This window comes from Rhodococcus sp. C3V, assembly GCF_029269915.1.
Taxonomy (GTDB): Bacteria; Actinomycetota; Actinomycetes; order Mycobacteriales; family Mycobacteriaceae; genus Rhodococcus_F; species Rhodococcus_F qingshengii.
The window spans coordinates 344,921-460,263 of the sequence record NZ_JARJBE010000003.1; the positions used below are offsets into that span (position 1 = coordinate 344,921).

Sequence of the window (115,343 nt, forward strand, 5' to 3'; positions counted from 1 at the left end):
GGCGTTCCTCGAACTGCACTGCGTTGTTGTCGCTCATAGCGCCCGCCTCTCGGTTGAACCTTCTCTTCGAACAGGTAGTTGACTGATCAACTACATTGAGAATAGATCATTTGATTTCGTTGTCAACTACTTCGGATATGCTGGTGTCATGGAATCGACGCGGTGGTTGAGCGACTCGGAGCAAACGGCCTGGCGGGCTTACCTGGACTCGACCCGACTGCTCCAGCGTGTTCTCGATCAGCAGTTGGTGCGAGACTCCGACATTTCCTTCACCGATTTCGAACTGCTGGTCGCTCTCGCCGAAGCGCCCGGCCGGCAACTGCGCATGAGTGAGCTCGCCGACGCTGTGATGGCGACCCGAAGTGGTGTGACCAGGGCCGTCAATCGGCTGGTCGGTGCCGGGTGGGTGCGCCGGGTCGAGTGTGTCGACGACAAGAGGGGCGCTAATGCGGAGCTGACCGACTCGGGTGCCGAGAAATTGGCGTCGGCAAGCCCGGCGCACGTGGCCGCTGTACGGGAGAGCATGTTCGACCTGCTGAGCCCGCGAGATGTCGAGCGGCTGGGTGTGGTCTTCGGTGAGATGCGTCGGCACCTTCTCGAGGCCCAAGCAAGTAATTGACAGAGCAACGGCCCATGTCACGTAGTTGGTGAGGGCTGCGAACGGACTGCCATCATTGTCTGGTGACCCGTATTCGTATGTTCGCAACCGACCTCGACGGCACCCTGCTGCGCTCCGACCGAACGATTTCGGCGCGCACCGCGCAGGCCATGGAGAACGCGCGGCTCGCGGGGATCGAAGTTGTGTGGGCGACGGCCCGGGCCAGGCATTCGGTACACACGTTGGCGAGCTCGTGCGGATTTCGCGGTAAAGCTGTGTGTGCCAACGGAGCTGTCATTCTCGACCTGGCGGACGGGACTCCGGAGATCGTCGACACCGTTTCGATCGAAACATCTTTGGCTGCAACAGCTATGGAGCAGGTTCGTGCTCTGATTCCTGGCGTCGTGTTCGCGAACGTCGGACCCACGCAGTTCTTTGCCGAGCCGGAGTATGCCGCTCTGTGCGAGTTCGCGGACCATCACCGGCACCTGCACGAGATGGTGCTCGCCGATACGCTGCCGCTGGACGTGGAGCCGATGGTCAAGATCGTGGCCCGGCATGCCGAGGTTCCCAGCGCCGACCTGTACCGAACTGCGGTCGCTGCGGGCATCGAGGGTGTGGAGTTGACCCACTCCGGGGCTCCGTACATGGAAATGGCTGCAGCGGGCGTCTCGAAGGCCAGCGCTCTCGCGCAGTTGTGCGCGATCGACGGCATCGACGCGTCGGAAGTTGCCGCGGCCGGTGACGCCTTCAACGACGTTGCGATGCTGACCTGGGCCGGAACGGCTCTGGCGCCCGCCAACGCCAGAGCCGAGGTCATCGAGCTCGCCGACCGAATTTTGCCCACGAACGACGAGGACGGGGTGGCGAGCTACCTCGAAGAGCTGGTTGCGGGGAGCTAGTTCAGCTGCTGACGGCCTTGGGTCCGGTGCCGATACCGACTCCGCAGTCCGTCATGAATTCGGAGAAGACACGGTCGAAGCGATCCGGATAGTCAAGGTGCGGGAAATGCCCGGCGCGCTTGAATATCTCCACCCGCCCCAGCGGTAGTTCGGCGCGAGCATTCTCGGTGTGGGCGTTGGGGATGATGGTGTCTTCCTCGCCCCACACCAGTAGTGCCTGCAGGTTCTTGAAGTTGGCGAAATGCGGAGTGGCATTGACGGTTTGGCCGTTGTAGTTGATGACCGATCGCGCGGTCGCCAGAAATGCCTGACGTGTCGACGCGTCCGATACCGAAGCAAAGCTCTTACGGGCCTCACTCGCGCTGGCACCGAGCTTGAACAGGCCGATCTTGTTGAAAAGTCCGAGCGCTTTGTCCGTCACGTCGGTCAGCGTCCTGGACGCGAGAACGGGAAGTACCAGTTCGCTGCCGGGCAGAGTCGCCGCGCGCAGGAGTGGGCTCACCTCGGGGCCGAGTCCGCCGCTGGCCACCAGGCACAGCCGCTCCACCCGGTCGGGGAACAGGTACAGCGTCTGCATCGCGATCCCACCACCGAGGGAGTGACCGACGAGGGTGGCCGACGGAATATCGAGGGCTTCGAGGAGGTCGCGAACGGTGGCGGCGTGAGCACTGAGTGAATAGTCGCCGGCAGGCTTGTCCGACGCACCATGTCCGAAGAGATCAGGGGCGATCACGCGGTAATGACGCGAGAGCGTCTCGATCTGCGGCTCCCAATTGGAGTGCGCGCCCAGTAGGCCGTGAATGAGCACCACAACGGGGCCACTGCCTTGGTCGACGTACTTGAGCTGGTCGCCGTGCAATACAACCGTCTGTAATTGGTCGGTTGCCATGATTGAACCTTTCGGAGCCGCCAGTGTCTGTGGCTGCTCGCGTGTTGTCGGACCGCACCCGCCCCGACGCGGATCCACGGGTATTTGTGACCGGGAGTAACCCCAGTTCCCTCAGTATGCCCACCGAGGGGCCCGATGTCGTCGCCATCGGGCGTGTTGTGACGAACCGTGAGCCGTCGGCTGAGGGGAGACGTACAACTCACCGCCGCGTGTCGGCGCCGCTGATCAGGCGAAATCGACCAGTTTGCCGAAAGTGAGGTTGATGTCCCACGGTGTGACGCCCCACGTCTCGATCGCTGATACCGCGAAGATTCCGGCAGCCTCGATGGTGTCCTGTGAGGCTGGTGCCGAAACGGAAACGCCGGTTTGTCCGCTCGGAACCTCCGGCCAGACGCCGGTTCCGACGGGCGCGGGGGTGGCCTCCATGACCGCGTTGGCCAGTCCCGATTCGTCGACGGTAGTGAAGAGGCAGTTCGGCTCGTGGGGGGAATCCCACCCGCCGAGTTCCGCGAGCCAGAATTCGCCGCGTCCAGCAGCGGAGATCGCTATGGACGCGAGTACCGATTCGAGATCTTCCCAAGCGTCGCCGGTCGGGGAGGACGCGTCGGTGAGCTTGAACGGTGCGGCAAGTGCAGTGCTGTCAGGGGAAGCGAAGCGCGGCTGCACAGTGAGGGCCTGGGTCTGGGTATCCAGAAACGCAACCTCTCGGAACTTGTTGTCCGGCAGGGTCGTACGGGCTACGAGACCGCGTCCCAACAGTGCGCCGAGCGCCGCGGGATCGTCGACGCTCCACAAGCGGGTCTCGTCCTCGGACCAGGTGCGGATCTTTCCGCCGACGACGGGACTGATCAGCACGGGCTCGAGGTTCGTAGTGCCTGTTGACTCGCTCACCGCTGGCTCCCCACCGCACGTCGTACCGCCGGACGGGTTCCCGGCGGCCAGTTAAGTATGCCGCCTCGCTGCTGTGCGCCTTTATTAACCGCCGGGGGTTAATAAAGGCGCACAGCAAGTGGTCACATATGCGTGCCGCCGTCGATGCGGATTTCCGTTCCGGTGACAAACGAGCCGTCCTCGGAAGCGAGCATCGCGATCACGCCGGCGACCGCGGACGGGGGAGCGAAACCCTCACCGATTGCCGGGGCCAGCTTGCCGAGCAGCGTGAAGTCGATGTCGGCCGGGAAGCCGGGATCGGACGTCATGCCCGACGCGATACTGCCGGGTGCGACGGCCACGGCGCGAAGACCCTGCTTGCTGTACTCGAGTGCAAGTGCGTGCGTGAAGGATTGGATTCCACCCTTCGACGCCGCATATGCCGTCATGTACGGGTGGGCGAAGGTCGCCGATGTGGAACTGAAGTTGACCACGACGCCTGCTCCGCTTTCGAGCAGTGCCGGCAGGGACTCCCTCGTCATGAGGAATGTTCCGGTGAGGTTGACCCCGATGACGGTGTTCCAGAAATCGAGTGTCATCTCGTGGGTGTGCGCGGAGCGCAGAATGCCCGCCGCATTGACCAGCACGTCGAGCCCGCCCAGAGCCTTGATCGCAGCGCCGACCTGTTCGCGAACAGACTCTTCGCTGGAGATGTCGACCTTCACCGTGGTCAGGCGATCGGAGTGTCCTGCGTCCTTCGCGGTGTTCAGCGTCTGTTCGAGGCCGGTCTCGGAAATGTCGGCGGCGACGACGGTGCCACCTTCTGCCAGGATGCGGGCAACGGTGGCCTGGCCGATTCCGGATCCTGCGCCGCTGATGAGGACGCGCTTGTCGTCGAATCGATTCACGAGAAAACTCCGGTCTGTGGGATGGACAGCTGTCTGGTGACCGATTCTGCGCGATCCAGAGCTATTAATCTGCTGGGCATTCCACTGACTGGGCACCAGTGGTGCTTGTTCGCTCGCAATCCCGAGCGAACAAGCACCGACGTCTCCTAGAGGCCCGCTGCCTGCGCGAGGCTCGGCAGGTAGGTGCTCGGCTGACCGAAGAGCTGAGCGCTGCCGTGTGCACGCTTGAAGTACAGCTGAGCGTCGTGCTCCCAGGTGATCGCGATTCCGCCGTGCAACTGAACCGCTTCGGAGGTGATCTGCTGCAAGGCTTCCGAGCAGTAGACCTTCGCCACTGCCGCGTCGTCCGCCGACTGCGTCGCCACGGCGGCGTACGTCATCGACCGCGCCGTCTCGACCAACGTGTACATGTCGGCCATCCGATGTTTGAGGGCCTGGAAAGAACCGATCGCGCGACCGAACTGCTTGCGCGACTTGGTGTATTCCACGGTCTGTTCGACGATCGCTGCTGCCGCTCCGACCTGTTCCGCGGACAAGGCGATCAGAACGACGGTTCGGATCCGATCGACCAGATCTTCGGACCACTCCAGTGGCCGACCACGAACACCGGAGAACGTGACCTCCGCCAGCGTTCGCGTCGGATCCATGGTGGGGACGCGTCGGCGGGAGACGCCTTCGGCCGCTGGATCCACTTCGTAGAACCCGTCGGCCGTGAGAACGAGCAGGGTGTCTGCGACGTGTCCGTCGAGGACGTACGACGCCGTGCCGGTCAACGCGTCTTCGGTTGCCTCGACGCCGAAGGTGCTCCAACCCGCGGCACCTGCCCAGCACAGAGCGAGCGTGCTCTCGCCGGACGCGACACCGGGCAGCAGTCGCGAGCATGCGTCGTTGTCACCGGAAAGCAGCAGTGCCTGTGCGGCAAGAATCGCCGAACCCAGCATCGGTGACGGGGTCAGCGTGCGGCCCAATTCCTCCTGGACCACGTGTACTTCGCCCAAACCTGCTCCGACGCCGTCGAACTCCTCCGGAATCGCCAACGCGGCGATGCCGATCTGCTCGCACAGCTTGCTCCACAAAGCGGCGTCGTAGCCGATCTCTGTGGTGATGGCGGCGCGGACGGCAGCGGAGTCGGAATGCTTGCTCAGGAGATCGCGTACCGATGCGCGCAATGCTGCCTGGTCTTCGGTGTCGATGCTCATGATGCAACCAGCGCTTCGACGACGCGTGCGCGATGCTCGGACGGTGTGCCCCACGCGGTGAGCAGCGCCCGTACCTTGGTGAGCCACAAGGAGAGATCGTGTTCCATCGTGTAGCCGATGGCGCCGTGAACCTGGAGTCCGACGCGAGCGGCCTTGTACGCAGCATCCCCGCACGCGACCTTGGCCGCAGAGATGTCACGCGAGGCGTCGGCCGACTGATCGCGAACCGACAGTGCGGCGCCGTGCAGCAGGGGGCGAGCCATCTCGAGGGAGACGGCAACCTCGGCCAGGTGGTGCTTCATGGCCTGGAACTGTCCGATGACCTTGCCGAACTGCTTGCGCTGCTTCGCGTATTCGGTGGTGACCTCAAGCAGTGTCTGTCCCAGACCCTGCAACTGCGCGGCAGTGGCAAGAGCGCCCATGTCGAAGGCGGCCGAGAAGTCGGCGGAGCCCAGTGATTCGCCGGCGGAAACCTCGTAGAGCTTGCGGGAGAGATCCACTGATGCCTTGGCTTCGCCAGGGACGCCGAGTGATACGGCACCGTCCTGCGCTAGCAGAACCAGATCCACCGCATCGGCGTCGAGCGCGAACGGTGTGCGCGGGGGAGCTGCGACGGTTGCCAGCGAACCCTCGGCGAGAGCAGAGAGACGTTCCGGTGCAACGGAAGCCAGGAGCGTCGGCGCCACGGCGATCGTTTCGACGACCGGTCCGGGTACTGCGTGCCGACCGAGCTGTTCGAGCGCAACGACCAGGTCGACGGCGTCGGCGCCGAGTCCGTCGTGCTCTTCGGAGATGACGAGACCGTTGACGCCGGTCTCGGCGAGGCGCTGCCAGAGCTTCTTGCCCGGCTCGGTGTCACCGTCGTTCCACGAACGGATGACGGCGGGCATGTCGGACTTGGTCAGCAGCGCATCGATGCTTGCAGCGAAGTCCTGGTGGGAGGAGTCGAGCGCGAATCTCATCGGTCCGCCTTCGGTAGGCCGAGCAGACGCTCAGCGATGACGTTTTTCTGAATCTCGTTGGTGCCTGCGTAGATCGGGCCGGACAGGGAGAACAGGTATCCGTCCATCCAGTTGTCGGCCAACTCGGCTTCAGGGCCCTGAAGTTCGAGAGCAGTCTCGTGGGTGGCGATATCCCACTCGGACCAGAAGACCTTGTTGATCGAGGACTCGGCGCCGAGCTGTCCACCGTCGGCCAGACGGGTGACGGTGCCGAATGTGTTGAGTTGGTAAGCGCGAGCGCCGATCCAGGCGTCGGCGACCTGGTTGCGCAGAGCGCTGTCGTCGGTGCGTCCGCTGGACTTGTACAGCTCGAGCAGGCGGTCGACGGTGGCGAGAAAGCGGCCGGGGCTGCGCAGCGAGAGACCACGCTCGTTGCTCGCGGTGCTCATCGCGACCCGCCAACCTTCGTTGACGTTTCCGATCACACCCGACTCACCTGGGTTGGCCGGGTCGTCCGGAACGAAGACGTCTTCGAGGAAGATCTCGGCGAAGCCGGGCTCACCGTCGAGCTGATCGATCGGGCGAACGGTGACACCCTTCGACCGGAGGTCGAACATGAAATACGTGATGCCCTTGTGGCGCTGCGCATCCGGATCAGAGCGGAACAAGCCGAAGCCCCAGTCGGCGTAACTCGCGCGTGAGCTCCACGTCTTCTGACCGTTGAGCAGCCAGCCGCCGTCGACCTTCTTCGCACTCGAACGCAGGCTAGCGAGGTCGGAACCGGACTCGGGCTCGGACCAGGCCTGGGCCCAGATGTCGTCGGCACGAGCCATGCGCGGCATGATGCGAGCCAACTGCTCGGCATTTGCATGCTCGAACAGTGTGGGAGCCAACAAGAAGATGCCGTTCTGGCTTACGCGGCCGGGCGCGCCCGAGCGGTAGTACTCCTCCTCGAAGATGACCCATTCGAGCAGGGACGCATCGCGTCCGCCGAGTTCCTTGGGCCAGGAGACGACGGCGTAGCCGGCATCGGCGAGCGTGTGCTCCCACTGACGGTGCTCTTCGAAGCCTTCGGCGGTATCCATCGACTTCAGGGGAGTCGCGGGCACATTCGCTTCCAGGAACGAGCGAACCTCGTCACGGAATGCGGTTGTGGCGTCGTCGAATACGAGATCCACTAGTTTGTTCCTTCCTGCGGTGCGCGAGCACTGGCAGCCATAGCTTTGGCGTCGAGACCACCAAGCGAGTCTTTGCCGACTTCGGCGTTGTGAGCGTGAGCGAAGTGATGCAGACCGAAGACGGAGTCGATGCCGTTGCGCATCCCCATCTGATCCTCGCACTGATTGACGGCCTTCTTGGTCAAAGCCAGTCCGAAGCGCGGCATCTCGGCGATACGTCCGGCGAGCTCGAACGTCTCCTTCTCGAGATGCTTGCGGGCGACGACGCGGTTCACCATGCCGATTTCGTATGCACGTTGCGCGGTGAACCGATCGCCGGTGAAGAGCATTTCCTTGGCGAATCGTGAACCGACCATCCACGGGTGCGCGAAGTATTCGACGCCGGGGATGCCCATGCGGACAACGGGATCGGAGAAGAAGGCGTCGTCGGCCGCGACGATCATGTCGCAGACCCAGGCGAGCATGAGCCCGCCGGCAATGCAGGCGCCTTGCACCATCGCGATGGTGGGCTTGGGGATCTCCCGCCAACGGCGGCACATGCCCAGGTAGACCTCCATCTCGCGGGCGAAACGCTGGTCACCGCCTGGCTTGTCGACGTGATCCCACCACATGGTGGCCTTGTTCTCGTACTCGACGTGATGGTCGCGTCCCGGAGTTCCCAGGTCGTGACCGGCACTGAAGTGAGGTCCGTTGCCTGCCAGGACGATCACCTTCACGTCGTCGTCTTCGACGGCGCGCTGGAATGCCGCGTCGAGGGCGTACGTGACCACCGAGTTCTGGGCGTTGCGGTAGTCGGGTCGATTCAAGGTCACGACGGCGACCGAGTCACGAACCTCGTAGGTCACGACGTCGGCTTCGAAGGGAACGGTCATGATTGTTCCTCGCGCAGAACCGTTTTGAGGACCTTGCCCGAAGGGTTACGGGGCAGATGATCTACGAAGCGCACCTCGCGGGGCACCTTGAAGCCTGCGATCTTCTCCTTGAGGAAGGCGATCACCGACTCTTCGGTGAGGCCGGCACCGTCGAGTTGGGCGATGTAGACGCGGCCCACCTCTCCCATCCGGTGATCGGGGATGCCGATGGCAGCAGACTCGTGGACGCCGGGCAGGCGAGCCAACATGCCCTCGATCTCGGCGGGGTAGACGTTGAATCCGCCGCTGACGTACATGTCTTTCAGACGGTCGGTGATGTCGAGATAGCCACGCTCGTCGAGGGTTCCGACGTCTCCGGTGTGCAGCCAGCCGTCGGCGTCGATTGCCTTGGCGGTGGATTCGGGGTCGTCGAGGTATCCGAGCATGACGTTCGGTCCACGAAGCAGGATCTCACCCTGGTCGCCGATCTTGACCTCGAAATCGGCTGTCGCGCGGCCGGAACTGGTGGAGACGGTGACCGGGTCGTCGTCGGTGCGGCACATGGTCGCGACCACTGCCTCGGTCAAACCGTATGCCGTGAGGACGGCGTCGAAAAGCTCTGCTTGCATGCGCTCGACGAGAGCAACCGGCACGGGTGCTGCGCCCGTGATCGCGATGCGGAGCGAGGACAGGTCGTATTCGCTGCGGCGGGGATGATCGAGGATGGTCTGGTAGATCGTCGGGGCGCCAGGCAGGATGCTGATCTTCTCGCTGCTGACCAATGCGAGGGTGTCGTCGATGTTGAAGACGGACACCGGCACGATCGTCGCACGGTTCAACAGGCAGACCAGGATTCCGGCCTTGTACCCGAAGGTGTGGAAGAACGGGCTGATGATGAGGAAGTTGTCGTCGGCGGTGACCTCGGCGCATTCACCCCACGACTTGGCGACAGCGATGGACTGACGATGCGCGGTGATCGCACCCTTGCTGCGCCCCGTGGTGCCGGAGGTGAAGAGGATGTCGCTGACGTCGTCTGGCTGCACCTTCGCAGCACGCGCGTCGGCTTCGGTGCGGGCGGCGTCGGTGGCGAGCGCGAGGAAGTCCTCGAACTCGATGACGCCGTCACGGTCGTCGTCCCCGTCGATCGGTACCTGGATGACGGTGGGGATCCTCAGGTCCGGATTGGCGTCGAGCAACTGCTGGTACCGGTCGGCCTTGAGGAACGTGCCGACGACCACCAGGGCAGCTGCGTCGACGCGCTCGATGATGTCGAGTGCTTCGGTGCCGGTGTAGCGCGTGTTGATCGGGATGATGGCTGCGCCGGCGTACTGAGCGCCGAGCAGGGCGATCACCCAGTGGTACGTGTTGGGCGCCCAGATGACGACGCGGTCGCCTGCCTTCACCCCACGGTTGATCAGTGCGCCGGCGAAATCGCGGACGCGCTGATGTAGCTGTGCGAAGGTCAGTCGGGTGTCGCCATCGGCGATAGCCGCGCGCTCACCGAACTCCTCGGCGGCCCGGATGAGGGCTGATGGGATGGTTCTCGGTTGTTCGGTCACTGGACTCCTACCTGACACGCTACCTAGCAAGTGCTTGGTAGGTTATCTTACATATGTGGACCAGAGCGAGAGCCCGGACGGGCAGATGACGGACGACGAGTTTGCGGCCACGGTCGCGCAGTGGTTGGCCGAGAACTTGACGGGCAAATTCGCTCAGCTCAAGGGTAAGGGCGGCCCCGGCAGTGAGCACGAGTTCTTCGAGCAACGACTCGAGTGGGACAAGCACCTCGCAGCGTCGGGGTGGACGTGCCTCGGGTGGCCGAAGGAGTTCGGCGGGCGGGGAGCAAGCATCTCCCAGCAGGTCATCTTCCATCAGGAGTACGCGAAGGCCGGTGCGCCCGCTCGCGTCAGCCACATCGGTGAAGAGCTGCTCGGCCCGACGCTGATCGCGTATGGCACCGACGAGCAGAAGCGCCGATTCCTTCCTGGCATCAACACGGTCAGTGAACTGTGGTCGCAGGGCTACTCCGAGCCCGGCGCCGGTTCCGATCTCGCGAACGTCTCCACGACCGCACGCCTCGAAGACGGCAAGTGGATCATCAACGGCCAGAAGGTGTGGACCTCACTGGCTCACGTCGCGCAGTGGTGCTTCGTGGTCTGCCGCACCGAGGTGGGCTCCAAGCGTCACCAGGGGTTGAGCTTCCTGCTTGTCCCGTTGGATCAGCCCGGTGTGACAGTTCGGCCCATTCAGCAGCTCACCGGCACATCGGAGTTCAACGAGGTCTTCTTCGACGACGCCGTCACCGATGCCGATCTGGTGGTCGGGGAACCCGGCGAGGGCTGGAAGATCGCGATGGGGCTGCTCACCTTCGAGCGCGGTGTATCGACGCTCGGACAGCAGATCGGATTTGCCCGCGAGCTCCAAGGCGTCGTCGACCTGGCGAAAGCCAATGGCAGTGACCAGGATCCGCACATTCGCGAAAAGATCGCCCGCGCGTGGGTCGGACTGCGCGTGATGCGCGCCCACGCGATGCGCACTCTCGACGCGGTCGACGCCGGAACCGCTGGCGGAGAAGCGTCCGTCGCAAAACTGTTGTGGGCCAACTGGCATCGTGATCTGGGACAGCTGGCGATGGACGTGCAGGGTGCGTCGTCGTTGGTTGCACCGTGGGCGGATTCCGAAGGCAATGCCTCGGACATCACCGATCCCGAGCACCTCGAGCTCGACGAATGGCAACGCCTCTTCCTCTTCACCCGCGCCGACACGATTTACGGCGGCTCCAACGAAATTCAGCGCAACATCATTTCCGAGCGCGTGCTCGGTCTTCCCCGAGAGGCCCGTTAATGTCTGACACCAAAGCCGCGTCCCCGCTTTCCGTTGCGCCGGAGGAAACCCCGGGCCACGGACTGCTCGCGGGCAAGAAGGCGATCATCACCGCCGCAGCCGGAACCGGCATCGGTTTCTCCACTGCGCGCAGGGTGCTTCTCGAGGGCGGCGACGTTCTCGTCTCCGACTTCCACGAGCGTCGACTCGGTGAGACGGTGGAGAAGCTGAAGGCCGAATTCCCCGGTCAGCAGGTCGAATCGATTATCTGCGATGTATCGAGCACCGAGCAGGTCGACGCGTTGTTCGTCGGAGCGGCCGAGAAGTTGGGACGTATCGACATCGTCGTCAACAACGCGGGCCTTGGCGGCGAAACTCCCGTCGTCGACATGACGGACGATCAGTGGGATCGCGTTCTCGACATCACCCTCAACAGCACCTTCCGTTCGACGCGCGCAGCCCTGCGGTACTTCAAGAGCGTTCCCCACGGCGGTGTTCTGGTGAACAATGCGTCCGTTCTCGGTTGGCGCGCGCAGCATTCCCAGGCGCACTACGCCGCAGCCAAGGCCGGCGTCATGGCGCTGACTCGGTGTAGCGCCATCGAAGCAGCGGAGTACGGAGTCCGTATCAACGCGGTCTCGCCTTCCATTGCGCGTCACGCGTTCCTGGCGAAGGTCACCAGTGAGGAACTGCTCGACCAGTTGGCTTCCGGTGAGGCCTACGGCCGCGCCGCGGAGGTCTGGGAGATCGCAACGGTCATCGCGATGCTCGCCAGCGATTACTCCACCTACATGACCGGCGAGATCGTCTCCGTTTCTTCGCAGAGGGCCTAGCGTCCCCGTGCGCGGTTAAGGAGCCCCTGGACTCGCTGACCGCGCACAGGGGAAGGCCCTGGATAGGATTGAATACATGACGCCACCTCGAAATTCCGACGAATCAAACGGTAAGTCCGGGCGCCGCGACGAGCTGCTCGAGATCGCGGCGGGGCTCTTCGCCGATCGCGGAGTGCGCGCGACGACCGTCCGCGACATCGCCGACGCCGCCGGGATCCTGTCCGGCAGCCTGTATCACCATTTCGATTCCAAGGAGTCGATGGTCGACGAGATCCTGCACCAGTTCCTCGACGAACTCTTCGGAAAATACCGCGAGATCGTCGCGGCGGGGTTGGACAGTCGCGCGACGCTCGAAGCACTGGTCGTGACGTCGTACGAGGCCATCGACGCCTCACATTCGGCTGTGGCGATCTACCAGGACGAGGTCAAGCACCTCGTCGGGAACGAGCGCTTCGCTTACCTGGCCGAGCGCAACACCGAATTCCGGGACCTGTGGGTCGGCGTCCTCGAAGCCGGCGTCGCGGACGGGACCTTCCGCTCCGACATCGACGTCGAATTGGTCTTCCGCTTCATGCGCGACACCGTGTGGGTCGCGGTTCGCTGGTACCGCCCTGGTGGATCCCTCTCGGCGCACGCCGTCGCGGCTCAATATCTCGCGATCGTGCTCGACGGGCTCTCCGATCCGGCCACAACTTCAGACGCTATTGCTGAATCAACTTCAAGAACTATTGCTGCACAACGAAACTAGGAGCTAACGCTATGTCCGAGGTTTACATCGTCGACGCCATTCGCACACCGATCGGCAAGAGGGGCGGCGCGCTGTCCGGCGTGCACCCCATCGATCTCGGTGCGCACGTCGTCAAGGCACTGGTCGAGCGCACCGGTATCGACCCCAGTGACGTCGACGACGTGATCTTCGGTTGCGTCGACGCCATCGGCGGCCAGGCCGGCAACATCGCCCGTATGTCCTGGCTCGCAGCGGGATTCCCGGAGCACGTTCCCGGGGTGACCGTCGACCGTCAGTGCGGTTCGAGCCAGCAGGCAGTGCACTTCGGCGCTCAGGCCATCCTGTCGGGCACCGCGGATCTGATCGTTGCCGGCGGCGTTCAGAACATGAGCCAGATTCCGATCTCGGCAGCGATGATCGTCGGTCAGCAGTACGGATTCGACACGCCGACTTCGGGTTCGGTCGGTTGGACCGAGCGCTACGGTGACCAGGAGGTCTCGCAGTTCAAGGGCGCCGAAATGATCGCCGAGAAGTGGGACATCAGCCGCGAAGAGCTCGAGAAGTGGGCCCTGCAGAGCCATGAGCGCGCCAAGGCTGCAATCGCCGCGGGTCGTTTCGACAACGAGATCGTCGCCATGGGTGACGCGACCGTCGACGAAGGACCCCGCGAGACCAGCCTCGAGAAGATGGCGACACTCAAGGTTCTCGTCGAAGACGGACGCATGACCGCGGCAGTGGCCAGCCAGATCTCCGACGGTGCGAGTGCGCTGCTGCTGGCGTCGGCGGAAGCGGTGGAGAAGTACAACCTCAAGCCCCGCGCCCGGATTCATCACCTCAGCGCACGCGGCGACGACCCGATCTTGATGCTCAGTGCGCCGATCCCGGCCACAAAGCATGCTCTCGCGAAGGCCGGCCTGAGCATCGAGGACATCGACATCGTCGAGATCAACGAAGCTTTTGCCCCGGTCGTCCTGGCCTGGATCAAGGAGATCGGTGCAGATCCGGCCAAGGTCAACGTCAACGGCGGCGCGATCGCACTCGGTCACCCGCTCGGCGCGACCGGCACCAAGCTGATGGCAACCCTGCTCAACGAACTCGAGCGCACCGGTGGCCGCTACGGCTTGCTGACCATCTGTGAAGGTGGCGGCACCGCGAACGCGACGATTATCGAGCGTCTCTGACGCCTTGCTGTGCGCCTTTATTAACCGCCGGCGGTTAATAAAGGCGCACAGCAGTTAGTTGTTCGGCACATCCGCAACCTTGATGTCGAAGTTCGCACTTTCACCGTCAACGCTGGTCACGGTAGCTGTGACGTCGTATTCGGTGCCCTGCTCGGTCAGGATGCACGTGATCGATGCGCCGACTTCGGCGTCGAGGTTCTCCGGACACGTCACGTCGTCGGGTGGCTCGCCGATCTTCTCGGCTAGTTGAGTGGAGATCTGACTTGCGACTTCGGACTTGTCCACTTGCGGCGTCCCGACGCTTGCCGAGCAAGCTCCCGTGGCCAATGCCGCCGAGAGTAAGACGATTCCCACTGCAGGCCTCTTTGTCATGTGAACTCCCAGGGTGCGCCGGTGCTCGCTGCTGCCACCTCAGGGATTACCGCATTCGGGACTGTTCAACCGAGTTGCGCGACGCAGTTTTGCGAGGTCAGCGTCGGCGGACCGTCAAGTTGAAGCCTTCGGGCATCAGGGTGAGCCGTTCGGCTACCTTCAACTCGTAGTCCGGATCGGCCTCGATCGTGTATTTCTGCAAGATGGTGCCCAACACGAGGACCGCTTCGTGAATGGCGAATTGTCTTCCGATGCAGGCGCGTTCACCCGTTCCGAATGGCTTGTACACGTGCGCTGGCCTGGCTTTGATGTTGGCAGGCAGGAAGCGATCCGGATCGAACGCCTCGGGATCGTTGCCCCACACCGGATCACGATGAAGTGACGGGATGAGCACGAGCATCCAATCGCCCTTCTTCATCGGATACTTGCCGACGAGCGTCGTGTCTTCGAGCGCCGCGCGCCCGTAGGCGGGAGCGGTCGGCCACAGACGCAATGATTCGTCGAGGACGCGTCGTACGTATCGAAGTTTCGCGATCTTCTCGAAGGCGGGCTCCTCGCCCTCCCATACCTTGTCGACCTCGGCTTGCGCCTTGGCCAGCACGTCAGGGTTTCGTGACAGGTAGTACAGCGCGAACGACAATGCGCCGGAGGTCGTTTCGTGTCCGGCGACGAGGAAGGTCACGACCTGATGGCGGATGTTCAGTTCGTCGATACGGTTGGGATCGTTCTCGCGTGCCGCCCGCAGCATCAGTTCGAGAAGATCTTCGGGCCCCGGTTCGGTACTTGTCCGCCGGGCACGGATCACTTCGTCCACAACCTCGGCCATGTACGCCTTGCGGACCTCGTCACGTTGATCGGCGCGACGTGCGAGCACTCGCCCGAGGGCGGTCGACTTCAGGAACGTCGTGCGCTGCGAATGGGAGAGTGCGCCGACCATTGCCTTGACGAACGGATGCTGTTCTTCACGTTCGAAGGAGTCGAACGAGTAGCTGAATCCAGTGCGTCCGATGGTCTCCAGCGTCAGCTTGGTCATGTCTGCGGAGACGTCGATGGGGGAGTCACTTTCACGACTGTCCCAATGGTCGACCAACTCGCCGGCTACGTCGAGCATGGTGCGGTGGTACGAGCGCATCGCAGTCTGGCTGAACGCCGGTGCCAGGAGATTGTGCGCCTTGCCCCAGTTGGGTTCGTGGTTGTACGCCGTGAACAGGCCGTCGCCGCCGATTCCGCGGAGTGCTTTGACTCCAGGTGCAAGGTGCTTCGCGAACCGGGACTCGTCGGACAGTTCTGCCACCATGTCCGCGCCCGAGGCGAAGACGAAGCGATTTCCCAGGACATTTCTCTCGAAGATCGGGCCGAGTTCGCGGCCGATGCTCACGGAGTTCTGCAGCGGTGTCCGGATATTGATCCCGAGAACGTCCCCGAGGACCGGCAGGCGCCACGCCGGATGCGGGATCCGAGCATCGGTCGTCGCCTCTGGAGTGGTGTCGACGCTCATTGTGTGTCCCCCGGGGTGAGATCGCTTACTGAATTGATGTCTAGTACGCAAAGTACGCCTTACTGAATCGGTGTCAAGTAGTAATCTGACTTGCCTATGGTCGCACCACGAAAACGCCTGGACCGAGAGCAGCGGCGCACGCAGTTGCTCGACATCGGCGCGCAACTTTTTGCCGATCGCTCGTACGAGGATGTGTGGATCGAAGAGGTCGCCGAGATTGCGGGCGTCTCGCGCGGGTTGATGTACCACTATTTTCCGACCAAGCGAGACTTCTTCGCCGCAATCGTCGAGCGCGAATCGCAGCACCTGCTCGAGGTGACCGCACCCGATGCGACGCTACCGGTGCGCGAACAGGTGGCAGCCGGGTTGGACGCCTACTTCGCGTACGTGAAGTCGCACAGCAGGGGAGTGCGCGCCATCAACGTCGGGACGCTGTCGGCCGAGGCCGGTATCCGGGCGATTGTCGAGCGCGAACTCGAACAGCAGCAGATTCGAATCCTCGATGCACTGGGATTCGAGGGCGAAAGAAGACAGCTCGCTGCCGTTGCAGTTCGGGGATGGATCGCGTTCGTCCGAGCTGTCTGCCTCGACTGGCTCGATCAACCTTCCATACCGCAGGAAGAGTTGAGAGTGATCTGTCTGCGGACCCTCTCCGGAGCGTTGGGCATCGACCTCGAAACGTGAAAAGCCGACCGCGCGGGAGCGGCCGGCATTTCCACGGACAAGGCTGATCAGTCGAGCGTCGAATAGAGATCGTCCCAGCCCTTGGCCACGTACATGTTGGTGTAGATGGACCCGTAGTACGTACTTCCTTGCAGAACGGCGACGTTCCCGGCCTGCACAGCCGGAAGTCGTTGCCACAACTTGTTGTCCGAGAGTTGATCGAAGGTGGTGTCACTGCTGTCGGTGACAGAAACCATGAACGCGTCGCAGTCTTGCAGACGATCCATCTCTTCGATGCTCAGTCGTCCCTGATTGTCGAAACCGGTTGTGTTCAATGTTCTTCCGCCGATATCGGCGAGCGTCATGTCGGTGGGTTGACGATTCTTCTTTCCCGTTTCCTCCGACACGGGCAGGCTGTCGATGTAGATCGTGGCCTTGTCCGGACTGTAGGACAAGCTTGCGACGGTTTTGCCCGCGATCGCCGAAGCGTGTCGAGTGCGAATGTCGGTGATCAGAGCGTCGTAATCGGTGATCAGGCGATCCATGGTGGGTGTTCGGCCCAGCCAATCGGAGAGCCGGGTCAGGTTCTCCCGCCACGTCTGCTTCGATTCGGTCGTCAGGACAGGAGCGATGGCTTGGAGCTTTGCAGCGGGCCAGTACTCGTTGTCGGCGTTGACGCAGATGATGAGATCGGGTGCGAGTCCGAGGATCTGCTCCAGATTGGGCTTGTCGCTGAGGTATTCGGCCGAGCCGTCGGCGGGAACCCACTTGGTGACGGGCGAGATGTTGTATCCGAACACCGGTAGTTCCAGGGCAATGGCGAGCTCGAGGTCGGTTCGGGCGTCGACGGCCAAGACCCGCTTCGGGTTGGTAGGTATGTCGTAGGTCCCCAACGGCGTGGTGACGGTGCGCATTTGAGCGTCATCATCGGTGCCTGAACCGTCGCTGGAACTGCAGGACGACAGAATAGTTGCGACTGCTGCCATCCCGGCTCCGATGCCGAATTGGCGACGGGTAAGTGCGTCGACTAGCTCTTGCCAGACGCGTTCGTCCGGCACGGTAGGTGTGTTGGTCAGCATTTTTTCGATACCCTTCGGTCTGAGTCCGTATCGATCGTAGGGTTGGCGATACCAGATCACCTATATCGAAAACCGCCTGATATTAGTCGATTTCGGCCATGGTCCGTGACTTTCGGGTGATGGCGGCGCCGAAGGCTGCAGCGAGCGGGAACATCAGAACGCCGTACACCGCGGCCGGCACTGCCAATTGCACGTTGTCGAGGAGACTGACGGCGATGGTGATCGCCAACGTGCTGTTGTGGATGCCGATTTCCATGGAACTGGCGATGGCCTGACGATCCTCGATGCCGAATATCCGGGGAACGACGTAACCGATCGAGAGGCTCAGTAGGCAGAACAAGGCAGCGACGACGCCGATGTCGACGAGATAGTCCGCGATGTTCTCGCGCTCGGAAACAACCGTTCCGACGATCACCAGTGCCAGAACCACCGCGGATCCGATGCGGACGGGCTTGTCCATGCGCTCGGCAAAGGCGCTCGAGCGCAATCGAACCCACATTCCGAGGGCGACAGGAATCAGTACGACGGCAAAGACCTGAAGTACCTTCGTGAACTGCAGTCCGAGGGTGCCGTCCGCGTCCTCGGGTTCGAAGTAGCCCAACGCGAAGTTGGTGATGAGCGGAAGGGTGACCACCGCTATCACCGAATTGACCGCAGTGAGTGTCACATTGAGAGCGACATCGCCGCGGAACAGATGGCTGAACAGGTTTGCCGTGGTGCCGCCCGGTGATGCGGCGAGGAGCATCATGCCGACAGCGAGCAGTGGGTCGAGGTCGAACAACGTGACCAGACCGAAGGCCGCGGCCGGGAGCAACAACAACTGACAGATCAGGGCAATCGAGACGGCTTTCGGCGCTTTTGCCACGCGGGCAAAATCTCCGACCGTCAAGGAAAGCCCGAGGCCGAACATGATGATGGCGAGTGCGGCGGGTAGGCCGACGGAGGTGAGTGCAGAGTCCATGAGTTAGTGGCTACTTCCAGTCACTGGGGGAATTTCACTGAAACTACCGTGATGCCCGGATCTGCGTGGCAGTTTGGATACATTGATGTATCGAACCGTGACGGCGTCGGTGAGCAGGGTTATCGTCGAATTATGTGCCGAAACATCACTGAACTTCGTGGACTCGAGCCCGCTGCTACGCCGGAGGAGATCGAGGCGGCCTCTCGCCAATACGTACGTAAGGTGAGCGGAATAGCCAAGGTGTCCGACGCGAACCGAGACGCCTTCGAACAGGCGGTGCGTGAGGTGACCGAAACGACGACGCGCCTGCTCAGTGCGTTGCCGCCTCGCAGACAGCCACCTCAGACCGTCCCTCCGTTGCGTCGCCCGGAAGTACAGGCTCGGATCGCTGCTCGTTCGTCCTGACCCGAGTGGATCTCACAGATATCGACGTATGGGACGTCGAAGCCTTGGATCAACTGTCTGCTGGGTTGGAAGGCGTTCTGGTCGCTCACCGCGTTCGCGACATCCGTCGACGCCTGGATACGCTGCGCAAAGAGGCCGTCGCCGACGACTTGCATATTCGTCAGGATGGAACCGTCTCTGCCGTTGCGCCCATCGCCGACGGTCACCCGCTCCACGTGCACGCCCAGTTGCTCGAGGTCGCAGTTCGAGAACTGATCGGTGAGGCACTGTTGGTCAGCGCGGATCTTCATCATGCGTTGTCTCTGCGGTCTCAGGTCGGCACCGACCTCCGTGACAAAGCTGTGCGTGTGGGGGAGGAGTGGCGAGCGTTCAGCCCTGATCGGCAGCGTCAGATGTTGCGTCATGCACCAGGCCTGATCGCCAACCTCGACGGCATTCCTGCTGCGATTCGCAGCCCGGCCAACCTCGATCGAATTCAATCGGAACGAGCACGGCTGCAAGATGATTCAGTCCGAATATCGCAAGAACTTCACCGCGAGTTCTTCGGCGGCAGACTGAGTAACACCGGGGCAGGCCAGTGGTACGCCGAACGCAAACTCGAGGATCTGGACGCGCTCGACGAGTTGTTTCGCGCCGAACCTGATCGACGGTTACTGCTCATGGACATGCGCTCGGGCGAACGAGGCTTCGCTGCAATTGCGATCGGGGATCCGGACACAGCGGATCACATCTCCGTGACGATTCCCGGACTGAACACCAACGTCAAGGACTCGATGCGCGGAATGGTCGGAGAGGCAACGCGATTACGAGCCGAGGCGATGCGGCAACTCGAACTGGCCGGCCGAAAGGAAAGCGTGGCCACCATCGCCTGGATCGGATACGACGCGCCACAGGTGATCGGGCCGGGAAAGTTCGACATCGGTCGGGCCAGCTTCGACGTCAGTCGATCGTCCAAAGCAGGCATAGCCGCCGACGCATTGGGTAGCTTCTTTCACGGTCTTCGTGCCGCGTCGGTCAACGACGGAGTCCATATCACCGCGTTGGGCCACTCCTACGGATCCCTCGCGACTTCTCTTGCGCTGCAACGCGGGGCAAGCGCAGCGGTCGACGACGTGGTGTTCTACGGTTCACCCGGGGTGCGAGCCAAGGTGGAGTCGGACCTCGGTATCGCCGACCGGCACGTCTACGTCATGAAAGCGGAAGGCGACAGTATCGCGGGGTTCGGCCGTTTCGGTGGCGATCCGACGCGCACCGAGTTCCATCGGTTGTCCACGGCCGAGGGGATCACCCCGGATGGAGTGAAACACGTGCGGGCGTTCGGGCATGCGGAGTACGCGAGGACCGGAGACAACGGAGAACTGCGGATGTCGGGATACAACCTCGCGGTTGTGGTTGCCGGACTGCCGGAGTTGGCCGTTATGGCCTGACCTGCTGGCTTACAGTGGCACTCATGCGTCTGAGGCATTCGGCCAGGGGGTTGGTCGTTGACGACCAGTCCCGTCTTCTGCTTTACCGATTCATCGCGCCAGGGGGAGGGCTGACGGTCTGGTGTCCTCCGGGCGGAGGCTTGGAAGGAGACGAAACCCCGTCCGAGGCGCTCGCGCGCGAATTGGACGAGGAGATCGGCTTGCGCGACTACGGCGCAGCCACCCATGTGTGGCATGAGGAGATCCGTGACCCGGCGATATTGCCGGGTTGGGGCGGTGCGATCAACGACTACTTCCTCGTGCCGGTGGCGACCGCATTCGAGCCCTGTGGGTCGTTGGGGCGCGAAGCGCTGGCCGCCGAGCTGGTCGAGCACTTCGAGTGGTGGAGTGTTGACCGCCTCTTGTCACACAGTGGTCGAGAAGTGTTCGGGCCACGCGATTTACCCGACCGGTTTGCACGCCTGGTCAAGGATGGGCCATCGAGTGCGCCGGATCGATTTGTTCGGTCGCCGTGAGGGATGCGAGGTAGCGATTGAAAACGAACATTTCGGCATCGAAACACGGCTACGCTGGGGTTATGGAGCACTACGTGCGTAAGGACCCCATCCCGTACGCTTCTAAGGCTGCGCCGGTCAGTTCTCACAACCGGTTGGCGAGGGCGGCCCAAAAATTGTGGATGGCTCTCCGAGGGCTGATGCGTGATCGGAAGGCGAGTCAGTACACCTCGCTCGCTCCGCGTCATCCCGACGGATCACGTACCGCCGTAATGTCTTTCAACAGCAGCGGCGGAGGGGCCGGATCAGGCGGGGCATGAAGGTCGCTAGTGCGACGCTGCCCGGGGCCCGTCGAATTCTCGACGAACACCGGGCAGTGACGCACTACTCGAACTGGGGTCAGCGGAGGTACTGTCCGCACACCGGCCACGCGCCGGCGCCCTGACCGGCAAGGACGTTTTCAGCAACGCGGACCTGTTCTGCCTGGCTGGCGTTGGCGGCGCTGCCCGCTCCGCCGTAGGCCTCCCACGTGCTCTGGCTGAACTGGAGTCCGCCGTAGTAGCCGTTTCCGGTGTTCGCGGCCCAGTTGCCCGAAGATTCGCATTCTGCGACACCCGACCAGTCGTGGGTGGCTGCGGATGCGGTGCCTGCGCTCAATCCGAGGGCTCCGGCTGCGAGGGCTCCGGCTGCGGCGACAGAGGCAAGTGCACGGGTAACGGTGGTCTTGGTCATTTTTGGTAAATCCTCTCGAGTCCCGCCGACGGAGGACGGTGACCGTCTCAGCTCCGCTCCCACCACTAGGAATGTTGTCGAGTCCGAACCGCGGGGTGGGACGGGCGGTGGCGATTCGGTAATGCCCGGTTGATCGGGCTGTCACCAACCATAAGAGATGATTACGGATTGGTCACGGGTCGGCGTGTCGACACATATTTGTGCAACAGAAATGCATCAAAGAGTGTTTTCCCAGGTCGCATGGCGATACGCCACCTCTCCCGGCGTTACATAAACGAGATAAAATGTGATGTAAGTCACCTGAAACGTGCCTCGACGGCGTCGATATGCGGCGAATGTGACACTCAATCAGCCCGGTTTGTCGGCTTTTCGACCCGGTTTTCAGTCGTGCTGGAACCCATGTCCAGCCGTGATCTGTTGTCGACCGACCGGCCCGATTTACCTGTAGGGCAGCAGAATTGACAACGAATAACGCGCCGCTGGCTCAGACGAGATTCTTGCTCGCCTTGATCCGGCGGCGAATGTCGCGCATCTGAATGGTGTTGCCGGCCTGACGAACGGAGCGTGGGATGAACCTGTTGACGAACGACACGAAAATGAAGAGGTGTTCGAACCGGCGGCGGTCGTCTTCGGTCCACTCGAGATCGAGTTGGTCGCGGTAGATCGGTGGAAGGAATCCGACCGTCAGGAACCGCAACAAGTTTCGGAACACCAGGCGTATCGGCCACGCGATCATCTGTAGGTTGACCAAGTCGATCAGGTACTGCTTGGTGCGTTCGTCGATGACGACGCGTTCGCAACCGAGGTTCCAGTAGCGCTCGAAGTCGGCACGTGTGGCCGGCCACATCTCTTCGGTGACCTGCAGCGTCGTTCCCAAAGTTGACGCGGACTTGTAGAACGACTCCGCCTGTTCTTCGGACATCTTGCCGTGCAGCAACTGATGACTGTCCTCGAAACCGATGAACAGGCATGCAGCAACCCATAATTGGAGTTCGCGATTGAAGGCGTTGTACTTGACCGGGCTGTTTGAATCCGACTTCACATGTCGGTGCACCGAGTTCACGGCCTCGCGGTAAGCCTTTCGCTCTTCCTCGTCACCCAGGATCGCGACCGTCAGGTACTGCGTCGTGGTTCGTGCACGCTTCCACGGATGCGCTGTCAGAGCACCCGATTCGACCTTGCTCTCCATGACGCCGTACGCCACCTCGGGCCAACCGAGTTGCAGGATGACGTTGGCAGCGGCTCCGGCGAACGACCAGAAATCGAGTGCGTCGGTGATGTGTGCGGGCTTACGTGCCCACCGTCTACGCTCGGCCGTGATGGTGATGCGTGTCTGATCGGTGCGAAGCGACGACTCGGACTTTTCCGAATCCAGGTAGTGAGTGGGCATGGATCTTCCTCCGCGTGTGGTGAGTTACTTGGTCTCGACGTTGCTCACGAGCCACCGGTCGTCCGAGCGGACCAGGGACACGACCATGCGGTACTTCTGTGTGTTTCCCTCTGGCGCTGCGACATTCTTGGCTTGTTGGTCGACGAACACGAGCAACTTGGCCGACGAATTGTCCAGCGATTCGATACCGACGTCTGTCGCCGTCGCGCTCGCCTGGCCTTGGCCCCCGGCAACGACTTCGCGAAGTGAATCGACCATTGTTCGGTAGGTGCCGGCAAACTCGTCGGTCGACATCGAGGCAATGCTGTCTTTGTTGGCATCGAGGTTCTGATAGTCGAAGGAGGACATGATGGTCGAGTAATCCCGCGCGGTGTCCAAAGCCTCCTGCCGCAGCGTGTCTTCCTGATTCGCCGAGTACATCTGGAATCCGAGCACCGCCAATGCTGCGACCAGCGCTACCGCCATTAGTGAGATCAGTGCGTTGCGTGGCTCCTTCAGGCGGTGAAGTAGCGACGGAGAAGTCGGATGTTCGGCCACCTCGGCTTCTGTCTCGTCGAGTAGTGCGTTGTCACCGTGTGCCATTTCCCAGTCCTTCCAACATCAATCTCCAGTAGTTCAGGGCGTCGACTCCGGTCGGGACGAGAATCGGATCTGCGACGACGGGCGGTCCGATCGGAGTGCCCGGGACGGTCGAGTTCTGCAAACCGAGGTCGTTCGGACGCGGAGCATTCTGTGCTCCGCGTTGGACGAGGTCGTCGGCGGGGGGACAGTACATCGCCAGACTCGGACTGGTGGGAGACAGATCGCCGACCTCACGCCGAGGGGTGTCGTAGTTGCAGACCGGCCCCTGGGTCGCAACCAAGGCAAAGTCGGCGCGATCGCCTTTGACGATGGATGCCAGTTTGGCGAGACCTTCAGGAATCGTGACAAGTCCGGTTTCCAGGGCGTCTGTGCGGTCGGAGATGATCGGTGCGACAGTGACGAGATTGGCCAGGACCGCTCCGAAAGTGTTGTGGTACTTGTCGAACAACTGTTGAGCGCTGTTCAGGGCGGCGGGCGAATGATCGGTGAGGTAGATCAGCACCGGCGCGTTGGATTCGAGTTGTTCGGTGAAGTTCTTGGCAGCTGCCATTCCCCGGACGAACGAATCCGATTGTGTCGCCATGGAGTCCACCAACGTGGAGGTTCGCGACAGCAGCGCAGCGAGTTCGGCCGACTGGTCGTTCAACTGCGCCGACATGGTCCCACCGTTGTCGATCATCGTCGCCAAGCTCGGGCCGAGCCCGTTGAACGAATTCCCCAGCTCGGTCCCGATGTCGCTGATCGCTTGTGGATCAATCCCTTCCAAGACACCGGACGCCTGAAGCATCAACTGGCTCATCTGGACCGGTTGCTGATCCGCGGGCATGGCGATCTCGTCGCCGTCCCTAAGATACGGGCCGTGGTCTGTGTTGGGGTAGATGTCGACATTCTGAATTCCGGCTGCGGTCCCCATCGTCACCTTGGCGACGCTGTCGGTAGGTATCTCGGTGTTGTCGTTGAGTGAGAGTTCCACCCGAGCCGTGCGGGTGCCTGCGTCGAGTTCGACTTCACTCACTTTCCCCACCTGTACGCCGCGATACGTGACGACCGTGCCCTTGGTCAGTCCGAAGGCGTCGGACATGTTGGCGTGCAGCCGGATTTGACCCCCGAAACCCTGAGGGCCGACCACGTAGACGATCCCGAAAGGGATGACCACAGCAGCGATCAGAGCGAACAGGACAAGTTGAACAAGCGCAAGGCGACTCAACGCGGACCTCCCTGAAGTAGATCGGTGAGAGTTCCCGCTGGTGCGATCGATTGACCGGCCATACCGCCGCTCCAGAGCTTGTCGATCGTTCCCGGAATATCCAGGGCGCCGTCGAAAACGAGGTAGTCACCCTGCACTGCACCGGTGAAGTTTTCGAGCAACCCGTTCATGTTCGTCAGCGTCTGGCCGATCTCCGAGTTGAACGAATCCAGAGTCCCGACAACGGTCGACGCATCGTGCAGCATCGCGTCGAGGCCGTTGGGAGACGAGTCGAGAATGGTGTTTGCGTTGGTGGCGAGCTGAACGGTCGAGTTCAACAGGCTCGCAATCTGATCCTTCTGTCCCACGAGAATCGACACCACCTGTGGAACGGAATCGAGGTAGTTGTCGACAACTACGCGTTGGCCGGCCAGTTGGGAGGAGACCCGGGCAGCGAGGTCGACGGCCTCGTCGAACTCGCTGCGGTGACTGCTTGCCTCTGCCATGAGCGAGGTGAGGGTCTCGGTCAGAGAACGAACTTCACCGGAGCGCCCGGAAAACGCGGTGTTCAGCTCGCGCACCACGGTATCGAGTTGGTCGATGCCGCTTCCGGTCAGAACCGTGCCGAGGGTGGCAAGCGCACTTTCGACCTGCGGACCGATCTCGGTGCGAGACTCCGGAATTGTGTCTCCGTCGCTGAGCGTGGAGCCGGACGGAACTTCCGGCACCAAGAGTCTGATGAACGGATTGCCAAGTGCGGACGGGAGTTCGACGGAAGCTTCGACGTTGTCGGGCAATGGCGTCGCGGCGTCCAGACTCAGAGTCACATCGGCTCCGACGACATCGGCTGACAGCGCGGATACTCGACCGATGACTTTCTGGCCGCTGCGGACGTCTGCTCCCAACACCAGGCCGTCGGCGCCGGCCAGCTGCAGCGCCACGTTGTACGCGTCACCGTCGGCCGAACGACCCAGGGGTAGGTCTTGAATGCCTGCGCTACAGCCGCCGAAGGCGAGCACGGCCGCAGAACCCACACCGATGATCACGATACCGGCGATTATTCGAACCGATTGCCGCGTCAATTGCCACCTCCGGGGACGGCTCCGCCGGAAATCGCGGAGGCGATGCCGAGCGGATCAGAAGTGCTGAGGGGGAAGGAAATCGGATTCGTGAACCCGGCTCCGGTGCAGATCGGCAACTTGTAGGTGTCGCACAGCGGTTTCGCCACCGCGAACTGAGTCAATGCAGTCGAGACGTTGAGCCGAATGCGCCCGCGCTGATCAGGACCGATTGTCTGGGAGAGGTTCTGCATCATCAACGGCACCAGGTCCATGAACTCGGCGAGGCCGGGTTCTTTGGCAGCCAGAGTGTCACCGAGAACTCGCACGTTGTCGGCTATGGCACCGACATCATCGCCGTGAGTTGTCATGAAACTGTTCAACTGGTCGAAGACCACCTGCAGATCCTGCAGAGGCTGTGAGATGTCCATGTTCTGGCTCGCCCATTGATCACCCAGGACGCCGAGGTCGCCGACAAGTTCGTCGAGGCTGACCTGCCGTGCGTCCAGAGCATTCATCAAAGTGTTGAGATTGTCGACAAGGGCACCGATGTCTTCCGACCGAGCGCCAACAACTCCGGTTGCCGTGCTGAGATTGCGAATTGCGGTGTTGAATTGATCGCCCTGGCCCTGCCACCCGGCGGCGCCGCGGCTCACGAGATCGCCGAGATTGCCCCCATCCCCGGCAAATGCGTCGGCCAAAGTGCTGACGCTTCCCATCAAGCCGTCGAAATCTATGGGGGAGTGGGCACGTTCGATCGGAATCTGGTCGCCGTCTTTCAGTGTCTCTCCGCCGGTGTACGCCGGGCCGAGTTCGATGTGTCGATCGCTGATCACCGATGGATTGAGGACATAGGCCGAGGCGTCGGCGGGCAGGTCCACGGAGTCGGGCATCGACATCGCTACTCGAACAGAAGTTCCGCGAGGTTCCACCGACGTGACCGTCCCGACGCCGACTCCGAGGACGGTGACCTTGCTTCCCTCGTAGATTCCGCCGACGTAGCTGAAATCGGCGTAGACGGTCTTGGACTGATCTGTTCGTCCGAATATGTACCAACCGGGCAGGGCGATCGCCAAGGTCACTACCAGCATGGCCGTGACGGCTTTTCGTGTATTCACTTGCAGCCCTCCATGATGCCGAGCGCGCAGAGCAGATTGTCCGGGATCACGGCCGCCGGCGCGTTGACGTCGGTCCAATTGCCGGTGCCGGTTGAATCGGTGACCGAACGCAGCGCGGAAGGAAGACGAGTCAACAGCAGGTCGATCTGATCTGCGTTGTTCTTCAGCGTGGTGGTGACCGCGACGAGGTTGTCGGTCATGGCTCCGAACTCGTCCTGACGATCGACGAAAGTGGTGGAGAGCTTCGAGATGATGATTGTCAGGTTGTCGACCAGCTGAGTCAGTGCGTCCTTGCGCATCGCAAGAGTTCGAACGATCGTCTGAGCATTGGCCGCAGTACCGACGATCGAATCGGTTTGTGCCGCAGCCATGTCCGACAGCTCACGAGACGTGATGAGAATCTGGTCGATCTGTTCACTGTTCTGCGCGAAAGCCGCCGAGGCGCCGCTGATTCCGGCCAGAGCCCGGCCCACCTGATCGGAATCAGTGGGAATCACCTGCGAAAGGGTGTTCATCATGGACTCCATCGCCTGTAGGTCGACGCCTGTTGCCGCAGTGGTGGCATCACTGCTGACGTCGTCGAGGCTGTACGGCACGGTTGTGCGGGAGAGCGGGATGACCCGCGCCTCGGAGTCGTCGACCACTCCGGCCGGCACGATCTCCAGGTAGCGCTTGCCGAGGACCGTCTTGAGCCTGACCGTCGCCGTGCTCTGGTTTCCCAAAGGCTGGTCCTTGTCCAAGCGGAAGTTGACGACGACGTGGTCGCCGGCAAGGTCGATCGAATCCACTCGGCCCGCGGGAACCCCGGCCACGTAAACCGGATCGGTGTCGGAAAGCCCGCTGGCATTGGCCAACTCCGCTGTGTATGCCGACGTGCGTACGTTGTACCAGAGCTTCGGAATGCCCAAGGCGGCGCCGAGCCCCACCACCAGAACGAAGATTCCGAGACTGCCCAGGGCGAGAGCGGTGCCGCTACCGCTGCGACGGCGATCCCCTTTGAACAGGAAGAGCATGATGCCGACGAACACGTCGATCAGCTTGACCAGGAACATCATGAGCACACCGGCGAGTGTGTCGGACCGAAGATGTTGGCTTCCATGTCGCCTGCCTTCAGAGTGAAATTGCACAGATACAGGCTGATGAAACTTCCGTAACTTCCGATCCGGTTGGCGGCGTCGGCGAACTGGGGAAGGTTGACGAGAAGTCTGTTGAACTCGTAGGTGCTCGCAATCCAACTCCCGGTGACACTTTCGAGTTGTTGCACGGTCTGACCGAATGCGCCGTTCGACCCGGCCATGATCTGAGCCAACGACGAGACAGTGCGGTTTCCCTGATCCAAGAGCGAGACCAGTTGATCGTTCTGCCCGACGACGGAAGTACTCAGATCGTTCAAACCGTCCAACAGACCGACTAATTCGGGTTGACGCTCGTCGACGGAGGTGAGAAGAGTGTTCATGTTCGTGAGTAGTTGCGCGAAGACGTCCTGACGGTCGACCAGGCCGGAACTCATGGTCGCGATCTGGTCGAGCAGGGTGGTCATTGCCTGGCCCTGGCCGTTGAAGGTTTCGACAAAACTTCGCGTGAGCGTGTTGACCTGCTCGGGCTGCAGCGCGGCGAACAACGGTTTGAACCCGTTCATCAGGGCCGTCAAGTTGATCGGCGGTGTTGTCTGCGCCAGCGGTATCGTGTCACCTGGTTCGAGCTGTCGTGCGGATACCGTTGTTGCGCTGTCGTCTTGCGTCAGTGCCAGATATCGAGCACCGAGCATGTCGCCGTAGCGCACGGCGGCACGGACATCCGACTCGAGGGAATATCGCGACTCGATTTCGACGTCGACGATCGCCTTGCTCGTCCCGCCTCCGTTGTCGGCGAACGCAACCGAGTCCACGCGGCCGATACGCACACCCGACATGGTGACCGGGTTGCCCGGGTTGAGTCCTTCGACGTCGGTGAACTCGAACGAGTACGAATCGGTGCTTCCGCGAACCGGGACCGACAACGTGTTCGCCACGAACGACGCGCAGGCGACGCCGGTGAGACAGAAGAGTGACAACCGAATTACCTGGCCAGGACGGACCTTCACGGGACGGTCACCTCGTTACCTCTGACCATCGGCCCCAACATCAGTGTTGTTGCCGGGTTGGGGGTATCCGAGGGTTCCGGCGATCCGCCCAGTAGTTGATCTTCGAGGTACCGCAGGGGGGCCGCTTCGGCTACGCCGCCCACGACCGGGGCACTGACGGGTTGTTCAGGCGTCAGGTTGGAGCCCGAACACTGTGCTCCGCGCGAGTCACCGTACTGCGGGCAATCATCACCCGTGTATGGGAGCGGTTCGGCGAACGTGGCAACTGCTGTGATGTCGAACTTTCCGGTGGCGAAGACTCGAGCGCCCGCGGCGCCGAACGTACTGGCATTGGCGAGGGTGGAACGCAGTCCTCCGGGATTGGCCGCGGTGGTTGCGAGTATCTTTCCGGCGGAATCGATCACAGTGATGATGTTTCGGTTGTTCGCCCCGACAAAATCGTCGACGGTAGCGGCGAAGACTGCGGCCGCGCCGATCGAGGACTCGAGATTCGCTCTGTTGGCGACCATGTCGTTCGAGACAGTTGTGGCGGCTGCCAAGGTATCGAGAATGTCGGGGGTCGCACGGTCCAACGCGTCGACGACCGACTTGAATTCGGGTGTCGATTCGAGGAATTGGTGTGCGGCGGGTGTCAGTACGCCGGACGCGGCACTGAGATTGTCTATCGTGGTACCGATCTCGGCTCCGTTTCCGTCGAGTGCCTGGCCCAGCGCAGTCAGGGCTGTCTGCAACTTCTCGGGCTGCATCGCAGTGAGGACGCCCACCAACTTGGTGTACACGTCGTAGAGCGCAACGGCTTCGGGACCGTCGTCCATGTGGATCTCGTCTCCGTCCGCCAGAGTCGTCTGGCCCTGCTCATTCGGACTGTCCACGAGCTGCATGTAGATGTCGCCGAAGAACGTGCGTGGAACAACGCGAGCCACCACGTCAGCGGGAATCTTCGACGCGTCATCGGTCTGAATCTGCAACTGCACAACGGATTCGGCGGTTCCTGATTCGATTTCGCCGATTCGGCCGACGTTGACGCCGTGGTACCGAACCGGAGCTTCACCGCTGATGAGACCGGCTGTGGCTGGAACAGCGACGAAGATGTCGGTGCTCTGCTCGAGATTTCCCGAACCGCGTAGAACCATTGTCACGGCGGCGGCGACGGCTACGACTATGGCGATCGCGCCGCGAAGGGCGTACACGATCTTCGTGCGTGTAGTGAGTCTGTCCACGGCTCAGACCCCCATTCCCGGGATCTGGGGCACGAGGCCCCACAGCGCGAAAGTCATCAGTACGTCGAGGATTCCGATCGCGAGGATCGCAGTCCGGAGCGCGCGCCCGGCCGCTTGCCCGACGCCGGCCGGACCACCGGAGGCATAGTAGCCGTACGCGCAGTGAACCAGCGCGACAACAGCGGCGAACACCACGGCCTTGAGACCCGAGTACAGGAGATCCTGCGGAGAGATCGCCAGATGGAAGAAGTAGTCGTAAGTACCTGCCGATGCGCCGTTGAAGAACACGACGACCAGTCGGGTCGAGAGGTAACTGGCCAGGAGTCCGATCATGTAGATCGGGATGACACAGATCATGGCAGCGATCACCCGGGTACCCGCGAGGAAGGGGATCGATCGGATCGCCATCGAGTCCAGCGCGTCGATTTCGTCGGAGATACGCATGGCCCCGATCTGGGCGGTGAAACCCGTTCCGACCTTGGCGGCCAACGCGATCGCGACGACAACAGGGGCCAGTTCACGGGTGTTGGCAACCGCGGACAGCATGCCGGAGAGCGAGGTCATCCCGACAAGCTCGAGGCCCCGGTGGGTCTCGACGCCCAACATCATCGCCGCGGCCAGCGACATCGCGAAGACGATCCCGATGGTGCCGCCGCCGGACAACAAGGAGTTCGTGCCGAAGCTGACCTCGCTGATCTGACCGAGTACATGCTTGCGGTACTTGGTGAGCGCAAAGGGGATCGATGCGATAGTGCGGACGTAAAAAGTGACGTGTTGACCGAGGGAGACGAGGCCGTCGCCCGCGGTTCGCAGGGGTCTGCTCGCTTGACGTGCTCGAACACGGAGATCGACGAGCGACATCAGAATTCACCGACTGCCGGGACGATTACGGTGTAGAGCGCGGACAACACTGTGTTCACGATGAAGACGAGCGCGAACGCGATGACCACGGCTTCGTTGACTGCGTCGGCAACGCCGCGTGGGCCACCTTTTGCATGTAGACCTTTGAAGGTGGCGACCAAAGTCGAAGCGATGCCGAAGACCGCAGCCTTCACCAAAGCCATGACGAAGTCGGAAGATCGCCCGTACTGACTGAACGTTGCCATGAACGTTCCGGCCGGAAGATGCTGGACGTAGATGTGGTACAGGTAGCACGCGATCACACCGCCGAAGGTGACCATCGAACACAGTGCAAGGGAGACGATCACTGCCGCAACCAATCTCGGTGCGACGAGGCGCTCGATCACGTCGATGCCCATCACTTCCATCGCGTCGATCTCTTCCCGGATCTTTCGTGAACCCAAATCCGTGCAGATCGCCGATCCTGCGACACCGGCCATCATCAACGCGCACACCAGCGCCGCGGCCTGACCGACGATGATGAAAGCTACGACAGCTCCGGAATATCCACCGGCTCCGATCCGGCCGGCCAGTTCACCGACCGAGACGGCGATGAATACACCGATCGGAATCATGAGAAGCAGCGACGGGCCGGTGCTGACGCGACCGATGAACAGGGTCTGAGTAACCGTCTCGTGCAATGAGAGTCGTCTGCGCAGGATTGCCGTGAACAGGCCGAAGAGTGCCTGAACCGAGAATCCGATCAGATAGCCCCCCTGTAACGCTACGTCTCGCACCGGGCCCTTCGCGGCTGGCAGCTCGTACGTCATCTAATTGAATTCCTTTGCAGATCAACAGTGTTCGGCACGGAGTTCGAACTGTTCGAGCGCTGGCGGTCGAGCGAACTGCCTGTGAAGCATCTCACACATATATGTGTCCAAGCAAGCATTATGTGAACCGAAATTCTCGTCGAACTGTCAGCCCTGTTGACCGAGTTTCCTTCATTGACGTGGAGATATCGGAACTGTTCATATCGACATCCTGTGTATGTTTACGAATATTCCGAATCTGTCAGTCGGATTGCTTCGTGGATGCGGGCTGGATGCTTCGAGCGGTGACCCTACCCACTGCTGGTGGCCACAGGCAAGGTTTTGTTAACGAAGATTCTCGGTGGAAGCAACGGGGGAGGTGGCGAAGGGCGAGTGGTGTGTTCTGATCAAAGTCAGCGTTACCTGCATGTATGAAACTCTAGACGCGCGATGTGCTGAAATCGGTGTACGAGTTTTCAGAATCATGCTTATGCTGATTCTCGTCTGATGAGCAGGCGGATCGAAGTGCTTTGTGCGTGAGGGCTGGAGAGTGGGGTACACGGTGAGCCTGAACGATCAGTTCGTCGACGCGCAGACGTCGAATGGGATTGTTCGGCAGCCGAGGTCCGACTCCGTCAAGAGGCGACCGAAGGACCGCAAGGCGCAGATCGCGGCTGCAGCGGCAATCGCGTTCAGTGAGCGCGGATATCCTGCTGTCAGTGTCGACGACATCGCGTCGGCGGTCGGTATTTCGGGTTCGGCGCTCTATCGGCACTTTCCGAACAAATACGCGATGTTCCGCCACGCGGCACTGGAGTTGACCGGAGCGCTCGCCAGTGCCCTCGATGCCGTTTCGGTTGCGCCTGCGGCAACCGATGCGCAGCGGTTGCGCGAAGATCTGATTGCAGTGATACGAACGACGATCCGCAATCGGCGTACGGCCGGAATCTATCGTTGGGAGAGCCGGTTTCTCGACACCGATGATCGGAAATCCGTTCGAGCGCAAGCCAGTACGGTCAATCGCCGAGTAGCCCGGTATCTTTCGCGCTCCGAACCCGCGATGACGGCGAGGGACGAGACCCTTGTCGTGGCAGCGATGTTCAGCGTCATCGGCAGTATCACCGTCCATAACCTGTTGCTGCCCCAGCGAGCGATGGAGAAGGTTCTGCTCGACGCGTGTCTGGCGATAGATCAAGGTGAGGGTGCAATCACCGCTAGCCGCTTGGAGCAGTCCTCGTTACCTCGAACCGTGACCACGAACAAACGTGAACGTCTCTTGCAGGAAGCCGTGCGCCTCTTCGACTCTCGCGGGTATCACGACGTCAGCATCGAAGAGATCGCCGCGGCCGCCGGCTTGAACGCGTCCGGTATGTACCGCTACTTTCCCAGCAAGGCAGAGCTTCTCGGCGCCGTGTTCTATCGAGCTGCAGATCGCTTGGACTTGGCGACGGCAGCGGTCTTCGACTCCGCGACTTCGCACGAACAAGTGCTCCGGTCACTGTCGGCGATGTACGTGGAGTTGTCGTTTGCACAGCACGAATTGATGTCGGTCTACTTCTCCGAGATGAACAACCTTCTGCCGAGTCATCGAAGCGATCTGAAGAATCGCCAGAAGCTTTACGTGGTCGAATGGGCGCGAGTGCTCGGCGAGATTCGTCCTGAGCTGTCGGCAGTAGAGGCGAAGTTCGTAGTTCACGCTGCGCTCAACCTGGTCCCGGATGTCGGCCGCATGATGAAGTTCGACGCTGCCGCAGAGAACGCGGCCATGTTGCAGGTGTTCATGTCGGCAGTACTGTTCGGCCGTCGGGCTTCGGCCGCCTGAAGCGTGTCGGTGAGTGTGCGTAGTCTGGCCCACTATGAGCGAAGTCGTGTCACTGGCAGTTGCCCGTCGCATAGCGCTTGCCGCTCAGGGATTCGGCAAATCGCATCCCACGACGGTGACGCGTCGCAATCTGGTCGGCGTGATGGACCGGCTGCAGGTGCTGCAGATCGACTCGGTCAATGTCTTCGAACGCAGTCACTACCTACCCGTTTATGCGCGATTGGGCGCATACGACAAATCCAGACTCGATCAGCTTGCCTTCGCCCCCGGTTCGGGATACCTCGAATACTGGGGCCACGAAGCAACGTTCTTGCCGGTGGACATGTGGCCGTTGTTCCGTTGGCGGATGGACCAGTTTCGCGCCAAAGCGTTGAGTGACAAGGACGGGTGGGCTTCCGATCGGAGTGTCTTCCTCGATTGGTTGCGGCAGGAGTTGCGCGACAACGGTCCGATGGCGGCGAGCGAGATCGAACACGAGGCGAACACACGGCGCGGTCCGTGGTGGGGGTGGTCCGACGTGAAGGTCGGGCTGGAGACGCTGTTCCGTTGGGGCGAGGTGGTCTCGGCGGGGCGCGCCGGTTTCGAGCGTCGTTACGGCCTGGCCGAGCAGATGCTTGCACCCGAGATACTCGACGCACACGTCGAGCGGTCGGAGGCGATACGCGAACTGGTGCTGCGGGGTGTGAAGGCACACGGTCTCGGCACCCTCGACGACATCGCCGACTACTTTCGTCTGCCCAGCGCAGAAGCACGAACGGCATTGCAGGAACTCGAAGATGCCGGCAGTGTGCGCCGGGTGTCCGTCGACGGCTGGGAGCGTCGAGGCAAGGCAAGGGAGGTGTGGATCGATCCGCGAGCGAAGCGTCCCAGGTCCATCCGTGCGGAAGCGTTGTTGTCACCCTTCGACCCGGTAGTGTGGGCACGCGATCGAGCGTTGCGGCTCTTCGACTTTCACTACCGGATCGAGATCTACACTCCGGCGCACAAGCGAGTTCACGGATACTACGTGCTTCCGGTCTTGATCGACGACAAGATCTGTGCCCGAGTCGATCTGAAGAACGACCGTCAGAACCGTCGACTGCTTGTCCGCGCGGCGTGGGCCGAACCCACCGCGGACGCCGACACTGCGCCGCGGTTGGCGGAACTCCTTCGGAGAACTGCGCATTGGCAGGGCTGCGACACCATCGAGGTGGAGAACAAAGGCACGTTGTCTCAGCAGTTGGCCGCCGCCATGAGGTGAGCCTTCAAGGCCGCGAGGGAGATTGTCATTCGGGAACGGTTATCCGCCCGTCGATTGCGGCCCTGCTGATGGAATCTCTCAATGCGGAACAACTTGCGGATCGAACTCTCGGCGTCCCAGGGTCCGCGCGGTACTCCAAACACGCGGTACGCGAATCTGATCGCCACTGGGTCGACGTGTGATGCCAGCTGTTCTTCTCCACGAGGACGTATGTTCCGCACCGCTCGCAGTCCAGCGGTTCCATGGTCATTGCCCTACTCCTGCGGCGGCCCTGCGTGCGATGTTGTCAGCGACTTCCTGCTTCCACACTTCGATGGGTTTGCTTGTGTCCATCTCGAATTCGAAACGGTCGACCATGTCCGGGGTGATGTCGGCGACGTCCACGTAGAACTGTTCGTACCAACGGCGTAGTTGGTAGACCGGGCCGTCCTCGGTGCAGAGCAGTGGATTGTCGATACGGGTCTTGTTCTTCCAGATCTCGATGTCCTGCTCGAACCCGACACCGATGTATCCGATCATCGCGTCGACAAGTTGATCGGCGAACTCGGCGGGCATCTCTGCGGACTTCTGGACGGTAATGCCGTACATGAGTACGAATTTGTTCGGGCTCACCGGGTAGTGGCAGTTGATCAGCACCGAATCGGTCGTGAAGTTCTCGTAGACGTAGCGCAAGTCGTCGATCATGAACGACGGTCCGTGGTAGGCCGCTGTCGAAAGATTCGACACCAACTTCGGTACGTCGGGGTCGGTCCAGGTCACGATGTCGTCGCGGTTGATGCCGCTCTGCTCCTGGATGGCGACGTGTCCTTCGAAGACGTTCTTGAAATAGGTGGGGAACGAGAAGTGCACGTAGAAGAAGTGCGCCATGTCAACGACGTTGTCGACGATTTCTCGGCAGTTCGTATCGATGACTATCGACTTCCAGACCCAATCGGTCCACTCGTGCTCCGCAGACTTGATGATCGGTATAGCGACTTCGGCAAGAGGCGGATTGCCTTCGGGGTCGTGCCAGACGAAGAGCAGCCCGTCTTGTTCGAGCGCAGTCCAAGCGCGGGTCTTGGCAAGCGGGGGGACACGTCGAGCATAGGGAATCGCGGTGCACTTACCGTTGCCTCCCCACCTCCAGTCGTGGAAGGGGCACGCGATCGAATCGCCCTTGACCGTGCCCTGACTCAGGTCGCCGCCCATGTGACGGCAGTACGCGTCGAGGATCTTCAGTTCGCCATGCGAGTCGGAGAAGACGACCAGTTTGGTACCGAAAGCTTCGACGGAATGCGGGTTCCCGTCGCTGTAGTCCTTGGCGAGGCCGAGGCAGTGCCATCCGCGGGCAAATCGAGTGGGAGGTTCTCCCTGGTCGATGATGCGAACCTCTTCCGATTCATTGACATCCGCAATTGTCATGTTCTTCCTTTCGTGAGTGCACCCGGTGGGCTGGACCGAGCGACGTTGTACGACAGTCGAAGGGGTGTGAATCTCTGGGCAAGTCACATACGTTGCGACGAGATGTTGCCGCCGTCGACAACCAATTCCGTTGCGGTGATGTAACTTGCTTCGTCGGACAGCAGGAAGCGGACAGCGTGTGCGATTTCCTCCGGGCGACCGAGCCTGCCGAGGAGGATGCGTCGTTCGAATGCCCCGTCACCCAATGCGTCTACGGTCGGCTGAAGCAGAGGGGTCAGAATCTGTCCGGGAGAGACGCAGTTGATCCGAATGCCGTCCGGGCCCAGTCGGTCCGCCAGCGATCGGACCATCGACAACATCCCACCCTTTGCAGCGGAGTAGACAGGGTTGATTGCATTGCCCAAAGTTGCGTTGATCGAAGCGATTCCGACTATTGCCGAACCGGGATTGGCCGTGAAATCAGGCATCAACTGTTGAACCAACAGGATGAGCGGACGTAGATGGGTGTTGATACCCGTCTCCCACACGTCGAGCGTCACTCCTTCGAGGGATCCGATATCGACGACCCCGGCGGAGTGAACAAGTCCGCCGATGGAGGGAAGTGAGGAACGGGTTGTGGCCAATGCGGCCGCGTAGTCGTCCGCTCTCGTGAGATCGATTCCCACTCCGATGGCGTCGATGCCGAATTCGGAGGAGATCACTGCTGCCTGATCGACCGCTTTTGCCTCGTCGATATCCCAGAGAGCGACTGGTCGTCGGATCGCCGCGAGCGCGCGGGCGGAGGCCAATCCGATTCCGGATGCGCCGCCGGTGATGATCACGCCTGTCGACGGGGATGAAGCATTCATGTGTCCTCCTGATTTTGAAGCGTTCTGCTCGGCGCCGCATGATCTGATGGGCTCCGGTCATCACTGTGACGAGGGATGGATTCGGGCTCAACGAACATGACCGATCATCGGTATAGGTGCTGGTGAGAGCCCATGCAGATGCATCTCCCGCTGCGTGGGAAACGTACTGGCGTCGTGTGTCCACGGAAGCTCAGATGGGCGGAACGAATGTTGGCTGCCGAAGCGGCGGGCCACCGGAACGGAGACATCGATGTTGGTCGGACCGATCACCGAAGAGTCCATCCCCATGTCAACTCTCGACAGACTGTCGGTGGTGGTGGACTGCTTTCGTGACGCGCCTCGGCTGACATTGGGGGAGGTGGCGCGCCGAACCGGGATTCCGCGATCGTCCGTGCACCGGATGCTACTGAAACTCGTGAGGATGAACTGGCTACGCCGCGAAGGACTCGAGTACGAGATAGGCGACAAGCTAGGAGATCTGGGCGCGCTCTCGCTGTATCGAAACAAAGTGGATCGAGTGGTTACGCCCCTACTTCAGCAATTACATTTCGTGACTGGACACGCCGTGCACCTCGGGGTGTTGGAAGGAAACCATGTGCGCTACATCCAGAAGATCGGGAGCCTGATGGTACCCGACCTTCAGACTCGCGTCGGCTCACGTATCCCAGCGCAAGCGTCGACCATCGGGAAGTCACTGTTGAGCGCCGGCAACAGATCGGTGGCATCGTCGCACAACGCCAATGGCGTTCGCCAACACTCAGTTGCGTTCGGAATCTGCAATTCCGGGATGGGCTGTATCGGTGCGCGAATCGGGGTGCTCGACCACATGCCAGTAGGTCTCTCGATTTGTGGGCCCTTGATTCGCGGCACGATAGACAAGCGGAACGCCGCTCCCGTACAGATGGCGGCAGCAGCGATCTCGCAGTATTTCGGAATGATCGACGGGTTCGAGCAGGAGAAGACGGGATAGTCCGACAAACGCAAAGAGTGCGCCTCCCCCCACTACGCGTAAAGCGCAGTGGGGGAGACGCACTCGGATAGAGCTGTGTCAGCGAAGAGCCGCAAGCGCGTCGATACGCCCCGCGGCACCTTCCATGATGCTTTCGATCAGTTCCTTGCAGCTGGGCAGATCGTTGATCATGCCGACAACCTGACCCGAAGCAAGAACACCGGCTTCCGTATTGCCCTCGACCAGTCCGGCCTTGAGCAACATCGGGGTGTTGGCTGCCATGATGATCTGCATCAGCGTGCGGTCACCCGACCGCTTCATCGCGAGACCGTCCTTGGCGAGGGTCGACCACTTCATGCCCGTCATGGCCTTGAACTTCGTGGCATTCTTGGCCGCGGCGATCAAACCGGTTGCATAGCTGGAACCTTCGAGGCTGTTGACCAGGTCGGTGTTGAGCACACGATGAGGCATGCCATCGACCTTGCGGGAGACAGTCGTATCCGTCAGTCCGCGCTTGAGATACTCCTGTTTGACGGAATCGGGCACCGAAGAGTCGCTGGTGAGAAGGAATCGCGTTCCCATCGCGACACCGGCAGCGCCGTACGCCAGTGCGGCAGCCAGCCCGCGGCCGTCGAAGAATCCGCCACCGGCGATGACCGGAATATCGACCGCGTCGAGAACCGAGGGGAGAAGCAATGTCGTGGCCACACCGCCGGTATGGCCACCACCTTCGCCGCCTTGGACGATGACGGCGTCCGCGCCCCAGGATGCAACCTTGACCGCGTGCTTCGCGGCACCGATCGAGGGCACGACGACGATGCCGTGGTCCTTGAGCTTGGCGATCAGTTCCTTCTTGGGAGCCAACGCAAACGACGCGACCTTGACGCCTTCACGGATCAGCAGATCCGCGCGTTGCGGGGCGTCAGTGGCGTCGGCACGCATGTTGACGCCGAACGGCTTGTCCGTGAGCTGCTTCGTCTTCTTGATCGCGTGCTCGAGCTCGTCGTACGTCATCGTGGCCGAAGCCAGGATGCCGAGACCACCGGCGTTAGCCGTTGCCGACGTGAGAGCGGGACCGGAAACCCAGCCCATACCCGTCTGCACGATCGGGTACTCGACACCGACCAGTTCGGTCAGCGCGGTCTTCAGGGTGGGGGTCATGCCGAGACCTCACGGTCCCGGAGGTTGCGCGGATCGAGGGTTTCGCGGATGAGGTGAAGTTCTTCGGCGGTGGGGTCACGGGTGATACCGGCCTCGGCGAGTCCGGCAACCTCGAACGAGGTGTTCTCGGCTACCTCTTCGGCGGTGACGCCGGGGTGAAGGCTCAACGCGCGGAAGGTGTTTCCTGGTCCGCCGAAGTCGAAGACACCGAGGTTGGTGACGACGCGGGGGATGTTCAGGTACTTGTAAGCCGGATTCTCGGGATCGATCTGGTCGTAGCCGACACCGCACACCACGTCGACCTTGTCGACGAACACTCGCTTGGAGTGCTTGGGGACGAAGTAGCTCGTCGCGTGGTTGATGGTGTTACCCGGGGCGCCGCGCACACCGAACATCTGACGCGTCGGCTGCTGAAGCGGGCCGAAGGCGGAGAGGTTCTGGTTGCCGTGGCGATCGAGCTGATTGGCGCCCATGACTACGTGACGGCGGCCGGAAGCGACGACGTCGAACACCTTGCGGAACGGCATCCATCCTTCGACGGGGCCCTTCGTTCCGACGGCCGGAGTGTCCTCGAGAATGAGGGCTTCACCATCGGTGATCAGCAGGTCGGGCTCGGTGGTGAGTCGAGCCAGGCGAGCGCCGATGGTGGACGACGTCGACATCGGGCTGGCCATGATTTCGCCTGCACCGGAGAAGATTTCAGCGCAAGCGAGAACAACGTACTCTGCGCGGGTGACGGTGGATTCGCTCATTTTGCCTGCTCCCCTGCCTTTGATGAATCGGCAAACTTCTTTACTGCGGCTTGGTAGTCCTCTTCGCTGCCGGAGAGGAAGGTGTCGACGAACGCCTGCCACGACTCGGGGGTCTTGGCGGACTCGGCGTAGTGACGCTGGAACTTCTCGTCGCGGCCGTAGCTTTCGCCGGCCAACGTGAAGTGCGCACCATTGGGTGCCTCGACGACGGCGTCGACCATCATGCGGTTGAGCAGAAGGTTCTGCAGTGGAACGGATTTGACCAGTTCCTCGGTCTCGACGATGCGTTCGACGGAGACGTAACGCTTTTCGGCCGCCATGCAGTACAGGTCGTCGAAGTACGGGTCGACGCCGTTGTACGCGGCGTTGCCGTGCTTGTCACCGAGATTGAGATGAACGAACGACGCATCGAGGTTGAGCGCAGGCATCGCGATCAAGGTCTCGGAGCGGCCGTCGGCCTCGGGGTACGGGGAGGTGACGGTCTTGAGTTCGTCGCCCCAGAAGTTCCGGACATCCGAACCCAGGCCGGCGCGGATCGGGAGGAAGGGAAGGCGAGCGGCAGCTGCTTCGAGGCCACACTTGACCATGCCCTCGTCCATCTCGCGGACTTCGATCTCACCGGCGGTGCGTGCCTTGGCAAACCACGGGTCGTAGAACGGCGCGGAGTCGAGGGACACGAAACCGTAGTACGCCTTCTTGACCTTGCCGGCCGAGCACAGCAGTCCGAGATCCGGTCCGCCGTAGGTGACCACGGTCAGGTCCTTGATGTCCGAACGCAGAATCGCACGCACGAAGGCCATCGGCTTGCGGCGAGATCCCCAGCCGCCCAAGCCGATCGTCATTCCGCTGCGGAGTTCGCCGACTACCTCGTCGAGCGACTTCGTCTTGTCACGCTTGCTAGCCATGTTTGTCTCAGCCTTCCTTCTGGGTTGCGTTCTCGCGCGGCTTGCCGGTGGCGACGAACTCGTCGCGGTGTTCGTCGGACACGCCGAGGAGGTTGAGTTCGAAGGTGTAGCCCTGCTCGAGGCGGTAGCTGCCCTTGACGTCCACCGGGTCGATGCCGTTGATGGCTTCCTTGGCGCACCGGATGATGCGGGTGTCCTTGGCGGCGATCTTCGCGGCGATCTCGCGAGCGCACTCGTCGAGCTTCTCGCGCGGGACCACGTCGTAGACGCTGCCGAACTGCTTGAGTGTGTGCGCGTCGACGCTCTGTGCGGTGTAGTAGAGCGTGCGCATCATGTGCTGTGGCACCAGCCTCGAGAGGTGTGTGGCAGCGCCGAGTGCGCCGCGGTCGACCTCGGGGAGGGAGAAGATCGCGTCGTCGGAAGCGACGATCACGTCCGCGTTGCCGACGAGTCCGATGCCGCCGCCGACACAGAATCCGTTGACGGCCACGACGACGGGTACAGCACAGTCGTAGACGGCCGCGAAGGCCGCGGCGCAACCGCGGTTGGCGGCGACCAGCGCGTCGAATCCCTCGGTGGCCTGCATCTCCTTGATGTCGACGCCGGCGTTGAATCCGCGTCCCTCGGCTCGCAGGATCACTACGTGAGTGTTGAGATCCTTGCCCGCGTCGAGGATGGCGTCGGCAAGCTCGAACCATCCCTTGGACGGGATTGCATTGACCGGCGCGTAGTCGATGGTGACCGTGGTGATGCCGGTTCCGTCGGAGGAGGTGCTGATGCCCATATCGGGATTCCTTACGTCTGTGTACCAAACCAAGCGATTGCTTGGTAAGTTAGCACACAAGCGGAGCCGACAAGCCCGAGCAGAGTGCATTAGGAGACAAATATGAGTGGATTGGTCGACGGACGCGTAGTCATCATCACCGGGGCTGGCCGCGGTATCGGACGTGCGCATGCATTGGCATTTGCTGCCGAGGGCGCCAAGGTCGTCGTCAACGACATCGGTGCGGGTGCCGACGGTTCCGCGACCGGTGAGAGTCCGGCCGAGCAGGTTGTCGCGGAGATCATCGCCGCCGGTGGCCAAGCAGTGGTCAACGGAGACGACGTCGCCGACTGGGCGGGCGCCGAGAATCTGATCAAGACCGCGATCGACACCTTCGGTGGCCTGGACGTACTCGTGAACAACGCAGGCTTCCTGCGGGACCGCATGCTGGTCGGTATGAGCGAGGGCGAGTGGGATGCGGTGATCCGCGTGCACCTCAAGGGGCACTTCGCGCCGCTCCGTCACGCAGCTGCCTACTGGCGCGCCGAGGCCAAGGCAGGCAAGACCGTCGACGCACGCATCATCAACACCAGTTCGGGTGCAGGACTGCAGGGTTCGATCGGCCAGGGCAACTACGCCGCGGCCAAGGCCGGCATCGCCGAGATGACCATCCAGGCCGCCGCCGAGCTCAAGAATTACGGAGTCAGTGTCAACGCGATCGCGCCTGCTGCGCGCACACGCATGACTGTCGGCGCGGGCGGGGCGATGGCAGAAGCGATGGCAGCTCCGGAAGAGGGCTTCGACGCCATGGCTCCCGAGAACATCTCGCCGCTGGTCGTCTGGCTCGGTAGCGCCGAGTCCAAGGACGTCACGGGCCGGGTGTTCGAGGTAGAGGGCGGAAAGATCACCGTCGCGGAGGGCTGGCGTCACGGCCCGAGCGAGGACAAGGGAGATCGCTGGGACCCGAAGGAGATCGGGCCCGTCGTGGCAACGCTGTTGGAGAAGGCGGAGATTCCGACGCCGGTGTACGGGGCGTAGGGCCTCCGGCCCTGTGAGTGGTTAAGGAGTGCAGGAACTCCTCAACCACTCACAGGCGGCGTGCCGCCTACGCGGGCGCCCGAACCACCAACACGGTGCCGGGGAACTCAGCTGCGAGTTCGCGCCGCGAATGTTTCACGCAGGCGGTGCCGTAGCCCTTCTTGCGAGATTCCGGCGCGATCCAGATCGCCACGTTCACCTCTTGGCCGTCGAGTTCGCCGAATACCAGGCCGACGCTCTTCGGGCCGTCACCGGAGACGTCCTCGGCGACGAACCAGGCAGCGCTCTCGTCGTCGATCCGACCGAGACCGCCGACGCGCTCGGCTTCGATCCGATCCTCGCTCCACGGCTTGCCGTCTTCGCCGAGCTGCTCGGCCGAGCGAATCGTGAACAGTGCCTTGTCTTCTGCGCTGTCGCTGAACGGACGTAGGGTGAAGTTCTGCCCGCTGCTCGCGGGACGATCGAGCGTCGTCCATTCGAGAGTGGCGTCGAGATTCTCCAGCTCGCTTTGGATGCGATCGCGCGCTGCCTTGGTCAGTGCGCTGAACTTGAGGCTCAGAACTGCTTCGGCATTTGCTTCCGAAGTGCCGAGGAGTTCCGCGACGGTGGTCAGTGCCTCCTGGTGGTCCTTGCTGTCGACCACTGCGTCCAGCACCTCGTGGCGACGCTCCAGCGCACGCACGAGGGCTGAGGTGATCTCGCGTCGGTCCAGGATTTGATCTTGAATATGCGTCGTCATATATGCGACTCCTTGCTGTGTTCGAGGCTCTGTCGAAACGCCGTGCGGACCGTACGAGTCAATAGTGCTCCAACTCGCCGGTTATGGCACGCGTTCAGCCTCCGGTGCGGCGAACGAGCCGTTCGTAGCGCTGGCGGGCGGCTTGAGTGCTTCCGAGTCCCAGCCCGAAAGCGATGTCCTGCCAGGTCATGCCCCGTTCGCGGGCAATCCCGAGGAACAGTGCTTCCAGCTGTTCCATTTCGGCTCGGGCCTTGGGGATCAGAGTCAACGCGGCCATGACGTCGGCATCGTCGACCTCGGGTTCGTTCGGCTGCGGTGTGTCGGTGCCACCCGCAAGACGAGCCACGACGCGCACCGCGCCGTAGGGCTCGAGCATCTCCGGATGAGATTGCCGCGCGCGCTGGCTTGGGGTCGCGCCGTGGCGCTCGCTGATTCGAAAGAGTCCGGCGTACTCGCGATGTGCGCGTTCGCGGCCGGAATCGATCGGTCTGAACTGGTCATCGGTCATGAACCCAGGGTGGCACGAACCCGGGTCAATGTAAACGTTTTGTTGTAAACAGTTCGTTTAACTCTTCAGTGGCTCGCACACGATGACGGGAATGACCCGGTCGGTCCAGGCCTGATAGTTGTCGAAATCCGGATACATCGCCCTCAACATCGGCCACAGCCGAGCGCGCTCGTCCTCGGCCGCGACGCGGGCTTTCATCGAGCGGATCCGAGACTTGATCTGCACCGTCACCACCGGGTCTGCCTTGATGTTGAGGTACCACATCGGGTTCTTCGGAAGACCGCCTTGCGACGCCACCAGAATCACGTTCTCGCCGTCCTCGAGGAACAGCAGCGGGCTGATCCGCTCCTCGCCGGATTTGCGACCGGTGGTGGTCAGCAGGCAGATCGGCAGCCCGCGAGGGAACGCGCTGCCGACCCGCCACTTGCTACCCAGCCGCCCGTCGGTGGCGCGATACATGGCGACGTTTGCCTTCGACATCCACTTGATGATCTTGACCGTCGCCGGAGCGTCGAGTCCCTTGGGTTTAGCTGGGGGAGTAGTCATCTCAGATACGCTCGATGATGGTTCCGGTGGCCAGTGCGCCGCCGGCGCACATCGTGATCAGAGCAGTCGAGCCGTTGCGACGCTCGAGTTCGTGCAGTGCGGTGGTGATCAGGCGAGATCCCGTGCTGCCGACCGGATGGCCCAGAGCGAGCGCGCCGCCGTTGACATTGACGTTGTCGAAGTCAGGTTCGTGAACCTGAGCCCAGGACAGTGCGACGGATGCGAATGCTTCGTTGATCTCGAACAGATCGAGGTCGCCGATCTTCATTCCGCTCTTCTCCAGGACACGGCTGGTTGCCTGCACCGGTCCGTCGAGGTGGAATTCCGGTTCCGAGCCGACCAGCGCCTGGGCGATGATGCGGGCGCGCGGCTTCAATCCGAGCGCGCGAGCCTTGTCCTCGTCCATGAGCAGGACTGCGGCCGCGCCGTCGGAGATCTGGGAAGACGTTCCGGCCGTGTGAATCCCGCCTTCGAGGACGGGCTTCAGTCGGGCAAGGGACTCCGCCGTCGTATCGCGCAGGCCCTGATCGCGATTGACGACCTTGGTCTCGCCCGTGAGGTTTCCTTCCTTGTCGACCTGGGGTGCCGAGAGTTCGAGAACCTCGCGGTCGAAACGTCCTTCCTCCCAAGCCTGCTTGGCCAGCGCCTGCGAGCGGACGCCGAGGGCTTCGACGTCGTCGCGGGTCAGTCCGCGTCGACGCGCGATGCGTTCTGCAGCTTCGAACTGGTTGGGCATGTCGATGTCCCACGTCGCGGGTCGGCGCGGTCCGGCCTGATCGCCGACGTTGGCGCCGAGGGGAACCTGGCTCATGGCTTCGATGCCGCAGGCGATACCGGCGTCGATGGCGCCGGTGGCGATCAGACCGGCGATCAGATGGTTCGCCTGCTGGGCCGAACCGCACTGGCAGTCCACGGTGGTTGCGCCGGTCTGCCACGGAAGTCCGGCGTGCAGCCAGGCCGTGCGCGTGATGTTGTTGGACTGAGCGCCGGCCTGGGTGACGCAGCCGCCGATCACCTGCTCGATCAGCAACGGGTCGATTCCCGACCGGTCGAGAACTCCCTTTTGTGCAGCTCCGAGGATCTCGGCGGCGTGCAGACCGGCGAGCCAACCTCCGCGCTTGCCGATCGGTGTACGGACAGCCTCGACGATTACTGGTGTGCCCACAGCGGGCTCCTTTCCTTGTAATGAAAAAGTAGAACAGGTTCTCTGCGGGAAGCAAGACCTGCCGACGTTTCCTTTTCTAGTAAGCAGGCTTGTGTTTCAATGAGAGTAGAACGTGTTACACATCACGGATCCCCATCACCCCTGTGATGAAAAGGCTTAGGGCAGGAGACATCAGTGGCACAGCCCGCATTCCCCGAGGGAATCGACTTCACGGACCCCGACATCTACGCGGAACGCATGCCGTTCGAGGAGTTCGCCGAACTCCGGAAGACGGCCCCCGTGTGGTGGAATCCGCAGCCCCCGGAAATCGGTGGATTCCAGGACGAGGGCTTCTGGGTGGTCACCCGTCATGAAGAGGTCAAGGAAGTTTCGCAGCGAAGCGACATCTTCTCGACCCACGAGAACACTGCGATTCCTCGCTTCGCCGACGACATCCCGCGTGAGAACGTCGAGATGCAGCGATTCATTCTCATCAACAAGGACGCTCCGGAGCACACCAAGCTGCGCAAGCTGGTATCTCGTGGATTCACCCCGCGCGCCATCAACAGCCTGCGCGAGGAACTGACCGAGCGTGCCGAAAAGATCGTCACGACCGCGGCTGCCGGCGGTGCCGGTGACTTCGTGGTTCAGGTCGCGTCCGAACTTCCGCTGCAGGCAATCGCCGAGCTTCTCGGTGTGCCGCAGGAAGATCGAATGAAGCTCTTCGACTGGTCCAACCAGATGACGTCGTACGACGATCCCGAGTTCGACATCGACCCGCAGGCAGCCTCGATGGAGATTCTGGGATACGCGTACCAGATGGCGGATCAGCGCAAGAAGTGTCCCGCCGATGACATCGTCACCAAGCTCATCGAAGCTGACATCGACGGAAATGAGCTCTCCCCAGAGGAATTCGGCTTCTTCGTGATCCTGCTTGCGGTCGCGGGTAACGAGACCACTCGCAATGCCATCACACACGGCATGGTTGCCTTCCTCGACAATCCCGACCAGTGGGAGCTGTACAAGAAGGAACGCCCCAAGACGGCGGCCGACGAGATCGTTCGTTGGGCGACCCCGGTGACTTCCTTCCAGCGCACCGCGCTCGAAGACACCGAACTCGGCGGACAGAAGATCAAGAAGGGCGATCGCGTCGTGATGATGTACGCGTCGGCCAACTTCGACGAGGACGTCTTCGAGAACCCGACGAAGTTCGACATCATGCGTGACCCCAATCCGCACCTCGGATTCGGCGGCACCGGTGCGCACTACTGCATCGGCGCCAACTTGGCCCGTCTGGAAATCGATCTGATCTTCAATGCGATCGCCGATCACCTACCCGACATCACCAGGCTCGGGGATCCCCGACGCCTTCGCTCGGGCTGGCTCAACGGCATCAAAGAGTTTCAGGTTGATTACAAGACATCGGGCTGCCCGGTCAAACACTGATCCGGACATATACTGACCTGGTAACCGGCGAGTAGGTTCTGTGTAGGTTTTCGGGAGTTGCCTCTGCACTCTCGAACACGCAGAACTACAGTAGACGTTCCGGGGAGCCACTTGTTGGCAACCTGGAACTGCGGCGGCGTCTGCGGGATCCCTCATCTCCCGTAGGCGCCGCCGTTTGTAGTTCAATCTCCAATTCAGCCGCCGTACGGTTTGGTGATGGCTTCCAGGAAATGTCCCGACGGGTCGAGGAAGTAGACCCCACGCCCACCGTCGTTGGTGTTGAAGCCGGTACTCGACTGGCGCGGATCGGCCCAGTGATCCAGTTTCAGCGCCTGTATCCGCTGGTAGATGCCGTCGAAGTCATCCTCGGAGACGAGGAAGGCATAGTGCTGAGACGCAACCTCGGCGCCTTCTTCCACCTGTGCGAAGTCCAACGTCACGCCGTGCTCGAGTTCAACGCCGAGAAAGTAGCCGGCTTCGACCGGGCCTGGAAGGCCGAACATGTGAGTGAAGAACCACGCAGACTCTTGTCGGTCTTTTGCGGCGATGATGGTGTGATTGAACGAAATGGTCATGAGTGACCCCTTGCGGTACGACGCCTCCATGCCTGACGCAGTCCGTCATCGACACGCGACGTTGGGAACCAGGAAACCATTTCGAGCTTCTCGGTGCAAGTACGACAGGCTGATTCGAATACGACGAGCGCGGCCCCGGTCGATGACCGGGGCCGCGCTCGTACTGTGGGTTCTCAGGCTTTGCGTGCCGTCTTCATCGCACGGTCCACTTCCCAGAATGCTCGAAGCGACGCGATCTTGCCGTCGTCGTTCACCCGGTAGACGAACACGCCCTCGGCGTCGATGATCGAGCCGCCGATGGTGGTTCGGATCTTGCCGATGTTGACGTTCTCGTTGCCGCACACCAGGGAATCGTCGATCAGAAATTCGAGCTTGTCCGCGTTCGCGATCGTCATGTCGTAGAACTTGGAGATCGCTTCGCGCCCGTGATGGCCTTTGCCTTCGGGATCGAAGCCCGAAGGCCCGACCGGATCTTCCACCCAACCGTCCTCGGCGAAGAGGTCCAGCCAGGCTTCCTTGTTCTTGCCACTCGCTGCGGCGCGCGAAGCGTTACCCGCGACGCGGGCGGGGTGTTCGTCGGTCATCGCGGCTCCTCAGTTGATGTACTGCTCGGCGAATTTGCGCATCGAATTCTGCTTTGCCTCCAGTGGGGCATCGAATCCGATTCCGTCGAAAACCCAAGGCACGGTGATGATGTCCGTGACGCCGGCATCTTCGAGCTCTGCGTAACCGTCCTTGCCGAAACGGTCGATGCACACCGTCTGGATTTCGAACGGCTCGTTCTCGCGGCCGTACTCGGCGCGCAGTTCGCGTAGTCGTGCGATCACACCCACCAGGTCGTCGAACTTGATCATCGCCGAGGTCCAACCGTCGCCGACTCGCGCAGCACGCTTGAGTGCGACCTCGGTGTGGCCGCCGACGTAGAACGGAACCGGCTTGGTGGGGGCCGGGCTCATCTGCAGGCGATCGAAATCGAAGAACTCACCGTGATACTCGACCATGCCGCCGCCGAGGATCAGTTTGAGGACGTCGATCATCTCGTCCACACGTGCGCCCCGACGCTTGTACGGAGCGCCGCACCACTCGAACTCTTCCGGAGCCCAGCCGATTCCGACGCCGAAGCCGAAACGGTTGTTCGTCAATGCCGCCACGGAACCGACCTGCCGCGCGAGCAGGACGGGATTGCGGCTACCCAGCTTGAGCACCTGGGTGTAGAACTCGATCTTCTCGGTCACCGCGCCCATTGCAGCCGCGGCGATGAGCGGATCGACCCAGGGGGTCTCGGCATTCCACATCCGAGACCCGTCCGGGGTGTACGGGTAATCCGCCGCCTGCGTTTCCATGAAGAACAGTGAATCGGGGAGAGCGATCGACGAAAAGCCGCATTCCTCGGCAGTTTTGGCGATACCGGCTAACTGGTCCAAGGGGTTCATGGCAACCCCGACGGTGTACTTCATCTTCGGCCTCTTCCTGATCGGCGTGTGTGCTGCTGCTTACGTGGTGGGACGTTCGGAGCCGACGACCCACATCGAGAAGTACTGCGAGCCACCGCCGTAGGCATGGCCGAGCGCCTTGCGAGCATCGGCCACCTGGTGATCGCCGGCGCGGTGCATGACCTGCATCGCCGACTCGGCAAAACGGATCATGCCCGAGGCGCCGATCGGGTTGGAGGAGAGAACACCGCCCGAGGCATTGACCGGGAGCTTGCCGCCGATCGCGGTTTCACCCGCCTCGGTGAGCTTCCAGCCCTGGCCTTCCTCCGCGAAGCCGAGGTTCTCGAGCCACATCGGCTCGAACCACGAGAACGGGACATAGATTTCGGCGCAGTCGATCTCGTTGAGCGGATCGGTGATTCCCGCTGACTTCCACAGTGCTGCTGCAGCGTCGCGGCCGGCCTGCGGATTGACCTGATCGCGTCCGGCATAGAAGGTCGGCTCGGTGCGCATCGCCGTCGCGTGGATCCACGCGACCGAACGACCCTCGGCCTCGACCTGTGCGGCCGCTTCCTCGTTGCCGATCACCAGAGCGCACGCGCCGTCCGAGGACGGGCAGGTCTCGTCGTAGCGGATCGGATCCCAGAGCATCTGAGATGCCTGTACCGATTCGAGAGTGATATCCGGCTGCCGCAAGTGCGCATACGGATTGAGGCTGCCGTTGAGCCGATCCTTCACCGCGACAAGGTAGCCGATGTGCTCCGGTGCGCCCGATCGACGAATGTACGAACGGACGTGCGGGGCGAAGTATCCACCGGCACCGGCGCCGACGGGCATGTTGAACGGAACCGGTACGGACAGCGCCCACATGGCGTTCGACTCGGACTGCTTCTCCCAGGAAACCGTCAGAACCCGCTTGTGGACACCGGATTTGACCAGGCTGGAGGCGACGATAGCTGTCGAACCGCCCACCGATCCGGCAGTGTGAACACGCAGCAACGGCTTTCCGTTTGCGCCCAGAGCATCCGACATGGCGAGTTCGGGCATCATCGAACCCTCGAACAAATCGGGGGCCTTTCCGATGACGACGGCGTCGATGTCGTCCCAGCCGACGTTGGCGTCGAGCATCGCGGCGTCGATGGCTTCACGGACCAAGCCCGCCATCGAGACATCGTGACGCTTTGCGACGTAGTGAGTTTGGCCGGTGCCGAGCACGGCCGCGAGTTGAGGCGTTCCGGCCATCAGTTCCGTCCCTCCAAGACTGCTACCAGGTTCTGCTGCAGCACAGGGCCGCTTGTTGCATGGGCCAGAGCGCGATTCGCCTGGCCGTCGAAGATTGCCTTGGCGGCGTGGCCGATTCGTTCCAGACCACCGGCGAACAGTGGGTTGCCGCTGAGCGGACCGCCGGACGGGTTGATCGTGGTGGCGTCGGTCAGGCCGATCGCTTCCTTCAAGATCAATTCCTGGTGAGTGAACGGTGCGTGCAGTTCGGCGACGTCGATGTTGCCGACCTCGCCGCCCGTTGCCGCCTTGGCTGCGGACGTAGTGGACGGTGAGGTGGTCAGGTCACGTGCACCCAGGTTGGGGGAGTCGATGCGATGCTCGAGTCCGGTGATCCACGCCGGCCGCTCGCAGAGATCGCGGGCGCGGTTACCCGAGGCCAGGACGATTGCTGCCGCGCCGTCGGTGATGGGCGCACAATCGTGTGCGCGCAACGGATCTGCGAGGAAGGGGCTGGCGAGAAGGGCCTCGATGTCGACCTCGCCTGCGAGCTGAGCCTTCGGATTGCTCAGCGCGTGACGACGGCTACGAGCGGCAACCTCCGCCATGTCCTCGTGCGTCCACTTACCCGCGTCGAGTCCGAGTCGGGCTTGAAGTCCGGCGATCGAGACGGAGTCCGGCCACAGCGGAGTGACGAGGTACGGATCGAGCTGCATGGACAGGATCTTGCGCAGGTGCCCGGCGGAGGACTTGCCGAATCCGTACACCAGCGCGGTCTCGACCTCACCGGTCAAGATCTTGATCCACGCTTCGTAGAAGGCCCACGCAGCGTCCATCTCGACGTGAGATTCGTTGATCGGCGGGACCGCTCCGATGGAGTCGATGGCCGAGATGAAGGAGAACGCTCGTCCGGCCAGGTAGTCGGAAGATCCGGAGCACCAGAAGCCGATGTCTGACTTGGTGATTCCCAGATCGCTGTAGAGCTGCTGGAAGCACGGGACGAGCATCTCGACGCCGTTGGTGGTGCCGTTGGTTTCGCGGACGTGGGGTGCCTGAGCAAAGCCCACGACTGCGATGTCTGCAGAAGTCATTTCAGGAGCCTCACAGGTGGTGTTGGAAGGTGGAGTACTCGGCGTCGGGTTCACCTGTCGGCCGGAAGTATTCGATGTTCTCGAGGGTGTAACCCCACTCTTCGCGAGGCTTCCACTTGGCTTCGACGCGCATGCCCATCCGTACGTCCGCGGCATCACATTCGAGAATCAAGTGCAGGAACGGAATGTCAGCCCCGTCGAGAAGCACGTAGGCGGCCACGTAGGGCGGTTTGATTCGCTGCCCGAGGAACGGGACGTTGACGATGCAGAAGGTGGTGACAATTCCCTTGTCCGGCAGTTCGATCTGCTCGCTCGTCGGCTTCCCGTTGGTGGGATTCGCGCCGCGCGGTGGGATGTAGATCTTGTCTTCGGGTCCGCTGCGACCACCGATGAGCTTGCCTTCTGCGAGACCGCGGAGGTAGAAACTCTCCTCGGCCGAAGCGGAATGCATGAAGTGCAGGTCGACAGGCGTCGTGATCATGGTGACAGGATCGGCGGTGGAATCGACTGTCGCGATTCCATTTTCGCTCTCACCTGGTTCGAAGCACTCGATGTCCTTGATCTGCCCGATCCGCTCCGACGCCCAGCGAGCACGGACCCGCAGGCCGGTGCTGATGTCGTCGGGGGAGTCGACGTCGACTGCGTGGAGCATGGACGTGTCCGCGCCGTCGAGCTTGATCAGGGCCCACGCGAAAGGCTTCGTCAGTGGTTGACCCTCGATGGGTTCGGGCATCCACGTCCAACTCACGACCGTTCCGCCGTCGGAGACTCCGACGAAGTCGGTCAGTGGTTCGGCCGTGTCCGGATCGAATTCCGGTGGCGGCACGAAGACACGACCGTTCGACCCGCGTGCGCCGATCACCTTGCGATCACGCAGGGCAGTCACGAACGCGCCGATGGTCGGTCCCGTCGATCTGGTGTAGTCGAAATGGAGATTCAATGGTGCGCTCAGGGGCTTGTCGGCCACCCCGCTCTTTCCGATGGTCACAAGATCGAGTAGAACAGGTTCTAGAGATTGTGGCAAGAGTCACTTCTGATCACCGGCAATGTGGAGGCCTGCGATGAAGCTTGGGTTGCAACTCGGATACTGGGGCGCACAGCCGCCGGCAAACGCCCCGGAACTGATCGAGGCCGCGGAAGGCGCGGGATTCGACACGGTCTTCGCAGCGGAGTCGTGGGGCTCGGACGCTTTCACCCCGCTCGCCTGGTGGGGATCGCGCACCGAGAACGTCCGTCTCGGCACCTCCGTCGTACAGATTTCGGCGCGAACACCGACCAGCTGTGCCATGCACGCGCTCACTCTCGATCACCTCAACGGTGGGCGAACGATCCTCGGGCTCGGCGTATCCGGACCGCAGGTCGTCGAAGGTTGGTACGGCCAGCCGTTCGAGAAGCCGCTCGCGCGCACCCGCGAATACGTCTCGATCGTGCGCCAGGTCCTCGCCCGTGAAGCGCCCGTCACCAGTCCCGGTCCCCACTACCCTCTGCCGTATGCGGGACCGGGTAGTTCGGGACTTGGCAAGCCGCTCAAGCCCATTACGCACCCGCTGCGTGCGGACATCCCGATCTGGCTCGGCGCCGAAGGGCCGAAGAACGTCGCGCTCGCCGGTGAAATCGCCGACGGCTGGCTGGCGATCTACTACACCCCGCGCCTGGCCCCGATGTACAACAAGTGGCTCGACGAAGGGTTCGCGCGCGCCAGGGCCCGTCGTAGTCGCGAAGACTTCGAGGTGGCCGCCACGTGCCAGGTCATCGTGACCGACGATCGCGCCGCTGCCATCGCCGCTCTCAAGCCGATGACCGCCCTCTACGTGGGCGGAATGGGCGCCCCGGAGTTGAACTTTCACGCGCAGGTCTACAAGCGGATGGGCTACGAGAAGGAGGTCGACGAGATCGGTCGCCTCTTCATGTCGGGCCGCAAGGACGAAGCTGCTGCCGTCGTCCCCGACGAGATGGTCACCGAGACCATGATCATCGGCAACGTCGACGAGGTGCGCGCAGACGTGAAGCGTTGGGAGGAAGCCGGAGTCACGATGCTGCTGGTGACCTGCCGCGACGCCGACCATGTGCGAGAGCTCGCGGCCGCGGTGAGTGGTTGAGCGGGGCACCCCCCATTTTCGAGCGGTACCCCCCCTTTTTCGAGCGCCGGTGCCGCCGCCAGCCATCTACCGCATCGCGTGAACGTATCGCTGCCCTTCTCTGACAGGGGGAGCGATACGTTCACAGGGCGGAGGGTTATCCACAGGTCGGTGTAAATGCCTGATTGGCAAGGGCCTGCGCGGCCGGGAAAGCCCATGATGTCTCCATGAGAAGGGGCGAATGGGGAGACGATCCGAGTTTGCTGATCGTTGCGAGCACGGATGGCGTAATTCGCGTGGCAGAGCTGACCAGACTGGGTGTGTCGGACACAGCGATTGCCGGGCGATGCCGCACGGGCGGTACTTGGCAGCGAATGCTTCCCGGCATAGTTCTGCTGGGGAACGGTTATCCGACGCCGCGCCAGCGCACGATCGCTGCATTGATGTTCTGCGGCCGCGGATCGATGGTCACTGGAAAAGCCGCCATGGCGCAGCATGGCTATCGTCCGCACTCCGGCGAGGTTCAAATCTTGATGCCCATGCATCGCAGGGTGCAATCGACCGGATTCGTCGTGGTCGAAAGGACTGTAAGGCTGCCGACGCCACTGACACGCAGCGGAATTGATTGCGCGCCACTGGTTCGGGCGGTACTCGATGCTGCACGGCGATGCAAGACTTTGGATAGTGCTCGCGCGTTGATTGCAGACGTCGTTCAACGAGGTGACGTTGTGGTTCGTGATCTGTCCAAAGAGTTGGAAGCCGGAAGTATTCGCGGTAGCGCATTGCCCCGCAAAGTTTTGCGGGAGGTGGATGCCAACGTGCATTCGGTGCCGGAGGCAGAGGCCCGCGAGCTGTGGAGGAGAACCGGGCTGCCCGAAATGGTATTCAACCGTGAGATCTGCGACGCAAACGGGAAATTCATTGCAATGCCCGACGGGTGGATCGATTCTGTGGCTTTTGCGTGGGACATCGATTCACTGGACTGGCATCTGTCACCTGGGGACTACCGGGCGACGGTCGAGCGTCGGACTCGTATGCAGAACGCGGGCATCATCGTGCTTCCGACTGTGCCGAGCGCGTTGCGCGCAGAGCCCGAGCGCGTGATAAGCGACCTGCGTGCGCATTTTGCGCTGGCCGCGTCACGGCCGCGTCCGAGGGTGTCAATCAGTGCCAGACCCGGAGGGTGAACGTATCGCTCCCCTTGTCAGAGAAGGGGAGCGATACGTTCACGCGATCGGGGGGGTGGTGTGCAGAGCGGTGGTGTGCAGAGCGGTGGTGTGGGGAGCGGTGCTGTGCAGAGTGGGACGGGATAGGGCACGGGTGCACCGAGAGGGGACGGGAAAGGGGGGTGGGTCAGACAGGGGTGGGTCAGACACCCTTGAACTGGGGCGCCCGCTTCTCACCGAAAGCCCGCGGGCCCTCCTTGGCGTCGGCGCTCATGAACACCTTCATGCCCAGCTGTGCGTCGATCTGGAAGGCCTCTTCCTCGTGCATGCCCTCGGTGTCGCGGATGGTCTTGAGAATCGCCTGCACGGCGAGGGGGCCGTTGGCACTGATCAGGTCCGCGAGCTCCAGCGCCTTGTCGAGGGCCTGACCGTCCGGGACCACGTGGCCGATGAGCCCGATCTCCTTGGCCTCCGGAGCCTTGATGTGACGACCTGTGAGCAGGATGTCCGCCGCGATCGTGTACGGAATCTGTCGCACCAGGCGCACTGCGGAGCCGCCGAGCGGGAAGAGCCCCCACTTGGCTTCGGAGACGCCGAACTTGGCGCTCTCACCCGCGACGCGGATGTCGGTGCCCTGCAGGATTTCGGTTCCGCCGGCGATGGCTGCACCCTCGACGGCGGCGATCAGCGGCTTGGTCAACCGGCGACCCTTGAGGAGGCCTTCGATCTTGGACATGTCGACGCCACCGCCCGCGAAGGAATCTCCCGGCGGCTTGGCGGACATGTTCTTGAGGTCGGCGCCGGCGCAGAAGTCGCCGCCCGCACCGGTGAGGATGGCGACACGGATTTCGGGGTCGTTGTCGACCTGATCCCAGGCGTCGACCATGATCGCCATCATCTCGCCGGTGATGGCGTTCTTACGCTCGGGGCGATTCATGGTCACGATGAGAACGTGGCCACGCTTCTCCACGAGGCAATGCGGCGCGGTTTCCGAAATGTCTGATTTTTCGGTCGTCGAAGTGGACACTGATGGCTCCTGGCGGGTCTGTGAGCTGGCTCTCAAATTGGGTCTTGCCAGAAACGGTAACACGTTCTACTTTGAACTCGTGGCCCTTAACATCGCAGACTTCGTAGAGCACGCAATCGACCTCGTTCCGGACCGCGTTGCGCTGGTCTCGGACAACCGCGAGATGACTTATGCACAGTTGGAGGACCGAGCAAACCGCCTCGGTCACTACCTGCGTGAACATGGCGTTCAGCCGGGTGACAAGGTCGGCATCTACTGCCGGAACGTCATCGAGGCGATCGAGGCCATGGTCGCGGTCTTCAAGATCCGGGCCGTGATGGTGAACATCAACTACCGGTACGTCGAGAACGAGTTGCAGTACATCTTCGACAACTCCGACATGGTTGCGCTCATTCACGAGCGCCGCTACTCGGACAAGGTCGCGAACGTCCTGCCGAACACTCCCAAGGTCAAGTCCGTCATCGTGGTCGAGGACGGCACCGATCTGGACTTCAGTGCTTTCGGCATCGGCTACGAGGACGCACTCGCGCAGAGTTCGGGTGAGCGTGATTTCGAAGAGCGCAGCAACGACGACATCTTCATGCTCTACACGGGCGGCACCACCGGAAGTCCCAAGGGCGTCATGTGGCGTCACGAGGACTGGTGGCGTGTTCTCGGCGGAGGCATCAACTTCGTCACCGGAGTTCCGGTCGAGGACGAGTACGAGATGGCGAAGGTCGGCGCAGCCAACCCGAGCATGATCCGCTACCCGATCCCCCCGATGATTCACGGCGGTTCGCAGTCGGCGGTATTCCACAGCCTCTTCGGCGGTGGAACCTGTTTGATGCACCCGGAATTCGACGCCCACGAGGTGTGGCAGAACATCGACAAGCACAAGGTCAACCTGATCTTCATCACGGGTGACGCGATGGGCCGTCCGATGCTCGACGCACTCATCGCCGGAAACCCGGAGACCGGTGAGCCGTACGATCTTTCGACGCTCTACGTGATGGCCAGCAGTGCTGCACTCTTCTCGCCGAGTATCCAGGAGCAGTTCCTCGAACTGTTGCCCAACCGCCTGCTGACGGACTCCATCGGAGCATCCGAGACCGGCTTCGGTGGACTCGCCGTGCTGAGCAAGGGCCAGAAGCACACTGGCGGTCCGACGGTCAAGATCGACGCCTCCACAACGGTTCTCGACGACGACGGCAACGAGGTCGAACCCGGATCGGGCAAGCGCGGCATGCTCGCTCGCAAGGGCAACATCCCGCTCGGCTACTACAAGGACGAGGTCAAGACGGCCGAAACCTTCCGCACCATCAACGGCGTTCGCTACTCGATCCCCGGCGACTATGCGCAGGTCGAAGCCGACGGCACGGTCACGATGCTCGGCCGCGGTTCGGTGTCGATCAACAGCGGCGGCGAGAAGGTGTACCCGGAAGAGGTCGAAGGCGCTTTGAAGGCGCACCCGGACATCTTCGACGTCCTGGTGGTCGGTATCCCCGACGAGCGCTTCGGTCAGCGCGTTGCCGCAGTGGTCCAGGTACGCGAAGGCACGTCGCCGACGCTGCACGACATCGCCACCGCAGCACGCAAAGAGATTGCCGGATACAAGGTTCCGCGCAGCGTGTGGTTCGTGGACCAGATCAAGCGCAACCCGGCAGGCAAGCCCGACTACCGCTGGGCGAAGGCCGAAACGGAATCGCGCGAGGCCGATGATCACAACGGAAACGGCGCTCCTGTGGCGTCCGCAAACGAAAGCGTGGAAGCCTGATGCGTTCGGATCTCGCCGACAAGTTCGGCATCGAATACCCGATTTTCGGATTCACTCCTTCCGAGCACGTCGCGGCCGCGATCAGCCGCGCGGGAGGTCTGGGCGTGCTCGGTTGCGTCCGGTTCAACGACCCGGAAGAGCTCGAAGCCGCACTGACGTGGATGGACGAGAACACCGACGGTAAGCCGTACGGCGTCGACATCGTCATGCCGGCCAAGGTGCCGACCGAGGGCGGCGCCGTCGATCTCGACAAGCTGATTCCGGAGGAGCACCGCGCCTTCGTCAACCGCACGCTCGACGAGCTCGGTGTGCCGCCGCTTTCCGACGACGTCGAGCATGCGACCGGCGTACTGGGATGGCTTCACTCGGTGGCGCGGTCACACGTCGATGTTGCTCTGGGACACCGGATTGCGTTGATTGCGAATGCACTGGGATCACCGCCGAAGGACGTCATCGATCAGGCACACGAGAAGGGCGTACCGGTAGCAGCGCTGGCCGGCGCCGTCGAGCATGCACGTCGTCACGTCGAGAACGGTGTCGACATCGTGATCGCGCAGGGCTACGAGGCCGGCGGTCACACCGGCGAAATCGCATCGATGGTTCTCGTTCCGGAAATCGTTGATGCACTCGGTGATTCAGCTGCCGTACTGGCTGCCGGCGGTATAGGCAGCGGCCGTCAGGTGGCTGCCGCACTTGCACTCGGTGCGTCCGGAGTGTGGATGGGCTCGTACTGGCTCACCACGTCCGAATACAAACTCGGCAGTGCATCGGGCGAGGGCCCGTCCGCTATTCAGCGTGCACTGTTGGGCGCGACGTCGGCCGACACCGTTCGTTCGCGCATCTACTCGGGTAAGCCCGCTCGGTTGCTCAAGACCAAGTGGACGGAAGCCTGGTCGAACCCGGAAGCACCGGCGCCCTTGCCGATGCCGCTGCAGAACCTTCTGGTCAGCGACGCTCATCAGAGAATCGCTGCATCGGAGAACCCGGAAGTTGTGGCAATGCCCGTCGGTCAGATCGTGGGACGGATGAACGAGATCCGCCCGGTCGCCGAGGTCATGGCAGAGCTGGTGTCCGGGTTCGAGGACGCGCGAACCCGACTGGATTCGATGAAGTAGTAGATGACACGTGCGTGTGCCCTCGGCCGAGTTTCGGCCGAGGGCACACGTCGTTCAGCCGGCGAGGTCGTCCGGTCCGACGGTGTCCGACAACCATTCTCCGCGGCTGAGGGCGCCGTCGTCGCGGCGGCGTGCGATCACGAAAATGACCAGGGCGGCAGCGAGGACAACTGCGAGAACGCGCGAAGGCGTCAGGTTCGGGTTCTTCATACCTGTAATTTTGCCGGAAGAACGGGCGCGATGGTGAGCCAGCGGAGCAAAATCACGTGTTTCGAAATTACTGCGCTTCGGACGCATGGAGACTCGCGATCCGCTCGCGCAGGCCACCGAAGTGCACATCGAGAGTGTGCGCCGCCTCGACTGCATCACCCGTACGGATCGCGTCGAGAATCGCACGGTGCTTCGACGCGATGTCGATCAGTGGCGTATCCGAATGCCCGATGGCCTGCTGTATCTCGCTGTACACCTGCCAGAAGACGTCCATCAACTGACCGAGGACCTGGTTGTCGAGAGGGGAGTACAGGCGGGAGTGGAAGGTCGCATCGATGTCGGAGAAGTTCTTCCCGGCAGCGGCACGGACCTCCATGCCGGTGACGAGTTCGTCGAGGTCGGCGTGGTCGGCCGACGTCATCTCGGCCATCGCCGCACCGATCAGTCCGGTCTCGAGTGCCTGACGAATGTCGACCAGTTCCATCGCCTCGTGCCCGGTGCCCTGCAAGGACAACCGGCCACGGAAGGTCAGGCCGTCGGCGAGAGCGTCGAAGTTGCTAGGGGCGACGAACATTCCGAAGCCGTGACGGATCTCGACGACGCCCAAGGCCTGCAGAACCTTGAGCGCCTCCCGGAGCGTGTTTCGGCCGATACCCAATTCCTCGGACAGTTCGGCCTCGGTGGGCATCGGGTCGCCGGGGGAGAGCCTGCGTTCGAGGATCAAGTTCATGATGTCCGTCTGAAGTGCGCGCATGCGGTTTTGCGCGCTGAAACGAGCGCCCTGTGTGCCACTCCGGACAGACATCGATTCCCCTTTTCTGATACGAACGTCCTTCATCCTATGTCCGGTCATCCGCTCCATTGGTCAACCCACGTCAACGGTGCGTTGCAGGAGGCTGGGCGCCGCACCCAGCAGTTTGGCCGTGTACGCATCGGACGGGCTGTCGAATACTTCCTCGGCCGTTCCCTGCTCGACGATCCGCCCGGCGTTCATGACGACGATGGTGTCGGAGACGTACCGCACCGTCTGTATGTCGTGCGAGATGAACACCATGCCGAGCCCCAACCGAGCCTTGATGTCGCTGAGCAGATTCAGGATCTGCGCTCGCACCGAGACGTCGAGCGCCGACGTCGGCTCGTCGGCCACGATGACGTCAGGTTCGAGCGCGAGTGCACGCGCGATCGCGACACGTTGCCGCTGACCGCCGGAGATCTGGCTCGGGATGACTTCGAGCGCAGATTGGGGGAGTCCGACCAAACCGACCAGCTCGCGAACTCGGGCGGTTCGGCTCGCGCGGTTGCCGATGCCGTGGACGTCGAGTGGATCGGTGAGGATGTCGGCCACCGTCATTCGGGGATTGAGCGCGGTAGCCGGATCCTGGAAGACGATCGAGATCGCTCGGCCGAACTCCTTGCGCACGCCGGCCGACCGGGTCAGAGCGCTTCGGCCGCGAAAGACCACGTCGCCCGACGTCGGCTTCTGCAGTCCGACCATGACTTTGGCCAGAGTGGACTTGCCACAACCCGACTCGCCCACGATGCCGATCGTCGTCCCTCGTCGTACGTCGATACTGACATCGTTGACCGCGTGAACCGTGCCCGGTTTGAACAGTGATCCCGAACGGGTCTTGTGGACGACGTGAATGTTCTTCAGTTCCAGGATGGGTGCTTCAGCTGTAGTCATCGCACGCTCTCCAATTCCGATTCTGTACGTACGGGAGTCGCGGACTGGTTGGCGAACCAATGCTCGGTCCCGTCGACCCGGACCATCTCCGGCTTACGGAGGGGGTCGGAGTCCGGGCGAGTGGAACGCTCGGCGAAACGGTCACCCGCCGCGAAGTTTCCGGGCGAGGGAACAGTTCCCTGAATCTGATGCAGTCGCGGCGCTTCGTCCTCGATAGAGAGAACGGCACCGAGAAGGCCCTGGGTGTATTCGTGGCGGGGATCGACGAGCAGATCACTCGTGGGCGCCGACTCGACGACCTGACCGGCGTACATCACCGTGATCTTGTGGGCCAGGGAGGCTACCAGAGCCAGGTCGTGGCTGACGAAGACCATTGCAAATCCCAGCTTTTCCCGAAGATCGTTGAGCAAGTCCACGACCTGGGCCTGGACGGTGACGTCGAGGGCGGTGGTGGGCTCGTCCGCGACGATCAACCGTGGACTGCGGGTGAGCGACATGGCGATCAGAACGCGCTGGCGCTGACCACCGGAAAGCTCGTGTGGGTAGCTGGCGAGAGTGCGCACCGGATCGAGTCCGACGAGTTCGAGCAGTTCCTCGGCTGTGCGGGTACCGCCGCGCTTGGTGAGCTGCTTGAACTGCGCGCGGATCAGCATCGCCGGATTCAGTGAACTCAGCGCGTCCTGGTAGATCATGGCCATGTCGTGCCCGCGCAGCTTGTTTCGCTCCCGGTTGTTCAGCTCGAGGACGTTGACTCCGTCGAACAGGATCTCGCCGGTCACCACTGCCGCCTTGGGTAGCAGACCCATGATCGCCAGCGAGGTGAGCGACTTTCCGCAACCGGACTCGCCGACGAGCGCCATCGTCTCGTTCGGACGGACGGTGAAGCTCACGTTGTCGACGATCGCGGTGTCTCCGTAGCGTTCCGGGAACCGGATCGTGAGATTGCGGACCTCGAGGAGTGGTGCGGCATCGCCCTCGTACACAAGACGATCGGACCGAGATCGCTCGGTTTCCGCCAGGATCTTCAGGTGAGTTTCGAGAGGAGTCGGCTCGGCGGCCGGTTTCAGGACATCTTTCACGACGCTCGGGTCGGCGAAGTCGTCGATCAACTCCGGAGTGTTGGCGACCGATGCGGCTTCGTCCTCCAGAATGAGTTCGTTGGAGGTCTCCTCCGCTGCGGCGGTCTGCGCTGCTTGGAGTGCGGAGGGCGTCTTCTTGGTCTTCTTCAGACTCGGATCGGCCATCGCGTCCGTCAGGCCCTCGGCGAGCACGTTGAGGGATAGCACCGTCAGAAGAATCAGCAGACCGGGGAACACCGTTGCCCACCAACCACCGAGAAGGACCATGTTCTTGCCGTCGGCGATCACCGATCCCCACGACGGATCCGGGGGACGGACACCTGCTCCGATGAACGACAGGCTGGCCTCGAGCACGATGGCGTCGGCGACCATGACAGTGCAGAAGACGAGAACGGGCGCAGCACAGTTGGCTACGACGTGCTTGACGACGATGTGTGAAGTTCTTGCGCCGATGACCTTTTCGGCCGCGACGTAGTCCTCACCGTACTGAGCGAGAACGTTCGCGCGAACGACGCGAGCCACCATCGGTGTGTAGAGGAACGCGATAGTGACGATCAGAACTGGAATCGAACCACCGAAGGCTGCGACGAGTACGGCAGCGAGCGCGATGCCCGGGAACGCCATGACCACGTCGAGCACACGCATGATGGTCTCGTCGACGCCTTTTCGGCTCGTTGCGGCCACCGATCCGATGAGAGCGCCGGCGCACAGTGCGAGGAAGGTGGAACCGAGGCCGATGGTCAGCGACCAGCGTCCGCCGTAGAGCAAGCGGCTGAACAGATCTCGACCGAGACTGTCCTGCCCGAACCAGTGCTCGGCGCTGGGGCCCGCGGTACCCACCGCCTGTTCGAGCGGGGTGTACTGCGTGATCAGCGGCGCGAAGAGGCAGGCGAGCACGATGATCGCGAGAACCGCCATCGACAGCCAGGCCGAGAGGGGGAAGCGAGAAAAGGTGATGCCGGGTCGCGAAAGCTTCTCGGTGAGTTTTCTTCTCATCATGCTGCGCTCCGAAGTCGTGGATTGACGAGCAGGTAGAGGATGTCGACGGCGAGGTTGACGACGACGAAGCCGACCGCGATGACGATGACAACTCCCTGAACGACTGCGGGGTCACCGTTGGTGACGCCGTTGATCATGAGCTGACCCATGCCGGGCAGGCCGAAGATCTGCTCGATGACCACAGCGCCACCGAGGAGGTAACCGACACGGAGGCCCAGGACGGTGAGCGGGTTGATCAGCGCGTTACGCAACACATTCCGTCCGATCACCACGTGATAGGGCAGGCCGCTGCCGATCGCGGTCCGGACGTAGTCTTTGTCCAACTCCTCGACCATCGACGTGCGGATGATGCGCGTGAGTTGTGCTGCGACGGGCAGTGACAGGGACAGTGCCGGGAGCGCCATGTACCAGAGCCAGTCGCTGACGGAGTCGCTCGGATTGACGTAGCCACCGGTGGGGAACCATCCGAGTTGAACAGCCAGATACTGAATCATCAGCAGTGCCAACCAGAATGACGGTGCCGCCACACCACCGAGGGAGATCACTCGGATGACCTGATCCGGCCAACGATCGCGGAACAGTGCGCTGGTGACGCCGAAGATCAGCGAGAGCACGATGGCGATCACCAGTCCGAGAACCGTGAGCTGAATGGTCAGTGGCAGAGCGGTGGAGATCGAATCCAACACCGGGGTACCGGAAATCAGACTGTCACCCATGTTGCCGCTGACCAGATCGGTCACGAAGTGAACGTATTGCAGCGGAAGCGGATCGAGCAGTCCGTTCTCTTCCTTGAACTGCTGCAACTGTTCCGCAGTCGGGTTGCCACCGTTGAACGCCGCGGTTGCGGGATCGGTGGGCGCGAACTGCATCACGATGAAGACGAACGCGATGATGCCGAGGATCAGGGGGATCAGTATCAGTAATCGCCTGATCAGCATGGGGAGGACTCTTGCCATCGGGGGATCTCTCAGTTGTGGGAAACGGCCGAGCGGGCGGGTATCAGGCCGGCTTCGCCTGAAGCAGGTTGACGCCGGGGTACGGCAGCGGAGTGACGTCGGCGATCTTCTTCGGATCCCACGCAGTCAGGAGCTCCTGATGGAGAACCGGGTAGTAGACAGCATTTTCGGCGATCTGGTTCAGGTACGACTGCACGAGGGTGCTGCGCTTTGCCGGGTCGGTCTCGCGGGTGGCTTCGTCCATGGTGGCGTAGATCTTCTGCGCTTCGGGGGTGTCGTCCCACTTGGCGTAGGTCTTCGTCCACAAGCCGCCCTTGCTGTACGTGTAGCGGACGAGAAGGTCGACGTCGCTGCCGAATGCCTGCGGGTTGGACGTACCGGCGGCGATCTGGAACTTCTGGCCGCTGTTGAGCTTGCTCACCATGGCGCTGGTGTCCTGCGGTTCGAGTGTCGTGTTGAATCCGACTGCGTCCCACGACTCTTTGATGGTCGGCAAGCAGTCGGCCAACCAGCTGACGTTGGTGGAGAGCAGCGTCAGGTCGAGGCCACTGACACCGGCGGCAGCGAGGAGCGAGCGGGCCTTGTCCGGATCGTACGAGTAGACGGTGGACGCTCGCGCGTAGTCGGGGTTGCGCTCGTACAGGTAGCTCGTGGCCGGTGCTGCCTTGCCGCCGAGGGCGATCTCGATCATCTTCGGGGTGTTGATCGCATAGAACATCGCCTGGCGAACACGAACGTCGTCGAACGGTGCCTGAGTCGTGTCGAAGAGCAGGTACATGAGGTTCATGCCCGGGTTGCCCTCGACGGTGCGCCCACCGGAGGTCAGAGTGGGGACGTTGGCGACGGGGATGTTGTCGGCGAGTTGTGCACCGGCATTGTTGCCCGAGACGCGCGCGATGCGTGAGGAGGTGTCGACGATGGAGAGCCAGTTCATGGTCGCGAAGTTGGCCGGACGCGGCCCGTTGTACGCCTCGAAGGCCTCGAAAGCTGTGTTGCTCTTGGGGGTGTGGCTCTTGAGCTTGTACGGACCGGAACCGACGACCAGCGTTCCGGACTTGGCCTCGTCCCAGTGGCCGTCGAAGACGTGCTTGGGCATGATCTTGGCGATCGAGAGACGCTGTGCGGCAGCGCTGAACGGGTAGTTGAAGTTCAGGGTCACCGTTTGGTCGTCGACCTTGGTGACGGACTGCAGCCAGGAGGAGAAGAAGGAGCGGATCAGTACGTTCTGCTGTGGATCGAGGATGCGATCGAAGGTGAAGACGACGTCGTCCGAGGTGACCGGAGTGCCGTCGTGCCAGGTTGCTCCCTCGCGGATTTTCATGGTCCAGCTCGAGGCGGTGGCGTCGGTCGGGACGGCCTGTGCGAGCGCCGCATACGTCTCACCGGTGCCTGGATCGTTTTCGAGCAGTCCCTCGTAGACGTGGTTGACCGCTGCCATGAGGAAACCGGATGCAGTCTGCATCGGGTCGAAGCTCTGGTCGTTGCCGTATCCGATGGCGGTGGTCAGATCGCCGGTGCTCGCGGAACCGCCGACAACCGAGGTCGATGACGGCCCGCCGCCACACGCCGCGAGAGTCGCGGTGATACCTGCTGCAGCTCCCAGTAGCCCGGTGTACCGGAACAGGTCTCGGCGGGTGAACGCGGAGCTCAGCGGTCGTTCGTTCTTCAAGGCGGCCTCCAAGGCGGGGAGCGGGACATCAAGGGAGTGGATAGGGGATGTCCTATGTTCGACGTCCGATGTTGCGTAACTTACATTGTGGATCAGAAAGCGTCTAGAGAATCTTCGGAACTGGCGGCGCCGAACTTCGACGTTTTGCCGGTTTCGAGCCAAAAATAGTGCGCTCACCTGCATAGATGAAGACTGTGTTACCGGCGTCGAATTGACGAGCGATGACGCTGGCCGTATAACATAGGACATCCCTCATCCAATCTTTGGAGACTTCATGACCCGATACAAAGTCGGTGTGGTCGGTTGCGGATTCTTCGGTAGTTCCCTCGCTCGCGAGCTGGCTGCCCATCCACGTTTCGAACTGACGATGCTGTGCGACCGTGACTTCGAGCGGGCCAAGGACGTCGCCGCAGAGTTCTCGGCAACCCCGACAGACGATCACGACGCGGTGGCCGCTCACCCGGAGTTGGCCCTCGTTGTCGTCGCGACGCCCAATCACGCGCACGCCGAACCTGCCATCGCGGCGCTCGAACACGGCAAGGCAGTTTTTGTCGAGAAGCCACTCGCCGTCGAACTGGTCGATGCGCAGAACATGATCGCGAGCGCTGACGCGAGCGGTTCGCCGTTGATGGTCGGGCACATCATGCGGATGATGCCGGGTGTACGACGTCTGGCGGACCTGCTGGCGTCGGGGGAGCTCGGCGAGGTCGCTGCGATCGAAACGTCTCGCTCACGCTGGATCGACACCGACGGCGCAGATCCACAGTGGTGGAAGCTCGACAAGAGCCGAACGGGTGGAGAACTGACTCACGAGATTCACGAACTGGACCTGATGTGCTGGCTCGGCGGCGAGGTGACTGCCGTGTCGAGCATCGCCACCGCGGACGACGGCTTCCGCAACACAGTGGTGTCGTTCGCCGGCGGCGCGATCGGCAGACACACCATCTCGACGCGTTCACACACTTCGTCGTGGCAGCTGACCGTCGATGCCACCGAAGGTTCGGTCCACGCGGACTTCCACACCGGCCGGGTCAGCCGACTGCGCGGGGGACAGGTCGTAGAGTCGTGGCCGATCTTCGACGTCGACGCCGAGAACCAATCGTTGATCGACGCTGCGAGCAGGACGCAGAAGTACAACTCGGGAAACGGAGGATCCTCGCTGTGGATGCAGGCTGCGATTCGTCACGAAATCGACGAGATGGCAGCAGTTCTCGACGGCAAGGCTGATCCCGACTCGCCGTTGACGTACGCACGTGAACGCGCACTCGTCGTCGCCGAACAGGTGCGACTCGGTGGCGGCGAACCGGCAGCGCTCTCGGGAAGTGCCAAGTGACGGTGCGTGTAGCCGTCATAGGTAGCGGCGGAATCGCGCGGGACCACGTCAGCGCCTTGGCGCGCATCCCGTCGGTCGAAGTCGCCTACGTATTCGGCAGTGACTTGGACCGGGCCGCATCGGTTGCGGCGTTGGCGCCGGGCGCGAAGGCCAGTACCGATCTGGCGAAGATTCTCGCCGACCCGAGCGTGCAGGCGGTCAACGTCGTCGGGGCCACTCCCGACCACGCACCCGTGACGATAGCCGCGGGCCGCGCGGGAAAGCATGTGCACGTGGAGAAGCCGGCCGCGCTGACAGTCGCGGACTTCGACGCCATGGTCGAGGCCACCGAAGGTGGCGGCACCTCACTGATGGTCGGACAGACCGTACGATTCCAGCCGTCGATCACCTCGATCGGAAACTCGGTTGCACAAGGTGCCATCGGCGACCCCCGGTTGATCCATCTCAGTTGGTACACCGGCCATGTCTGGCCAGGGGGCTGGCGAGGCTGGCAACACGACAAGGAACGTTCGGGTGGTCACCCCGTTCACAACGGAACCCACGCACTCGATCTGGTGACGTGGCTGATCGGTCGTCGTCCGACCCGTGTGTTCGCTCGTAGTTTCCCCACCTTCGCGGCGGGGATGCCCGTGCACGACAGCTTCCATCTGACCGTTCGCTTCGAGGACGGATCGCTGGCTCTCATCGAATTGGCCTACGCGCTACCACAATCGGGAAAGATGGTACGCCGGATCGTGGTGTCGGGGACTTCCGGCACGCTCGCGCACGACACCGGCGACGACCCGGGACTGATGACGGACACGACCAACGCGCCGCCGTCGTCGATCGAGGACGCGATGTCGCATCAGATGCGCCACTGGATCGCCACTCTCGACGGTTCAGCGACCCCGATAGTCGAGAACTGGCAGGTGCGTGCAGCTCTCGCTACGGCCATCGCTGCACAGCAATCACTCGACACCGGCCGCGCGATCTCGATCGGAGAACACCAATGACCGGCACCGCTTCGATCCGCGTCGGATTTGTCAGCGGCGTAAGGCATGCCGGCTCCTATGCAGACCTGTTGCGTTCCGATCCTCGAGTGAGCCTGGTCGGGGCCTCCGACGAATCCTCGGTCCCCAATTGGATTCGTGAGGACGGAATCGCGATGGCAAAGGCCGCAGACATCGAGTGGATCGACGAACTCGGCGAGCTGCTCGACCCCGAACGGATAGACCTGGCGATCATCTGCAGTGAGCCGACCAGGCATGCACGGCTTGCGATTTCCGCACTGAACGCGGGACTCGACGTCCTGGTGGACAAGCCGGTGGGTATCGACGAGTCGGAGGCCGCGGCGGTCGAGGAAGCGGCACGGTCGAACGGGCGAATCTGTACGGTGGTGAACCGCACTCATTCACCTGCGCTCCGGCGACTGCGCCGCTGGATCGACGCCGGAAATCTCGGACTGCCGCGCCACGTGGACATCGAGTTCCTCGCAAGCGGAACACATTTCGCGACGTCCGTCGAGCGTCCCGAACTGGTGGTGGATCCCGCGCTTTCCGGCGGGGGAGAAGTAGTGAACTTCGCCGGTTACGCCGCCGACTACCTCAGATACCTCACCGGCCTGGACGTCACCGAGGTGTACGCCGAGACGAGCACACTGTACGGCGGGGCCCACCAGCAGTTCGGCGTCGAAGACACGGCGTTGATCTCGCTCGCCCTGGAAAACGGAGTCACCGCGACGGTGACCGTCGGAAGAATCCCCGCAGCACCGGGTTTCGGCGCGAATACCGCGACGGTTCGGGTCCTCGGCTCCCACGGATACGCGAGTTCCGACGACGACAAACCTGCCGTGACCCACTTCGTCGCCTCGGGAGACGTGACCGCACTACCCAGCGGCGGCTTCGGTTCCGACAACGCGGTGTCGAGCTTTCTCTCTCACGTGCTCGATCGACTTCCCACACGGACCGAACCCGACTACACCGTGGCAGACGCCCGAGCGTCGATGCGCGTGATCGATGCTGTCTATCTGTCCGCGTCGAGCGGTCAGCCGGTCTCCGTTTCTCCCTGACAGCCGCACCCACAACTCAATCCGACAACCAACATATGGAGACCCCATGAGCACGGAAACCACCACCTTCAGCGGAATCGTCCCGCCGATCGTCACACCACTGACGCTCGAGGGCGAGGTCGACACCACGTCGCTCGAACGCCTGCTCTCACTGCAGATCGAAGCCGGAGTCGACGGCTTGTTCGTCCTCGGTTCCTCGGGTGAGGTCGGTTACCTCACCGACGCTCAGCGCGCCCAGGTGGTGCAGACGGCCATCGGTCACGTCGGCGGCCAGGTACCGGTCCTCGTCGGAGTGAACGACATGACCACCAACCGGGTCATCGCCGTCGCCGAGCAGGCGCGCGAGGCTGGTGCGGATGCCATCGTCGCGACGGCGCCGTTCTATGCGATCACCGACGCAGCCGAGACGGCAACGCATTTCCGCTCCATCCACGCCGCAGTGGATCTTCCGTTGTTCGCCTACGACGTCCCGGTTCGTGTCCACAGCAAGCTCAGCCCGGCAATGCTGGTCGAGCTCGGTCGCGAGGGAGTCATCGCCGGCGTGAAGGATTCGAGCGGCGACGACGTCAGTTTCCGTATGTTGCTCCGTCAGTCGGCCGGGCTCGAAAACTTCGCCGTCTTCACCGGGCACGAGGTAGTCGTCGACGGATGCCTGCTGATGGGTGCTTCGGGCGCAGTGCCCGGCCTGGCCAACGTGGACCCGCACGGCTACGTACGACTGTGGCGCGCTGCGCAGGCAGGAGACTGGGCCGCAGCGAAGGCCGAGCAGGATCGACTCACCGATCTGTTCTCCATCGTCGAGGCGCCGACACCGGGTCGCGTCAGTGCCGGTGCCGCGGGTCTGGGCGCGTTCAAGACGGCTCTGGCCCTGCGCGGCGTCATCACCGGCAACACGATGTGCGCGCCGATGCTCTCGCTCGACGAGTCCGAGACCGCAACGATCAAGGTCGTTCTGGAACAGGCCGGGCTCCTCTGACATGACATCTGGGCAGAAGCGATGGATCGGTATCGACATCGGCGGCACCAAAGTGGCTGCCGCGGTGGTGACGTCCGACGGAGACGTGATCGACACCGTTCGTGCGGCAACACCGACGGCGGGTAGGGAAGCCGTTCTCGGGACCGCTACGGCGTTGATCGACCGTCTGAGGGCGAATCACACGGTAGCCGGAATCGGAGTCGGTGCACCGGGAATCATCGATCGGGTGCGTGGCCGCGTCGTCTTCGCCTCCGACATTCTGTCCGGATGGAGTGGCGCCGAGGTTCGCGGAGAACTCGAGGCACACTCAGGCCTACCGGTGACGGTGGACAACGACGTGCGCGCGATGGCCCACGGCGAGAACATGATCGGCGCCGGACGCGGTCGAACCTCTGCACTGTTCGTCTCGATCGGTACCGGAATCGGTGGCGCGTTGACCGTGGGCGGTCAGCTGTACCACGGTGCCCACGGAACAGCCGGCGAACTCGCGCATCTGTTGGTTCCGGTTTCCGGGGCGATAGGTTGCGGTTGCGGTAGAACCGATCACCTCGAGGCAGTCGCGTCTGGCCCGGCGATGGCAGCCGAGTACGCAGCGCGGGCGGGTGTGCCCACTCAACCGTTACAGGCAGTGGTGGCGCTCATGCACTCGGGCGATCCGATCGCCCGTGCCGTGGTCTCCGACGCCGGTACTCTGCTGGGCCGCGTCCTGGCCGGCGTCGCCACCGCATTCGATCCCGAGGTGATCGTCATCGGCGGCGGTGCAGCCCAGATCGGAGCCGACCTCCTGTCGCCGCTGACCTCCGCTTTCCGGGTGGAAGCGATGGGCCCCATTGCCGAAACTGCCATTCTTCCTGCCCGTTTGGGCACCGATGCGCCGCTCGTCGGCGCTGCGCTACTGGCCGCCGCAACACGAATCGAGGTAACACCGTGACTGTCGAAGAATTGCTCACGATCATCAGCGGGAAGCTGATCGTGTCCTGTCAGGCCGGACACGGCCATGCCCTGCGCGACACCGGGACCATCGAGAGGATGGCCCGCGCCGCGGTCGACGGCGGAGCAGTGGCGATCCGCTGCGGCGGTGTGGGCGGAACCCCGGATGTCGCCGCAGTCGTGTCGGCAGTGAAGGTACCGGTGATCGGTTTGACGAAGATCGGCTCGGAGGGCGTGTTCATCACGCCGACAAGGGAATCAGCCCTCGAAGTCGTGGATTCGGGTGCGCAGATCGTGGCTGCCGACGCCACGCTGCGGCCTCGTCCGGACGGGCTGACCTTTGCCGACACCGTCGACGCGGTCCATGATCGCGGCGGCCTCGTCATGGCCGACTGTGGAACACTCGAGGACGGCATCGCTGCCGCCGCGGCGGGCGCCGACGTCATCTCCAGCACACTGGCGGGATATACCGAGAACAGCCGACGGCTGGCCGGCCCGGACCTGGAGCTGATCTCGGAACTGCGGCAGGCACTTCCAGATGCAGTCCTCATCGCCGAGGGGCGGTACCACAGCCCGGAGGATGCGGCACGCGCCATCGCCCTGGGTGCAGACTCGGTGGTTGTCGGAACCGCAATCACGGATCCGGCGTTCATCACGTCGAAATTTGCAGCCGCAGTATCGGGCGCCGGAAGGCAGAGGGTGTGACCCCGACGTCGAAGGCTTTGAAGTCCAGGACTGCTGAACGGATTCGACTGGAAACTTTGCTCGTAGACTCCTCGACGCCGATACGGTGGGTCTTCACCGGCGACAGCATCACTCAGGGATTGACGCACACCGACGGTCATCGAAGTTACGTCGAACACTGCGCCGAGCGCATCCGTGGTGAGCTTTCCTTGTTCAACCACGTCCTTGTCAACACCGGGGTGAGCGGCAATCGATCCTCCGATGTGCGTGCGGGTTTCGCACACCGCATCGAGGTGTTCGAACCCTCGGTGGTGTTGATCATGCTCGGTACGAATGACGCATTGGATGGCGAAGAAGGACTGGAGCGGTTTCGAGACGACCTCTTGGACACGATCTTCCGGACACGAGCGATCGGTGCGGTGCCGATCCTGCAGACGCCGCCACCGATCGACGTCGAGAATGCGCCCACCAGAGCGGGATTGGTTCAGTACGTCGAGGTCGTGCGGCAGGTTGCCGCCTCGACGCGCGTGGTGTTCGTCGACCACTACGCGCAGTGGACGGCCCATTCTCCCGAGGGCCCACCGCCGGCTCTCCTGGCTGACGCATTCCATCCGAACGAACAAGGGCACTACGTGCTCGCGGACGCCGTGCTCCGTGAGTTGTCGATCGCGGATACCGAAGTTCCCGTTGTACCGCAGGTGATGTCGTGATGCATCGTGGACAAATTCTTCGTGGACAACTGGTGACCGGTGGGCAACTGCTTCCGGACGGTGTCGTCGAGATTTCCGGTGATCGTGTGGTGTGGGCCGGGCCCGCGTCGCAGCGAACCGACCCGTTACCCGAACGGGCAGCTGCGGGGACAACGATCATCCCGGGGTTGGTGGACGTTCACTGCCACGGCGCCGGCGGATTCGGTTTCCCCGAGGCAGACGAGTTCGGATCCACCGTGGCTGCCGATCACCACCGGACGAACGGCACGACCTCGGTGATCGGCTCGCTCGTCTCCGCGCCGCCGCAGATCCTGCGCAGTCGCATCGAGCTCCTGGCAGGACTGGTGGACGAGGGCACGCTGGCCGGAATTCACCTGGAAGGTCCATTCCTGTCGGTACTCCGTTGTGGCGCCCAGGATCCCGACAGCATTCTCGACGGCGACCCGGCTCTGCTCGAGTCGCTGCTCGAAGCCGGCCGCGGGCACATCCGCTCGATGACGATCGCTCCGGAGACAGCACACTTCGGCGAACTTGCCTCATTGCTGGAGCGTCACCGGGCCGTCGTGAGTATCGGACACACCGATGCGTCCAACCCGATTGCGACACGTTCGATCGCACACTCGGCGCATGCACCGCTCAGTGCCACTCACCTGTTCAACGGTATGGCTCCGATGCATCATCGCGCTCCCGGCGCAGTGGCGGCGTGTCTTGCCGCGGCCGCGAAAGGACAGATGGTGGTCGAGTTGATCGGGGACGGAGTACATCTCGCCGACGAGACGGTGGCGACGGTGTTCGATCTGGTCGGTCCGCATCAGATCGCGTTGGTCTCCGACGCGATGGCTGCCGCCGGAATGCCCGACGGCCGTTACCCACTCGGGCCTCTCGACGTCGACGTGATCGATGGCGTGGCGCGATTGGCCGGCCAGGGGGAAACGGCCATTGCCGGCGGGACGAGTCGGTTGATGGACATAGTCCGCCGGGCTGTTAATCACGCCGGCGTCGATCTGCTTTCGGCTGTCATCGCAGCGACGGCAACGCCTGCTTCGCTGATGGGGCTGGCCGGAATGGTCGGCGATCTCGTGCCGGGTTGCCGCGCCGATCTGATCGTCACCGGTCCAGAACTCGAAACCCGCGCCGTCATGGCCGCTGGGAACTGGCTCATGAACTACACCGAAAGCTGAGGAATCAACCGATGGAAATTGTCATTGTCGACAGTGCGGAGGCGGCCGGCACCGTTGTTGCCGACATCTTCGAACACGCGGTGCATTCAGGTGCACGGACTTTGGGCCTGGCGACAGGATCTTCACCGCTCTCGGTGTACCGCGAACTCGCGCGCCGTCACCGCGAGGAAGGGTTGAGTTTTGCCGGCGTGCAGGCGTTCCTGTTGGACGAATACGTCGGCCTGCCGGAAGGCCACCCTGAGTCGTATGCCCAGGTTATCCGAACGGAGCTGGTGAATCACCTGGACCTGGACGCGGCAAGGGTATTCAGCCCCGACGGAACCGCGTCGGATCCATTTGCCGCCGCGGCAGCCTACGACCGGGCGATTGCGTCGAATGGTCCGGTGGACGTACAACTTCTGGGCATCGGCGGCAACGGTCACATCGGTTTCAACGAACCGACGTCCTCGCTGAATTCGAGGACCCGGGTCAAGACGCTGACGGAACAGACTCGAACCGACAACGCCCGATTCTTCGAGAGTCCGGACGACGTACCACGGCACGTGATCACCCAGGGCCTCGGAACTATCTGCGAAGCAAAGCATCTGGTGATGATCGCGACCGGCGAGCACAAGGCCGCTGCGATTGCCGCTGCCGTCGAGGGGCCGCTGGCCGCGGTGTGCCCGGCATCGGTCCTCCAACTGCATCCACACGCGACGGTGGTGATCGACGATGCAGCGGCATCACAGCTTCGGCTCACCGAGTTCTACAAAACGGTGTCGGCGCACAAACCGCTTGCTCAGCACTACTGAGATATCGGGCTAGACGGGCTCTCGCGTCTTCTCGAGGCCGAGTGCCATTTCGGGAGTGAGTAATTGGAAGTCGGATTCTCCACGCCGTCGGATCCACACCGGATCGGAGGTGTTCCAGCGTTCGGCGCTCTGCGTTCGAGTGACCACCTTGAACGTCGCCGTTCTCGGGAACTCACTGCACACTCGGATCAAGGTCGGCTTCTGCTTCGGCCCGAGTTCCGGCCGGGAATCGATGTATTCGGCTACGGCTGCCGGGTCGAAGTTGTCGACATCGCCGACCGGAATCACCGACGCCATGACGCGGTCGCCGACGTCGCTGTCGGGGACTGCGTACACGGACACCTGCGCGAAGCCCGGGTAACCGACCAGGGAGCGTTCGATGGGTGCGGCACCGATGTTCTCGCCGTCCACTCGCAGCCAACCGGAACTGCGTCCCGCGAAGTAGACGTAACCGTCGACGTCGGTGTACGCCAGATCGCCACTCCAGTACTGGCCGTTGCGCATTCGCTCGGCGTCGGCGTCCGGGTTCTTGTAGTACCCGGCGAACGTGCCTGGGCCGGTGACATTGACCAGTTCACCAGTTGCCTCGTCGGCGTTGGTGATCCGGCCGTCGGCATCGAAGACTGCAGGCGGGCATGGCGCTCCGGTCTCGGGATCGAGGATCTTGACGCCGTCCGGGAGCAGTCCGAGGGCGCCTGGCCGGGGAACCGGTGCCGCGGAGATCGAAATGCCGCCCTCGGTGGAACCGAACCCGTCGATGACGCGAGCGTCGAAGCGCCGGACGAAGGTGGCGACGGCGGGCGCCGAACCCTCGTTGCCGTACATGATCTTCAAGGTGTTGTCCCGCTCGTTCGGCACCTCGGGGGTGGAAGCGATGAAGGACAACGGCTTTCCGACGTAGTTGGAGTACGTGATTCCGTACTTGTGAACGTCGGGTAGAAAACCCGAAGCGGAGAACTTGCGTCGCATGGCAATTCCCGCACGAGCGTGCAGCGCGACCGTCCACGCCGCCATCATCGCGTTGGAATGGAACATGGGCATCGCCATGTAGACGACGTCGTCGGCGCCGAGCCCGAAACGATCGGCAAGCATGACCCCGGGAGAGGCCAACTTGTGGTGCGTGCACCGAACCGCTTTGGGATCACCGCTGGTTCCGGAAGTGAAGATGAGCATCAACAGATCGTCGGGCTGCGCCGTCGACGCGTAGGCCGGCGTATCGGCGAAGGGCGCCAACAATTCCGCCCAGGCCGGAGAATCCACGTTGATCACCCGGACGTCGCCGAGATCGACGTCGTCGAGTAGATGTGCCTGGTTGTTCTCGGTGAAGATGACCTGGCAGTCGGAGAGCGCAATGTCTCGCGCCAATGCCGGGCCGCGCCTGGTCGTGTTCAGCCCGGCGGCGACCGAACCCGAGAACGATGCCGCTCCGAGCAGCAGCGAGAACTCGGGGACGTTCTCCATCAGAAGTCCGAAATGCCTGGGGCGCGTTCGATCGAGCAGCGTGTCCAGCAGCGCTGCTCGATCGAACGAGCCTTGAACGTGCTCGCGCCAGGTGATGACCTGGTCCTCGAAACGGATACCGCGGTCGTCGATCTCGCTGACTCCGAGGAGTAGATCGGAAACAGTGGGGCTCTGACTCATAGCTGCATCATCATCGATTCGTCTCGGACCAGGTCATGGATTTCCACTCGGTGGGACGCACTCAGGCAGGGACTGCGGCGAGTTCCTTGCCCAGTGCGCGAAGCTGATCTGTTGCGTTGCCGAGCAGGAACTCGTGATGCTTGGCCGCGAGGAAGTAGCGGTGAACCGGATGGTCCTCGTCCAGACCGACACCGCCGTGAACGTGAACAGCGGTGTGCCCGACGCGGTGTCCCGCATCTGCAGCCCAGAACTTGGCCGTCTGTACAGCGCCGTCGGAAGGAAGTCCTTCGCTCAGACGCCACGCGGCAGCCCACAGAGTCAGACGAACACCCTTGACGTCGATGTATCCGTCTGCGAGGCGCTGGGCCACTGCCTGGAAACTACCGATCGGTCGACCGAACTGCACACGCTCGGTGGCATATTCGGCGGTCAGCTTCAACGCTTGATCGAGCACTCCGTACTGGTAGGCGGTCGAACCGAGCTGAATTCGCTCGACGATCCACGCCGCGATGTCCGATCCCTGGGCAACCGAGCCGAGAACACGATCGGCCGGGATCTGCACCGAATCGAATTCGACGAGACTCGCGCTCGAGAAATCTGTGGTCGATTGCCTGGTAATGCTCACGCCCGCGTCCGACGGTTCGACGAGGAAGACCGCGACGCCGTCCTCGGTGATGGCGGGGACGAGGAACAGATCTGCGAGCGGTGCACTGTCGACGGTGATCTTTGTTCCGTCGATGCGCCAACCGTCGGCGGTCTTCTCGGCACGCGTGATCGGGTGCGCCGGGTCGTCGTTGTATTCCTCGGCGAGGGCCGCGGTGAGTATCTTCTCACCGGCAGCGGCAGCGCTTGCCCAGTCGTCGCGCTGCTTGTCCGAGCCGAATTCGGCTATCGCTGCGGCGGACCCGACGATGGACGTCAGGAACGGAACAGCTGCGACGCCGCGGCCGAGTTCGGCCAGGATGCTGCACTGCTCGAGGACACCGAATCCGTCGCCGCCCACCGATTCCGGAAGAGCCGCGCCGAGAACGCCGGCCGAGGCCAGAGCATTCCACAAGAGGGCGTCGAAACGGTCTTCGGCGGCGTCGAGTTCACGAAGGCGGTCGTTGGTGACCAGTTCGGCGACGACGGATCGTGTCAGTCCGGACAGGTCCTGCTGGGCCTCGGTAAGGGTGAATTCCATGATCGTTGGTCCTTATCGCTTCGATGCGGGAAGCCGCAGAGCTGTCATTCCGATGATGTCGCGTTGCACTTCGTTGGTACCGCCGCCGAACGTCAGGATCAGCGAAGAACGATGCATACGTTCGATGCGGCCGCGCAGAAGGGCGCCGGGGGAGTTCTGCCTGATCGTGGCGGAGGATCCGAGGATTTCCATCAGCAAGCGGTAAGCCTCGGTGGCGAATTCGGTACCGAACACCTTGTTGGCGGACGCAGCTTCGGGGCCGGGAGCGTGATCGGTTGCGGAGGCGATTTCCCAGTTCATCAACTTCAGGTACTCGGCTTTGGCATGCACGCGAGCCAGATTGATCTGCACCCATTCCTGGTCGATCATGCGTCGGCCGTCGGGCAGCTTGGTGTTCTGTGCCCACTCACGGACCTCACGCTGCGCGGTCAGAATCGGTCCGGCCGAGGTGAGGGCAACGCGCTCGTGGTTGAGCTGATTGGTGATCAGTGCCCAGCCGCCGTGTTCCTGACCCACGATCGACGACGCCGGGACCCGTACGTCCTGGTAGTAGGTGGCGCTGGTGTCGGGGCCGGCCATGGTGTGAACCGGTGTGTAGGAGAAGCCTTCTGCCGTGGTGGGGACGATCAGCATGCTGATTCCCTTGTGCTTCTTGGCTTCCGGATCGGTGCGGCACGCCAACCACACGTAGTCGGCGTACTGGATCAGGCTGGTCCACATCTTCTGCCCGTTGATGACGTAATCGTCACCGTCACGGACCGCCGACGTGCGCAGAGAGGCCAGGTCGGTGCCGGCCTCGGGCTCGGAGTAGCCGATCGCGAAGTGGAGCTCACCGCGAGAGATCTTGGGCAGGAAGAAGGCCTTCTGCTCGTCCGTACCGAAATGCATGATTGTCGGCGCTACCGAATTGATCGTCAGGAACGGCACCGGCGCACCGGCGATGGCAGCTTCGTCGGTGAAGATCAGCTGGTCCATCGCGGAGCGTTCCTGTCCGCCGTACTCTTTCGGCCAACCCAGCGTGAGCCAGCCGTCCTGACCCATCTGCGCGACGACTTCGCGGTACACATTGCCTTCGCCGTACTCACCCGTCGTGGCGGCGAGCGCTTCACGCCGCTCGGGAGTCATCAGTTGTGCGAAGTAGGCACGCAACTCCTCCTGGAGCTGTTGCTGCTCAGGGGTGTAGGTGATGTGCATGGTTACCTCTCCATAGAGATACGAATCAAAGCGTCAACCATTCGATTGACACAGGTTCTATCGATGCGTTCATCGGCGACAAGGGGCGCCCTCGCCGTCTCCGGCGGATCGTTCGACGTCCGTTCTCGGTACTTTTTCGAATCATTGCACACGACTGAAACAGGTTCTAGTGTTATCGCCAGGAACGGTGTGCGGCACAGCCCTGCGGCACTCGTTTCGTATCCGTGTTCGTGTGAGCAGTTGTGAGTAGAGAAGAGGAATCGCCATGGAGGTCAGGGTTGATCTGGACCGTTGCGAGGCAAACGGTGTGTGCGTCGGGATCGCGCCCGATATTTTCGACCTCGACGACAACGAGGAGCTCGTGATCAGTTCTGTGCGCCCACCGGAGGATCGCTGGGAGGATGTCCGTTCCGCGATCGCTCAGTGCCCGCGCGCGGCACTGACCGAACATCCGTGACGATGGTTGCCCAAAACAAGAACACGTTCTAAAGTTGCGAACTCGTGGGTCACGGCAATCGAGCCGGGTAACTCGACACACGACCGCAGAGAACCGGGAGAGCGCTTCGATGAATGCTGTGAACAGCCCAGAAACCAGTCTCGAAGGCAAGGTCGCCATCGTGACCGGTGCCGGATCGGGGCTCGGAAAGTTCGAGGCCATCGGTCTGGCGAAGGCCGGTGCGTCGTTGGTCGTCAACGATCTGGCCCCGAACGAGGCCGTCGAAGCAACGCTCGAGGAGATCCGCGGTCTCGGCGCCAAAGTCGAATTCGTGGCAGGCAACGTCGGTGAGCGTTCTACCGCCGACGCACTGATGGAAGCAGCGCAGGGGCAGTTCGGCAGTGTCGACATCGTCGTCAACAATGCCGGCGTCGTACGCGACCGGATGCTGTTCAACATGTCCGACGAAGACTGGGATCTGGTACTCGAAGTTCATCTTCGCGGCCATTTCCTCCTGTGCCGCAACGCCGCTGCCTACTGGCGGGCGAAATCCAAGGAAGCCGGGGCGCCGGTGTACGGGCGCATCGTCAACACTTCTTCGGAGGCGGGTCTCCTCGGACCGGAAGGGCAGCCCAACTACGGCGCTGCAAAAGCCGGAATCACGGCGCTGACGTTGTCGGCCGCACGTGGGCTCTCGCGCTACGGCGTACGGGCCAACGCGATCTGCCCGCGGGCACGGACGTCGATGACCGAAGGCGTGTTCGGCGACGCGCCGGCCGACGGCATGGATCCGCTCTCGCCCGAGCACGTGGCTTCGCTCGTCTCGTACCTGGCATCACCAGCGGCCGACGCCGTCAACGGTCAGGTATTCGTGGTGTACGGACCGATGGTTGCGCTGATGGCGGCGCCCGTCGTCGAGCAGCGGTTCGACGCCGAGGGAGATTCTTGGTCGCCGGAAACGCTGTCCGCGGTGATGGGTGACTACTTCGCTGACCGTGACCCGGCAAAGATGTTCTCGGCATCGGCGGCCCTGCGCGCGTTGGGCTGATCGACGGCGCTGATTCTCGGGTGCGCGACACGTAGAACCGTTGTTCACACTCAGACGGTCTACGTGTCCACTTCCTGGTAGAAATAGCGTGTTCACGAGTCGGTGGGCGCGGCAGTTTGCCTGCGTTCTGTAACGAGACCAACGGTCTCGAAAAAACTGGACTGTGTTCCAATTTTGCATTCCTGCGAACGATGCGATATTCGATCGGCGTGCCCAGTCAAGGCTCTCGCATGGCTGAATTTCGAACCTGGCGCCGAAAGGCGCCGATCATTCAAAAGTATTAATTTCCAGGATATTTCGGCGAAAATCGCATCGAAAAGGGATGCTTCCCATGTCTCCGATCTTCCGGTTTCGGATCGGCGCCGTGAGGCTACTCCTTAGAGTTGGACACTTGTTTTTGACAGGTGAACACGTTCTAGTTAATATGACCTGAGTCACAAGCTGTCGGGGGCTGGACTATGAGAACAGACAGTACTGCGGCAACCAAGGACGAGGAGGGCGAATGGTAGACCTCGTCGAGGTGCCATTACGAGCGGTCGGTGGCTTCTTTCAGATGTCCGCCCAAACCTTGAGGGCAGTCTTCTCCCGCCCTTTCCAGCGGCAAGAGTTCATCGATCAGGCCTGGTTCGTGGCCCGAGTCTCGATGGTGCCGACGGTGCTGGTCGCAATCCCGTTCACTGTGCTGGTCAGCTTCACCATCAACATTCTCTTGCGCGAGATCGGTGCAGCCGACCTCAGTGGTGCCGGAGCTGCCCTCGGCACCGTCACGCAGGTCGGCCCCATCGTCACCGTGCTGATCGTCGCCGGCGCCGGCGCAACCGCCATCTGCGCGGATCTTTCGGCCCGAACCATCCGCGAAGAGATCGACGCCATGAAGGTGCTCGGGATCAATCCCATCCACCGGTTGGTCGTTCCCCGAGTGCTCGCGTCGACAGGTGTGGCGCTGCTCCTCAACGGACTGGTCTGCACCATCGGCATCCTCGGCGGTTTCGTCTTCTCCGTGTTCATCCAGGACGTGAACCCCGGCGCGTTCGTCAACGGCATCACACTGCTCACCGGATTCGGTGAGCTCATGCTCTCCATGGTCAAAGCAGGGCTGTTCGGCATGATCGCCGGCCTGGTTGCGGCCTACCTCGGACTCAACGTCAAAGGCGGCGCCAAGAGCGTCGGTGACGCGGTCAACCAGACCGTCGTGTTCGCGTTCATGGCGCTCTTCGTCGTCAACGTGCTCATCACGACCATCGGTATCAAGTTGACGGCCGGATGAGGCCCACGGCAGTCGGAGAGATCGAAGTGGACAGAACGACAAACGACAGACGGGAGGAGATCTGATGGCGTTGGCCGCAGCGGGACGCTTCCCGCGCACACGTCGACAGATCGGTTCGATCTCTCGCAGTATCGACAGCATCGGTGATCAAGCGCTGTTCTTCGCGAAGGCTCTCGGTCACGCTCCCAAGGCGCTGATGCGCTATCCACGTGAAACTCTGCGACTGATCGCCGAGATCAGCATGGGCACCGGTGCGCTCGCCGTCATCGGTGGCACCGTCGTGATCGTCGGATTCCTGACACTGTTCACCGGTGGCACCATCGCCGTTCAGGGCTACAGCTCGCTGGGCAACATCGGCGTCGAAGCACTGACGGGCTTCTTCGCCGCCTTCATCAACGTTCGCATCGCAGCGCCGGTCATCGCCGGAATCGGCCTCGCCGCGACCATCGGCGCCGGCTCCACCGCGCAGCTCGGTGCGATGCGCGTCTCCGAAGAGATCGACGCGCTGGAGACGATGGCGATCCCGTCGATTCCGTATCTGGTCAGCACCCGCGTCATGGCCGGCATGATCGCGATCATCCCGCTGTACTCACTGGCGGTGATCGCGTCGTTCGTCGCCAGCCGCTTTGCGACGGTGTTCCTCTACAACCAGTCCGGCGGCGTGTACGACCACTACTTCACGACCTTCCTGATACCCACGGACATACTGTGGTCGTTCGCCCAGGCGATAGTCATGGCGCTGGCCGTCATGCTCATCCACACCTACTACGGCTTCAACGCAACCGGTGGCCCGGTCGGCGTCGGTGTCGCGGTGGGTAACGCAGTGCGCGCCTCGTTGATCGCGGTCGTCACGGTCACCCTGCTCATCTCACTCGCCATCTACGGCGGGTCCGGCAACTTCAACCTGTCGGGATAGGCGGGCAAGCGATGACCGTACCCAGATGGCACAAGAAGTTGGCCGCAGCCGGCCTGGTCCTCGGACTCGTGGCGATCGTCGCCGTTGCTCTCACCATGTTCTCGGGTGGGTTCACCAAGAGCACGCCCATCACCGTGACGTCCACGCGTGCCGGCCTCGTCATGGAACCCAATGCCAAGGTGAAGTTGCGCGGAGTGCAGGTCGGCCGCGTCGAGTCGATCTCCCTCGTCGGGGACCAGGCAAACCTGAAGTTGGCGATGGATCCGGGCCAGATGTCGAAGATTCCGTCGAACGCCCGGGTGGAGATCAAGACCACCACGGTGTTCGGTGCGAAGTACGTCAACATCGTGATTCCCGACGATCCGTCGACCCAACCGATCCAGGAGGGTGCTGTCATCGCTTCGGACAGCGTCACCGTCGAGTTCAACAGTGTCTTCGAACATCTTTCGGACGTGCTCGCGAAGATCGAACCGGAAAAGCTCAACGCCACACTCGGCGCGATCTCCACCGCACTCAACGGGCGCGGCGAGTCGCTGGGTGAGGTTCTCGAGCTCGGTGACACCTATCTGAAGAAGATGAATCCGGTTCTACCGCAGCTCCAGGAAGACTTGGTCGGCGCCGCCGATGTCACCAATCTGTACGCCGACGTGGCACCGGATCTGATGCGCATCCTCGACAATGCCACCGCGACAAGCGGATCGATCGTGGCCGAGCAGGCAAACCTCGACTTGCTGTTGCTCAACGTCACCGGCCTCGCGGACACCGGCAACGCGTTGTTGACCGACAACGAGCAGAACCTGACCACCGCCCTCGACACTCTGACCGCGACGACGACCCTGCTCGACAAGTACTCGTCGGGTCTGACGTGCTTCATCGTCGGGTTGAACGACGGTCGGATCAAGTTCGAGCCACTGGCAGGCACCGGGGACAAAGCGGCGCTGATGCTGAGTGCGAGCTTCATGTACGGCGCCGAGGCGTACCAGAATCCGCAATCTCTCCCCAAGGTCGCGGCCTCCGGCGGACCCAATTGTTATGGTCTGCCCGAATTCGATCCGAAGGTCGACGGGCATGCACCGTTCGCAGTCACCAACACCGGCAACGTGCCCTTCGTTCCCAACACCGAACTGCGCGTTACCGTGCCGACCATTTTCCAGTATCTCTTCGGTGACTCCTACGAGCAGGAAGACGGGAAGTGATGAGACCGACCACGGTCAAGCTGCTGATTTTCACCGTCGTCATGGCGGTCATCTTCGCCGGACTGGCGATCGTCTTCAGTCAGGTGCGCTTCAGCAGCAGCAACGGATTTCACGCCACCTTCTCGGACGTCTCGGGACTCAAGTCCGGCGACAAGGTCCGCATCGCCGGTGTTCCGGTCGGGTCGGTCACCGGAGTGTCCATCGGTGACTCCAACCAGGCCGAGGTCGAGTTCGACGTCGCCACCAAGTACTCGCTGATGAAGAGCACCAAAGCGACTGTGCGCTACGAGAACCTGGTGGGCGATCGCTACATGGAACTGCTCGAGGGCGCCGGTTCCACCGAGACGCTTCCGTCGGGAGGATCCATTCCGGTCGATCAGACGTCGCCCGCTCTCGATCTGGATCTGCTGCTCGGCGGATTCAAGCCGCTGCTTCGTTCGCTCGACCCGCAGCAGGTCAACGACCTCTCCGGGGCCCTGCTGCAGGTACTCCAGGGCCAGGGCGGAACGCTGGTTTCGTTGCTGGGAAACACCAGTTCGTTCACCAGCACGTTGGCGGACCGAGACCAGCTGATCGGGGACGTCATCACCAATCTCAACGACGTACTCGGCACCATCAACGACAAGGGCGATCAGTTCTCCACCACGATCGATCAGCTCCAGCAGTTGGTCAGTGGATTGGCGAAGGACAGTGGCCCGATCGGTAATTCGATCACGGAGATCGCCGGTGCCACGGGAGATCTCGCGTCGTTGCTGCAGGCGACACGTCCGGACATCCAGACGCTGATCGGGGAGACCAACCGAACGATGACGCAGCTGGACCTGGGCAAGGACGACATCAACACCGCTCTCGATCGTCTGCCGTCCGACTACCGGAAGCTGATCCGAGTGGGCACGTACGGAGCGTTCTTCCAGTTCTATCTGTGCGCCAACACTTTCAAGTTCTCCGGACCCGACGGGACGACGATCATCTTGCCCACGGCAGTTCAGGACACGGGAAGGTGCGCAAAAGTCTCATGACCCCAACCCGTGAACGTAATCCGGTACAGATCGGTGTCATCGGTCTCGTCCTGGCGGTGGCAACCGTCGGTGCCGCGCTTCAATACGATCAACTCCAGTTCATCAACGGTGGCATTCGCTACTCGGCGTACTTCCAAGATGCCGGCGGCCTGGTCACCGGCGACGACGTGACCATGGCCGGCGTGAAGGTCGGCAAGGTCAGCGACGTCGAACTCGACGACCAGAAGGTGTTGGTCACCTTCACCGTTCAGGACGGTGTCGCCCTGGGCGAGCAGACAGCGGCTGATATCAAGACCAACACGGTTCTCGGGCGAAAGTCGTTGGCGGTACGGCCGGAAGGATCCGGACTGTTGCGGACGGACACGCCGATTCCGGTCGAACGCACCAACTCCCCGTACTCGCTCAACGACGCTCTGGGTGACCTCGGGACAACGGTGTCCGAACTCGACACGGAACAGATCAACGATTCGCTCAACGCGATCTCGGACACGCTGGCCGATACTCCGCCCGAACTGCGCACCGCGTTGGACGGAATGACGCGGCTTTCGCAGAGCATCAACTCACGCGACGAGAGCCTGCTCCAATTGCTCTCGCGGGCCGAAGATGTCACCAAGATCCTCTCCGACAGAAGCGGTCAGATCGATTCGTTGCTGGTCGACGGCAACAAGCTGTTTGCCGAACTGAGCTTGCGGCGTGACGCGATCAGCGAACTGATCGTCAACACCGGCGCAGTCTCACGTCAACTGTCAGCGCTGGTGCAGGAGAACGAGGCTCAGATGGGGCCGACCCTCGAGAAGCTGAATTCGGTCGCCGAGGTTCTCCAGCAGAACAAGGACAACATCGCGGGAGCGCTCGACGGACTCGGACCGTACATCACCGCGCTCGGTGAGACCGTGGCCAGCGGCCCGTTCTTCGACGCCTTCATCATCAACATTCTGCCGAGCAACTGGTGGAAGACCCTGGTGGACACCAGCGTCGCGCCCGAGCAGGTTCCGGGCGACCTGGAAGACTTCTTCCCCGGTATTCCACCGACGATCAGGGGGCCGGGAGAATGACCGAGACCATGACTTCACAGGATCCACAGGGCTCCACCAACCCACGCAAGAAGTGGGTGCTGATCGGAGCGGGTGTGCTGGTCGCGCTGCTCGTCGCCGGTGCGGCCTACCTCTTCATCCCAGGCCTGGGCAAGACCAAGATCTCCGCGCACTTCGTCTCGACCACCGGTCTCTACGAGGGCGATGTCGTGCGAGTGCTCGGTGTCAACGTCGGCAAGGTGACCAAGATCGAACCGCGTGATCGGGACACCTACGTCGAGATGAAGATCGATTCGAGCGTCGACGTTCCGGCAGATGCCAAGGCGCTCATCGTTGCTCAAAGCCTCGTGTCCGCACGCTTCGTGCAATTGACCCCCGTGTACTCCGGCGGGGAACAGATGCCCAACGGCGGCGAGATCCCGATCGAGCGCACCGCCGTTCCGGTGGAGTGGGACGAGATCAAGACCGAACTGACCAAACTGTCGGACGCACTCGGACCGGAGGGTCTGGACGATCAGGGTTCCCTCGGTCGATTCATCGACACCGTGGGAACGAACCTCGACGGTAACGGTGAGTCGATTCGGTCGACGCTGCGCGAACTCTCGGCCACGATGCACACGCTGTCCGAAGGCCGGACCGATTTGTTCTCCACCATTCGGAACCTGCAGGCATTTGTCACTGCGTTGTCCTCGAGTAACGAGCAGATCGTGCAGTTCAGCGGTCACCTCGCTTCGGTGACAAGCGTTCTCGCAAGCAGCTCCGACGAGTTGGGTACCGCCCTCAGTGATCTCGACCTGGCCGTCGGCGACGTCCAGCGGTTCGTCAAGGACAACAGCGAGGGACTGAGCGAATCGGTTGCGCGTCTCGCCGATGCCACTCAGGTACTGACTGACAAGCGCCCGGAGATCGAGCAGGTTCTGCACTCCGGACCGACGTCGCTTGCCAACTTCTATCAGATCTACAAGCCGGCTCAGGGCAGTATGACCGGCGCAATTGCACTGAGTAACTTCAAGAATCCGATCCAGTGGATCTGTGGTTCCATCGAAGGTATCGAGAGTGGTAACTCCCAGAACAGTGCCGACCTGTGTAAGCAGTACCTCGGGCCGGTGCTCAGCACGATGATCGGCAACTACCCCGGATTCCTGTTCAACCCGGTCGCGGGCGTGCAGGCTTTCCCGGATCAGATCGTCTACACCGAACCGGGATTGGAAGCGGCAAGTCAGAATCAGCCGGAAACCGTCGCAGGACCGATGTCGGGTGCTCCCATGACGAGTGTTCCCAAGGATCTCGCCGAACTCTTCAACATGGGCGGAGGGAACTGATGCGGGTAGCTCGCAAGACCACGGTTGCCGTGTTGGCCACGGCAGTGGCACTCGGCGCCAGCGGTTGTGAATGGAACGGTCTCAACTCGGTGCCGATGCCAGGCACTCAAGGCCGGGGCGAAGGCGCATACGAGGTTCAGATCGAGATGCCGAACGTGACTACACTGTCGCAGAATTCGCCCGTCCGGGTGGATGACGTGGCAGTGGGAAGCGTTTCGAACATCGAGGTTCAAGGCTGGCACGCTCTGGTGACGGTGTCGCTGAATCCCGAGGTTCAGTTGCCGGCCAACGCGACGGCAAAAATCGGTCAGACCAGCTTGCTCGGCTCTCAGCACATCGAGTTGGCGCCGCCGGTAGGGGAGGAGCCCGAGGGCCGACTCGAAGCCGGTGACCTGATTCCGATCGAGCGGGCGGGCGCTTACCCGACGACGGAACAGACGCTGTCGTCGCTGTCGGTTGTTCTCAACGGCGGCGGTCTCGCTCAGGTTCAGGACATCACGAAGGAACTCAACGCCGCTCTCGGTGGGCGTGAAGATTCCGTTCGAGACCTCCTGCCTCAGCTCGATCAGCTGGTCGGAAGTCTGGACAAGCAACGAGGCGACATCGTTTCGGCGATGGAAGGACTCGATCGACTGTCCTCGACCGTCCAGGCCCAGCACGACACCTTGAACAAAGCGCTCGAAGGTATTCCGCCGGCACTCGAGATTCTTGTCGCTCAGCGTCAGGACATAACCAACGCGTTGACCTCACTCGGTGGTCTCAGCGAGGTGGCGAGCCGTGTCATCCAGGAGAGCGGCGACGATTTCGCGACCAACGTTCGGGCTCTTTCGCCGACTCTGAAGGCCTTGGCGGATTCGGGTAACGCTCTCACTCAGGTTCTCGGAGTCCTCTTGACGTTCCCGTTCCCACAGAACGGAATCGACAACGTCATTCGCGGTGACTACGCCAACCTGGCCATGACCATCGACATCTCGCTGCCCCGGCTGGACGCGAACTTCCTCACCGGAACTCCGTTGGCCGGAACGCTCTCCGGACCGGAAGGCGTGTTGGGTAAGCAGGCTGGGCTGGCCGGACAGACAGGCAACCCGTTGAGCGATCCGCTCAAGCCTGCCGCACCGCCGGCCCAAGCTCCCGCCGGACAGGCTCCCGCTGCGCAGGCCCCGGCAGCGGATCCGAATACCATTCAGATTCCGGGACTTCCGCCGATCAACATTCCAGGACTTCCTCAGGGGGCACCGGCACCATGATGCTCACAAAGTTCGTCCGTATCCAGCTCACCATCTTCGCCGTCTTGACGGTCGTCGGTTTGATCGTGATGGCCACTCAGTACGTGCGTGTTCCCGCTATGGTCGGTATCGGCCGATACGACGTCACCGTCGAATTGCCCGCCACCGGTGGGCTGTACAAGAACTCGAACGTCACCTACCGCGGTCAGACCATCGGCGTCGTGAACGCGGTGGAGTTGTCGGAAACGGGCGTGAATGCGCGTCTGTCTCTCGAGAGCGGCGTCAAGGTGCCCTCGGACGTCGACGCTGCGGTCAAGAGTGTGTCGGCGATCGGCGAGCAGTTCGTCGATCTGATTCCGCACACCGACAGCTCCGGAGCGATCGTGGTCGACGGGCATCTGGAAAACGGATCGGTGATTCCCGAAGACCGAACCAGCATTCCCCAGGATGTCGGCGCGATGCTCGATCAGGCAGATCTGTTGCTGCAGAGCATTTCCGACACCAAGCTCAAGACCGTCATCGACGAATCCTTCAAGGCGTTCAACGGTGCCGGCCCGGATCTGCAGAAGCTGATCGACTCGGCTCGGCTGTTCGTCGAAGAGGCGAACAACAACTCCGACGCGACCAAGACCCTGATCGAGCAGGCCGGTCCACTCCTGGACACCCAGGTGGTCAGCAGCGACGCCATCCGTTCCTGGACAAGCAATCTGGTGACGTTCACCGACCAGCTCCGCGCCAGCGACCCTGATCTGCGTGCCGTCATCCAGAAGGGTCCGGCCGCAGCGGCGGAGGCGAATGCTCTTCTGCAAGACATGCAGCCGACATTGCCGATTCTTCTGGCGAACCTCGTGTCCGTCGGACAGGTCGGCGTGATCTACAACAACGCGATCGAGCAGATTCTGGTCATCTACCCGCCGCTGGCCGCGGCGCTGGTCACGGTGGCAGGCTCCGGCCCGGCTGCGGATGGTGCACTGGTGGACTTCCACATGGAGGTCAACGACCCGCCGCCGTGCACTACAGGATTCCTGCCCGCAGAGCAGTGGCGCAGTCCGAAGGACGAATCACCAATCGAGACGCCGTCGGATCTCTTCTGCCAGGTTGCCCAGGATTCGCCGATCGCCGTGCGCGGCGCGAGAAACCTTCCCTGCGAGGAGTATCCGGGACGTCGTGCGCCGACGGTCGAACAGTGCCGTTCCGGCTACGTACCGATGGGCACGAACCCGCAATCCGGGCCTCCGGAACCGATTACCGCGACCCCGAGCTCGTACACGTCGACGCCTTCGGTCTCGGCTCGTCGGTACGATCCGATTACAGGCACGTACATCGGGCCGGACGGAAGGACGTACTCGCAACCGAACCTCGGTGGCGGCGACGTCAGTCTCGAACAGTTCATGAAGGGTCAGCAGGGTTGATGACAGACGAAGATCCACAGGCCGGGCAGCGGGTGCGCCGTCGCGCGTCCCGCAGCGCCGGACCCACGGGTGCGGATGCAGACGCTGCCGCGGTAGTAGTGCCCACCGAAAAGAAGTCGGCCGAACAGAAGCCAGCCGAGCAGAAGCCAGCCGAGCAGAAGCCGGCCGAGCAGAAGCCAGCTGAGCAGAAGGCGGCGGCGCCAGTTGCTTTGGGCAAGCCCGATACTCCACCTGAGAAGGTCGTCAGCGGTGATCAGGTCGCGACCAAGGCTGAGCCGACCGGTACCGCCGAAACCCCCGCAGAAACTGCTGTGGACACCCCTGTTCGTTCGAAGCCCAAGGCCGGGTTGGTAGTCGGGATCGCCATTGCTTCGGTGATCGCTGTTGCTCTTGCGGCCCTGACGGTGTTTCTTCTCGTCGACCGGAACAAGGCGTCCAATGCCGACGAGGACCGAGCCCGCTACGTGGCCGGTGCCCGGACCACCGCACTGAATCTGACGACACTGCACGCGGATACAGCGGCTGCCGACCTCGACAAGTTCCTCGCCGGCACCACCGACGAGTTCAAGTCGCAGTTCGACGGACGCAAGGATTCGTTCGTCAACGTCCTCGGGCAGGCCGGAGTTCAGACCGACGGCGAGGTGCTCGAAGCCGGGTTCGAGAAATCCGACGGCGATTGCGGGACTTCATTGGTCGCGGTGCGTGCGATGCAGAAGAACGGCGACGAAGCGCCCGCTGAACGCAACTACCGACTCCGAATCACCATGTGCGACGTCGACGGGCAGTTGCTTGCCTCGAATGTGGAGTTTGTGCCATGACCCCAGAAGTGAACCCCGAGACGTCCAAGCAAGTTTCGCCGAAGCCGAAGCGCGCCTCACCGCTCGCCATCATCCTGTGCGTCATCAGTGCAGTGGCCATCGCGTTGGCGGCAGTGTCGGCGTATCTCTACTTCGGTCCGGACGGAACGCGTGACACCGCAGCGATCGATCAGACCAGAGACGAAGTGGCACAGGCCTCTTCCGATCAGGCGGTAGCGATGTTCCAGTACGACTACAACAACGTCGACCAGCAGTTGCATGCAGCCACAGACGGGTTGACGGGCGATTTTCAAGGCACGTTCACCAATCTGATCGAATCGGTGATCATTCCGGGAGCCAAGGAAAAGTCGCTGACCGTTCAGGTCGTCGTCCAGGGCGCCGCGGTTCTCGACGCGGAGGCGGACAGCGCGACGACGATGCTGTTCCTCAATCAGATCACCACGTCTTCGGAATCGCCCGAAGCCGTTGCCAGTGGCAGTCGCGTGAAGATGAGTCTGGAGAAGCAGGACGGACGTTGGCTCGTGAACAACGTCCAACCCTTCTGATCAAACACACGAAGGCTGGAGCCGGGTACGAAAGAGGCTGGGGCCGCGGAGATTCACTCTCCGCGGCCCCAGCCTTTGTGCACTGTCCTCAGTGGTCTTGTGCTTCGGCCGGGGCGATCAGCGCCGGGCCTGCGGCACCGCCGTGTGCGAGCGCGTCGAGGAACGAGCGCGCCCAGCGGTCGACGTCGTGCGTCAGGACCTGACGACGTAGCGCACGCATGTGGCGCCGGCCGTCCTCGCGCGGTTGATTGAGGGCCTTCTCCATCGAATCCTTGACGTCGTCGAGGTCGTGAGGATTGCACAGGAATGCCTGGCGGAGTTCTGCTGCGGCACCGGTGAATTCGCTGAGCAGCAATGCACCACCCAGATCACTGCGGCAGGCGACGTATTCCTTCGCGACGAGGTTCATGCCGTCACGCAGCGGCGTGACGAGCATGAGATCGGCGGCGACGAAGAACGCGACCAGTTCGTCGCGTGGGATCGGCCGATGGATGTAATGGACGACGGGGCGGCCGACTTCACTGAACTCGCCGTTGATCCGGGAGACCTTCTGCTCGATGTCTCCGCGCATCTGTACGTAGCTTTCGACGCGTTCGCGGCTCGGGGTCGCCAGCTGCACCATGACGGTGTCGGCGGGATCGATGCGCTTCTCCATGAGAAGTTCGTGGAGCGCAGCGAGCCTGACGTCGATGCCTTTGGTGTAGTCGAGGCGGTCGACGCCCAGCATGATGTGCTTGGGGTTGCCGAGTTCTTTGCGAATCTGCTTGGCGCGGTCTCGAATTGCCTTGGTGCGCGAGAGCTCGTCGAGCTTGCCGGAGTCGATGGAGATAGGGAAGGCGCCGACGCGGACGCTACGGAAACCTACTTGCACCACACCGAGTTTGGAGCGGACGCCGACGGTTCCACGTGAAGTCTGTTGCCCGGCAAGGCGTCTGGCCAGGTACAGGAAGTTCTGTGCGCCACCCGGAAGGTGGAAGCCGATGAGGTCGGCGCCGAGGAGGCCTTCGACGATCTCGGTGCGCCACGGCATCTGCATGAACAGCTCGACCGGGGGAAACGGAATGTGCAGGAAGAAGCCGATGGTCAGGTCGGGGCGCAGCATCCGCAGCATCTTCGGTACCAACTGCAGCTGGTAGTCCTGGATCCAGACTGTCGCGCCCTGTGCCGCTGCCTTGGAGGTGGCTTCGGCGAATCGCCGGTTCACCTCGACGTAGGCGTTCCACCATTCGCGGTGGTACTCGGGTTTGACGATGACGTCGTGATAGAGCGGCCAGAGGGTGGCGTTGGAGAATCCCTCGTAGTACTCGTTGATCTCCTCGGCGCTCAGCGGCACGGGGTAGAGCTCGAGTCCGTCTTCGACGATGGGGTCGAGCTCGGCGTCCGCCACCCCCGCCCAGCCCACCCACGCGCCCTGATTGCTGCGCAGGATCGGCTCGAGAGCGGTGACCAGTCCGCCGGGGCTTCGCTTCCAGCGGGTGGTGCCGTCGGGAAGCCGTTCCAAGTCGACGGGCAGGCGGTTCGCTACGACAACGAACTCAGCCTGCCCGGACACGGCTTCACCGGTCGAAGAAGCAGGTGCGCTGTCAGAAAGGGTTGAACTGGTCGAATCCGGACTGACAGGCACGTGGTTCCTTCTCGGTTGGTGAGGGAAAGATTCAGTCGAGCTTGGCGGCGGGGGAGATACCGAGCATCGAGAGCAGCATCCTGCACTCGTCGGCATCTTCCGCGTAGGCAGCGACGACGCGCTGTGCCTGACGAGCAGTTTCGTCCGCTACGGGCTCGAGGTCCTCGTCCGCGATCTCGGTTTCGACGGTCGTGTTCTCAGCCATCATGTTCCTCTCGTGCTTGCCTGCACGGCGCAAGCAATGGTTCTTACTCGCGACTCTATGAGAACTGGGCGTGTCGACGCTAGTTGCTCATGTATTAGGGTCGACTTACTTATCTCTGTACTCAACTTTATCGCTTCCATCGATGCTTGGAGTTCCATGAGTTCGACCCCCTCGAGTGTGACCGTCGACTCGGACGAGCCGGATAGTGGCAATCACAGCGGTGCTGCGATTTTGCGACGTGTCCTCGTCCGTAACCGTGGCCCGCTCGCCATCGGCACAGTTCTGGTCTGTCTGCACCAACTGACCGAGACGGCGGTGCCGATCTCCATCGGTGTGATCATCGACCGTGCGGTGGAGACTTCGGACACCACGGCCCTGATCGTCTCCATCGTCGGTCTCGCGGCTCTGTTTCTCGTTCTGACGGCCGCGTGGCGCTTCGGCGCACGCTTCATCGTCACCGCGATGCAGCAGGAGGCTCATCGCCTCCGGCTCGAGGTGGCGCACCGCGTCCTCGATCCGCGTGGGGTGCGCACCGATCTGCGTTCGGGTGAATTGCTGACAGTCTCGACATCCGATGCCGAGCAGACTTCGTGGATCGCGGACATCGTCCCGCGCGCCGCTGCGGCCCTGACAGCTGCGGTGGCGTCGGCGGTGGCGTTGGTGTGGATCGACCTCTGGCTGGGGCTGGCCGTTCTGATCGGAACGCCGGTCATTCTCGGTCTGCTGCAATTGGCGGCGCCTCTCATCACGTCGAGGGCTACCGGTCAGCAGGCGTCGATCGCTCGGGCGTCGGCGATGGCTACGGATCTGGTCAGCGGATTGCGTCCGCTGCGCGGTGTCGGCGGCGAGAAGACCGCGTCGGCGCGCTACCGCACGGTCAGCCGTCAAGCGCTCGCATCGACGATCGGCACGGCCAAGGCGACCGGTATCTACACCGGCGTTGCCGCGACCGTCAGTGCGTTGCTCGCGGTCGGTGTTGCGGGCTTCGCGGGATACTTCGCGTTGCAGGGCCGGATCACGGTCGGTGAACTGATCACCGTGGTGGGGCTTGCGCAGTTCATCATCGAACCGCTCGGCTTGCTTGCGTCCATTCCCGGATACTTCGCGGTGGCGCGAGCGTCGTCGGATCGACTGGCACTGGTCTTGGACGCGGAGCCACTGCGTGGCGCGGGTTCGCAGACCGAACTCGAAGGCACCGACCTGACTCTCGACGGAGTCGAGTACAAATCGCTCAAGGGCATCGATCTGCATCTGCCTGCCGGAGAACTGCTGGGCGTCGTGGCTTACCAGCCGCAGGACGCCGACGCCCTTGTCGCGGTCCTGTCCGGTCAGCTGGCGCAGGACGCGTATCGCGGAGTGGTGAGGGTTGGCGGAATCAGCCTGTCCGACATGGACTTGCGATTGGCACGTCGGACGGTGTTGGTGGAGCCGCACATCACCGATCTGTTTTCCGGGTCGCTTGCGTCGAACGTCACCGCGGGCGCCGGTGATGCCGCTGCTCTCGACATCCAGAGTGCTCTGGTGGCGTCGGCAGCGGCGGATGTCGTCGACGCACATCCGGACGGTCTCGACCTCGAAGTGACCGATCGGGGCGCCAGTTTGTCGGGAGGCCAGCGGCAACGCGTCGCCCTCGCGCGCGCCTTGGTGGCACAGGCACCCGTGATGGTCCTGCACGATCCGACGACGGCGGTGGACGCGGTTACCGAGGCATCGATCGCCGAAGGAATCGCAGAACTGCGGCACGAGGGTGCCAGTGGCATCCACACGACGGTATTGATCACCAGCAGCCCCGCCTTGCTGGCCGTGACGGATCGGGTGATCGTGTTGAACGACGGAGTGATCGCCTCGACGGGCACACATTCCGAACTCTCTCGCGGCGACGCGAACTACCGAGGAGCGGTGCTGCGGTGACGGCCACGGACACGACAACCGAAATGCCGGCCGGGGAGAACGCAGAGAAGGTGACAGAGCGCGAGTTGTTGCCGATCGCGAGTGGTCGCCAGACCTGGAAGTGGTTGCGGGCGGCGCTGACCGAACACCGGATGCAGAGCCTGCTGGTCCTGATCGTCGCGGCTTCGGCGTCGGCGATGGCCTTGGTGCCGATTTACGTCTTCGGCGTCCTGGTCGACCGGGTCCGGGACAACGCGCCCACGTCGACGATCGTCGGGGTGGTCGTGATCATCGCCGCTGCCGCAATCGTGGGCGGTGTGTTCACCGGTGTGGCTGCCTATCTGATCAAGCGGCTCGGTGAGACGATCCTGGCGGATCTGCGAGAGCGGACCGTGGACCGGGCACTGCGACTGCCGATCCAGACCGTCGAGAAGGTCGGTAAGGGCGATCTGCTCTCGCGTGTCGGCGACGACGTGTCGGTGATCGCCAAGGCCGTGTCCGACGTGGTTCCCGGCATGATCGCGGCGGTTCTGCTCGTGGCTCTGAGCATGGTGACCATGCTCGGACTCGACTGGCGACTCGGTCTGGCCGGAATGGTCGCGCTGCCGATGTACGCGCTGGCGCTCAAGTGGTACCTGCCACGCTCGGCTCCTGTTTACGCTGCCGAGCGGGTAGCGATGGGCGCTCGTTCACAAGCGCTGATCAGCAGTCTCCAGGGTGCGAAGACGGTCCGCGCGTACAGCCTCGAGAAGGAACACCTCGGGCAGATCGATGCGGCGTCGGCAAAAGCGCGCGATCTGGCAGTCGGAGTGTTCGGCCTGTTCACGAGGTTCGCCGGTCGAGGTAACCGCGCCGAATTCGTGGGCCTGTCCATGATTCTCGTCGTCGGATTCCTGCTGGTCCGTGAGGACGTCGTGACAGTCGGCCAGACGACGACTGCTGCCCTGCTGTTCCACCGCCTGTTCAACCCGATCGGCTCGCTGCTCTACACCTTCGACGAAGTGCAGTCGGCCGGCGCCAGCCTCGCGCGACTGGTCGGCGTCGTCGAGATCGAGGAAACGGAGCCTTCGACGGATGCAGGTTCCGTTCCGGCCGACGGTTCGCTGCGTCTGGATGACATTCGGCACAGCTACGACGGTGGTCATGAGGTTCTCCACGGAGTGAGCCTCATACTGCGAGCGGGGGAGCGCGTGGCGCTCGTCGGTTCGACCGGAGCCGGAAAGACGACGCTCGCGGCGATCGCTGCCGGTTCGATCACTCCGACGTCGGGCCGGGTGTCGATCGGCGGTGTCCCGCTTGCCGACCTCGACGACCTACGACGCCACATCGCGATCGTGAGTCAGGAGGTCCATGTCTTTGCCGGACCCCTGATCGAGGATCTGAGATTGGCGGCTCCCGAATCCTCGGACGAGGACGTTGCCGCGGCACTGCGGACGGTCGGCGCGTACGAGTGGGTGGAGGCTCTCGACGAGGGAATGCTGACCGTCGTCGGCGAAGGCGGGCACGAGATGACAGCGGCGCAGGCGCAGCAGTTGGCTTTGGCGAGACTGGTGTTGGCCGATCCCGCCGTCGCCGTACTGGACGAGGCAACAGCGGAGGCGGGCAGCGCCGGAGCGCGGGAACTGGAAGCGACTGCCGACGCCGCTACGGAGGGCCGCACCACTCTGGTTGTCGCACACCGGCTTACCCAGGCCGCGGGCGCCGACCGAGTGATCGTGCTCGAACACGGTCAGATCGTAGAAGAAGGCCCGCACCGCGAACTGGTGTCCGCGGGCGGGCGTTACGCACAACTGTGGGCGGCCTGGGAAGGTCGCGACTGAGGGGTTTGTACTGGGTTTTGTACTGAGGGGGTCTGATCCGGCGATCAGGTGAGGTACCCGCCGCCGTGGGGGAAGAACTCGGCGGCGGTGTACTCGCTGCCGTCGTCGAGTCGGACGCGCTCGATCCGCAGTCCCTTGTTCTTGCCCGACCACGCGTCGGGGCCCGCGACGATCACCATGCCGTCGTCTTCCTGGATGAACACTCGGCCGGGGGTTCCGCCGTAGTGCCCGCGTGAGACGGACGCCTTCAGGATGCGGATGCGCTGGCCCTTGAACTCGGCGAAAGCGTTGGGGTACGGATCGGACTGTGCCCGGACGAAACGTTCGATGACCTCGGCGGGCCAGGACCAGTCGACGTGGCTGTCCTGCGGTGCACGCTTGTGGAAGAACGTGGCCTGCGATCGGTCCTGCGGCGTCCAGTCGGTACGGCCGGACGCGATCAGATCCAGGGCGTCGAGTGTGATGGGGCCGATCATGTCGATCGTGCGGTGGAACAGATCGGTGACGGTGTCGGTCGGGCCGACCGTCGTCGATCGCTGCAGCACGATGTCGCCCGCATCGAGTTCCTCGTCCATCAGGTGCGCCGTAAGGCCGACTTCTTCTTCGCCGTTGATCAGAGCCCAGATGAGCGGGGAGAAGCCCGTGTACTTGGGCAGCAGCGAATCGTGGATGTTGAGGGTGCCGTACTTGGGTGCGTCGAAGACCTCCGCCGGCAGCCAGGTGCGCCAGTTGTTGGCGACGATGATGTCGGGAGCCGCTTCCGCCAGCGCGGCCTTGAAGGCGTCGTCAGGCTTGTTCGCCACGTGAACGGGTACACCGTTCTCGGCCGCCAGATCTGCAACCGAGTCCGCCCACATCTGTTCGTAGACGTGTTCGCTCTTCGGGTGTGTGATTGCCAGCACGACCTCGTGATCGGAGTCGATCAAGGCCTGCAGGGTACGGTGGCCCCAGGTTTGGTATCCGAGCGTAGCGACTCTCAACGGGGGTCCTCCTGGACGAGCATGGGCTGGGGTTGCGGTCACACGACCGCCCATCAGCTTAGGCTATCCAACCAAAATTGTTGATCACACGTACGAGGAGGAAGGCTGACATGACGGTCGCCACAATCAACGGAATCCCCATCAATTACCAGGTCAAGGGTGATGGAGATCTGGTGGTGCTCATCATGGGGACCGGCAGCCCCGGCCGCGTCTGGGATCTGCACCAGACCCCGGCGCTGGTGGCCGCCGGCTACCGAGTCTGCACCTTCGACAACCGCGGAATCGCACCGTCCGGCGAGAGCCTCGGCGGCATCACGATGCCCGACATGGTCGCAGATACCGCCGGACTGATCGAGCACCTCGGTGGCGGTCCGGCCCATGTCATCGGCACCTCGATGGGCGCCCGGGTGGCGCAGGAACTGACGCTCGCCAGGCCCGATCTGGTTCGCAAAGCAGTGTTCCTCGCCGGCCACGCCCGGATGGATCATTTCCAGCAGGTCCTGACCGAGGGCGAGCGCCAGTTGTTCGACAGTGGCGTCGCTCTGCCGGCCAAGTACCGTGCCGCAGTGACCGCGGTGATGAACCTTTCGCCGGCCACGCTGGCAGACGATCACTCGGCGCGCGACTGGATGGATATCTTCGAGTTCACCGGCGGCGCAACGTCACCGGGTGTTCGCGCACAGCTCGGTATGGACCGCGCCTTCGATCGACGGGGTGCGTACAAGTCGATCATGCGCCCGTGCCTGTCCGTCGCTTTCGCCGACGACCGCATGATCCCGCCCTACCTCTCCCGCGAGGTGGCGGACTGCATCGCGACGGCGTCGTACGAAGAGATTCCCGACGCCGGGCACTACGGCTACCTCGAGCGTCCGGAGGCCGTGAACAAGGTGCTGATCGACTTCCTGGCGAAGTAGTTTTCCGCACGCGAGAAAGGGCCTGACCTGCTAACTGCAGGTCAGGCCCTTCTCATGTTTCAGGCCAGTGCCAGGAACAGCTTCTCGAGTTCGGCCTCGGTCATCGGTTCCTGACCTTCCGCGCTGTCACCGCTCAGGCATTCACGCAGCCCGGAAGCGACGATCTTGAACCCTGCTCGGTCCAGCGCCTTGGACACGGCGGCGAGTTGCGTGACGACGTCCTTGCAGTCGCGGCCGTTCTCGATCATCGAGATGACCCCGGCAAGTTGGCCGTGGGCACGACGCAGTCTGTTCAATACGAGCGCAATGCTCTCTTCGTCGCCGGTCATGGTGGCCCCTTCTCGAGTGTTCGTGCTGCGGTCAAGGGTACCCCTGGGGGCATGTCACTGCTTGATTCAGTGTTTGATCCGACTGCGGTGTCAGATCAGCGAGTCGACGGCCGCGCGCAACTTGACGGCTGCGTCGGCTGCCACGGACTCGAGGCCGGGTTCGCCGGAAACCTGAACCATGAGAGCAGGGTTCATCGCTTCGACGAAGAACGAATTCTCGGTAGTCGTATCTTCGCGGACGACGACGTTGCACGGCAGCAGGAGGCCGATCTGACGATCCACCAAAACTGCCCGATGGGCCAACGGCGGGTTACAGGCACCCAGGATCAGGTACTTTTCCATGTCCTCGTCCAGCTTCGCCTTGAGTGTTGCCTGCATGTCGATCTCGGTCAGGATGCCGAAGCCCTGCTCGGCGAGAGCGCCACGCGTGCGGGTGACGACGTCGTCGAAGGTTCCGGTGACCTTGGTTGCGATCGCTATCGGTTCTGTGGGTGTTGTCATTGCGCACTCCTCGTCGTGGGCTGTCACTGTCGCCGGCTTTGATTTCTCTTGTCCCCATCATACCCCTGGGGGTATCAGTAGGACAGTGATGTCGGGTACACGATCAGCCATGCGAGAAGCTGATGTTCGGCAGGACGCGACGCAGCCATGCCGGCGCCCACCAGGCTGCCCGGCCGGTGAGGCGTAGGAGAACGGGCAGCAGCACCAAGCGGACGAGCACTGCGTCCAGGAGGACAGCTACGCCGAGAATGATGCCCATTTCCTTGGGTGGCAAGGGATCTGCGAGCGCAAAAGTGAAGAAGACCGCAACCATCACCGCTGCTGCCGCCGCAATGACCCGACCTGAATGCGCGAGGCCGTCCATGTGTGCGATCGCGGGGTCGCCTGTGCGTTCGTAGTGCTCCTTGGCACTCGAAAGCAGGAACACGGTGTAGTCCATCGCGATCGCAAAGATCATGGCGAAGAAGAAGACCGGACCCCACCCGTTGAGGAAACCCTGGGGGGTGAAGCCGAGTAGGCCTGCTCCGTGACCGTCCTGGAAGATCAGCTTCGCGATTCCGAATGCGGCCCCAGTGGACAGCAGGCTGACCAGCGTGCCGATCAAGGCGATCAAAGGCGCCTGGAGGGCGATCAGCAGCAACAGGAATCCGAGCGTCAGAATCACGACCACGACGATGGGAAGGTAGTCGTCGAGTGCCTGCTGAAGGTCGAGATTTTCGGCCGGAGCGCCGCCGACGAGCGCCGATTCCGGCAGTTGCGACCGAAGGTCGGCAAGGATGGTTTCCATCGCAGGATCTGACGGGTCGACGGTGGGAACTGCTTGCAGCATAACAAGATCGGACCCGTCGGCAGCTTGTTGCGCTGGGGTGACCATGGCCACGCCGTCAACGCTCATGGTAAGACGTGAGGTGTCGGCTGCATCGTCGGCGGACGTGACGATCTGCAACATCCCCGGGGCGCCGTCCCCGAATTGCTGCTGCACCAGTTCATAGCCCTGGCGAACCGGGGCGTCCTCGGGAACCACGGCGATGGAGGGCATTGCCACCTTCAGTCCGAAGACCGGAACAACGAGTGCGATCAGGATGAGTAAGGCGCCGAAGCCGAATGGCCACGGGTGCTTGTGCAGCAATGATGCCCAACCTGCGAACATCGGGGAGCGGTGCTGCTGGCGCTTTGCATACGGTAGAGAACCGCCGTTGACCTTCGCGCCGATCCTGCCGAGCACGGCAGGCAACAGGGTGAGTGTTGCGGCGAGAACGAAGATCACAGCGAGCATGATTCCGACAGCCATCGTGCGTACGGCCGGGGCTGGAACGATGAGAACCGCAGACAAACTGACCAGAACTGTGAGGCCGGAAAGGACCACAGCCTTGCCGGCGGTGTCCATGGTTTGAGCCACGGCGGCCCTTGGATCCGGATCGGCTCGCAATGCATCCCGGAACCTGGCGACGAGGAAGAGTGCGTAGTCGATGCCCAGCGCGAGAGCGAACATCATCGCGAAGTTCATGGCCCACACGGAAATCGGCGTGATCTCGTTGAGGATTACAAGCCCGCCCGCCGAAGCGACCAGGCCCGCAAGCGTCAGCAGTAGTGGTAGACCCGCGGCAACCAGGGAGCCGAAGGCCAACACCATGATCGCGAGAGTGACGGGCCACGACATCATTTCGGCTTTGATCATGGCTTCGTGATTGGCCTTGTTGAAATCGCTCCACAACGCCGACGCACCCGTCGGGTACACCTCGATCGTGTCGGTGGACAAGCCCGTGAGCTTCTTGCCGAGTTCGTCTACCGCGCTGACCATCTCGTCGGTACTCGCGTTGGCGCCCGCGACCATGATGCCGGTATGTCCGTCCGGGCTGATGGTCATACCGGGCTGCGGGGCGATCACTTCGCCGAAGCGAGGGTCCGCGGAAAAGATTTCCGTTGCCGCGGCCAGGGTTTGCTGCATCGACGGATCCGTGATGGGTAGAGAATCCGAGTGAACGACCACTTGTACTGCGGCGGAGGAATTTCCACCGAAATGCTGCTCGGCCAACTCGCGAACTTGCACGGATTCGGATCCGTTTGCCTGCCAACCCGCGCCGGCCAGGGAGGTGAAGACGCTGGGTGCTGCGGCGCCGAGTGCGATCAACGCGATCAACCAGACGCCGACGACGAGGCGGGTGTGAGTCGCCATCGATCGACCGAGACGCGCAAGTATGCCGTCGGCTCGGGTGGGTGGGTCCGCGGTGACTGTTCTGGTCGCTGACATCTTCACTCCTGATACGGGTGGGGGTATTCCTGTCCGTCACCTTTATACCCCCGGGGGTATCGATCTGTCACATTCGAGGGTTCTCTATGCTGCTGGGGGCACCGTCCGATCTGAAACGGTGAAACGGATATGGGAGAGCAATCATGGACGCACGCGACTGGGACGAGCGATACCGAGCGGTGACGGAGCCATGGGGAGTCGACCCGGCGGGAACCGTCGCAACAAGAATTTCCGATCTGAGACCGGGCACCGCGATCGATCTGGCCTGCGGCGACGGCCGTCACGCGCGGTGGATGGCTGGGCAAGGTTGGTCGGTGACTGCGGTCGACTACTCGTCGGTGGCGATCGATCTGGCACGGGCGAGTGACGGGGACAAGGCTGTCGACTGGCAGGTCGGCGACGCGACCGAGTGGCAGCCGGAAGGGCTGGTCGACCTGGTGTTGGTCAGCTTTCTTCACCTCGAGGTCGACCATCTGGCCGCAACCTTGAAGCGCGTCGGGGAGTGGCTGACGCCCGGCGGACGGGTCCTCTATTTGGGGCATTCCATCGAGAACTTCCATCGTGGTGTGGGCGGTCCACCCGAACCGACCATTCTGCCCGGTATTTCCGATCTCGCTCGCGCTGCGGAGGGATCGAGGGTCTATGCCCTCGAACATGTCGTTCGGCCGCAGGACGGTAAGACGGCAATTGACGTTTTGCTCGAATTCGGTCCGTGGGAACAGGTCTGACCAGGGCGGGAGCGCACCTTCACGTTCCTGGGTAGCCTACCCTAAACTTGCGAGGGTGTTCGTCGTTCGATGAGCATGAACGACGATGATCGGATTCTTGATGTCTGACCACTCTCAGGTAGCTCACCCGGCGGTATCGGGCGGTGCCGATCTGGACGCAGCGCTCCCGGCGACGGCCGCTCAGCGTGAGGTGTGGGTTGCTCAGAACGTGGATCCGAGCAGTCCGGTCTACAACATCGGACTTGTCGTCGAGGTCGACGGCACGATCGACGTCGAGCGCGCGGCAGCGGCGATCGAGGCCAGCGTCGGACGCGTCGAAGCGCTGTTCGTGCACTTCGAGGTCGATGCCGACAACCAGCTGATCCAGGTGCCGATTCCGGATGCGCGCTGGGACGTGGAAATTCTCGACCTTCGGGCCGAGGCGGATCCCGATTCGACTGCGCAGTCGTGGATGGACACCGACATGGCTCGGGTCTTCGGTCCGGACGATCTGCTGTTCCGCCAGGTGCTTCTGCTGACCGCTGACGACCGAGTCATCTGGTATCAGCGCTATCACCACAGCGTGATCGACGGGTACGGCATCTCGCTCATCGTCGCCGACGTCGCCGAGCGATACGACGATCCGAATCTCGGGACTGCCGCGCCGCAGTGGTCACTCGACGCCGTGGTTGCAGCCGATCTGGATTACCGGAACTCTCCGCGATTCCAGACCGACCGTCAGTACTGGGTCGAACGCGTTGAATCGGGACCGGAAGCGACGCGTATTCTGCATGGGCAGGTGGATGATTCGCTGCCGCCGATCTCGGCGATACTCACGCTCGACGCTGATCGCGCGGCACAGCTCTACCGGTATGCGGCCGACGCCGGGATTCGACGAACTCGCCTGCCCATGGCCGCGCTGATCGCGTACATCGCACGAACCACGGGACAGCACGACGTTGTCGTCTCGGTACCGATGGCCGCTCGGGTGGGGCGCGACATGCGTCGCACTCCTTCGATGGCGTCGACGATTTTGCCGCTGAGTATTCGGGTAGAACGCTCGGAAAGCATCGGCCAGTTGGCAACTCGTCTCGACACCGCCCTGGTCTCGATTCTCAAGCACGGGCGGTACCGAGGTGAGGATCTTGCTCGCGACATTCGGGCGATCGATCCCGACCGTCAGGTCTTCGGCCCCGGCATCAACTCGATGATGTTCGAACACACACTCACCTTCGGCGGATGCCCGGTGCGCGTGCGTAATTCGGTAACCGGTCGAGTCAGTGACCTGGATCTGAGTGTGCGCGGTGGTCAGGACGGGGAGCCGATCGAGATCGACGTCCGCGCCCCGGCCGGATTCGACAGGGAGTTGGCCGATCACACCGCGAGAATCGAACAGTTCCTCGATCGATTCGTAGCCGAGCCGCAGCTTCCGATCTCGGCACTCGACCCCATGTCGCTCGCGGAGAGAGAACTCGTGCTCCACGGGTGGAACGACACCGCAGAGCCGCAGCCAATCACGACGGTGCCGGATTTGTTGCGCAGCAGCTTCTCTGCCGATCGGGGCGCTGTCGCCGTGGTCGACGGCGACGTCCGGCTGACCTACGGCGAACTCGAAAGTCGGGTATCACAGCTCGCCGCGCACTTGATCTCTCGCGGTGTCGCGACCGAAACCGTTGTGGCGATCGGGCTTCCGAGATCCGCCGAGATGGTGGTGGGGTTGTTGGCCGTCATGTGTGCCGGTGGTGCCTTCGTTCCGCTGGATCCGTCATGGCCTGCCGAACGCCGCGAATCGGTACTTGCCGACGCGGGCGCCACACTGGTGCTCACCTCGGACGGTGTAGACGACTCCGTTCCGGTCGATCTCTCCGCGTGGGGGTACGAGGACGGGCCCTCGGACCTGTCCGAGACAATGACCTCCGACATTCGTATTCACGGTGCCCAACTCGCATACGTCATCTTCACGTCCGGTTCGACCGGACGTCCGAAGGGCGCCATGATCCGCCACGAGGCAATCTGCGCAAGGTTGCTGTGGCAGCGGGAGCGGATTCTCGGGTTCGGGTCCGGCGATGCCTCCTTGTTCAAAGCCCCACTCTCGTTCGACATCTCGATCAACGAGATCCTGCTCCCGCTCGTCTCCGGCGGTCGATTGGTGATCGCGAAGCCCGAGGGGGAACGCGACCCGCAATACCTGCTCGACCTGATCGCCGGAGAATCGGTCACTTTCGTCTACCTGGTCTCGTCGATGCTCGACATCCTTCTGGATCTGGCGAACGGGACCGATCAGCTCGATTCGTTGAAGCACGTGTGGTGCGGCGGTGAGGTTCTCACGCCTGAACTCTTCGATCGGTTCCGCGATCAACTGTCCACGACGCTGTATCACGGCTACGGCCCGGCCGAAGCGACCATCGGTGTCTCCCATGTGATCTACCGCGAGGACGCGGAACGAATCGCCACATCCATCGGTCGCCCGAACCCCAACACTCGCCTCTACGTGTTGGACGGCGACTTGCAGCCGGTTCCGATCGGCACCGGCGGCGAACTCTACGCCGCGGGCTTCCTGCTGGGACGCGGATACGTGGGTGCTTCGGCACTGACCGCATCTCGTTTTGTCGCGGATCCCTTCGTCTCAGGTGATCTGGCCGGATCCCGCATGTATCGCACCGGTGACTTGGCCAGATGGACCGACGACGGCACCCTCGACTTCCTCGGACGCACGGACAATCAGGTGAAGATCCGTGGCATGCGCCTGGAACTCGAGGATGTCGAAGCCGCCGTGATTTCGCACCCCGCAGTGCGTCACGTGGCAGTTCTGGTGCGCCAAGCACCAACCGGTGCAAAGTATCTCGCCGCCTACGTGAGCGCAGCGTCGGGGACGAACCTCGCGATCGACTCACGTGAGCTTCGCGAGTGGGCTGCGAGCAAGCTGCCCGACTACATGGTCCCGACCACCGTCACCGTCCTCGGCAAGTTTCCGCTCACGGCAAACGGCAAACTCGACCGTCGCGCGCTACCCGAGCCCGATCTCGCCGAACTGAGTGCACATGTCGCTGCGAGAAACGAAGTCGAACAACAGTTCTGCACGTTGATCGCGTCGGCAGTCGGCCTCGATTCGGTCGGCGTTACCGACGACTTCTTTGCACTGGGCGGCGACAGCATCGTCGCGATCTCACTCGTGACCGCGGCTCGTGCTGCCGGTTTGTCGATCAGTCCTCGCGAGGTGTTCCAACTGCGCACCGCCGAGGCTATGGCGCGTGCCCAGTCCTCCCGAGTGGCTGAGATCGTCGACCACGCGGACCAACCGATCGGCCACGTAGCCACGACGCCGATTGCCGCCAGGGTTCTCGGAGTGTCGGACGCAGTACGAACCTTCCACCAGCGTGCGCTGATTCAGACCCCGTCAGCCTTGACGTCCGAGCATGTCCAGGCGGCGCTCGACGCCCTGGTGGCTCGCCACGATGCACTTCGTGCGACGTTGACGCCCGAAGGAAGACTGCTCGTCCCGGAGACAAACGAAGTGGCTGTGGTCTTCGAGACCCGTGCACTACCGGCACCGCTCGAAGAATGCGGACCGTTGATCGTCGCCGAGACCGAGCGAGCTGTCGGCCGTCTGAATCCGGCCGACGGCACGATGGTCAGCGCTGTTCTGTTCCGCCCTGTGACCGGTCCCGGACGGCTGTTGCTTGTCATCCACCACGCGGTGGTCGACGGCGTCTCGTGGCGCATCATCCTCGAGGACCTCGCGCGCGCCGGCATCGCAGCGATGAATGGCGACGAACCCGCACTCGCTCCGGTCGGCACGTCGGTGCGAAGGTACGCCGAACTCGTCTCGGATGCGGTCGGAGCCGGGCGACTGGACTCGGAAATCGAGTTCTGGGACTCGGTGACGTCCGCACAACGGGCATCTCTCGGCCGTCGGGCACTCGACCCGGCAGTTGACCTCGCGCGCACCGCTGCAGCGCGGTCGATCACCCTACCTCCAGAACTTGCAGATCAGCTGTTGGGCAGTGTCCCACGGGCGTTCGGAGCCGATGTGAGCGAAGTGCTGGTCACCGCACTTGCCGTGGCGCTGACCCGTTGGAGCGGTGCCGGATCGGTGACGATCGATCTGGAGGGGCACGGACGCGACGAGGACATCGTTCGCGGTGACGGCGATGCGCACGTCGACCTGACTCGTACCGTCGGATGGTTCACCACAGTGTTTCCGGTGGCGCTCGAGATCGGTACAGCCGCTCCCGATCTCGACGCGAGCGGCGAGTTGGCGGGGGTTCTCAAGAGCGTCAAGGAGCAACTTCGACGGGTCCCGAACGCCGGCTTCGGGTACGGAGCATTGCGATACCTCGGCGGCTCGGATCAGTTGCGTAGTTTCGCAGCGCCGGAGGTGGTGCTCAACTATCTGGGACGCACTGCCGCAGCGGAGGGGGACTGGTTCCCGGTGTCGATGGACGGTGCTGCCGATCCGTCCATGCCGATGGGTCACGCGTTGTCTGTCGACGTCGTAGCCGAGGACGCCGCCGGTGGACCACGCCTGCGAGCCACCCTGACCTGGGCGTCGAACATCTTCCTGCGTAGCGATATCGACAAGTTTGCGCGGTTGTGGCTGGACTCGCTCGAGGCCGTGTCCGGGCTCGCAGCCTTCGGCGGAGCCACACCCTCGGACTACCCTCTGGTGGCGCTCGCTCAGGCAGACGTGGACGGGTTACCGAAGGCTGAAGAGATTCTCCCACTCACTCCGCTGCAGGAAGGGATCTACTTCCATTCGGCGTTTGCCGATCCGGGGGCCGATCAGTATGTCGTGCAACAGGTTGTGGAACTGACCGGAGCCGTGGACAGTGCGGCGCTGCACCGCGCGCTGCAATCCGTCGTCGATCGGCATGAGGCGCTGCGCACCGGATTCTCGGTCCTGGGTGACGGCCGGGTCGTGCAGGTGGTGCACCCGAGCGCTGTCGTGGAGATGGCGGTAGTCGAGGTGGCCGGCGCCGATGTCGATGAACTGCTTTCCGCCGACCGCGCGCGCGGGTTCGACCTGGCGCAACCGCCGCTCGTCCGTTACACGCTTGTCCGTGCCTCTTCGGAGAAGTACCTTCTGCTGCAGTCGATTCACCATGCGGTCGCAGACGGATGGTCGGTTCCGGTGATGCTGCGGGAGCTGATGGCGTCGTACAGCGTTGGCGACTCCGGCGTGGTGCTCCCGACTCCGGCGCCGTACCGCAGCTATCTCGAATGGTTGGCCGGCCACGATCACGAGGCCTCGGCAGCGGTGTGGAGAGAAGCGCTGAACTCTCCCGGGCCCGCGGTCGAACTTCCCGCGCCGAGCGCGGGCAGCAGCGGCGTCTGTGCCACCCGAGTCGAGCTGTCCGACAGTGATACTCGCGCACTGGCGATCAACGGACGCTCCCATGGCCTGACGCTGAGCACGCTCGTGCACGGCGCCTGGGGGCTGGTGCTCGGCCGAATGACCGGCCGAACAGACGTGCTGTTCGGATCGACCGTATCGGGACGCGGTGGAGACCTGCCCGGGATCGAGTCCATGGTGGGCTTGTTCATCAACACCGTGCCGGCTCGGTTGCGGTTCGATCCGGCAGAGACAGCCGCGCAAGCGCTTTCCCGTTGGCAGAGGGAACAATCGGAACTACTCGACCATCAGTACCTGGGGTTACCCGAACTGCGACGGACCGGCGGACTGGAGCAGGACTTCGAATCACTCGTCGTGTTCGAGAACTATCCACTCGGTGACACGGCAATCGCTGATCCGACGAACTCGGTGCGACTGACGGGAATTCGATTCGACGAGCGACCGGCCTACCCGTTGACCCTGATCGTCGTCCCCGGCGATCGATTGGCGTTGGAGCTCAAGTACGACGCTGCTCAGGTGGACGGCGACGCCGCTGCGTCGCTGGCCGAAACTCTCGCAGTCGTACTCACCGAGCTCTCGCGCGATCTCGATCAGGTCATCGGCCGGATCGCGCTGGCACCCGCACAGCCGGGGAGCGTCGGCACGGCCTTGGATCGGCCGCGCGCAACGCTGACCGAGCTGCTGAAGGATCAAGCCGGGCGTACGCCCGAAGCCACCGCAGTGATCTTCCGTGAAGAGTCGTTGACCTACGCCGAACTTCACTCTCGCGCTGATCGTTTTGCGCATCTGCTGCGCGAACTTGGCGTCGGACGCGAATCGTTGGTAGCGGTGGCCTTGCCTCGCTCTCTTGATCTGATGGTCGCGATACTCGGCATCGGGAAGGCCGGGGGAGCATACGTTCCCCTCGACACCGGCTACCCGGCGGAGCGGCTGACGTACATGCTGGGTGACGCCGATCCTGTGTGCGTCGTGGTGTCGGAAGATTCTTCACTCGATTCGGGTTCGGTTCCGCGGGTGACGGTATCGGAGTCGGCGCAGTTCCCCGCCGATCCGCTGAGTGTCCCAGGATCGCCCGCGGATGCCGCGTACATGATCTACACTTCGGGTTCGACCGGTCGCCCCAAAGGCGTTGTGGTCAACCACGAGGGTGTGGTCAACCGATTGCTCTGGGCACAGCAGATACGTCCGATGGACGTCTCCGACCGGATGCTGCAGAAGACCCCGTCGAGCTTCGACGTCTCCGTTCCCGAATTCTTCTGGCCGTTCCTGGTGGGGGCAACTCTCGTGATGGCCGAGCCGGACGGGCACAAGGACCCTGGCTATCTGGCCGACGTCATCGTCGAACATTCCGTGACCCGAGTGCATTTTGTTCCGTCGATGCTCGACGTGTTTCTCGCGGAGCCGAAAGCAGCACTGTGCTCTTCGCTCGAGATCGTCAACTGCAGCGGTGAGGCACTGCCCGTTCACGTTGCACGCAAGGTCGCCGAGATCCTGCCGAATACTCTGGTGGACAACCTCTACGGCCCCACCGAGGCCGCCGTCGACGTCAGTTGGCAACCGTCGGTGCAGGAAACTCCGGCAGACGCCGTCAGCGTCCCGATCGGCGCACCTGCCGCCAACACCGGCCTGTTGGTTCTCGATCCCTACCTGCAGAACGTCCCGGCCGGTGCCACCGGTGAGCTCTATCTGGCAGGGCCACAACTGGCGCGTGGTTACCACGGACGTGGGGGATTGACCTCCGAACGATTCGTGGCGAATCCGTACAGCGACGGCGGCTCGCGGATGTACCGGACCGGTGACATCGTGCGGTGGAATGCCGACGGCGTTCTCGAGTACCTCGGCCGTGCCGACGAGCAGGTGAAGGTTCGTGGATTCCGAATCGAACTCGGCGAAATCGAAGCGCAATTGGCGCTGTGCCCCGGAGTCACGGCAAGTGCCGTGATCGTCCGAACCGACGGTCCGAGCAACCGCGCACAGGTGGTCGCCTACCTGGTCGGAGATGCTGATGATGTTGCGGTTCGAGCTCAGTTGTTGTCAGTGCTACCGGAGTTCATGGTGCCAAGTGCCTTCGTGCGGCTCGAGTCGCTGCCGCTGAGCCCGAGTGGCAAGCTCGACCGAAAAGCACTACCTGCACCGGATTTTGCGGCACAGGTGGGCGACTTGACGGGAGTGGTTTCCTCGGGCGTTGCAGACCTCCTCGCCGGGCATTTCGCGACGGTTCTCGGACTGCCCCGTGTCGGGGTGCGCGACGATTTCTTCACTCTCGGCGGCGACAGTATCCTGGCGATCCGACTGGTCAACCTGGCTCGTCGTGATTCGGTAGTGCTGACCCCGCGTCAGATCTTCGAATTGCGCACTCCCGCTGCGATCGCTGCAGCGGTGGGTGATGTCGCCACCTCGGATGCCACCGTCACGGCCGACATCGGCGTGGGTGAGCTGGTTCCGCTGCCGGTGGTTCACCGCTTGTCCGAATGGACGGGTGGTACCGACCGCTTCAACCAGGCAGTTCTGATCCACTCTCCGGCAACATCTCTCGGTTCGATCACCGGCGCATTGCAGGCCGTGCTCGATCACCACGACGGACTTCGCCAAACCTTGATCCGACATGACCGCGGGATGTGGTCGGCGCGGATCGAGGAACCCGGTAGTGTCCGGGCAGCGAACCTGGTCGAACGCGTTGATGCTCGGGGACTGGATGACTCCGAGTTGCGAAGACTCGTCACTGAGCACTCTGAAACTGCGACCAGTCGATTGGATCCGTCTGCAGGGCGGATGGTCTCGGTGGTCTGGTTCGATTGCGGCGCTGAGAGTCTGGGCAGACTCGCGATAGTCGCGCACCACCTGGTCGTGGACGGGGTTTCCTGGGGAACCGTGCTCGAGGATCTCGCGATGGCCTGGGTGGCAGTCGAAGCCGGAGAGCCCGCCGCACTGGATGCCGTCGGAACTTCGCTCCGTACCTTCTCCCGTACGGTGGCCGAACACGCATACAGTGCTCATCGATTCGCCGAACTCGATCACTGGCTGACCGTGACCGCTCCGGGCGCGCAGTTGATCCCCGACGCCGCGGGCGATGCCGTCGTATCCGGAGGCTCGAGGCGCACGGTCACGGTGGACGGAGCAATCTCCGAGGCAGCACTTGGATCGGTTGCGGCAATGGTGGGTGCCGAGGGAACGGATGTTCTGTTGGCAGCGCTGACGATGTCCGTCGATCGCTGGCGCCGCTCCACCGGCCGCAGTGAGCACGAATTGCTGGTCGATCTGGAAAGGCACGGCCGGGAGGAGTTGGTGGCGGGCATCGATCTGTCGCGAACAGTCGGCTGGTTCACCACGATTGCCCCGATGCGACTGCACGGCGGAATCGACCCGGTGGACACGCTACGCGAGGTGAAGGAGAGCCTGCGGGCGGCTCCGGACGGCGGTATCGGCTACGGGATGCTGCGATACGTGAATGCCCGCACGGCATCGACATTGGCGGGGCGCTCCGAATCTCAGATCCTGTTCAACTATCTCGGACGTACGACGACAGCTGGATCGACAGCATGGTCCTTGGCAGCGGAATCCGAAGCCTTGTCCACCGATCCCGACGCAGACATGGGAGGCCCGTACCGACTGATCGTGAATGTCGTCAGCGTGGATTCGGGGCTCCGCGCCGAGTTTGCCTGGGCAAGTGAAGATTTGTCCGAGGAGGACGCGCAGTCACTCTCCGACGGCTGGGTTTCGGCCCTCGGCGATCTGGCGGCTGCGGCCGCGCGTCACGCCGGGCCTCCCATTCTGACCCCGTCCGATGTGACGTTGCTCGACCTGAGTCAGACCGAGATCGACGCGATAGCCGATGCGAGTCCGGCAGGTGTCAGCAGCATCCTCCCACTCTCACCGTTGCAGGAAGGCCTGTACTTCCAAGCCGGCTACGCGGGCAGCAGCGACAGCAGCAGTGGTGGGGACATCTACACGGCACAGTTCTCGATGGACTTCGGGCACACCCTCGATGTCGACAGGTTGGCTGCGGCCGCCCGGACACTTCAACGACGAAATCCCACGTTGCGGGCGGGTTTCGTGAGCGAAGGGCTGAACGAGCCGGTGCAGTTCTTCAGCGCTGGACTCGATGTTCCGGTCGTCGTCCACGATCTCCGTGAACTCGACGACTCGGTTGCTCGTGAGCGTGCCGAGGCCGTCGCCGCCCAAGACCGAGTGACGCCATTCGACCTGACCGCGCCGCCGCTGTGGCGTATGAGTGTGCTGCATCTGCCTGGCGGCCAGGATCGTCTGGTGATCAACAGGCAGTTCCTGCTGTGGGACGGCTGGTCCAACGGCCTTGTCGTCAGTCAGCTTCTGGCGCTTTACGATACCGGCGGCGACGACAGCGCATTCGGCGAACCCGAGGGGTCGTTCGAGACATACCTCGCCTGGTTGGCCGATCGCGACCGTGCAGCCGCCGACGAGGGGTGGCGCGGAGCGCTCGCAGGACTCGAGGAGCCGACGCTTGTTGCCGAGCCGATGCCCGGTGTCGAAGTTCAGCTTCCGGATCGCCGCGATGCGGTTCTGTCGGAAACGCTTTCGCGTGCGTTGCGTGAGCGCGCTGCCGCGTCCGGCGTCACGTTCAACACGGTACTGAATGCAGCGCTGGCCCTCGTGCTGGCGTCGGCCACCGGTCGACAGGACGTCGTCTTCGGCTCCACGGTTGCCGGAAGGCCGCCGGAGGTACCGGGAATCGACACCGTGGTGGGCATGTTCCTCAACACCGTTCCCGTTCGGCTGCAACTGGATCCGAACGAGAGCGTCGAGGAACTTCTTCGTCGGACACAGGCGGATCGACTTTCGCTGATGCCCTTCGACTACCTCGGTTTGGCATCGATCCAGCGTGTTTCCGAGCATCGTCAACTCTTCGACGTGCTGATGGTCCTGCAGAACTTCGTGGACGAGAAGCAAGTCCACGCGCTCAACGCCGCTCACGACGTGAGTGGAAGCGACAGTATCGATCACACACACTATCCGCTGACCGTCGTGGTCACACCGGGTGCCACCGTCAACGTCAAGTTCGAGTTCCATCCGAATCTGGTGACCGCGCGCCGGGCCGAGGACCTACTGGGTCACTTCGTCGACCTGCTGCAGAGTTGGTCGCAGGACATGACGGGATCGGTTGTTGCGTCTCCGGTTCCCGCAGTAGCGCAGCAGACGCAGATCCGGGAGTTGCCGGAGCGCACCATTGCCGACCTGTTCGAAGAAGTCGCGTCGGCGCAACCGAACGACACGGCACTCGTGTTCGGGAAGCGCCGGATGACCTACGCCGATCTCGACGGCGAGATCAACCGGATGGCGCGGTTGCTGATCAATTACGGCGCCGGCCCGGAAAAGATTGTCGCTCTTGGCCTACCACGTTCGGTGGACATGGTCGTCGCGCTCTTCGCGGTATTGCGCACGGGTGCTGCCTACCTACCTCTCGAACTCGACCATCCGGCCGAACGGTTGGCCGTGATGATCGACGACGCGGATCCTGTCGTGTTGCTGACAACCGTTTCGGCCTCACCGAGGTTCGAAGGTGCCGACGTCCGCACTATCGTGATCGACGAACCCGATACAGCAGCAAGGAGACTGACGATCTCGGCGCGGGCACTCTCCGCGTCGGAACTTGGAGCATTCGCTCCGGGGGCACCGCATCGACTCGACCACCCCGCGTACGTCATCTACACCTCCGGTTCGACCGGCAAGCCCAAGGGCGTGGTCACCGGTTACCGCGGCTTGACGAACATGCAGTTCAACCACCGCGAGGCGATTTTCGAACCCGTGATCGCCGCGGCGGGCCGGCGCCTGCGGATCGCGCACACCGTGTCCTTCGCCTTCGACATGTCGTGGGAGGAACTTCTGTGGCTCGTGGAAGGCCACGAGGTGCACATTTGCGACGAGGATCTGCGTCGTGATGCCGAGGCGCTCGTTGCATACTGCGACGCACTGGACATCGACGTCGTCAACGTGACACCGACCTACGCGACGCACCTGATCGACAGCGGGCTTCTCGACGACGGTGTGGGACACCACCGCCCGCCGTTGGTCCTGCTCGGCGGTGAAGCCGTTCCGGATTCGGTGTGGAACAGGCTGCGCGACACCGAGGGAACCGTGGGCTACAACCTCTACGGTCCGACGGAATACACGATCAACACGCTCGGTGGCGGAACGTTCGACAGTGACACCCCGACCGTCGGCAAACCGATCTGGAACACGGCCGCGCATATCCTCGACGGCTGGCTGCGCCCGGTCCCCGATGGAGTTGCCGGCGAACTGTACATTGCCGGAGCCGGTTTGGCTCGCGGCTACCTCGGACGCTTCGCGCTCACGTCCGAGCGCTTCGTCGCAGATCCGGCTGGGACCGGAGGACGTATGTACCGCACCGGGGATCTCGTGCGGCGACGCGGTGACGGCAACCTGGACTTCCTCGGCCGCACCGACGATCAGGTGAAGATCAGAGGTCACCGCATCGAGCCGAGCGAAATCGTCTCCGTTCTCGAATCCGACGAACATGTGCGGCAAGCGGCAGTGGTGGTCGACGTCGGGGCAGGTGGAGTCAAGAGGCTCGTCGGCTACGTGACACCCGTGCGACTCGGCGCCGGGCACGACTACCGCGCGCAGGCGCGAGTTCTCCTACCCGACTACATGGTTCCGGCCGTGGTGATCGAGGTGGAGACACTACCGATGACCGTCAACGGCAAGCTCGACGTCAAGGCACTGCCCACCGCCGATTCGGTGCTGGGGGAGCGGAGTGGGGAGTCGATCGCACCGCGTAACCACACGGAAGAGGTCCTCTGCGACCTCTTCTCCGACGTACTCGATGTGGACGATATCGGGGTCGACGACAACTTCTTCGACCTCGGTGGGCACTCGCTTCTGGCCACCAAGCTGATCAGTCGAGCTCGGATCGCCATTCCGAACAGTCTGACCATGCGTGATCTCTTCGAAGCGCCGACCGTCGCGGAACTCGCGGAACGTATTGCGGCCGAGCAGGGATCGACGCGACCGGTACTGGTAGCGAAGCCGCGGCCGGACCACCTTCCACTTTCTGCCGCTCAACAGCGATTGTGGCTGATCGGACAGATGGAAGAGAACTCCGCGGCCTACAATTTCCCGATCGTGCTCCGTTTGGACGGCGCACTGGACGCGGACGTCTTCGCCGCGGCGCTCGGCGACGTCGTGGAACGACACGAATCCCTGCGTACGGTGTTCCGGTTGGTGGACGGATCGCCGGAGCAGATAATTCTCGAATCGGCGACGATTCCGGTCGAGACAGTTCATCGAGACGAATCCGGTGTCGCCGGTGAAATTGCCGTGGCAGTGGGTCGTCCGTTCGACCTGTCTGACGAGATTCCGATCCGCGCACGTCTGATCCGGGTGGACGGTGCCGAGGTGGACGGTGCCGTAGTGGTCGTGATCGTCCTGCATCACATCACGACGGACGAATGGTCCGATCGGCCATTCCTGCGCGATCTGATGTCTGCCTACTCCTCTCGGATCCAGGGCGAAGATCCAATTTTCGAACCGCTACCGGTTCAGTACGCGGACTACACCCTGTGGCAACGGGAATTACTCGGCAGCGCCGACGATCCGTCGAGCATCCTGAGCACGCAGTTGGACTTCTGGGCGAAGAGTTTGGACGGAGCCCCCGAAGAACTGCTGCTTCCCACCGACCGGAGCCGACCGGCCAGACCGAGTTTCTCCGGTGGCGCAGTGGTGACACGGTTGGGTGTGGACACAACTGCCGCACTGCGAGATCTGGCGCGCGAGAGCCAGAGTTCGATGTTCATGGTCCTGCACGCGGCGTCGGCGGCGTTGCTGACTGCGCTCGGAGCGGGTGAGGACCTTCCCCTCGGCGCTCCCGTAGCCGGACGTAGTGAACAAGGGCTCGACGACTTGGTCGGCTTCTTCGTCAATACGATTGTGCTGCGCACGGATACGTCAGGTAACCCGACGTTCCGGGAGTTGGTGGATCGCGTTCGCGAGGGAGATCTCGAGGCCTTCGCCAACGCTGACGTTCCCTTCGAAACGGTGGTGGAGCGCCTCAATCCGTCGCGTACTTTGGCACGTAATCCGCTGTTCCAGGTCATGGTCGGCTATCACAGCCGCGAGGAGATGGGCGGCGATTCGTTCGAACTCGAGGAGTACACGGCCAAGTTCGATCTGGTGTTCAACTTCACCGAGTACCTCGGCGACGAAGGCTGCATCGACGTCCGGCTCGAGTACGGCAGCGACCTCTTCGATCGCGAAACGGCACAGCGAATTTCGAACCGATTGGACTCGGTGATCGCGGCCGTCGTGGAATCGGCCGACATCGAGATCGGTGACATCGACATCTTCTTGCCAGGCGAATTCGAACAGGTTGTCACCTCGTTCAACGACACCGCCGTCGACGTGCCGGAAGAGACGTTCTACGACGCTTTCGCGCGTGGGGTCGCTGCTACGCCCGAGGCGATTGCGGTGCGCGACGAGGCGGGGCAGGCCACGTACCGCGAACTCTCCGAGCAGTGTGATCGGATCGCCGGCGTGCTGTATCGCCGCGGAGTGTCGGTCGAAGACGTGGTGGGGCTTGCCGTCCCGCGCTCGGTGGAAATGGTCGCGTCGGTCCTCGCCGTGCTCAAGCTGGGGGCCGCGTATCTACCCCTGGATTTGAGTCACCCGAGCGAGCGCATCACATACATGCTCACCGATTCCCGCGCCTCGGTACTTCTGTCCACTGCGGAGG

Annotated in this window: 100 protein-coding genes and 1 pseudogene (2 of these 101 running past the window's edge); 45 read left to right on the plus strand and 56 right to left on the minus strand. The window is 62.7% G+C overall.

What is annotated here, in order from left to right; genetic code table 11:
- A protein-coding gene (locus tag P3G66_RS10550) for a VOC family protein (RefSeq protein WP_007734170.1) crosses the window boundary here: on the minus strand, positions 1-37 show its beginning. 461 nt of this gene lie to the left of the window's left edge; the window shows 37 of its 498 coding nt (coding positions 1-37); the start codon lies at positions 35-37; the stop codon falls past the left edge of the window.
- A 111-nt stretch (positions 38-148) separates the two neighbouring features.
- Here P3G66_RS10550 and P3G66_RS10555 point away from each other — a divergent pair, with 111 nt between their 5' ends.
- Both P3G66_RS10555 and P3G66_RS10560 read left to right on the plus strand, forming a co-directional pair.
- Complete coding sequence (locus P3G66_RS10555) at positions 149-619, plus strand: MarR family transcriptional regulator (protein ID WP_007734171.1); 471 nt, start codon at positions 149-151, stop codon at positions 617-619.
- 62 nt (positions 620-681) lie between these two features.
- Complete coding sequence (locus P3G66_RS10560; protein WP_003945542.1) at positions 682-1,500, plus strand: Cof-type HAD-IIB family hydrolase; 819 nt, start codon at positions 682-684, stop codon at positions 1,498-1,500.
- 1 nt (position 1,501) lies between these two features.
- Here P3G66_RS10560 and P3G66_RS10565 read toward each other — a convergent pair whose 3' ends face one another.
- The 8 genes from P3G66_RS10565 to P3G66_RS10600 form a co-directional block, all read right to left on the minus strand.
- Complete coding sequence (locus tag P3G66_RS10565) at positions 1,502-2,389, minus strand: alpha/beta fold hydrolase (RefSeq protein WP_003945464.1); 888 nt, start codon at positions 2,387-2,389, stop codon at positions 1,502-1,504.
- A 225-nt stretch (positions 2,390-2,614) separates the two neighbouring features.
- A complete protein-coding gene (locus P3G66_RS10570) occupies positions 2,615-3,280 on the minus strand; it encodes a hypothetical protein (RefSeq protein ID WP_276116519.1) in 666 nt (221 codons plus the stop codon).
- Positions 3,281-3,402: 122 nt separating this feature from the next.
- A complete protein-coding gene (locus tag P3G66_RS10575) occupies positions 3,403-4,167 on the minus strand; it encodes an SDR family NAD(P)-dependent oxidoreductase (protein WP_042449451.1) in 765 nt (254 codons plus the stop codon).
- A 146-nt stretch (positions 4,168-4,313) separates the two neighbouring features.
- Positions 4,314-5,366 carry an acyl-CoA dehydrogenase family protein gene (locus P3G66_RS10580; protein WP_070161109.1) on the minus strand — a complete coding sequence of 351 codons (1,053 nt, stop codon included), beginning with the start codon at positions 5,364-5,366 and terminating at the stop codon, positions 4,314-4,316.
- Positions 5,363-6,328, minus strand: coding sequence for an acyl-CoA dehydrogenase family protein (locus P3G66_RS10585; RefSeq protein ID WP_007734178.1), 966 nt, complete (start codon positions 6,326-6,328; stop codon positions 5,363-5,365). The genes P3G66_RS10580 and P3G66_RS10585 overlap by 4 nt, the downstream gene beginning before the upstream one ends.
- The gene (locus tag P3G66_RS10590; RefSeq protein ID WP_007734181.1) at positions 6,325-7,485 is read right to left on the minus strand and encodes an acyl-CoA dehydrogenase family protein; all 1,161 of its coding nucleotides are present in this window, start codon (positions 7,483-7,485) and stop codon (positions 6,325-6,327) included. Before P3G66_RS10590 ends, P3G66_RS10585 begins: the two co-directional genes overlap by 4 nt.
- Positions 7,485-8,357, minus strand: coding sequence for an enoyl-CoA hydratase (locus P3G66_RS10595; protein WP_054188068.1), 873 nt, complete (start codon positions 8,355-8,357; stop codon positions 7,485-7,487). Before P3G66_RS10595 ends, P3G66_RS10590 begins: the two co-directional genes overlap by 1 nt.
- Entirely contained in the window at positions 8,354-9,895 is a 1,542-nt protein-coding gene (locus P3G66_RS10600) for a FadD3 family acyl-CoA ligase (protein ID WP_276116520.1), read from the minus strand. The genes P3G66_RS10595 and P3G66_RS10600 overlap by 4 nt, the downstream gene beginning before the upstream one ends.
- 55 nt (positions 9,896-9,950) lie before the next feature.
- On the opposite strand from P3G66_RS10600, the gene P3G66_RS10605 reads away from it, so the two are divergent.
- The 4 genes from P3G66_RS10605 to P3G66_RS10620 all read left to right on the plus strand — a co-directional run bounded on the left by P3G66_RS10605 (position 9,951) and on the right by P3G66_RS10620 (position 13,900).
- Positions 9,951-11,180, plus strand: coding sequence for an acyl-CoA dehydrogenase family protein (locus tag P3G66_RS10605; RefSeq protein ID WP_276116522.1), 1,230 nt, complete (start codon positions 9,951-9,953; stop codon positions 11,178-11,180).
- Positions 11,180-11,992, plus strand: coding sequence for an SDR family oxidoreductase (locus P3G66_RS10610; RefSeq protein ID WP_003945582.1), 813 nt, complete (start codon positions 11,180-11,182; stop codon positions 11,990-11,992). The genes P3G66_RS10605 and P3G66_RS10610 overlap by 1 nt, the downstream gene beginning before the upstream one ends.
- Positions 11,993-12,068: 76 nt before the next feature.
- Positions 12,069-12,740 carry a TetR/AcrR family transcriptional regulator gene (locus P3G66_RS10615; RefSeq protein ID WP_003945807.1) on the plus strand — a complete coding sequence of 224 codons (672 nt, stop codon included), beginning with the start codon at positions 12,069-12,071 and terminating at the stop codon, positions 12,738-12,740.
- Positions 12,741-12,751: 11 nt separating this feature from the next.
- Complete coding sequence (locus tag P3G66_RS10620) at positions 12,752-13,900, plus strand: acetyl-CoA C-acetyltransferase (RefSeq protein WP_276116524.1); 1,149 nt, start codon at positions 12,752-12,754, stop codon at positions 13,898-13,900.
- A 54-nt stretch (positions 13,901-13,954) separates the two neighbouring features.
- Here the strand turns inward: P3G66_RS10620 and P3G66_RS10625 are convergent, their stop codons facing one another.
- Positions 13,955-14,272 (minus strand): DUF4333 domain-containing protein, encoded by a 318-nt coding sequence (locus P3G66_RS10625; protein WP_020906277.1) that lies wholly within the window; start codon positions 14,270-14,272, stop codon positions 13,955-13,957.
- A gap of 97 nt (positions 14,273-14,369) precedes the next feature.
- A complete protein-coding gene (locus tag P3G66_RS10630; protein ID WP_007734205.1) occupies positions 14,370-15,770 on the minus strand; it encodes a cytochrome P450 in 1,401 nt (466 codons plus the stop codon).
- Between the two features lie 96 nt (positions 15,771-15,866).
- Between P3G66_RS10630 and P3G66_RS10635 the strand changes: the two genes are divergently transcribed.
- On the plus strand, positions 15,867-16,454 hold the full coding sequence (locus P3G66_RS10635) for a TetR/AcrR family transcriptional regulator (protein WP_003945528.1): 588 nt from the start codon (positions 15,867-15,869) through the stop codon (positions 16,452-16,454).
- A 47-nt stretch (positions 16,455-16,501) separates the two neighbouring features.
- On the opposite strand, the gene P3G66_RS10640 is transcribed toward P3G66_RS10635, so the two are convergent.
- Together P3G66_RS10640 and P3G66_RS10645 are read right to left on the minus strand one after the other, a co-directional pair.
- Positions 16,502-17,512, minus strand: a complete 1,011-nt coding sequence (locus P3G66_RS10640) for an ABC transporter substrate-binding protein (protein ID WP_064112460.1) — start codon at positions 17,510-17,512, stop codon at positions 16,502-16,504.
- Positions 17,513-17,594: 82 nt separating this feature from the next.
- Complete coding sequence (locus P3G66_RS10645; RefSeq protein WP_003945620.1) at positions 17,595-18,473, minus strand: bile acid:sodium symporter family protein; 879 nt, start codon at positions 18,471-18,473, stop codon at positions 17,595-17,597.
- 132 nt (positions 18,474-18,605) lie between these two features.
- Here P3G66_RS10645 and P3G66_RS10650 point away from each other — a divergent pair, with 132 nt between their 5' ends.
- From P3G66_RS10650 to P3G66_RS10660, 3 genes are read left to right on the plus strand one after another with little or no spacing between them, the layout of a single operon-like run.
- Positions 18,606-18,878 (plus strand): DUF2277 domain-containing protein, encoded by a 273-nt coding sequence (locus P3G66_RS10650; protein ID WP_003945457.1) that lies wholly within the window; start codon positions 18,606-18,608, stop codon positions 18,876-18,878.
- 5 nt (positions 18,879-18,883) lie between these two features.
- A complete protein-coding gene (locus P3G66_RS10655) occupies positions 18,884-20,305 on the plus strand; it encodes an alpha/beta hydrolase (protein WP_276116525.1) in 1,422 nt (473 codons plus the stop codon).
- Between the two features lie 23 nt (positions 20,306-20,328).
- Positions 20,329-20,820: an NUDIX domain-containing protein gene (locus P3G66_RS10660; RefSeq protein ID WP_080961083.1), complete on the plus strand. Its 492-nt coding sequence runs from the start codon at positions 20,329-20,331 to the stop codon at positions 20,818-20,820.
- Positions 20,821-21,204: 384 nt separating this feature from the next.
- On the opposite strand, the pseudogene P3G66_RS10665 reads toward P3G66_RS10660, so the two are convergent.
- The 11 genes and pseudogenes from P3G66_RS10665 to P3G66_RS10715 all read right to left on the minus strand — a co-directional run.
- Positions 21,205-21,531, minus strand: a pseudogene (locus P3G66_RS10665) (transglycosylase family protein); the annotation flags it as partial.
- Between the two features lie 484 nt (positions 21,532-22,015).
- Entirely contained in the window at positions 22,016-22,921 is a 906-nt protein-coding gene (locus P3G66_RS10670) for an oxygenase MpaB family protein (RefSeq protein WP_003945519.1), read from the minus strand.
- A 24-nt stretch (positions 22,922-22,945) separates the two neighbouring features.
- Positions 22,946-23,503, minus strand: a complete 558-nt coding sequence (locus tag P3G66_RS10675; RefSeq protein ID WP_007734217.1) for a hypothetical protein — start codon at positions 23,501-23,503, stop codon at positions 22,946-22,948.
- Positions 23,490-24,710, minus strand: coding sequence for an MlaD family protein (locus tag P3G66_RS10680; protein WP_007734224.1), 1,221 nt, complete (start codon positions 24,708-24,710; stop codon positions 23,490-23,492). Before P3G66_RS10680 ends, P3G66_RS10675 begins: the two co-directional genes overlap by 14 nt.
- Complete coding sequence (locus P3G66_RS10685) at positions 24,707-25,771, minus strand: MCE family protein (RefSeq protein WP_007734227.1); 1,065 nt, start codon at positions 25,769-25,771, stop codon at positions 24,707-24,709. The genes P3G66_RS10680 and P3G66_RS10685 overlap by 4 nt, the downstream gene beginning before the upstream one ends.
- On the minus strand, positions 25,768-26,865 hold the full coding sequence (locus tag P3G66_RS10690) for an MCE family protein (protein ID WP_003945762.1): 1,098 nt from the start codon (positions 26,863-26,865) through the stop codon (positions 25,768-25,770). The genes P3G66_RS10685 and P3G66_RS10690 overlap by 4 nt, the downstream gene beginning before the upstream one ends.
- A complete protein-coding gene (locus P3G66_RS10695; RefSeq protein ID WP_064443477.1) occupies positions 26,862-27,917 on the minus strand; it encodes an MCE family protein in 1,056 nt (351 codons plus the stop codon). The genes P3G66_RS10690 and P3G66_RS10695 overlap by 4 nt, the downstream gene beginning before the upstream one ends.
- Entirely contained in the window at positions 27,917-28,948 is a 1,032-nt protein-coding gene (locus P3G66_RS10700; RefSeq protein WP_064443124.1) for an MlaD family protein, read from the minus strand. Before P3G66_RS10700 ends, P3G66_RS10695 begins: the two co-directional genes overlap by 1 nt.
- Entirely contained in the window at positions 28,945-30,168 is a 1,224-nt protein-coding gene (locus P3G66_RS10705; RefSeq protein WP_007734237.1) for an MCE family protein, read from the minus strand. Before P3G66_RS10705 ends, P3G66_RS10700 begins: the two co-directional genes overlap by 4 nt.
- Positions 30,169-30,171: 3 nt before the next feature.
- Positions 30,172-31,029 carry an ABC transporter permease gene (locus P3G66_RS10710; protein WP_003945491.1) on the minus strand — a complete coding sequence of 286 codons (858 nt, stop codon included), beginning with the start codon at positions 31,027-31,029 and terminating at the stop codon, positions 30,172-30,174.
- The gene (locus P3G66_RS10715) at positions 31,029-31,838 is read right to left on the minus strand and encodes an ABC transporter permease (protein WP_003945485.1); all 810 of its coding nucleotides are present in this window, start codon (positions 31,836-31,838) and stop codon (positions 31,029-31,031) included. The genes P3G66_RS10710 and P3G66_RS10715 overlap by 1 nt, the downstream gene beginning before the upstream one ends.
- A 541-nt stretch (positions 31,839-32,379) precedes the next feature.
- On the opposite strand from P3G66_RS10715, the gene P3G66_RS10720 reads away from it, so the two are divergent.
- Together P3G66_RS10720 and P3G66_RS10725 are read left to right on the plus strand one after the other, a co-directional pair.
- Positions 32,380-33,639, plus strand: coding sequence for a TetR/AcrR family transcriptional regulator (locus P3G66_RS10720; RefSeq protein ID WP_007734242.1), 1,260 nt, complete (start codon positions 32,380-32,382; stop codon positions 33,637-33,639).
- Between the two features lie 34 nt (positions 33,640-33,673).
- Positions 33,674-34,879 (plus strand): crosslink repair DNA glycosylase YcaQ family protein, encoded by a 1,206-nt coding sequence (locus tag P3G66_RS10725; protein ID WP_161120939.1) that lies wholly within the window; start codon positions 33,674-33,676, stop codon positions 34,877-34,879.
- A gap of 246 nt (positions 34,880-35,125) precedes the next feature.
- Here P3G66_RS10725 and P3G66_RS10730 read toward each other — a convergent pair whose 3' ends face one another.
- Together P3G66_RS10730 and P3G66_RS10735 are read right to left on the minus strand one after the other, a co-directional pair.
- Positions 35,126-36,280, minus strand: a complete 1,155-nt coding sequence (locus tag P3G66_RS10730) for a Rieske 2Fe-2S domain-containing protein (protein ID WP_007734246.1) — start codon at positions 36,278-36,280, stop codon at positions 35,126-35,128.
- 83 nt (positions 36,281-36,363) lie between these two features.
- The gene (locus P3G66_RS10735) at positions 36,364-37,128 is read right to left on the minus strand and encodes an SDR family oxidoreductase (RefSeq protein ID WP_007734247.1); all 765 of its coding nucleotides are present in this window, start codon (positions 37,126-37,128) and stop codon (positions 36,364-36,366) included.
- Between the two features lie 250 nt (positions 37,129-37,378).
- On the opposite strand from P3G66_RS10735, the gene P3G66_RS10740 reads away from it, so the two are divergent.
- Positions 37,379-38,098 carry a helix-turn-helix domain-containing protein gene (locus P3G66_RS10740; RefSeq protein WP_007734248.1) on the plus strand — a complete coding sequence of 240 codons (720 nt, stop codon included), beginning with the start codon at positions 37,379-37,381 and terminating at the stop codon, positions 38,096-38,098.
- A 78-nt stretch (positions 38,099-38,176) separates the two neighbouring features.
- Here P3G66_RS10740 and P3G66_RS10745 read toward each other — a convergent pair whose 3' ends face one another.
- From P3G66_RS10745 to echA20, 4 genes are read right to left on the minus strand one after another with little or no spacing between them, the layout of a single operon-like run.
- Positions 38,177-39,238, minus strand: a complete 1,062-nt coding sequence (locus P3G66_RS10745) for a nitronate monooxygenase (RefSeq protein ID WP_007734249.1) — start codon at positions 39,236-39,238, stop codon at positions 38,177-38,179.
- Positions 39,235-39,990 (minus strand): CoA-transferase, encoded by a 756-nt coding sequence (locus P3G66_RS10750; RefSeq protein ID WP_003945796.1) that lies wholly within the window; start codon positions 39,988-39,990, stop codon positions 39,235-39,237. Before P3G66_RS10750 ends, P3G66_RS10745 begins: the two co-directional genes overlap by 4 nt.
- Positions 39,987-40,895 carry a cholesterol ring-cleaving hydrolase subunit IpdA gene (gene ipdA, locus P3G66_RS10755; protein ID WP_003945662.1) on the minus strand — a complete coding sequence of 303 codons (909 nt, stop codon included), beginning with the start codon at positions 40,893-40,895 and terminating at the stop codon, positions 39,987-39,989. Before ipdA ends, P3G66_RS10750 begins: the two co-directional genes overlap by 4 nt.
- Before the next feature lie 7 nt (positions 40,896-40,902).
- Entirely contained in the window at positions 40,903-41,679 is a 777-nt protein-coding gene (gene echA20, locus P3G66_RS10760) for a (7aS)-7a-methyl-1,5-dioxo-2,3,5,6,7,7a-hexahydro-1H-indene-carboxyl-CoA hydrolase (protein WP_003945611.1), read from the minus strand.
- A 102-nt stretch (positions 41,680-41,781) separates the two neighbouring features.
- On the opposite strand from echA20, the gene P3G66_RS10765 reads away from it, so the two are divergent.
- Positions 41,782-42,696 (plus strand): SDR family oxidoreductase, encoded by a 915-nt coding sequence (locus P3G66_RS10765; RefSeq protein ID WP_003945561.1) that lies wholly within the window; start codon positions 41,782-41,784, stop codon positions 42,694-42,696.
- Between the two features lie 67 nt (positions 42,697-42,763).
- On the opposite strand, the gene P3G66_RS10770 is transcribed toward P3G66_RS10765, so the two are convergent.
- From P3G66_RS10770 to P3G66_RS10785, 4 genes are all read right to left on the minus strand, one after another.
- The gene (locus tag P3G66_RS10770) at positions 42,764-43,435 is read right to left on the minus strand and encodes a GNAT family N-acetyltransferase (protein WP_158170163.1); all 672 of its coding nucleotides are present in this window, start codon (positions 43,433-43,435) and stop codon (positions 42,764-42,766) included.
- Between the two features lie 94 nt (positions 43,436-43,529).
- The gene (locus tag P3G66_RS10775; RefSeq protein WP_007734258.1) at positions 43,530-43,943 is read right to left on the minus strand and encodes a hypothetical protein; all 414 of its coding nucleotides are present in this window, start codon (positions 43,941-43,943) and stop codon (positions 43,530-43,532) included.
- 57 nt (positions 43,944-44,000) lie between these two features.
- Positions 44,001-44,489: a nitroreductase family deazaflavin-dependent oxidoreductase gene (locus P3G66_RS10780; protein ID WP_050655745.1), complete on the minus strand. Its 489-nt coding sequence runs from the start codon at positions 44,487-44,489 to the stop codon at positions 44,001-44,003.
- Between the two features lies 1 nt (position 44,490).
- Positions 44,491-45,654, minus strand: a complete 1,164-nt coding sequence (locus tag P3G66_RS10785) for a steroid 3-ketoacyl-CoA thiolase (RefSeq protein ID WP_003945509.1) — start codon at positions 45,652-45,654, stop codon at positions 44,491-44,493.
- A gap of 174 nt (positions 45,655-45,828) precedes the next feature.
- Between P3G66_RS10785 and P3G66_RS10790 the strand changes: the two genes are divergently transcribed.
- Entirely contained in the window at positions 45,829-47,079 is a 1,251-nt protein-coding gene (locus P3G66_RS10790) for a cytochrome P450 (protein WP_007734267.1), read from the plus strand.
- A gap of 194 nt (positions 47,080-47,273) precedes the next feature.
- Here P3G66_RS10790 and P3G66_RS10795 read toward each other — a convergent pair whose 3' ends face one another.
- From P3G66_RS10795 to P3G66_RS10820, 6 genes are all read right to left on the minus strand, one after another.
- Positions 47,274-47,654 carry a VOC family protein gene (locus P3G66_RS10795; RefSeq protein ID WP_020906296.1) on the minus strand — a complete coding sequence of 127 codons (381 nt, stop codon included), beginning with the start codon at positions 47,652-47,654 and terminating at the stop codon, positions 47,274-47,276.
- A gap of 173 nt (positions 47,655-47,827) precedes the next feature.
- Positions 47,828-48,238 (minus strand): nuclear transport factor 2 family protein, encoded by a 411-nt coding sequence (locus P3G66_RS10800; RefSeq protein ID WP_007734269.1) that lies wholly within the window; start codon positions 48,236-48,238, stop codon positions 47,828-47,830.
- A 9-nt stretch (positions 48,239-48,247) separates the two neighbouring features.
- Positions 48,248-49,111, minus strand: coding sequence for a TIGR03619 family F420-dependent LLM class oxidoreductase (locus tag P3G66_RS10805; protein WP_230814871.1), 864 nt, complete (start codon positions 49,109-49,111; stop codon positions 48,248-48,250).
- A 36-nt stretch (positions 49,112-49,147) separates the two neighbouring features.
- The gene (locus tag P3G66_RS10810; RefSeq protein ID WP_007734272.1) at positions 49,148-50,329 is read right to left on the minus strand and encodes a thiolase domain-containing protein; all 1,182 of its coding nucleotides are present in this window, start codon (positions 50,327-50,329) and stop codon (positions 49,148-49,150) included.
- Entirely contained in the window at positions 50,329-51,399 is a 1,071-nt protein-coding gene (locus P3G66_RS10815; RefSeq protein WP_007734273.1) for a thiolase domain-containing protein, read from the minus strand. Before P3G66_RS10815 ends, P3G66_RS10810 begins: the two co-directional genes overlap by 1 nt.
- Positions 51,400-51,409: 10 nt before the next feature.
- Complete coding sequence (locus tag P3G66_RS10820; RefSeq protein ID WP_021342921.1) at positions 51,410-52,387, minus strand: OB-fold nucleic acid binding domain-containing protein; 978 nt, start codon at positions 52,385-52,387, stop codon at positions 51,410-51,412.
- Between the two features lie 73 nt (positions 52,388-52,460).
- Between P3G66_RS10820 and P3G66_RS10825 the strand changes: the two genes are divergently transcribed.
- On the plus strand, positions 52,461-53,498 hold the full coding sequence (locus tag P3G66_RS10825) for an LLM class F420-dependent oxidoreductase (RefSeq protein WP_276116528.1): 1,038 nt from the start codon (positions 52,461-52,463) through the stop codon (positions 53,496-53,498).
- A 206-nt stretch (positions 53,499-53,704) separates the two neighbouring features.
- Positions 53,705-54,664, plus strand: a complete 960-nt coding sequence (locus tag P3G66_RS10830; protein ID WP_007734274.1) for a hypothetical protein — start codon at positions 53,705-53,707, stop codon at positions 54,662-54,664.
- 181 nt (positions 54,665-54,845) lie between these two features.
- On the opposite strand, the gene P3G66_RS10835 is transcribed toward P3G66_RS10830, so the two are convergent.
- Positions 54,846-55,670, minus strand: coding sequence for a crotonase/enoyl-CoA hydratase family protein (locus P3G66_RS10835; RefSeq protein WP_007734275.1), 825 nt, complete (start codon positions 55,668-55,670; stop codon positions 54,846-54,848).
- Positions 55,671-55,749: 79 nt separating this feature from the next.
- Here P3G66_RS10835 and P3G66_RS10840 point away from each other — a divergent pair, with 79 nt between their 5' ends.
- Complete coding sequence (locus tag P3G66_RS10840) at positions 55,750-57,423, plus strand: acyl-CoA synthetase (protein ID WP_039973409.1); 1,674 nt, start codon at positions 55,750-55,752, stop codon at positions 57,421-57,423.
- Positions 57,423-58,538 (plus strand): nitronate monooxygenase family protein, encoded by a 1,116-nt coding sequence (locus P3G66_RS10845; protein WP_116057216.1) that lies wholly within the window; start codon positions 57,423-57,425, stop codon positions 58,536-58,538. Before P3G66_RS10840 ends, P3G66_RS10845 begins: the two co-directional genes overlap by 1 nt.
- 54 nt (positions 58,539-58,592) lie before the next feature.
- Here P3G66_RS10845 and P3G66_RS10850 read toward each other — a convergent pair whose 3' ends face one another.
- From P3G66_RS10850 to P3G66_RS10875, 6 genes are all read right to left on the minus strand, one after another.
- Positions 58,593-58,748, minus strand: coding sequence for a hypothetical protein (locus P3G66_RS10850; protein ID WP_003945810.1), 156 nt, complete (start codon positions 58,746-58,748; stop codon positions 58,593-58,595).
- A 67-nt stretch (positions 58,749-58,815) separates the two neighbouring features.
- Positions 58,816-59,553, minus strand: coding sequence for an FCD domain-containing protein (locus P3G66_RS10855; protein ID WP_050655749.1), 738 nt, complete (start codon positions 59,551-59,553; stop codon positions 58,816-58,818).
- Positions 59,554-59,613: 60 nt separating this feature from the next.
- Positions 59,614-60,432 carry an ATP-binding cassette domain-containing protein gene (locus tag P3G66_RS10860; protein WP_065456127.1) on the minus strand — a complete coding sequence of 273 codons (819 nt, stop codon included), beginning with the start codon at positions 60,430-60,432 and terminating at the stop codon, positions 59,614-59,616.
- Positions 60,429-62,507, minus strand: coding sequence for a dipeptide/oligopeptide/nickel ABC transporter permease/ATP-binding protein (locus tag P3G66_RS10865; protein ID WP_249342998.1), 2,079 nt, complete (start codon positions 62,505-62,507; stop codon positions 60,429-60,431). Before P3G66_RS10865 ends, P3G66_RS10860 begins: the two co-directional genes overlap by 4 nt.
- Complete coding sequence (locus P3G66_RS10870; RefSeq protein ID WP_003945671.1) at positions 62,507-63,466, minus strand: ABC transporter permease; 960 nt, start codon at positions 63,464-63,466, stop codon at positions 62,507-62,509. Before P3G66_RS10870 ends, P3G66_RS10865 begins: the two co-directional genes overlap by 1 nt.
- Before the next feature lie 43 nt (positions 63,467-63,509).
- Positions 63,510-65,135 carry an ABC transporter substrate-binding protein gene (locus tag P3G66_RS10875; protein WP_007734285.1) on the minus strand — a complete coding sequence of 542 codons (1,626 nt, stop codon included), beginning with the start codon at positions 65,133-65,135 and terminating at the stop codon, positions 63,510-63,512.
- Positions 65,136-65,409: 274 nt separating this feature from the next.
- Here P3G66_RS10875 and P3G66_RS10880 point away from each other — a divergent pair, with 274 nt between their 5' ends.
- The 9 genes from P3G66_RS10880 to nagB are packed head-to-tail and all read left to right on the plus strand — an operon-like array spanning position 65,410 to position 73,787.
- Positions 65,410-66,468, plus strand: coding sequence for a Gfo/Idh/MocA family oxidoreductase (locus tag P3G66_RS10880; protein ID WP_042449499.1), 1,059 nt, complete (start codon positions 65,410-65,412; stop codon positions 66,466-66,468).
- Positions 66,465-67,460: a Gfo/Idh/MocA family oxidoreductase gene (locus P3G66_RS10885; RefSeq protein WP_042449501.1), complete on the plus strand. Its 996-nt coding sequence runs from the start codon at positions 66,465-66,467 to the stop codon at positions 67,458-67,460. The genes P3G66_RS10880 and P3G66_RS10885 overlap by 4 nt, the downstream gene beginning before the upstream one ends.
- A complete protein-coding gene (locus tag P3G66_RS10890; RefSeq protein WP_276116529.1) occupies positions 67,457-68,515 on the plus strand; it encodes a Gfo/Idh/MocA family oxidoreductase in 1,059 nt (352 codons plus the stop codon). Before P3G66_RS10885 ends, P3G66_RS10890 begins: the two co-directional genes overlap by 4 nt.
- A gap of 46 nt (positions 68,516-68,561) precedes the next feature.
- Positions 68,562-69,491: a dihydrodipicolinate synthase family protein gene (locus P3G66_RS10895; RefSeq protein WP_007734313.1), complete on the plus strand. Its 930-nt coding sequence runs from the start codon at positions 68,562-68,564 to the stop codon at positions 69,489-69,491.
- Position 69,492: 1 nt separating this feature from the next.
- Positions 69,493-70,422, plus strand: coding sequence for an ROK family protein (locus P3G66_RS10900; RefSeq protein WP_058039191.1), 930 nt, complete (start codon positions 69,493-69,495; stop codon positions 70,420-70,422).
- Complete coding sequence (locus P3G66_RS10905) at positions 70,419-71,126, plus strand: N-acetylmannosamine-6-phosphate 2-epimerase (RefSeq protein WP_047269588.1); 708 nt, start codon at positions 70,419-70,421, stop codon at positions 71,124-71,126. The genes P3G66_RS10900 and P3G66_RS10905 overlap by 4 nt, the downstream gene beginning before the upstream one ends.
- The gene (locus P3G66_RS10910) at positions 71,123-71,815 is read left to right on the plus strand and encodes a GDSL-type esterase/lipase family protein (RefSeq protein WP_042449509.1); all 693 of its coding nucleotides are present in this window, start codon (positions 71,123-71,125) and stop codon (positions 71,813-71,815) included. The genes P3G66_RS10905 and P3G66_RS10910 overlap by 4 nt, the downstream gene beginning before the upstream one ends.
- Complete coding sequence (locus P3G66_RS10915; RefSeq protein ID WP_073512001.1) at positions 71,815-72,996, plus strand: amidohydrolase family protein; 1,182 nt, start codon at positions 71,815-71,817, stop codon at positions 72,994-72,996. Before P3G66_RS10910 ends, P3G66_RS10915 begins: the two co-directional genes overlap by 1 nt.
- Positions 72,997-73,007: 11 nt before the next feature.
- Positions 73,008-73,787, plus strand: a complete 780-nt coding sequence (nagB, locus tag P3G66_RS10920; protein WP_003945641.1) for a glucosamine-6-phosphate deaminase — start codon at positions 73,008-73,010, stop codon at positions 73,785-73,787.
- 9 nt (positions 73,788-73,796) lie between these two features.
- On the opposite strand, the gene P3G66_RS10925 is transcribed toward nagB, so the two are convergent.
- The 3 genes from P3G66_RS10925 to P3G66_RS10935 form a co-directional block, all read right to left on the minus strand.
- Entirely contained in the window at positions 73,797-75,428 is a 1,632-nt protein-coding gene (locus P3G66_RS10925) for a long-chain-fatty-acid--CoA ligase (RefSeq protein ID WP_073511999.1), read from the minus strand.
- Positions 75,429-75,489: 61 nt separating this feature from the next.
- Entirely contained in the window at positions 75,490-76,611 is a 1,122-nt protein-coding gene (locus P3G66_RS10930) for an acyl-CoA dehydrogenase family protein (RefSeq protein WP_256520373.1), read from the minus strand.
- Between the two features lie 12 nt (positions 76,612-76,623).
- Positions 76,624-77,805: an acyl-CoA dehydrogenase family protein gene (locus tag P3G66_RS10935; RefSeq protein ID WP_003945878.1), complete on the minus strand. Its 1,182-nt coding sequence runs from the start codon at positions 77,803-77,805 to the stop codon at positions 76,624-76,626.
- Positions 77,806-78,070: 265 nt separating this feature from the next.
- On the opposite strand from P3G66_RS10935, the gene P3G66_RS10940 reads away from it, so the two are divergent.
- From P3G66_RS10940 to P3G66_RS10995, 12 genes are all read left to right on the plus strand, one after another.
- Positions 78,071-78,262, plus strand: a complete 192-nt coding sequence (locus P3G66_RS10940) for a ferredoxin (protein ID WP_007734330.1) — start codon at positions 78,071-78,073, stop codon at positions 78,260-78,262.
- Between the two features lie 109 nt (positions 78,263-78,371).
- The gene (locus P3G66_RS10945) at positions 78,372-79,289 is read left to right on the plus strand and encodes a 3-oxoacyl-ACP reductase (RefSeq protein WP_054188083.1); all 918 of its coding nucleotides are present in this window, start codon (positions 78,372-78,374) and stop codon (positions 79,287-79,289) included.
- 502 nt (positions 79,290-79,791) lie between these two features.
- Positions 79,792-80,556, plus strand: coding sequence for an ABC transporter permease (locus P3G66_RS10950; RefSeq protein WP_003945687.1), 765 nt, complete (start codon positions 79,792-79,794; stop codon positions 80,554-80,556).
- A gap of 64 nt (positions 80,557-80,620) precedes the next feature.
- A complete protein-coding gene (locus tag P3G66_RS10955) occupies positions 80,621-81,472 on the plus strand; it encodes an ABC transporter permease (protein ID WP_003945759.1) in 852 nt (283 codons plus the stop codon).
- A gap of 11 nt (positions 81,473-81,483) precedes the next feature.
- Entirely contained in the window at positions 81,484-82,668 is a 1,185-nt protein-coding gene (locus tag P3G66_RS10960) for an MCE family protein (RefSeq protein ID WP_003945815.1), read from the plus strand.
- A complete protein-coding gene (locus P3G66_RS10965; RefSeq protein ID WP_276116530.1) occupies positions 82,668-83,687 on the plus strand; it encodes an MCE family protein in 1,020 nt (339 codons plus the stop codon). Before P3G66_RS10960 ends, P3G66_RS10965 begins: the two co-directional genes overlap by 1 nt.
- Positions 83,684-84,742: an MCE family protein gene (locus P3G66_RS10970; protein WP_003945728.1), complete on the plus strand. Its 1,059-nt coding sequence runs from the start codon at positions 83,684-83,686 to the stop codon at positions 84,740-84,742. Before P3G66_RS10965 ends, P3G66_RS10970 begins: the two co-directional genes overlap by 4 nt.
- Complete coding sequence (locus P3G66_RS10975; RefSeq protein WP_007734341.1) at positions 84,739-86,043, plus strand: MCE family protein; 1,305 nt, start codon at positions 84,739-84,741, stop codon at positions 86,041-86,043. The genes P3G66_RS10970 and P3G66_RS10975 overlap by 4 nt, the downstream gene beginning before the upstream one ends.
- Entirely contained in the window at positions 86,043-87,290 is a 1,248-nt protein-coding gene (locus P3G66_RS10980; protein ID WP_007734342.1) for an MCE family protein, read from the plus strand. Before P3G66_RS10975 ends, P3G66_RS10980 begins: the two co-directional genes overlap by 1 nt.
- Positions 87,287-88,681 (plus strand): MlaD family protein, encoded by a 1,395-nt coding sequence (locus tag P3G66_RS10985; RefSeq protein ID WP_019747002.1) that lies wholly within the window; start codon positions 87,287-87,289, stop codon positions 88,679-88,681. The genes P3G66_RS10980 and P3G66_RS10985 overlap by 4 nt, the downstream gene beginning before the upstream one ends.
- A complete protein-coding gene (locus tag P3G66_RS10990; protein WP_082931329.1) occupies positions 88,681-89,499 on the plus strand; it encodes a hypothetical protein in 819 nt (272 codons plus the stop codon). Before P3G66_RS10985 ends, P3G66_RS10990 begins: the two co-directional genes overlap by 1 nt.
- Positions 89,496-90,044, plus strand: a complete 549-nt coding sequence (locus P3G66_RS10995) for a hypothetical protein (protein WP_007734345.1) — start codon at positions 89,496-89,498, stop codon at positions 90,042-90,044. Before P3G66_RS10990 ends, P3G66_RS10995 begins: the two co-directional genes overlap by 4 nt.
- Before the next feature lie 88 nt (positions 90,045-90,132).
- Here the strand turns inward: P3G66_RS10995 and P3G66_RS11000 are convergent, their stop codons facing one another.
- Positions 90,133-91,596, minus strand: coding sequence for a trehalose-6-phosphate synthase (locus P3G66_RS11000; protein WP_085989962.1), 1,464 nt, complete (start codon positions 91,594-91,596; stop codon positions 90,133-90,135).
- A gap of 103 nt (positions 91,597-91,699) precedes the next feature.
- Complete coding sequence (locus P3G66_RS11005) at positions 91,700-91,873, minus strand: hypothetical protein (protein WP_164490548.1); 174 nt, start codon at positions 91,871-91,873, stop codon at positions 91,700-91,702.
- 156 nt (positions 91,874-92,029) lie between these two features.
- Between P3G66_RS11005 and P3G66_RS11010 the strand changes: the two genes are divergently transcribed.
- Both P3G66_RS11010 and P3G66_RS11015 read left to right on the plus strand, forming a co-directional pair.
- Positions 92,030-93,784, plus strand: coding sequence for an ABC transporter ATP-binding protein (locus tag P3G66_RS11010; RefSeq protein ID WP_249342967.1), 1,755 nt, complete (start codon positions 92,030-92,032; stop codon positions 93,782-93,784).
- Between the two features lie 23 nt (positions 93,785-93,807).
- Positions 93,808-95,583, plus strand: coding sequence for an ABC transporter ATP-binding protein (locus P3G66_RS11015; protein ID WP_276116605.1), 1,776 nt, complete (start codon positions 93,808-93,810; stop codon positions 95,581-95,583).
- A gap of 44 nt (positions 95,584-95,627) precedes the next feature.
- Here P3G66_RS11015 and P3G66_RS11020 read toward each other — a convergent pair whose 3' ends face one another.
- Positions 95,628-96,563, minus strand: a complete 936-nt coding sequence (locus tag P3G66_RS11020; RefSeq protein WP_007734348.1) for a methionyl-tRNA formyltransferase — start codon at positions 96,561-96,563, stop codon at positions 95,628-95,630.
- 110 nt (positions 96,564-96,673) lie between these two features.
- Here P3G66_RS11020 and P3G66_RS11025 point away from each other — a divergent pair, with 110 nt between their 5' ends.
- Positions 96,674-97,477 (plus strand): alpha/beta hydrolase, encoded by an 804-nt coding sequence (locus tag P3G66_RS11025; protein WP_003945829.1) that lies wholly within the window; start codon positions 96,674-96,676, stop codon positions 97,475-97,477.
- A 59-nt stretch (positions 97,478-97,536) separates the two neighbouring features.
- Here the strand turns inward: P3G66_RS11025 and P3G66_RS11030 are convergent, their stop codons facing one another.
- From P3G66_RS11030 to P3G66_RS11040, 3 genes are all read right to left on the minus strand, one after another.
- A complete protein-coding gene (locus tag P3G66_RS11030; RefSeq protein ID WP_007734349.1) occupies positions 97,537-97,806 on the minus strand; it encodes a metal-sensitive transcriptional regulator in 270 nt (89 codons plus the stop codon).
- Positions 97,807-97,896: 90 nt separating this feature from the next.
- Positions 97,897-98,307, minus strand: a complete 411-nt coding sequence (locus P3G66_RS11035; protein WP_276116531.1) for a DUF302 domain-containing protein — start codon at positions 98,305-98,307, stop codon at positions 97,897-97,899.
- Positions 98,308-98,410: 103 nt separating this feature from the next.
- Positions 98,411-100,558: an MMPL family transporter gene (locus P3G66_RS11040; protein ID WP_276116532.1), complete on the minus strand. Its 2,148-nt coding sequence runs from the start codon at positions 100,556-100,558 to the stop codon at positions 98,411-98,413.
- A gap of 143 nt (positions 100,559-100,701) precedes the next feature.
- Between P3G66_RS11040 and P3G66_RS11045 the strand changes: the two genes are divergently transcribed.
- Positions 100,702-101,286 (plus strand): class I SAM-dependent methyltransferase, encoded by a 585-nt coding sequence (locus P3G66_RS11045; protein ID WP_003945672.1) that lies wholly within the window; start codon positions 100,702-100,704, stop codon positions 101,284-101,286.
- Between the two features lie 100 nt (positions 101,287-101,386).
- On the plus strand, positions 101,387-115,343 hold the 5' portion of the coding sequence (locus P3G66_RS11050) for a non-ribosomal peptide synthetase (RefSeq protein WP_276116533.1). Its footprint extends 2,738 nt past the window's final position; the window shows 13,957 of its 16,695 coding nt (coding positions 1-13,957); its start codon is at positions 101,387-101,389; its stop codon lies off the right edge, out of view.

What these genes read in the sequence shown, in the direction of transcription:
- P3G66_RS10555 (WP_007734171.1), top strand. Translation starts at nt 149, where the DNA reads ATGGAATCGACGCGGTGGTTGAGCGACTCGGAGCAAACGGCCTGGCGG.
- P3G66_RS10565 (WP_003945464.1), bottom strand. Translation starts at nt 2,389, where the DNA reads ATGGCAACCGACCAATTACAGACGGTTGTATTGCACGGCGACCAGCTC.
- P3G66_RS10580 (WP_070161109.1), bottom strand. Translation starts at nt 5,366, where the DNA reads ATGAGCATCGACACCGAAGACCAGGCAGCATTGCGCGCATCGGTACGC.
- P3G66_RS10585 (WP_007734178.1), bottom strand. Translation starts at nt 6,328, where the DNA reads ATGAGATTCGCGCTCGACTCCTCCCACCAGGACTTCGCTGCAAGCATC.
- P3G66_RS10595 (WP_054188068.1), bottom strand. Translation starts at nt 8,357, where the DNA reads ATGACCGTTCCCTTCGAAGCCGACGTCGTGACCTACGAGGTTCGTGAC.
- P3G66_RS10610 (WP_003945582.1), top strand. Translation starts at nt 11,180, where the DNA reads ATGTCTGACACCAAAGCCGCGTCCCCGCTTTCCGTTGCGCCGGAGGAA.
- P3G66_RS10615 (WP_003945807.1), top strand. Translation starts at nt 12,069, where the DNA reads ATGACGCCACCTCGAAATTCCGACGAATCAAACGGTAAGTCCGGGCGC.
- P3G66_RS10620 (WP_276116524.1), top strand. Translation starts at nt 12,752, where the DNA reads ATGTCCGAGGTTTACATCGTCGACGCCATTCGCACACCGATCGGCAAG.
- P3G66_RS10625 (WP_020906277.1), bottom strand. Translation starts at nt 14,272, where the DNA reads ATGACAAAGAGGCCTGCAGTGGGAATCGTCTTACTCTCGGCGGCATTG.
- P3G66_RS10630 (WP_007734205.1), bottom strand. Translation starts at nt 15,770, where the DNA reads ATGAGCGTCGACACCACTCCAGAGGCGACGACCGATGCTCGGATCCCG.
- P3G66_RS10635 (WP_003945528.1), top strand. Translation starts at nt 15,867, where the DNA reads ATGGTCGCACCACGAAAACGCCTGGACCGAGAGCAGCGGCGCACGCAG.
- P3G66_RS10640 (WP_064112460.1), bottom strand. Translation starts at nt 17,512, where the DNA reads ATGCTGACCAACACACCTACCGTGCCGGACGAACGCGTCTGGCAAGAG.
- P3G66_RS10645 (WP_003945620.1), bottom strand. Translation starts at nt 18,473, where the DNA reads ATGGACTCTGCACTCACCTCCGTCGGCCTACCCGCCGCACTCGCCATC.
- P3G66_RS10650 (WP_003945457.1), top strand. Translation starts at nt 18,606, where the DNA reads ATGTGCCGAAACATCACTGAACTTCGTGGACTCGAGCCCGCTGCTACG.
- P3G66_RS10660 (WP_080961083.1), top strand. Translation starts at nt 20,329, where the DNA reads ATGCGTCTGAGGCATTCGGCCAGGGGGTTGGTCGTTGACGACCAGTCC.
- P3G66_RS10670 (WP_003945519.1), bottom strand. Translation starts at nt 22,921, where the DNA reads ATGCCCACTCACTACCTGGATTCGGAAAAGTCCGAGTCGTCGCTTCGC.
- P3G66_RS10675 (WP_007734217.1), bottom strand. Translation starts at nt 23,503, where the DNA reads ATGGCACACGGTGACAACGCACTACTCGACGAGACAGAAGCCGAGGTG.
- P3G66_RS10695 (WP_064443477.1), bottom strand. Translation starts at nt 27,917, where the DNA reads ATGTTCCTGGTCAAGCTGATCGACGTGTTCGTCGGCATCATGCTCTTC.
- P3G66_RS10710 (WP_003945491.1), bottom strand. Translation starts at nt 31,029, where the DNA reads ATGTCGCTCGTCGATCTCCGTGTTCGAGCACGTCAAGCGAGCAGACCC.
- P3G66_RS10715 (WP_003945485.1), bottom strand. Translation starts at nt 31,838, where the DNA reads ATGACGTACGAGCTGCCAGCCGCGAAGGGCCCGGTGCGAGACGTAGCG.
- P3G66_RS10725 (WP_161120939.1), top strand. Translation starts at nt 33,674, where the DNA reads ATGAGCGAAGTCGTGTCACTGGCAGTTGCCCGTCGCATAGCGCTTGCC.
- P3G66_RS10730 (WP_007734246.1), bottom strand. Translation starts at nt 36,280, where the DNA reads ATGACAATTGCGGATGTCAATGAATCGGAAGAGGTTCGCATCATCGAC.
- P3G66_RS10735 (WP_007734247.1), bottom strand. Translation starts at nt 37,128, where the DNA reads ATGAATGCTTCATCCCCGTCGACAGGCGTGATCATCACCGGCGGCGCA.
- P3G66_RS10740 (WP_007734248.1), top strand. Translation starts at nt 37,379, where the DNA reads ATGTTGGTCGGACCGATCACCGAAGAGTCCATCCCCATGTCAACTCTC.
- P3G66_RS10745 (WP_007734249.1), bottom strand. Translation starts at nt 39,238, where the DNA reads ATGACCCCCACCCTGAAGACCGCGCTGACCGAACTGGTCGGTGTCGAG.
- P3G66_RS10750 (WP_003945796.1), bottom strand. Translation starts at nt 39,990, where the DNA reads ATGAGCGAATCCACCGTCACCCGCGCAGAGTACGTTGTTCTCGCTTGC.
- ipdA (WP_003945662.1), bottom strand. Translation starts at nt 40,895, where the DNA reads ATGGCTAGCAAGCGTGACAAGACGAAGTCGCTCGACGAGGTAGTCGGC.
- echA20 (WP_003945611.1), bottom strand. Translation starts at nt 41,679, where the DNA reads ATGGGCATCAGCACCTCCTCCGACGGAACCGGCATCACCACGGTCACC.
- P3G66_RS10765 (WP_003945561.1), top strand. Translation starts at nt 41,782, where the DNA reads ATGAGTGGATTGGTCGACGGACGCGTAGTCATCATCACCGGGGCTGGC.
- P3G66_RS10770 (WP_158170163.1), bottom strand. Translation starts at nt 43,435, where the DNA reads ATGACGACGCATATTCAAGATCAAATCCTGGACCGACGCGAGATCACC.
- P3G66_RS10775 (WP_007734258.1), bottom strand. Translation starts at nt 43,943, where the DNA reads ATGACCGATGACCAGTTCAGACCGATCGATTCCGGCCGCGAACGCGCA.
- P3G66_RS10780 (WP_050655745.1), bottom strand. Translation starts at nt 44,489, where the DNA reads ATGACTACTCCCCCAGCTAAACCCAAGGGACTCGACGCTCCGGCGACG.
- P3G66_RS10795 (WP_020906296.1), bottom strand. Translation starts at nt 47,654, where the DNA reads ATGACCATTTCGTTCAATCACACCATCATCGCCGCAAAAGACCGACAA.
- P3G66_RS10800 (WP_007734269.1), bottom strand. Translation starts at nt 48,238, where the DNA reads ATGACCGACGAACACCCCGCCCGCGTCGCGGGTAACGCTTCGCGCGCC.
- P3G66_RS10805 (WP_230814871.1), bottom strand. Translation starts at nt 49,111, where the DNA reads ATGAAGTACACCGTCGGGGTTGCCATGAACCCCTTGGACCAGTTAGCC.
- P3G66_RS10810 (WP_007734272.1), bottom strand. Translation starts at nt 50,329, where the DNA reads ATGGCCGGAACGCCTCAACTCGCGGCCGTGCTCGGCACCGGCCAAACT.
- P3G66_RS10815 (WP_007734273.1), bottom strand. Translation starts at nt 51,399, where the DNA reads ATGACTTCTGCAGACATCGCAGTCGTGGGCTTTGCTCAGGCACCCCAC.
- P3G66_RS10825 (WP_276116528.1), top strand. Translation starts at nt 52,461, where the DNA reads ATGAAGCTTGGGTTGCAACTCGGATACTGGGGCGCACAGCCGCCGGCA.
- P3G66_RS10830 (WP_007734274.1), top strand. Translation starts at nt 53,705, where the DNA reads ATGAGAAGGGGCGAATGGGGAGACGATCCGAGTTTGCTGATCGTTGCG.
- P3G66_RS10845 (WP_116057216.1), top strand. Translation starts at nt 57,423, where the DNA reads ATGCGTTCGGATCTCGCCGACAAGTTCGGCATCGAATACCCGATTTTC.
- P3G66_RS10850 (WP_003945810.1), bottom strand. Translation starts at nt 58,748, where the DNA reads ATGAAGAACCCGAACCTGACGCCTTCGCGCGTTCTCGCAGTTGTCCTC.
- P3G66_RS10855 (WP_050655749.1), bottom strand. Translation starts at nt 59,553, where the DNA reads ATGTCTGTCCGGAGTGGCACACAGGGCGCTCGTTTCAGCGCGCAAAAC.
- P3G66_RS10860 (WP_065456127.1), bottom strand. Translation starts at nt 60,432, where the DNA reads ATGACTACAGCTGAAGCACCCATCCTGGAACTGAAGAACATTCACGTC.
- P3G66_RS10865 (WP_249342998.1), bottom strand. Translation starts at nt 62,507, where the DNA reads ATGAGAAGAAAACTCACCGAGAAGCTTTCGCGACCCGGCATCACCTTT.
- P3G66_RS10870 (WP_003945671.1), bottom strand. Translation starts at nt 63,466, where the DNA reads ATGGCAAGAGTCCTCCCCATGCTGATCAGGCGATTACTGATACTGATC.
- P3G66_RS10880 (WP_042449499.1), top strand. Translation starts at nt 65,410, where the DNA reads ATGACCCGATACAAAGTCGGTGTGGTCGGTTGCGGATTCTTCGGTAGT.
- P3G66_RS10890 (WP_276116529.1), top strand. Translation starts at nt 67,457, where the DNA reads ATGACCGGCACCGCTTCGATCCGCGTCGGATTTGTCAGCGGCGTAAGG.
- P3G66_RS10895 (WP_007734313.1), top strand. Translation starts at nt 68,562, where the DNA reads ATGAGCACGGAAACCACCACCTTCAGCGGAATCGTCCCGCCGATCGTC.
- P3G66_RS10900 (WP_058039191.1), top strand. Translation starts at nt 69,493, where the DNA reads ATGACATCTGGGCAGAAGCGATGGATCGGTATCGACATCGGCGGCACC.
- P3G66_RS10915 (WP_073512001.1), top strand. Translation starts at nt 71,815, where the DNA reads ATGCATCGTGGACAAATTCTTCGTGGACAACTGGTGACCGGTGGGCAA.
- nagB (WP_003945641.1), top strand. Translation starts at nt 73,008, where the DNA reads ATGGAAATTGTCATTGTCGACAGTGCGGAGGCGGCCGGCACCGTTGTT.
- P3G66_RS10925 (WP_073511999.1), bottom strand. Translation starts at nt 75,428, where the DNA reads ATGAGTCAGAGCCCCACTGTTTCCGATCTACTCCTCGGAGTCAGCGAG.
- P3G66_RS10930 (WP_256520373.1), bottom strand. Translation starts at nt 76,611, where the DNA reads ATGGAATTCACCCTTACCGAGGCCCAGCAGGACCTGTCCGGACTGACA.
- P3G66_RS10935 (WP_003945878.1), bottom strand. Translation starts at nt 77,805, where the DNA reads ATGCACATCACCTACACCCCTGAGCAGCAACAGCTCCAGGAGGAGTTG.
- P3G66_RS10940 (WP_007734330.1), top strand. Translation starts at nt 78,071, where the DNA reads ATGGAGGTCAGGGTTGATCTGGACCGTTGCGAGGCAAACGGTGTGTGC.
- P3G66_RS10945 (WP_054188083.1), top strand. Translation starts at nt 78,372, where the DNA reads ATGAATGCTGTGAACAGCCCAGAAACCAGTCTCGAAGGCAAGGTCGCC.
- P3G66_RS10950 (WP_003945687.1), top strand. Translation starts at nt 79,792, where the DNA reads ATGGTAGACCTCGTCGAGGTGCCATTACGAGCGGTCGGTGGCTTCTTT.
- P3G66_RS10955 (WP_003945759.1), top strand. Translation starts at nt 80,621, where the DNA reads ATGGCGTTGGCCGCAGCGGGACGCTTCCCGCGCACACGTCGACAGATC.
- P3G66_RS10960 (WP_003945815.1), top strand. Translation starts at nt 81,484, where the DNA reads ATGACCGTACCCAGATGGCACAAGAAGTTGGCCGCAGCCGGCCTGGTC.
- P3G66_RS10965 (WP_276116530.1), top strand. Translation starts at nt 82,668, where the DNA reads ATGAGACCGACCACGGTCAAGCTGCTGATTTTCACCGTCGTCATGGCG.
- P3G66_RS10970 (WP_003945728.1), top strand. Translation starts at nt 83,684, where the DNA reads ATGACCCCAACCCGTGAACGTAATCCGGTACAGATCGGTGTCATCGGT.
- P3G66_RS10975 (WP_007734341.1), top strand. Translation starts at nt 84,739, where the DNA reads ATGACCGAGACCATGACTTCACAGGATCCACAGGGCTCCACCAACCCA.
- P3G66_RS10980 (WP_007734342.1), top strand. Translation starts at nt 86,043, where the DNA reads ATGCGGGTAGCTCGCAAGACCACGGTTGCCGTGTTGGCCACGGCAGTG.
- P3G66_RS10985 (WP_019747002.1), top strand. Translation starts at nt 87,287, where the DNA reads ATGATGCTCACAAAGTTCGTCCGTATCCAGCTCACCATCTTCGCCGTC.
- P3G66_RS10990 (WP_082931329.1), top strand. Translation starts at nt 88,681, where the DNA reads ATGACAGACGAAGATCCACAGGCCGGGCAGCGGGTGCGCCGTCGCGCG.
- P3G66_RS10995 (WP_007734345.1), top strand. Translation starts at nt 89,496, where the DNA reads ATGACCCCAGAAGTGAACCCCGAGACGTCCAAGCAAGTTTCGCCGAAG.
- P3G66_RS11005 (WP_164490548.1), bottom strand. Translation starts at nt 91,873, where the DNA reads ATGGCTGAGAACACGACCGTCGAAACCGAGATCGCGGACGAGGACCTC.
- P3G66_RS11010 (WP_249342967.1), top strand. Translation starts at nt 92,030, where the DNA reads ATGAGTTCGACCCCCTCGAGTGTGACCGTCGACTCGGACGAGCCGGAT.
- P3G66_RS11015 (WP_276116605.1), top strand. Translation starts at nt 93,808, where the DNA reads ATGCCGGCCGGGGAGAACGCAGAGAAGGTGACAGAGCGCGAGTTGTTG.
- P3G66_RS11025 (WP_003945829.1), top strand. Translation starts at nt 96,674, where the DNA reads ATGACGGTCGCCACAATCAACGGAATCCCCATCAATTACCAGGTCAAG.
- P3G66_RS11030 (WP_007734349.1), bottom strand. Translation starts at nt 97,806, where the DNA reads ATGACCGGCGACGAAGAGAGCATTGCGCTCGTATTGAACAGACTGCGT.
- P3G66_RS11035 (WP_276116531.1), bottom strand. Translation starts at nt 98,307, where the DNA reads ATGACAACACCCACAGAACCGATAGCGATCGCAACCAAGGTCACCGGA.
- P3G66_RS11040 (WP_276116532.1), bottom strand. Translation starts at nt 100,558, where the DNA reads ATGTCAGCGACCAGAACAGTCACCGCGGACCCACCCACCCGAGCCGAC.
- P3G66_RS11045 (WP_003945672.1), top strand. Translation starts at nt 100,702, where the DNA reads ATGGACGCACGCGACTGGGACGAGCGATACCGAGCGGTGACGGAGCCA.